Raw genomic sequence first — 114,449 nt, 5'->3', positions numbered from 1 at the left:
AAATGGCCGCTGAAATGCATCATTATTACGATAAACGTCATACACCGAAGGTAAAGACAGGGCCATTTTGCAAAAACTGCTCCTTGCAGCACATCTGTGTGCCTAATTTGATGCATAAACGCTCCGTCCAAAGTTACATAGAGGGGAGGCTGGGCGAATGAGGAAGTTGCTTAATACGTTGTATGTCACTCAGCCTGACACCTACTTGGCACTTGATGGTGACAATGTGTTATTGCTTAAAGGTGATGAGAAGCTTGGCCGGCTGCCTCTTCATAACTTGGAGGCAATCGTCAGCTTTGGATACACAGGGGCTAGTCCTGCGTTAATGGGATATTGCGCTGACCGGAATATCGCGATCACCTTTTTGACACAAAGCGGGCGATTCTTGGCAAGAGTGATCGGTGAAAGCCGTGGAAATGTCGTTCTGAGAAAAACGCAGTACCGGATTTCGGATAATGAAGAGGAAGCAACGAAGATCGCACGAAACTTTATTACAGGCAAAGTCTATAACCACAAATGGGTACTGGAGCGTATGACGCGAGATTATCCGCTGAGAATTGATGTGGAACAATTTAAAATCGTGTCGGGCCAGCTTTCGGATATTTTGCGTGAAGTCCGTAACAGTGTCAGTATGGAAAGTTTGCGAGGCTGGGAAGGTCAAGCGGCGGTATACTACAACCGTGTGTTTGATCAGATGATTTTGCAGCAGAAAGAAGACTTCTTCTTTCATGGAAGATCCAGAAGGCCACCAAAGGATAACGTAAATGCCATGTTGTCTTTCGCTTACACACTTTTAGCTAAAGATACAGCTGCGGCTTTGGAAACAGTAGGGCTCGATGCTTATGTCGGTTTTATGCACCAAGACCGTCCTGGCCGCGCTTCACTGGCTTTGGATCTAATGGAAGAGCTGCGTGGGATTTACGCAGACCGATTTGTGCTCTCGCTGATCAACCGAAAAGAAGTGACAGCCAGTGATTTTGTTACAAAAGAAAACGGGGCTGTGCTGATGACGGATGATGCGCGCAAAACGTTTCTGAAAGCATGGCAAACCAAGAAACAAGAAAGTATTACACATCCCTATCTGGGTGAAAAAATCTCTTGGGGGCTGGTTCCTTACGTTCAATCCTTATTATTGGCCCGTTTCTTGCGCGGTGATTTAGATGAGTATCCGCCATTCTTATGGAAGTAGGTGAGCCCTAATGCTTGTACTCATTACGTATGATGTTCAAACGTCAGGGGCGGGAGGTGCTGCAAGACTGCGTAAAGTCTCCAAGGCGTGTCAGAATTACGGGCAGCGGGTACAGAATTCCGTGTTTGAGTGTATTGTGGATGCAGCCCAGTTCACTGCTCTCAAATTGGAGTTAACCCAGTTAATTGATGAAGAAAAAGATAGCTTGCGCTTCTATCGGTTAGGCAATAACTACAAAACCAAAGTAGAGCATATTGGGGCCAAGCCGTCGATAGATTTAGAGGATCCGCTTATCTTCTAGCGGTGCGAACCCCAAGTGCACATAAAATCCTTGAGAGGTTCGCACCACGCGTCATGAAAGGGTTTGTTAAGATTTTGGTTGAAATAAATCATGAAAATTCGTGCTCCCAAATGGGTTCGCACTTTTGGGTGTGTGAAGCCTTGTGGCTCAAGGCTTCACAAGGCCCGCTGTTGCTCTCCATGTGAGAGCGTGGATTGAAATAGATACGTGGGAAGAGTGGCTTTGGAACGGAATTGGTTGCTCTCCATGTGAGAGCGTGGATTGAAATCACGCATAAAAGCCATTTCCGCTATCCACGACCAGTTGCTCTCCATGTGAGAGCGTGGATTGAAATGTAAAGAGTCTGGATCCACGAAGACCATAATTACTGTTGCTCTCCATGTGAGAGCGTGGATTGAAATTGACATGATAATTCCGGAAAGATACCGAGAAGTCGTTGCTCTCCATGTGAGAGCGTGGATTGAAATTCGGCGATCTCCCGCTTAACCTCTGCATAGGTTTCGTGTTGCTCTCCATGTGAGAGCGTGGATTGAAATACCCAAAACAGTAACAGCAACAACCTTAAATGTATGTTGCTCTCCATGTGAGAGCGTGGATTGAAATAAGCTGACGCCTGAAGGACTCAGCCCTAGACCATTGTTGCTCTCCATGTGAGAGCGTGGATTGAAATCGGCAAGATGCAAGGCTGACCATAGAACTTTTTAAGTTGCTCTCCATGTGAGAGCGTGGATTGAAATTACACGAAAGATTGTCAGTCCGTTAAGGTCAGCGGTTGCTCTCCATGTGAGAGCGTGGATTGAAATCGCTCATTGCCAGCTGTTAAAGACGATTGGGCCAAGGTTGCTCTCCATGTGAGAGCGTGGATTGAAATAAATAGCACAGGCAGTGAAAATGAGGACAGTAATTGTTGCTCTCCATGTGAGAGCGTGGATTGAAATTGCATGTCGCGTACTTGAACATATCCCAGGTTGCCGGTTGCTCTCCATGTGAGAGCGTGGATTGAAATCGTATTGCCAAAGGCGTCATAGGCGAGCGTATCTCGTTGCTCTCCATGTGAGAGCGTGGATTGAAATAATGGGACGGAGCTTGCCCGGTACGTGATAAGCGCGCGTTGCTCTCCATGTGAGAGCGTGGATTGAAATCAGGAATTGGAATTAGCTCAATATCAGGATTGTCGGCCGTTGCTCTCCATGTGAGAGCGTGGATTGAAATATTACGCAATATAACGCAAAGATGGCGCAGCTCGCGGTTGCTCTCCATGTGAGAGCGTGGATTGAAATATGCTTGGAATGAAGGGGCGCTGGATGAATTCAAGTTGCTCTCCATGTGAGAGCGTGGATTGAAATCTGAACAAGCCGCTAAGAAGATTAAGAAAATGAGTTGCTCTCCATGTGAGAGCGTGGATTGAAATGCTTACGAGCTGTTTCTTGATGAGATAGATCCGGGTTGCTCTCCATGTGAGAGCGTGGATTGAAATATCAACTACATCATGCGCGAAATTGGCGACCGTATGGGGTTGCTCTCCATGTGAGAGCGTGGATTGAAATGCCTTGCCATTGAGTGCCGCGGATCAGCACGTACGTCGCTCTCCATGTGAGAGCGTGGATTGAAATTTAGTAATTTATGCCCTTCCACCGCTGCCGCGTTGTCGGTCGCACTCCATGGGAGAGCGTGGATTGAATTTTGGTGTTAGGAAATCAACCGAATCAACTAAAACGTCGCACTCCATGGGAGTGCGTGGATTGAAAGTCTAGCGAGATTACACGAAAATGGATTGATTATTAATCGCGCCCTACACTGGTTCGCAGATTAAAATTCTCATTCAGTCATATTCTGATAAGAAATAAGTTTGGCCCTGCGGTTCATGGATTGAAAATTACGAAAAGGATGTTAGGAATTAAGGGGAAAGTTAGAATCAGAAAACTAAGCAGTTAGTGAAGTTATTCATAGGCTTTTGAAGGAACTTCCTGATTCCCTGTTGAATCCACTCATAAGAGAACTTAGTTTAAAGGTTTGGCCTCTTCGATATTTCCATCCAAGGCATCATTTTTCACATTACTCCTTTCTTTTTATAGAGAGACCAATTTCAAGGCACCGAAGAAATGTTCTACAGTGGAATACATAATGAGCAGTCATAATAGCCTTAATTTTAGAGGGAGGAATGTAAATGAGTACCTTTGAATCAGAGGGGAAGGTAACACCGCAAGCCAAATTGGGACGTTCGGTTCAAGTAAGGCTGGTGTCGGATTTGAAAAAGTCACAGGACTATTATCGAGATGTGCTTGGCTGCGCTGTCGACGCTTGGGGACACGCGGAAAGAGACGAGCTGTTCATTATTTTGCAGCAAGCCGAGTTTGTTAGTGATGTTAATCCCAATAAGGCTTCAAAGAAGCGGCCTGATTACCCGACAGAGTGGGAAGGCCCCGATCATGGCTGGGATTCCTTTATCCGTATTTCTTGGGATGACCTCGATTTATATGTAGAAGAAGTTCGGGGAAAAGGCGGTATTATTTCAGTTGAGCCGTTCACCGGTACACATGGAGATTGGGAATTTAAAAACGCCTATATTCAAGACCCTGATGGATATCATCTTGTATTAGGTGCCATGCGTAAAGTTGATTTTTCCTAGTATTCAAAAAGTTATTTAGTCCGTTAAAGGGCTGCTCCAGGCATAAAAATGACCGGGGCGGCTTTTTTGCGTCAAGCAGGTACTTCCCATAAGTCCAAGCAAGCGGCTGGGCATGGCGGAACGCCAAATGGAGGGTTGCGCCGCGGACTAGGAGGGTTATAGTTGAAAGAAGTAGAGCAGGTTTGGTTAAGCGATTTTCCATAAAAATATACAGGAATACGGAAGATCATAGGTGACATTTGAGAGCGTTTTCTTTTAACATATTACACAAATCGTTAAGGTCCCGGCGTTCGCGGGAATCTTTATAACGGAAGATTGCGAGTGGAGAGCATGCTTTGGAGATTTAAGCAGTGGTATTGGAAAGTCCCGGTCCGCATGAAGTTCCAACTGTGGTTTATGCCTCTGCTGGTACTTACTGCAGCCAGTGTCGGCTACATTACGTACAAAACGGCTTCCAACCAGCTGTTGGATAAAATCATGCAATCCCAAAACAGCATATCTGATCAGACGATTCTGCATCTGGATTATTTGGCGAACGATATCTATGACATCTACAATTATCTGTCCTTGTCTTACGAACTGCATGATCTGCTTTCTTCCCGCGAGCCCAGCTTTTTATCCGGCAGCATCGTGAATTCTACAATCAACAGGCTGTTAAGCACGAGACAATTTTTTCAGTCCCTGCTGATCTTCTCGGATCATCATCCCACGATTAAATTCAACAGCCTTAATAACAATGAGATTATCAGCTATGAGGATTATAAACAAAGCGAGATTTATAAAGCCACTGTTTCCGATCCGGCCAAAGGCGCATGGGGAGTAGAGGATGGAAAGCTGAAGCTGTTTATCGGAGACCAGCAGCGGAAGGTTTTTTACAGCAAGGTATTTATCAACCCGGAGAACATGAACAAAGAAGGCCTGATCGTTACTGGACTAACCGAGCGGGATTTCCGGAATTCTTATAGCGCTGGCAGCCGCAACGAGGAAATTATTGTAGTAAACGAAACCGGGACGATTTTATCGGACAGTGAGGGTAAATGGAGCGGGCGCAGGTTCACAGACCTGCCTTTTTACGACCATGCTTCTATTGGAAAAGTGGATTGGAATAATCATGGGAAGCACTGGCTTATTTCGCACTCATCATCGGCTTTGACGGGCTGGCATGTGCTGGTGATCAAACCCCGTTCGGAGGAACTGCAGCAGCTGAGCAGTATTCGCTGGCTTACGGCAGGGTTTGTGCTGCTTATCTTGCTTGTTAATGTGCCGCTGAGCTGGATGATTTCGAGGCTGTTTTTAAATCCGCTTAAGTCCATCCTAAAATCCATGCGCGAATTCCAGACGGGCCATTTTAACCAAAAGGTTCAGATCAGCCTGCAGGATGAAATCGGACAGTTGGGTAAAGGCTACAACACTATGATTGTCAGAATCAGAGAGCTGATTCAAGATGTTTATGAAGCTGATTTATCGAAAAAGGAATCCGAGTTAAGGCTGCTGCAATCGCAGATCAACCCTCACTTTTTATATAATACGCTCAATTCGATTGCCTGGGTTTCTTATCAGGAAGGCTCCGTGCAGTCCGGAGAAATGATTCAGAGGTTGTCCGAGTTTTTCCGGTTCAGCCTGAGCAAAGGCGCCGATGTTATTACGCTGAAGCAGGAGCTCGACATTGTCGAGAGTTATCTGTATCTGAGCAAAATTCGTTTCGCCGATAAACTTAATTACTTGATCGAGGCAGATGAGCAGCTGCTGATGAGCAGGGTTCCCAAGCTCATTTTGCAACCGCTTGTAGAGAATGCGATCGTCCACGGGATTGAACTTATGGAAGGCAGCGGTTATGTCTATGTAAAAGTCAGACGGGGGGATTCTGTAATTTCCCTGGAGGTCACGGATAATGGAGCGGGGATGGACAAGCAGATCCTGGACAAGCTGAATGAAACACTGGGTTCAAAAAGAAAGCAGCCGATCGAAGCCGCAGAAGGCTTTGCCTTGCTGAACGTCAGGGACAGGTTAGGCAAATACTTTGGCGACACCGCTGTTTCTATGAAAATTAGCAGTAAAAAAGATTTCGGAACAACCATGAGCATTAGCATTCAAATAGATCCAAACGAGGGGCGGGCATAATGATCAAACTGCTGATTGTAGAAGACGAGCAAGTATTTCGCGAGGGTATTCTCACGTTGATCAACTGGAACAAAGAGGGGATCGAGATTATCGGGGCGGTTTCGAATGGCCAAAAGGCGCTGGAGATCATAGCTGACCATCCGCCGGATATTTTATTGACTGATATCAAAATGCCGAAAATGTCCGGTCTGGAGCTGGTCCAAGAAGCGGTGAAACTTCACGCAGACATCGTTCCGGTATTGCTTACGGGCTATGATGAATTCGAGTATGCGCGTCGTGCCGTTTCGCTGGGAACTTTTGAGTATATTCTAAAGCCCTGCAGCCCCGAACAGCTTTGGGATGTCATCCGCCGGGCAAGAGAAGAAAGCTTCCAGAGGAAAAGCAGGGTTTCGAGGTTAAGCCGGTTGGAACAAAAATGGTGGGAAAATGTGAAAACGCTTAAAGAGGATAAAATAAAGAAATGGCTGCTGCTGTCCCCTCCAAACCCGGCCGATCAGCTTGATGAAATTAAGGAATTCGGCATCAAACTTGAAAATCAAGACGTCATGGTGATCGTGTTCAGCTTTGACGCCAAGGAGATGAAGTCGGTCCCTTTTCAGGGGGAGCTGGACCATCTTCTGCTGTTCTATGCCGCTTCCAATATTATCGATGAAAGTATCGGTGATTTATTTGGCGGCTCCCGGGAGCTGCTGACGTTGGAAGAGCAGTTTGTGCTGATCGCCAATGTGCCGGCACAGCAGCCAGAGCACGGAGTTTTGTTGGCTTGCCTGCAGCAGGTGCAGGAGAATTTGTCTTTGTTTCTCAAAGCAAGCGTCAGCATAGGAGTAGGGCCGGCCGTGGAGCTGAATAAGCTGCACGCTTCCTACGAGCAGGCTTTGGAGCTGCTGTCCCAGCGTTTTTTTTACGGAGGAAACGGCCTGTTTGCAGGCCCGGGCGAAACGGCAAAAGAGCCGGAGCCGGTTACCGCGTTTGCTGCCAGATTTCAAGAAAACATGGCCAGCTTTGAGCAGAATATTCGAGCCCATATTGCCAAAAGCAACTACGCGGATTTTGTTGCGGAAGTGGAGGAATGGCTGAACCGTTTTCGCAACCTGCAAATGTCCAGCTCATTTGTGAGGCTCCAAAGCTATTCCTTGATTGATGCGCTGATCAGGGAATCGCAAGGGCTTAATGGCTGCCCGCCTGAAAAATCACAGGAAATCGTTGACCTGCTGGTTTCCTATGCCGATTTGATTCCCCGTCAGGAAACCTTTGAAGAGCTTTCCACGATCATAACGCTGATGATCCAAAAATTTGTGGAGTTCATGAACTCCAGAAAACCTATCCATAAGACCATCCAGCATGTTCTTGTATTCATAGAAGAACGATACGATAAAAACCTTACCTTAAAAGCTATCGCCGAAGAGGTGTTTATTTCGCCCTCGCATTTGTCCGCCCTATTTCGGCAGGAAATGGGCATCAATTTTCTGGATTATCTTCATCAATACCGGATTGAAAAAGCCAAGGAATTGCTCAGGGATGAAGACGAGAAGGTCTACGCCGTCGCCCGTAAAGTCGGGTATTATGACGAGGCGCATTTTGTCCGCTTTTTCAAGAAATGGACCGGCTTGCTGCCTTCCCAGTATAAAAAGCAAAGGCGTTCTAATAAATGTACAGATTAAAAGAAGAATGGGAGGTTAGAGACGTTTTTAGCTGCCTTTATACTAAGAGACGAAACGCCCTAAATAATCTTAGCGGGAGGCAGAACCTATGAAGGACCTGCAAAATGAAATCAAGATAGCCGTAAAGGACATCAGTCAGATGAACTGGGACGAGCTGACCAACGATCGTACCGGCAAGAAAATGATCGAAAAAAAGCTGCTGAATGATCCCGATACCGGGATGCTGGTCAACTATTGTTTTTATCCGGAAGGGTTTATTACACCCTGGCATATCCACGAAGGCATGTCTCATGGCATGTATGTGCTTGAGGGGACTATGTACACCAGCCAGGGATCCTTTGGGCCGGGAAGTTTTGTCTGGTTTCCCAAAGGCATAATCGCCGAGCACGGAGCGGTTGCAGAGGGCGGAGCGACGGTGCTGTTTATCACCAATCAGGCTTTTAATATTACTTATTTGGATGCAGAGTAGAAACTGCGCGCAGTTTGAGTTTAGGAAACGTCCTCCTTCATGGTTCCGAAGGGGGGCGTTTTATTTTTTCGTTTCCGGTGCGTTGCATTTCTAATAAATGTACAGCTTTAGCGAAGAATGACTGGTTTTGCGGAGAGCAGACCGATTTTATACTGGGAATGCAAGAGTGATTGCAACTCATTTATTTGACAGGAGGGTTTCTTTTGAAAAGAGTGTTGGCTTTGGTTTCTGTATTGTTAGTAAGCGCTTTGATAACCACGGCTTGTGGAGGTTCCAATTCCGGGGGCAGCGCGGGCACTGCTTCAAACGGGAAAACGGAAAGCACTTCCAAAAAAGTGGAGTTCAAATTTTTCAGCAATCATCCGGATCGTAATACGGCGCAGGGAATGGCGGAGCAAAGCCTGATTGATGAATATATGAAAGAGAATCCGAACGTGAAAATAACCGTTGAGACGCTTTCGCCGGACCCTCAATATCAGGACAAACTGAAGATTTACAACGCCTCGAACAAGCTGCCGGAGGTGATGGCGACTTGGGCCGGCAAACGTTATCTGCAGCCGATGGTCAAAAATAATGCGCTAGTGGCGTTTACCAAAGATGATTTCAAAGACCAGGGTTTTGTGGATGCGGCGTTTGACGGATTTACGTTGGACGGAAAAATTTACGGTATTCCTAAAAACACGGACTTCCTCGCTTTATATGTGAACAAGAAGCTGCTGGCCGATTATGGGCTGGAGCCGCCTAAAACCGAATCTGATTTGTTCAAAATTGCCGAGAAGCTAAAAGGAACGGGGATCGTGCCTCTTTCCCTGGACGGACGGGATGCTTGGCCGCTTGGACTGCTGTTTGATGCGGTGGTGGGCCGTCAGGCCGGAGGTTTTGATCTTTACCACAAGGCGATCGACCGGACGGGTTCCTTTAATACGCCGGAGGTTGTAGCCGCTTCACAGAAAATTCAGGATATGGTGAAGGCGGGTTTGTTTGGGGACGGATTCCTCAATCTCGATTATGGCGCAGCCCGGAACTTGTTCGGACAAGGGAAAGCGGCCATGTATCTGATGGGAGAATGGGAAATGGGTTTGGCAACGGACGAAAATTTCCCGCAAGAGGTGCGTGACAATCTGATTGCGATTCCTTACCCGGCATCCGACGACGGAAAAAGCCCTACAAGCGATCAGATGGCATGGTTCGGCGGCGGATTCAGCGTTTCGTCCAAGTCGGCCAATTCGGAGGAAGCCAAAAAATTTGCGATCTGGTTGTTCCAAAAGGATCATTGGGCCAAAACGATCTGGCAAAACGGGATTACCTTCCCGGCGCAATCCTATGAGGAATTCAATACGGGCAAGGAAACCACGCTGCAAAAAAATCTGACCGACATTCTGAATAACGCCAAAGTGTACAGCGGAACCAACTCCATGGATTTGCTTTCGGGCTCCGCAGCCAAAGGTTATCTGGATGCCATAACCGAATTGATGGCTCTCAAAATTGCCCCGGCCGATTTTGCCGTAAAAATAGATAAATTTGCCGACGATTCCGCTAAGGAGCTTCAAGAGTAGCCCAAGCCTTAACGAAAGCAAATTGGAAACGGATGTGTGGATATGAACAAACTGTGGATGGGCAGAGGGAACATGGCCGTTCTCATTGCACCCGGGATACTGTTTATTGTTTGCCTGATTCTTCTGCCGATGGCGGTCGCCCTTTATCTCGGTTTTACGAATTACGACGGTGTGGCCTATTCAAGCTTTGACCTGACGAACTTTAAGGACATTTTGTTTGGCGATCCTATTTTCTGGAGATCGCTCACCAACGCGGTATTGCTGGGGTTAGCTTTCGTGCTGCTCCAGCACCCGTTTGCGGTGTTTATGGCGATTATTACTCCGTATACCGGACGATGGGAGCGCCCTCTAAGAGTTTTGATTTTTATTCCCTCCATCATTTCTACCTTTGTAACCTCGCAAATGTGGGTCAGCTTATTGAACGTCCAATTCGGATTAATCAACCGGATTCTGAAGCAGATTGGACTGGGAGGATGGACTCAGGATTGGCTCGGCAATGCGGATATTGCGATTTATTCGATCATTTTTGTGGCTATGTGGCAGGGATTCGGTTACGCTTATCTGCTCTATTATGCCGGAATAAAAGGAATTCCCTCGGAGCTTTATGAGGCGGCGATCATTGACGGGGCCAACAAACGGCAGTTTAATATGCGGGTCGTAATTCCGCTCTTATCTCCGGTCATTCGCATCAATGTTATTCTGGCGGTCGTATCCGGCTTTAAGCAAATGGAAACCGTGTTTCTCATGACCGGCGGCGGGCCTGCGAACAGCACTCAATTTCTGGGGACCTATTTATATTCCAAAGCCTTCCGGGAAGGATTGTTTGGCTACGGAAATGCAATTTCCATCCTGTTTGTGCTGTTTTGTCTGGTTGTCACGCTGATCATGAACCGTTTGCTGAAGAAAGACGTAGGTGAGTTCTAATGGGGAAAAACCAATCCATAGTTTTTAAGGTTGTTTCATCGATCCTCCTGCTTGCGATCGCGCTGGTTCAAATCTTTCCTTTGGTGTGGATGATGGACTTTTCTCTGCTTAAAAGCGGGGATTTTTTCGGAGATACCCTTTTAAAATGGCCTAATCCTTTTCACTGGGAAAATTACGCGAACGCCTTCAAGTACGGCCATGTGCCTGCAAACCTGCTTAACAGCGTGCTGGTGGCTGCCGTGGTTATTGTGGTCACCGTGCTGGTATCCATCATGCTGAGTTATGTGATTGCCCGAATTGACTGGAGATGGAACAAATATTTAGAAGGCCTGGTTATGATCTGCCTCATTGTGCCTATCTATGCTACGCTTTTGCCCAACTTTTTCATATTTAACAAAGTCCATTTCATCGATACTTATTTCTCGCTGATCTTACCCAATATCGCCTTTCTGATTCCGCTTAGCGTATTTATATTTATAGGGTTCCTGCAAACTACGCCGCGGGCGATTGAGGAGGCTGCAGTCCTTGATGGACTAAGCCTGATAGGCATTGTGTTTCGGATGATTTTGCCTTTATCCAAACCGGTAATCGCTTCCGTTTCCGTATTGGCCTTCTTAAATACCTGGAATGAGTTTATTATGGCTATTACCTTTATCAGCACGGACCGTTTAAAGACGCTGCCTTTTTCCCTTATTCAATTTACGGGGCAATATGCGTCGGATTATGCGTCCCAGTTTGCGGTTATGACCTTGATTGCTTTGCCTTCAGTCGTTCTATACATGCTGTTTACCGAGCAAATTACAAGCAGCCTGACGGCAGGGGCGGTGAAAGGGTAAAAGCATGCTGGTTTATATAAAAGATTAAGAAACCGTGAGCCCATGTAGGCGCATCTGATGCGAATATGCGGGCTCAGTTTCCTTTAGTCTCCCCCATCGCAAACTCCCGCGGACTGCACGAATGAACCTCCCGAAATACCTTGCAGAAATAAGACAAGCTTTGATACCCCAGCATTTCCGCAATTTCGGATTCCGAATATTCCCCGTCATGGAGCATGTTTTTGGCTTCGTTCATTTTCATTTCCCTTACAAAATGCGTCAGCGAAACCCCGGTCTCTTTCTTAAAAAGCGAGGAAAGGTAGCTGGGATGAACGCCGATTGCGGCAGCTACGTCCTGCAGCCGGCAGGTCTCGTACAAATGCTGCCGGATATACCGGACCGCTTTCTGGATCGGCAGACTGTATTTTTTTTCGCTGCCCAGACGGACCTGTTCGACGTAATGCCGCGAAATCTCCAGAATCATATCCTTCCAGTTCTGAATATCCGCCCGGTTTTCAATTTCATTGATATAGTAATCGCTCAGCGCATAACAGCGTTCATCGTCGGCGCCCAAGTCCGCCGCATAACGGCAGGTGACGGCGACAAAACAGATCAGGTGGTTTTTGATGGCGCGCAAGGGCTGCTGGGCAAGCGGGAACTCCGACCAGGAATACTCAAACTGCGTATCGATGCCTTTTAGAAAGGCGATAAAGGCTTTATTTTCTTCGGCCCGCGAATAATGCCCGTACCCGGACATCAGCATCTGTTTCATGGCAAGCTCGGCTTGTCGTCTGCTCATCCTTATTTACCTCCTTGAAATCGTGTTATAAACCTTAAAATATTACAACTATTATGCGGCACGATTGCTAATATGGCAATATAACCGCTTACATTTACGGCGGCGGGTCACTTTGACAAGCTGCCCGGAAGTTAAATTTTTCAGGAAAAGGGGATTGGACATGAGCGTATTTAAGGAGAATTTTTTATGGGGCGGTTCCGTCTCGAGCATGCAGATAGAGGGAGGCTGGAACGAAGGCGGGAAAGGGCTGACCACTTATGACGTACAGGAACAAACCAAATCAGGCTCCGACTGGAAGGTCGCGATTGATTTCTACCATCGATATAAAGAAGACATCGCTTTGTTCGCCGGCATGGGTTTCAACTCATACCGCTTCTCGCTGAGCTGGGCCCGCATTTTGCCGGACGGGGAAGGCGAAGTGAATGAAGAAGGGCTTCAATTTTATGAAAACGTGATCGACGAGCTCTTGAAATACAACATCGAGCCGGTCGTTTGTCTGCACCATTTTGATATGCCGCTTGCTTTGATGCAGAAATACGGCGGATGGGCGGGAAGAGAAACGCTGGAAGGCTTCAAAAAATACGCCCAAACCGTCATTCAGCGTTTCGGCAAACGCGTGAAATATTACCTTCCATTTAACGAGCAGAATGCCGCTGCCTTGATGCAAACCTATTATCTGCCGGAATCGATGTCCAAAGAGGAGAAAAACAGACAGCAGGCCATTTGTATGCATCATATCTTCCTTGCTTCCGCGTCCGTCGCGCATCTGGCTCGCGAATATGCGCCTCATGCCCAGGTAGGCGGGATGGTGAACTTTATGCCGGTCTACCCGGCTACCTGCAAGCCGGAGGATGTACTGGCGGCGGAACGCGGCAATCGGAATTATAACTATCAGACGCTGGATATCCTGGCCTACGGCGAATATCCGGCGGATCTTCTGGCCGAATGGGAACGGACGGGAAGCACGCCGCCATTCACGCAGGAGGATCTGGATTACCTCAAACAAGGCAAAATGGATTTTCTCTCCCACAGCTATTATCAGTCCGCCACTATAAAAGCCGGATTGAACACGGACGGCGCTTCCATCCTGATGAGTTTGTTCCAGGCACCGGTCAAAAATGAATATCTCGAGGTCACCGAGTGGGGCTGGGCCATTGATCCGGTCGGTCTCCGGCTGACGGTCAAGGAAATTCATGAACGTTACCGTCTCCCGGTGTTCACGATTGAATGCGGAATAGGCGTAGATGAAGAGCTGAATCAAGACCTGACGGTTGAAGACGATTACCGGATCGATTATTTCCGGGAGCATCTGAATCAGCTTAAGCTGGCCGTGGCCGAAGATGGCGTAGATCTAATGGGCTTCCTGACCTGGGGACCGATCGATATTTTGAGCTCCCAGGGCGAAATGAAGAAACGTTACGGGTTTATTTACGTGAATCGTACGGACACGGATCTGAAGGATCTTAAACGTTATAAGAAAAAAAGCTACGACTGGTTTAAACAAGTGATTTCCACCAACGGGGAAGTTCTCTAAACAGCAAGCTAAAGGCGGTAAACGAGATGAACAAATTGGTTTTTGACATTGGGGCTACAAATACGAAATTTGCTTTGATGACGACGGAAGGAGAGATTCTCGCCAAGGAGAAAGTGCCGACGGTCTACGACTCAGCGGGAGCCTATTTTGCCAATCTGGAAAAAATAGTCGCGAAATACCGCGGCAGCGGCGATGCCATCGCGATCAGCACCAACGGGCGGATGGATGCGGGCGGAGACATCTACCGCGCCTACATCCCGCCAATTTTGCAGGGCGTCAACCTGAAGCAGGAAATGGAAGCTCGCAGCGAGCTTCCTGTTACGGTACTGAACGACGGCTTTTCCGCCGCGCTGGGCGAATGGTGGAAAGGCTCGGGACAAGGAGCCGACAACCTGCTGGTGCTGGTGCTTGGCAGCGGCCTGGGCGGTGGCCTGATTTTGAACGGGAAGCTGTATGAGGGGAACAAACGGAACGCGGCTATGGTATTCGGAATGCTGGGCGCGTACGGAGGCGGCAAGGCCGAGCTGGCGAGTGCCACCACTTCTTTTGCTCTTCTGCTGTATCAGTTATCCGAAATGAAACAAATCCCGATCCGGGAGATGACGGGCCAAAGATTTTTTGAATTCGCCGCGCAGGGAGACCCTGCCGTTCTTGGCATGCTGGATGTTTATTGCGAAGGGATCGCCGGCCTGATCTTCAATTCGGCGCTGCTGCTGGATTTGGAAAAGACGGTGATCACCGGCGGTTTATGCGAGCAGGAGCTGGTGATGGCGACCCTCCGGCGCAAGCTGGATGAAATCACCGGGCAGGTATTGGAGGGAGACCCGGGACGCTTTTTCGAAATGACCGGCGGCGACCGTGACGATTACCGGATTCCGGTGAACAAAGGCGCGCTATCCCTGGATGCCAATGTTTATGGAGCTCTGTATCACCATCTGCACACAACCTGATGATTGAATGCATGTTTAGGGGGAGCATATATGGAAAAAGAAGTTATGCAAAATAACAACGTCTCGTCCGACCAGTTAAAAACCGGAAGATTATTGGGTTACGGCATAGGCGATTTGGGATACAGCTTGGTCTGGATTCTGACCAGCACCTTTTTATCTTATTATTATACGGATTCGGTCGGCATCGCAGCGGGAACAGTTGGAACCCTGCTGCTGCTGACCCGCGTTTTGGACGGCATCAGTGACATCGGCATGGGGATCGTCATTGACCGGACGAAATCCAGACACGGCAAGGCGCGGCCCTGGATTTTCAGAATGGCCGTTCCGCTCGGGATCTCGACCATTCTGCTGTTCTCCGTGCCTTCCGGTTTGGGCGCGGGGGGCAAGGTCGTTTTTGCCGCCGCAACTTATGTATTGATGAACCTGATTTATACCGCAGCGAATATTCCTTATAACACGCTTCTTGCGTTAATCACGCAGAACCAGTATTCCAGGTCGCTGGCGAATATTTTCCGGATGTTTTTTGCGATCGGGGCTTCGATCATTGCTTCATCGGCGACCATCCCGCTAGTCAAAGCCTTCGGCGGCGGACAATCCGCCTGGACGACGGTGGCCGTTCTGTACAGCATCATTATGATTGTCATTTTGTTTCTCCTGTTCCGGCACACGAAAGAAGTGGTAGGCAATGCCGGCGAGGTCAAAGACAATATCCCGTTGAAAGTAGGGATCAAAGCGCTGTTCTCCAATAAATATTGGCTGCTTATGCTGCTGATCGGCGTATTTACCTATATCGGGTCAGGCCTGCAGGGGGCGGGCATCTATTATGCGCAGTATATTTTGGGCAATTCGAGTTATTTAGGGATCATAAGCACGGCGGGCATGCTTCCGATCCTGATCGGCATGCTGTTTATCGCCCCGCTGATTAAGAAATTCGGCAAACGGAATATCGCAATTATGGGGGGATTACTTGGTTTGGTCGGGAATATCATCAAACTCGTCAATCCAAATAGCCTGACCTGCTTTATGATTGGCAGTGTTGTAAGCGGTTTCGGAGGGGTGCCGCTGACCGCGGTGCTTTATGCGATGATTAACGATACCGTTGAATACGGGGAATGGAAATCCGGAGTCCGCACAGAAGGACTGGTGAACAGTGCTGCAAGCTTCGGCATTAAGGTAGGCACCGGTCTTGGCACAGCCATGCTGGGATGGCTGCTTCAGCTGGGGGGGTATGTCGGCGGAGCGGCAACGCAGTCCCATTTGGCAAATTCCATGATATTGGCTTTGAATATCTATATCCCGATGGTGATCGGCATCATCACTCTGATCTTCCTTTGGATGTATAAGCTGGACAAAAAATACCCGGCCATTCTGGAGGATTTGAAGCAGCGGAAATCTTCGATTAGTTAAGCAGAAAGATAGAATGAGGATATGGACCAGCTATCTGATATGGATCGGTAGTTATCTATGAAGAGGTAAAAAGATTAGACGTGACCGGTAAATGGATCGCAGTAAACGATCGGCCGGTCGCGTCTTTATTTTTTCGAAGACGGTCTGTGCCTCGGGCATCCCAGCCTCGCTCGCACCGAATGGTACGCTCAAAAAAATCCGAAATGGAGGGTTACGCCGCCCGGGATTGGCGATATATTCGAAGGGAATAAGCCCCCAGCAATAACTGGATGCACCAGCGAAAATATTTTGCGGCCAGGTATACGGTATGGATTTGCCCGGTCAGGGGAATCCGGAAGGAAGTTCCCTCAGTTTTAGAGAATATTGGAGAGTGACTGCAGCCTTATTTGGAGCAGCAGGACAAATTTAACCGTCTTGTTGAACGTTTTTTGGCAGAAAGCCTTGAAAACTGAAAAATCCGCCGTCCTGCCGATCAATTTGAAATCGATTTCATTTTAGGGGGCTTGTTGCAAAATGAGAGTGCTGATTGTGTATGCTCATCCCGAACCCCGTTCGTTTAACGGGGCTTTGCGCGATACCGCTGTTACCGCGTTGAGGAATCATGGGCATGAAGTACAGGTGTCCGATTTATATGCTATGGATTTTAAGGCCATTGCGGACAGCCGGGATTTTGCGGAATTAAGCAGCAAAACTTATCTGAAATATGGGGCCGAGCAGCGCCATGCTTACGAAAACGGTTTGCTGTCCCCGGACATTCTGGATGAGCAGAACAAAGTGAAATGGGCGGAGGAGATTCTGTTTATTTTTCCGCTGTGGTGGCATTCCGTTCCCGCTATTTTGAAAGGCTGGTTCGACCGGGTGTTTACCCCTGGGTTTGCTTATGGCCGGGGCTCCCGTTTCGAAACCGGGCCTTTAAAGGGCAAAAAGGCGATGCTGGCCCTTACAACCGGGGCGGGTCAGGACGAATATGGCGAGGCGGGCGTACTTGGCAGGCTGGAGCAGCATTTGCAGATGATCCAGCACGGGACGCTGGCTTATGCCGGGATTGAGGTCAGGCCTCCTTTCATTGCCTGGCAGCCGGCCCATGTTTCGCAGGAGCAAAGGGAAATTTATCTGCACGAATTTCTGCAAAGGCTGGCCGAAATCGAATGCGAAAGCTAGCGGAGCGGGCGGGGGTTAATCCCGGAACTTTTTTTAGACTCGAAATTTTGATTTAAACGCGTATTTGCAGACCGCAAAACGACATTCATTTTACCGAGGAGGAACAAGAATTATGGAAAATCTGCACAATGAAATCAAGATCATCGCCAAAGACATTCACAACATGGAGTGGGATGAACTGGTCAAGGAAAATACCGACATAAGAATGTACGAGAAGAAATTGCTCAATGACCCTGACACGGGCATGCTCATTAACTATTGCTATTATCCGGAAGGTTTTATCACCCCATGGCATATCCATGAAAAAATGTCTCACGGCATGTACGTCCTGGAAGGAACGCTTTATACCAGCCAAGGTTCCTTTGGGCCGGGAAGTTTTGTCTGGTTCCCCGAAGGAATCGTGGCCGAACACGGAGCCGCTGCCGAAGGCGGGGCTACGGTATTGTTTATCACCAATGCTCCGTTTAACATTACGTATATGGATCAAGAATAGGAATCAACAGCTGCTGGCCTATTATAAAAAATCGCCCGAAAAGAAGGTTGACAGTCCTTTACTTGCCATGTAATATATGAAAAGTTGTTGCTTGAACTTTATGCTGCGCATAACGCAAGCTATTCTATATTCCATTCGTATAACCTCGCAGGCCGGGTTCGTGTACACAGGGCGAGGGTTTCTACAGGGAGCCTTAACTTCCTAACTACGAAGCTATGAAAAGAGCTTAACGCTCCTTTCAGGCTGCGGGGTTAGGATTTTTTTGCGTTTTGTACTTTAAGCCGGGGGGTTATCGAAACCATGAAATATTATATCGCCGTTCTCGCTGGAGCGATGAGTTACGGCATTTTATCTACGATAGTGGTGCTCGCTTACGGGCAGGGCTATGATTTGGGGGAAGTGGTGGGAAGCCAGCTTTTGACCGGATTTATCCTGTCCTGGCTGCTTGCTTTCTTCACGAAATTCAGACAGGGCCGCAAGGCGTACCAGGCCGCCCCCAAGGCCGCAGCTGCCGCTGGATTCCAGCAGCTGACCTGGAAGCAGCGCCTGCTGCTGATGGCGGCTGGCACGCCGACCGTCATTACCGGACTGGTGTATTACCATTCGCTGCGGTACATTCCGGCCTCGCTGGCGATCCTGCTGCTGTTCCAGTTTACCTGGATCAGCGTATTGATTCAGGCTGTGCTCAGACGCCAGCGGCCCAATAAGGTCACGCTGCTGACGCTGCTGGTGCTGTTCGGCGGCACGCTGCTTGCCGCAGGTTTTCTGGAGCAGGGACTGAGCGAGTTTAACGTTTGGGGCATCGCGTTTGGCCTGATGTCCGCGGTAAGCTACTCGCTGTTCGTGCTGTTCAGCGGCAGGGCCGTGCCGGCCGCGCATCCGGCTTACCGGAGCGCCTGGATGGTGACGGGCGGCTTCATCCTTTTGTGTATCCTGTTCCCGCCAACATTCCTTTTCAACGGATTGATCTGGAGCGAGCTGCTCGTGTTTGGCCTGCTGCTCGGCTTCTTTGGGGCCTTCCTTCCGCCAGTGCTGTTTGCAGTCGGCGTTCCTCATACCGGCGGGGACATGGCCGGCATTCTCGGAGCGGCGGAGCTGCCGGTGGCGGTGCTCATGTCCTCGATTGTGCTGGGCGAGCATGTAAGTGTTCTGCAGTGGGTCGGTGTGGTCATCGTTCTTATCGGCGTGGTTCTGCCGGAGTTGTATAAATACCGGTTGACGCGCTCCAGAGTCAGTTATTCTTAACAAGCTTCTGGTACCATGGATTTTTTAATCATTGATTCAGCAAAGCATTCCTAACCGGAATGCTTTTTTCTTCCCAAAATGCCGCTCGTCTTCTCTTGTTTGATACAAAAAGTTCATTTTATTCCCGATTTATTGATTTTAATAACCGGTTTGAAGTAGTATTATGGTCATAGAAGTATTTTGACCTAGATATGAGAAGCAGCAGACGTCGAGTTCAAGAGGAGTGCAAAGTCGTGTTAGAGCTAAGTTTTGACGATCCCGAACAGCTGGTGACGGTGGCGCATGCTTTATCGACGCGTTCGCGCGTGGATATTCTGCGTTTGCTGGTGTCCCGAAACCTTAATGTCATTGAAATTTCCGAGCTGCTGAAGCTTCCGGTGTCCACGGTGGCCAACAACATCCGGGTGCTGGAGGCCGCCAAATTGATCAATACCGAACTTTTGCCGGCTTCAAGGGGAGCCATGAAGGTGTGCAGCCGGAATTATGACGATATCCATATCGCGTTAAATCAGGAAAAATCGATCCCCAAAGGCGACATCAGGCTCTATGAGGTGGATGTGCCGATCGGCCATTACAGCGACTGCGAGGTGGTGCCGACCTGCGGCATGGCAAATGCCGAAGGGATGATCATCCGCGAGGACGAGCCGGCGAGTTTCTATCATCCGAAACATATCAGCGCCCAGATCATGTGGTTCCGCAAAGGCTATGTAGAATATTTGCTGCCGATGGAGATTCCTGCCGGATCGCGCATTGAGGCGCTGGAGCTGTCGATGGAGATGTGCTCTGAAGCCCCGAATTACGACAATAATTGGCCGTCGGACATCTCCGTCTGGATCAACGGCGTCGAGATCGGCATGTGGACCAGCCCGGGTGACTTCGGCGACCGCAGAGGCAAGCTGAATCCGCCCTGGTGGCTGGATTGGTCTACCCAATACGGCCTGCTCAAGACCTGGAAGGTCGACCGGGAGAAAACGACGCTGGACATGGAGAAGGTTTCTTCCGTTAACCTCAGCCAGCTGAATCTGGATCAGAGCCCGAAGGTCCGTTTAAGAATCGGCATCAAGCCGGATGCGGTCCATCAGGGCGGGATCAATTTGTTCGGCAGGCAGTTCGGCGATTATGAGCAAAATCTGGTCATGAAGGTGCAGTTTGTGCCCGAGGAAGAAGAAGGAGGGCAGGCCTAAGCAGGCGTATTATCATGCCCGTAAGTTGGCGCACAAGCAGGCTAAATCCCTTTATAAAAAGGCTGTTAGTTGCAGGATTACTGTAGCTAATGGCCTTTTTTAACCTTTTTAATTACAAAATAATTGTTTGAAAGCGTTGACATCGAAGGAAACAGGGCCTATAATCGCCTTAAAGATACAAAAATTATGTAATAAAACAGAATTGATGTTTGTATCTTTCACTTTTAAATTAAAGGGGAGACACGAATGAAGAAGAGAAGCATCGGTTTTGCAGTTTTGGCATTGCTCCTGTCTTTTTCCGTTATTTTGAGCGCCTGCGGAAGCAGCGGCGGAGGAAATTCGTCCGGCGGCAGCAATGGCGGCAACGGCAACGCTGCGGCATCCGGCAATGATGGCGGTACGGCCTCCAGCGACTCCGGCTCCGGAGATTCCGGGAATTCGGGCGGCAGCAAGGTCACATTATCCTTCTGGACGCTGTTTGACGGCGGGGACGGGGATAACATGCAGGCGATGGTTGACGAATTCAATAAAACCCACCCCGATATTCAGGTGAAAAACACCAAGCTGGCTTGGGGCGAATACTACACCAAGCTGATTACGGCGGTCGGCAACGGCAACGGGCCGGACGTCGGCATTTCCCACACCTCTCGCCTTCCCGACCTGATCGATCAAGGCGTCGTCACCGACCTGGACGAAACGGCGGCCGACGCAGGCGTGGACTGGAACTCTTTTAACCAGAACCTGCTGAACGCCACCGTCGTGGACGGCAAACATTATGCAGTGCCGATCGACACGCACCCTTTCATCATGTTCTACAACACCAAACTGCTGAAGGAAGCGGGCCTGCTGGGCGAAGACGGCAAACCGGTGTTTGAGCAGTCGGCGGACGGCTTCATGACTTTCCTCAAAACGCTGAAAGATAAACTTCCGGCAAAGATTACTCCATTTGCGCTTTCCAACTCCAACGACGACCCTTACCGCTTCTGGTGGGCTTTGTATTCGCAGCTTGGCGGCAACGACCTGGTGGCGGACGACCTGAAGACAGCGGCGGTCGACAAGGAAAAAGGCATTAAAGCGGCCGAGTTCATCCAGAACCTGTACACGCAGGGCTACATCAAGAAAAACGATCCGGATTTCTATAAAAACTTCCAAAGCGGCACCGCGGCCATCATGATGACCGGCGTTTGGGCGACCGGCACCTGGGAGTCCACGAAAGGCCTGGAATTCGGCGCCATGCCGATTCCGAAGATTTTTGACCAGGAAGCTACTTGGGGCGATTCCCACACGATTATTTTACCGGTAACGAAAAAAGACGATCCTGAAAAACGCAAAGCAGCCATCACGTTCGCCAACTGGATTGCCGACAACGGCCAAATCTGGGCAAAAGCCGGTCATATTCCTTCCAAACCTTCCGTATTGGAGAAAGAGGAATACAAAGCGATGCCTTACCGCAGCGATTACGCGGCCGTAGCCAGCACGGTCAAATTCAACAAGCCGTCCACGAAGAACTGGCAGATTCGCGACAACGTGTCCTTCAAATTCCTGAACGAGGTCTGGGCGGGCAAAATGACCCCGGCGGAAGCGATGGACAAAATGCAGGAAGGCGTGCAGAAAGAGCTGAACGACTAAGGTCAGCTCCAAAACAAAGCGCGAGGCATATGGATTAAGGGACGAACCGGAAGCGAAGGCCTGCTGCAGTTTTTGCCATCTTAAGGGATCTATTTTATTCCACGAAGCAGGCCCCGCGGTCGTTCCGGAAACGGGGTGGACGGAAAATGAGAATGAAGAAAGGGAGGGCGGACCTTCAGGCGCTGCTGTTCCTGCTTCCTTTCCTGGCCGTGTACGGCTTGTTCACGATATGGCCGATGCTCAAAGGCGTTGAGATGACGTTCTACAAATGGACGCTGATCCGCAAAATGAGCTACATCGGCTGGGACAACTACCGCGAGGTGCTGCAGGACCGGGAAGTGTGGGAGGCGTTTTGGCACTCCGCCATCTTTGTGGTTTTTACGACGCCGACGATGATTGTCTTGTCGATTACACTGGCGCTGATTGCCAACCGCAAATCGGTGCTGCAGAAGTTTTACCGGAGCCTCTTTTTTATTCCGAGCGTGCTGTCGGTGGCCGTGGCTTCTTATTTGGGTTTGTTTGTGTTCCAGCCCTACACCGGGCTTGTGAACTCGGTGCTTCATCTGTTCGGGATTCTGCCGGAAGGCTCGGAGCTGTTTTGGCTGACCGAAACGGCGCTGGCCTGGGTAGCCATCTCTGTGCTGACCTTGTGGTGGACCGTCGGTTTTAACTTTATTTTGCATCTGTCGGCCATCCAGGAGATTCCCGAGGAAATTTACGAGGCGGCCCGGCTCGACGGGGCGAATGACCGCCAGATGTTCTGGAAAATCACGCTGCCTTATTTGGCGCCGATCACACGCACCATCACGATGCTGCAGATTATCGCTTCCTTTAAGGTGTTTATGCAGATCTATATCATTACCGGCGGCGGACCGCTCGACAAGACCCGGCCGATCATCCAGCTGATTTACCAGACCGGCTTTAAGAAAAACGACCTCGGCTACGCGGCCACCATGTCGTATCTGCTGTTTGTCATTTTGCTGATCTTGTCCGTGTTGCAGTACTGGTTGAATAACCGGAAAGGAGCGGATGTGCGATGAAGTGGTTTTACCGGATTTTTTCGATCCTCATGGCTATCCTGTTTGCGGCTCCGCTGGTTTGGATGCTGGTCGTTTCGATCAAGGAAGAAGGCATGAAGATTATCACCGTACTGGACTGGTTTAAACCGCCTTATTCCTTTGCCGTTTATGACGAAATCCTGAGCGGGACGAAGTTGACGAACTGGATTGTCAACAGCCTGCTGGTGGCGGTGCTGGTGACGATTTTTACCGTGTTGTTCGCCGCTTTGGCCGGATTTGCGTTATCCAAGCTGCCGTTCCGCTACCGGACGTTGACGTTTTTCCTGGTGCTGGCGGGGCTGCTGATTCCGGGCGAAGCCACGATCATTCCGCTGTACCAGGTGGCCAAGGATATGAGCCTGCTTAATTCCTATCAGGGTTTAATTATCCCGGCATTGGCTTCTCCGGTGGCGGTCATTGTGCTCAAAAGCTTCTTCGACGGCATTCCGAACGACCTGCTCGAAAGCGTGCAGATTGACGGGGGCGGCACGTGGCGGATTTTTACGCAAATGATGCTGCCGCTGACGAAACCGGCGCTGGCTTCCATGGCGATCCTGACGTTTATCGGGTCCTGGAACAACTTCCTATGGCCGTTCCTGTCCATCACGGACGACAACCTGTTTACGCTGCCGATGGGCATCCCGACGCTGATGGGCCAATATTCGGAGGATTACGTGAAGCCGATGGTCATCAACGCGATTTCTTCGATTCCGATCATCATTTTGTTCGTCATCTTTGAACGCCAGATCGTCAAAGGCATCAGCATGTCGGGCATTAAAGGATGAGCATGAGCGGGCCGGAAAAAATCCCCCTCAAACACGAAACCTCCATCGACCTGTTTAAGGGTTTGCTGGTCATTGGCATGGTTTATTGCCACAGCCTGCAGTTCTTCAGCGACCAGCAGGTTTATCCCGCCGGGCAGCGCTGGATCGACCTCATCAATCTGCTGACGTTTTCCGGATTCGTGTTCAGTTTCGGGTACGTGTCGCAGCTCGCTTATTATGGAAAAAGCTTTCGGCAGGCCGCGCCGCGCATGCTGCTCACCGCCATAAAGATGCTGATCGCTTTCTGGCTGTCTGGCGCGGCTTACCGCCTGTTTATCGACGGCCGGCCTTTGGGCTGGGCGGGGATCAAGCCGATTTTGCGGGTGGAGGAAATGCCCGGCTGGTCGGAGTTCCTGATCTCCTTTGCTTATCTGACCTTTGCCGGCCTGGTGCTGTTTGCGCCGCTGAAATGGGCCGTCCGCCGCAAATCGGTCGGGTTCCTGATCGCCTTGCTGCTGCTGGGAACTCCTTTCATCCCGTACGGCGCCATTCACGCCGTCAAGCTGGGGCCGCTGCTCGGGACCCGCGATTTTGCGTCGTTCCCGGTCGTGCAGTATTCCCCCTATTATCTGATCGGCATGCTGTTCGCCAAATACCGGATCGGCTGGGACTGGCGGGTGCTTGCCGGAGCGGCAGCAGCTTCGGGGCTGTTTGCCTGGAGATGGCTGGGTTCGCAGGACGGCCTGCTGCCGGAACGTTTTCCCCCGTCGGTGTGGTGGATCCTCGGCCCTGCCGTCTTGCTGTACGGCTATTATTTGCTGGCGCGGCTGCTGGAGCGTTTCTCGGATGGGCTGCCGGCGCGTTTGGCTTACTCGTTCCGCCTGTTCCGGTCGCTTGAAGCGATGGGCAGCAACGTGCTGTGGTTTCTGCTGATGAGCAACCTGCTGATCTTTGCGATTGCAGCCAGCCAGCGGCCCTACGGGTTTATGATTTCCCCCGGCTCGGCCTTTGGCATGACGCTGATTCTGCTGGCCGTCATCGGCTTCAGCCTGTGGATCATGAGACCGGGGCAGGCGGCGGGGAAGCGGGGGCGTTCAGGCTTGAGCTGACGTAAACTTCATTATTTAAACGACGATTTTTCCTTAAACAACGCCACCATGGAGAGAGAGGAAGCTACTTATGAGCACATCCGTACCTACAAAATCTGTGACCACCAAATCCTACATCAAGAACTACCCGAGACCGCAATTTGTCCGCCAGGCCTGGCAGGATTTGAACGGCGAATGGGATTTCAGCTTTGACGACGAACGGGCCGGGGAGGCGGGCCAGTGGATGAACCGGTTCCCGGAAGGCCGGAAAATCACCGTTCCTTTCACCTATGAGACAAAGGCCAGCGGCATCGGCGAGGAGACGTTCCACCCGCTCGTCTGGTACCGCAAAAAGCTGACGCTTCCGGCTCAAGCGGAGGGCCAACGGACCCTGCTGCATTTCGAAGGGGTGGATTATAAAGCCACCTGCTGGGTGAACGGCGTTTTTGCGGGCGAACATGAAGGAGCTTATGCGGCGTTTTCCTTCGACATTACGGACAGCCTGAAACCCGGCGAGGAGAACGAAATCGTGCTGAAGGTCGAGGACAGCCAAAGCTGCACGCAGCCCCGGGGCAAGCAGCGCTGGGTCAACGACAATTTCGAATGTTTTTACGTGCAGACGACAGGCATCTGGAAAAGCGTATGGCTGGAGCACGCAAGCGAAACCCGGATCGAGAGCGTCAAAATGACGCCGGATATCGACCGGCAGATGATTCGTTTCGACTTTCAAATGCAGGGCCTGGAAGGGAAAAATAACCTGCGCCTCGAAGCGGAGATTACGCTTAAGGACCAGCCGGTCCGCTCGGTCAGCCTTTCGGCGGATAGAGCCTGGCTCACCGTGGAAACGAGCGTGCTGCACGAAGCCGGCGGTCCTTGGAAGCAAAGCTTGTGGTCGCCGCAAAATCCGAATTTGTACGATGTGGAGTTCGTGCTGTATGAAGGGGAACGGGAGATCGACCGCGTCGCTTCCTATTTCGGCATGCGCAAAATTTCGATCGAAAACGGCCAGATCCTGCTCAACAACGGGCCTCTGTACCAGCGGCTGATTCTGGATCAGGGCTACTGGCAGGACAGCCATCTGACCCCGCCTTCCGAAGAAGCGTTAATCGAAGACATCGACGCAATTGCCGCGATGGGTTACAATGGCCTGCGCAAGCATATGAAGATCGAAGACGCCCGTTTCCTGTACTGGTGCGACGTCAAAGGCATGCTGGTCTGGTCCGAAATGGCGGCCACTTACGAGTTCAACGACGAAGCGGTGGAGCGTTTTACAAGAGAATGGCTGGAGATCGTGCCGCAGCAGTATAATCATCCGTGCATCATCACCTGGGTGCCGTTTAACGAATCGTGGGGCGTGCCGCAAATCGGCCATGAAGTGAAGCAGCAGCAATTTACGGAAGCGATCTACCATTTGACCAAAGCGATTGATCCTTATCGTCCGGTTGTGACCAACGACGGCTGGGAGCACACCGTTTCCGACATTTTGACCCTGCATGATTACGTGGAGCGCGGCGAGGATTTTCTGGCCATGTATAAGGAAAAAGACGTGGTGGTGAACAACGGGGTATCCTTCAACCAGTGGAAGCACGCTTTTGCCGAAGGTTACGGCTATAAAGGCCAGCCGATCATCATCAGCGAATTCGGCGGCATCGCGTTCCAGACGGACAGCGGCTGGGGGTACGGCAACCAGGTATCTTCCGAGGAAGCTTTCCTGGAGCGGTTTGGCAGCATCGTCGGCGCGATCAAAGCGACGCCTTACATTTCCGGGTTCTGCTATACGCAGGTTACCGACGTGCAGCAGGAGGTTAACGGCCTCTTGACCGAGGACCGGAAACCGAAGATACCGCTGGAGAAGATCCGGGAGATTAATTTGGGATGATCGCAGATTAGCTGAAAAAAAGAAGCTGGCTCACGGCGTTGCCGGAGGCCAGCTTTTTGTGTATTAGCGGTGCAGGGAGATCACACCAGAATTTTATAGAAATACAGCGTCGTTCCAATGCTCGGGTTAAACGTTTGTTTCATCGTATCCGCTCCGCCAAGCTTCATGCCCTGCTTCAGGTAGAATCGGCAGGCGTTCAGGTTGTCGTCCTGGGCCTCCAGCATAATGCCGCGCAGTCCTTGCTCCAACGCCCACTTTTCTCCCGCTGCAAAAAGTTTTTTCCCAATCCCGCGGGCGCGGTGGCTTTGGCGGATCGCGATATTTTCCACGTAGGCCATGCGGTTCCAGTCTTGCACCAGACGAATTTGTCCGACGCACTCGGACCGGTCATAAGCCAGGAGGATGATTTTACCCGGTTTGCCGATATAATCGCCGCAGTCCAGCTTGTCGTCCGGAAACTTAATTTCATAAGGCGTCTCGAACAGCTCCTCCTGCACGGACCACTCCTTATTTAGAAAAGTAGGCACCAGCCGGCCCGGCGCCGGAAAAGGATCGTTTGCCGCGTTCAAATCCTGGGTTTGACTGTGATCCATCGGCATGATGCGGATGTTTTGGGATTCCATGAAAGTCCTCCTTGTATGGACACCTCTATTTGTAATCCCTATTTATTCGGGGAAAACGTAACGTTTTCCTTTAGATGGCGCGATCCCGACCAAAATTAGCACAGCCGCAGCGGCAAACAGCAGCAGCATCGGCACGTTCCACGAATGTGCCGCGTCATGCAGGGCGCCGAACAGAAACGGTCCGGTTGCAGCCAGCAAGTAGCCGACCGCCTGCGCCATGCCGGAAATTTCGGAGGCTTCCTGTGCCGTGCGCGTCCGCAGGCTGAAAAACATCATCGCCAGGCTGAAGGACGTACCTCCGGCCACGCCAAGCAGAAGGACGGATAACGAAAGGATAGCCAGATGTCCATCAGCCAGGAAAATGCCGGCAAAGCCTAAGAAATAAAAGCAGCCTGTACCGACCATCAGACTCAACTGGCTGTGCAGCCTGGCGGCGACAATCGGAATAACAAACGTAAACGGCAGCAGTCCGATTTGCAGCAGGGAAAGCATAAAGCCCGCTTGTTCGTGGGACAAGCCCTGGTCCAGCAGCATGTCCGGCAGCCAGGCGACAAACACGTAGAAGATAAAAGACTGCAGGCCCATATATAAAGTGATGTTCCAGGCCAGCGGAATCCGCCAGACGCTGCGGGCCGGACGGGAAGCAGGTTTGCCGGCGTTGGCGGCAGCCGGAGACCCGGCATTGCCCGAAACGCCTGAAACGGGCTTGGCGCCGGCCTCAACAGCCGAAACGGATACAGAAGCGGCTGCCGTGTTTTTCCGTGCAGCTCTCCCGTTGATATTATGTCTAAGCTGCGGCAGCCAGAACAGAATGGAGAGCAAAGCGACCATCGTAATGGTCAGCATGGTGCCCCGCCAGGAGAGCCCTGTGCTGCGCGCGATCGGAACGCTCGCGGCGGAAGCCACGGCGGCAAAGACGTTCATCGAAATGGAATAGATCCCGGTCATGATGCCGAGGCGGTGCGGGTATTCCTTTTTGATCAGCGCCGGAAGCATGACGTTCCCGACGGCGATGCCCAGGCCCGTTACGACGGTGCCGAGCAGCAGCCAGGTTTCGTTTCCGCCCTGGCGGATCAGGCTGCCTGCGAGCAGGACAACAAGGGCGGCAAACAAGGAATGCTCGATGCCGAATTTTCGCGAAAGCTTGGGCACAAACGGGGACAAGCCGGCAAAAGCAAGCAGCGGCAGCGTGGTCAGAAAGCCGGCAAGCGTGCCGGAAATCGGGATATCGATCCGAATCAAGTCCAGCAGCGGGCTTATCGAGGTCAATGGCGTGCGCAGGTTAGCCGCGATCAAAATAATGCCGAGCAGCAGCAGGGCGGCGCTTCTTTTGACTCCGTCCCGCTCCGTCTCCAGATCGGATAAGGTGGTTTTAACCGGGCCCGGCGTCGCGTTGTTTTTTTTCGGCTGACCTTTGGATTCAACTGGGTTTGGCTTGGTATGACTTTGCTTTAAAATGTCTGTCTCTTGCATAAGTAGGTTTCTCCGTTTCTCTGTATTTGAAAGCAGCAAATGCGCGTTTAAGAGGACATAACCTTCTGTTTGAAAAAGGCGATATAGCGGTCTACCTCCAGGGCGGCCCGGGCCGCGTCGCGCATCTGAATCGCCTCCGCAAGCTCCGAATGTCCGATCTGGGACGTTTCGCCGAGTTCGGTCATTTTGGCAATGGAGGTTTGGATTTCCGCAAACAGGCTCCGGTAGATATCCGTCATCAGGGTATTGTGCGAAGAGGCCATGATCGCCTGATGCAGCTTCCAGTCGGCCTGGACGAACTGCTCCAGATTTTTATTCCGGTGGGCAGCCAGGCACAGCTCCGAATACGTTCGGATTTCCTCCAGGTCCTCCTCCGTCCGGTTGGCGCAGGCCAGCAGCACCGCCTGGCGGTCCAGGGCATGCCTGACCTCGAGCGTTTCCAGCAGCGTGGACCGCTGAACCCTTTTATGTAAAATAGCGTTCAGCTCGCTGGTCGCCACAACAAAGGTGCCGTCCCCCTGGCGGGTGTCCAGCAGTCCGACATGAACGAGGGCACGTATGGCTTCCCTTAAGGTGTTCCGGCTGACACCGAAGAACTCCATCAGCTCGCTTTCGCTGGGAATGCGCTGGCCGAGCCGCCACTCGCCCGAGGAAATCATCGTTTCCATTTCGGCATAAGCTTGTTCCGATAAGGAGGTGCGGCGCAACTTATTGATCATAAAACAAAACCCCTTGTTTAAACGTAGGATGTTTGAACCAATTCCTCGTTTAGGATAAAACAAAGGGAGCGGAAAGTAAAGAGATTTAAGGCCATAGAGGGGACAAAAATGCAGGAGCATTAACCCGAAAACGACCCCGTCCGGATAAACAGGGCCACGGCCGCAGCCGTTTCCGCTTCATAATGGATCTGCAGATGGTTGTAAGGAAGGATTAAAAAGTCTTTAAGCCCGTCGATCCGCACGGAGCTGAGTTCCACCCTTCCGTCGCTGTCGGCGCTCAGAAGCCGGCCCAGCAGGAGGTCGTTCCGGTTCCCGGCGATCGCTCCGACCTCCACCGAAGGGGCGGCCAGCCTGGTAAAACGTCCGGTATGCAGGGACTGCATCGTTTTAAACAGACGTACGTAGGGTTTGGCGTATTTGGCGGCCAGGTCGGCCAGTGTGGTGCCCATGTTCGGCGTTCCGATCAGCACGGCGCGGTGAATGTGCGAGTTATAAGAGGTCATGGCCAGGAACAGGCGGATCACCAGTCCCCCGCTGCTGTGGCCGACCAGGGAGATTTTTTCGCTAGGCTTAAGGTGTTCCAGGAACGTTTCAAAACGGGAGGCAAAAAGCTCCGCGCACGTTTCAATCGTTTGAAACGTCAAAGGCAGCCGGATCAGGTGGCATTCGAATCCGAGCCGGGACAGGTTTTCGCCCAGCACGCGCATATCTTTGGGGGTTTTGTGATACCCGTGCAGCAGCAGAATTTTATGCATGAAGGATTCCTCTCTCGTAACTAAACGTGTTATCCATTATTATATCCTTATCGAGGTTCTGCTTATAGGGCCGGACAAACGCCAGTCTAGGGAGGGAAACGCATGGTAGAGCTGATTAAGGACGTCCTGGAAGACATGAACAAGCAGTTGGAGCGAATTGAACGGAGTCTAGGCCTGCTGAACGATGAGCTTGTATGGAAGCGATTGAAGGCTTCCATGAACAGCATCGGCAATATTTGTCTGCACCTGGCGGGTAACGAATACCAGAATATTGTGAGCGCCATCGGAAATCGTCCGTTTATTCGTGAGCGTTCCCGCGAGTTTACGACGGATGGAGGGGGATCGAAAGAGGAGCTGATCACTCTTCTTCGGAAAACCCGATCCGAAGCGGAAGAGGTTTTATCGGCTTTATCGGCCGATGATTTGTCCCGCGAGGTGGTCATCCGTTATGATCGCGAGGATTGGAACCGAATGCACAGAGTGGAGGCCGCGGCCGGAGAGACCTATGATACAAGAGTGATCGGCCGGCTTCTGGTTCAGGTTTCCGCCCATTACGGGTACCATGCGGGTCAAATTGTCGTGTTCGCCAAACTGTTAACGGACACGGATGAGCATTTAACGGGACAATACCACTGACTTCAAAGGATTATGGCTAAAAATAACTCAAGCAAAAAGCCGGCTCATAAAAGGGCCGGCTTTTTGCTTTGGGATTTTGTAAACCCGGATTTTATCCTCTTTGACGAGGGCAAGGGGATATGGGGCATGGAGCTTATTTCCCCGGCGGCGGAGCCGTAGATTCCCGCACAAGCAGCTGCGTGGGCAGCAATATTTCCGTATAAGGCTGTTCCGGGTTGTGAAGCCGGCTGAACAGCTGCCTGATCGCATAGGTGGCAAACAGCCGGCGGTTGACGTCCAGCGTGGTCGTTGAGGGGGTGGCGACCTGCGACAGATAACCGTTGTCGAAGCTGACTACCGACACCTCCTGCGGAACCTTGACGCCGAGCTGCTGCAAAGCGGACGTAATCATGAAACCAAAGCCGTCATTGACGCAAAACCAGGCGGTCGGGCGTTCCTGCATATCTGCGATAGCACCGTGCACGTAACCGCTATCTTCGACGGCGTCCTGAATCAGCCAGTCTTCGCGGAGCCGGATGCCCGCCTCGAAGGCGGCAAGACGCATCCCTTCAAGCCGCTCGTAATGGCTGGGCGAATAATCGATATCGCCCATAAACCCGATGTCCTTGTGGCCGAGCTCAATCAGATGACGGACGCCTTCATAAGCGCTGAAACGGTTGTTGGTCAGGATGCTGTCGGCTTCCAGCGACGGATGGTGGTGATCGATCAGGACGGTAGGAACGCCGGTGTCCAGCACGGCTTGTACATAAGGCGTCGTGATGTGGCTCAGAATGAGAACGCCGTCTACCGAACGGTTCTCCAGGAAGGCGGGCAGATGAAGCGCCTCCGCGTCTTCCGGGCTGATGGATTGAATGACGAGCTCATAGCCGTATTTTTTCAATTCTTTGTCTACGCTTAAATAGATGTCTCCAAAAAACGATTTTCTGGAGAAAGCATAATCCGAAGCGATGAGGGCGATGGTCCCGCCGTCCGGAAGGACTGCGGAAGGATCGATGGAAGCAGGGGAAGCGGCAGTTTCGTGCTGCTGCCCGCGCCGGCTTTTTCCATAGACATATCCCATTTGTTCGGCAGTTTCCCTAACTAGGGCGCGCGTCGCTTCGCTGACCCCGTCTTTCCCTGTCAGCGCCTGGGAGACAGAGTTTTTGGATATATGAAGATGGTCTGCGATATCCTGCATCGTGACTTTATTTTTCAAAGTGGATTCAACCTCCGTCCAGCAAGAACCGGAAGGGCATTAAACCGGTCTTGCATTCGTTTTCATTTTTTCAGTTCCGGGGACGGCTGTCAAGCATTCCCCGGCCATGCGCGAGGCATCCTAAAGGAAGTGATTTTCTTATTCATATTGTAACGTTACAAAAATAGTTTGTAAACTCTTTTGTAATTTTGGATGAAGGATGATAATCTTTGAATCCGCTTGACAAAACTTATTTATAGCGTGATAATGAATGACATAAGCGCTTACATTTTATAAAACGAACAATTTGTAATTATATTCACCTGACTTTTTATTGGATTTTAAAATTACAACTTATGGGGGTCATGTTCGAATGATAAAAAAATCACTTGGTGTACTGCTGACTGCCGTCTTGGCTACTACGATGTTGTCCGCCTGCTCCACCGGTCAAAGCTCGACGGGAAACAGCGGGAGCGGAGACACCTCCAGCGGGGAAACGACCATTGAATTCTGGGCCGCGCCTAACCCTACCCAGCAGGCTTATTGGCAGGAAATGGCCAAAGCTTATGAATCCGGACATTCGAATGTAAAAATAAATGTAAGTGCGATTAAGGAGTCGCCGACTTCCGAAGCCAGCATTCAATCGGCGATCGCTGCGAAAAGCGCTCCGACCATGTCCGAAAATATCAATCGCGGTTTCGGCGCTCAGCTGGCGGACAGCAAAGCGCTGGTGCCGCTCGATACGCTGGACGGCTTCCAGGACATCATCAAGGAACGCAATATGACCAGCACGATTGAGCCTTGGAAGTTTGCGGACGGCCATCAATATGTGCTGCCGATTTACTCCAATGCCATGCTGTTCGGCTGGAGACTCGACGTACTGAAGGAGCTCGGCTACAACGAACCGCCGCAAACCTACAGCGAAATCGTGGAGCTGACCAAAAAGCTGAAAGACAAATACGGCGACAAGAAATACCTGTGGGCCAAAGCCGATCTGGCCGATCCTACGGCCTGGAAACGCTGGTTCGACTTCTACATGCTGTATGACGCGGCTTCCGGCGGCAACAAGTTTATTGAAGGCAGCCAGTTTACCGGCGACCAGAAAGCCGGCGAAGAAGTGTTTACTTTCGTAGATAATCTGCGAAAAGCAAACGGACTGCTGGCCCGTCAGGTGACCGATCCGTTTGAAAACGGCGTAGGCGTCTTTACCGACGTAGGTCCTTGGACATTTACAACCTGGAAAGAAAAGTATCCGAACCTGAAATACGGCGACAACTTTACGCTGTCGATGCCTCCGGTTCCGGACGGTATGGACCCTAAAGACAGCAAAACGTTTGCGGATACCAAGGGTTTGGTCGTTTACGCCTCCGCTACGAAAGAACAGCAGGCTGCAGCGATCGACTTCATTAAATGGGTATATGCCGACGCGGCAAACGACGCGAAATGGTTCGAGCAGACCAACCTGCCTCCTGCGCGCGACGATCTGACAACCAACGATTCCTTTAAAGCCATTTTGGATCAACAGCCGGAACTAAAGCCTTATGCGGAAAATGTGCCAAACGCGATCCCGCCGATGGATAACGCGAAATACAACGATTTGCAAACCATCATCGGAACCGAAGCTTTTAACAAAGTCGTCAAAGGGGAAATTTCTCCGGCCGACGGCTGGGCCAACATGAAGAAAGCGATTGAAAGCGCCCTTCAATAAGGGAGGATGACCGATTATGGATCAAAGAAACAATAAAATGGGCTGGTTATTTACCAGCCCCTACCTTATCTATTCGCTGATTTTCTTTTTCGGGCCGCTGATCTGGTCGTTTTTCCTGTCCGTTACGGACTGGAACCTGATCGCCCCGACCTTCAATATTATCGGGTTTGAAAACTTTGTGGACGCCCTGAAATCGCCAAGCGTACATTCCGCGTTCTGGGTGACCTACAAGTTTATGCTCATTTTTGTGCCGATCGTAACGGTGCTGGCGATTGCGGTTGCCGTGCTGGTGCACGGTCTGCCGCGGTTTAAAAGCCTGTTCCTGATCGGTTTTTTCCTGCCTTATCTGTCCTCGGGCGTCGTGTCCTCCCTGATCGTAAAAGGCCTGCTGTCTTATACGAGCCCGCTGAACGTTTTTTTGCGGAAAATCGGTCTCGATATCGACTGGCTGGGCACGCCGTTATCCGCTTTATTTATCGTCGGCCTTATCTTGGCCTGGAAGTTCACCGGCTATTATGCGCTGATCCTGACTTCCGGCCTGGAAAGCATCGATAAGGAAGTATATGAAGCGGCCGCCATCGACGGCGTTACCGACCGCCAGCGCTTCTGGCGCATTACGCTGCCGCTGCTGTATCCGTCGCTGTATACGACGCTGATTTTGGCGTTTGGCGTAACGTTCGGCATTTTCACCGAGGTGTACCAATTGACAGGCGGCGGTCCAAACAATGCGACCAACACCTGGCAGATGGAAATCTTCAAACAGGCGTTTACGAACCTGCAGGCCGGATACGCTTCGGCGGTAGCTTTGCTGGCTTCGGTCGCCACTTTTATTTCCATCTTTATCATTCGCAAACTACTGGAGATTTGGGGGAAGAGAAATGGTTGGGTCTAATCGAAATCGCGGCGTCAGACGTACGGTCCGGTATGCGCTCGCCATTCTCCTGCTCCTCGTAATGGTTTACCCGTACCTTTACATGGTGCTGAATTCGTTTGCCGACTGGGCCCAAATTGATAAACAGCTGTTCCCGACGAAATATAGCCTGAAATCGTATGAGTGGCTATTTACCGGAGGGGAGACGGGGATTACCCGTCCTTGGCTGCATGCTTTTCTGAACAGTGTCATCGTTTCACTGGCCTCGACGGTGCTGATGATGATCTTCGGCGTGATGGTCGCTTACGCGCTGTCCAAGCTGAACTTCTTCGGAAGGAACGCGATCAACAACTTTGTGTTGTTCCATATGTTTTTCCCGGCCATTATTTTGCTGATTCCAACGTTTCTGATTATCCAGAAAGTCGGGCTTTATGACAGTTACCTGGGATTGATTCTGCCGAAAGCGGTCAGCCTGTGGGCGATTTTTATGTACACCAACTTCTTTAAAGCCGTCCCGACGGTCTTTATCGAAGCCGCCCGGCTGGACGGGGCATCGGATCTCAAGATCATGTACAAAATCATGCTGCCGATGTCCAAGTCGATTACGACCGTCATTTTCCTGTTCCTGCTGATGGAACGGTGGACGGAGCTGCTGTGGGACATGATCGCCGTCAAAAGCGACAGCATGCTCACGCTGAACGTGCTCATTTCGCAAATGTTCGGGCCTTACGGCTCGTATCCGGGTCCGCTGTACGCAGCCTCCGCACTGCTGACGCTACCGATCATCATCATGTTTGTCATCTTCGGCAAGAAGTTCCAGGAGGGCATGCAGTTCAGTTTGAAATAAATCAAACGTTAAACAGATAGAAGGCCAATGGGGTAGGAGGAAGAAATCATGACTAGACAAAGAGAAGCTTTGACCTGTGTGACGCTTTTGGACGCTTACAACTGCAAGCAGACCAGGGCGGAACACGCGGAACGCTTACGGTTTGAAGGGGTAGGCGATAAAGACGTCTACAATATTGCGGCTCCTTTTGAAGATGAAAGGGAGTCCGTGATTCCGGGCCGTGTCGAGCCGCGGGACAGCGAGCATTCGCAGGTGATGTTTTTTGTGGAGCGGGACGGCAAATGGCTGCCGCGCGAAGGCGCGCCGGTATTTGATCTTCAGGACCCTTTTCACACCCGGATCGGGGGCGACCTGATCGTGGGGGGCGTGCAGATTTATCCGCATCCCGAGCAAGACAATGCGCTGATGTGGCGGACGGTTTTTTACCGGGGGAAATCCATTAACGAGCTGAAGGAATTTTTTAAAGGACCGGACGGCATGAAGGATTTGCGCCTGGTGGAGCTGGCGGACGGCAGCATTGGTATATTTACGAGACCGCAGGGGGAAAAAGGCGGCCGGGGCAAAATCGGATTTGCCCAGGTTGGTTCGCTGGATGAGCTGACGCTTCAGGTCATTAACGAGGCTCCGCTGCTGGAAGGCCAGTTCACGGAGGAGGAGTGGGGAGGCGCCAACGAAGCTCATCTGCTTAAGGATGGCCGAGTAGGGGTGCTGGGGCATACGGCCTGCTACGACAAAGCCGGTGACCGTCACTATTATCCGATGGCTTTTGTGCTTAATCCAAGTGACGGCTCTTTTACCGATATGGAGCTGATTGCCGTACGCGACCGCTTTCTGCCCGGACCGTCCAAACGGCCGGATCTGCAGGATGTCGTGTTTAGCGGCGGCTTGGTCCGCAACGCAAACGGCACGGCGGTGCTGTATGCGGGCATCAGTGATGCTGATGCGCAGCGCATCGTGATCGACGATCCTTTTGCTAAATTCGAATAACGTCTAACGTCGTACTGGAACCTCGGACTTTATTTCGTTAACTAAAGTGACTACAAGGAGCTAAATGCCATGAATATATACCGTTATGAACAAAATCCGCTGATTACGCCGGCTGATGTCCGGCCCCACCGCGAAGGCTTTGAAGTGATTGGAGCGTTTAACGCCGGGGTGGCCGAATATAAGGGCGAAACGATCCTGCTGCTCCGCGTGGCGGAACGTCCGGTCAGCCCTGACCCGAATATCGTGCTTGCTCCGGTTTACAATACGGACAAACAGGATCTTGATCTGGTGGAAATTCGCCTGGACGATGATCGTTATGATTTTTCCGACCCCCGGGTTATCATAAAGAAAACGGACGCTCCGGCGTTTGAATACCTCACCTCCTTGTCTTATTTGCGGATCGCCCGCAGCAAGGACGGACATCAATTTACGATCGATGACGAACCTTTCATTTACCCGTCCAATTCGCTGGAGATTTTCGGCATCGAGGACCCGCGGATTTCACAGATCGGAGATACCTATTACATTTATTTCTCGGCGGTTTCGCCGGTAGGCATCGGGGAGGCGATGGTGTCGACGAAGGATTTCCGGACCTGGACCCATCATGGCCTGATTTTTGGGCCGGACAACAAGGATGTCATTATTTTTCCCGAAAAAATAAACGGCAAGTATTACGCGCTGCACCGCCCGACAACCAAAAGCGTAGGCCGCCCGGAAATCTGGATCGCCGAATCGGACAATCTGCTGTATTGGGGCAACCACAAGCATTTGATCGGCCTGCGCCAAGGCATGTGGGACAGCGGCCGCATCGGCGGCGGAGCCGTTCCGATCAAAACCGAGCGCGGCTGGCTGGAGCTGTACCACGGGGCGACCAAGGACCACCGTTACTGCATGGGCGCCGTCCTGCTCGATCTGAACGATCCGACCAAAGTGATCGCCCGTTCCGGCAAGCCGGTCATGGAACCAGAAGCGGATTATGAAACCAAAGGGTTCTTTGGCGATGTGGTGTTCTCCTGCGGGGCTACTGTTCACGGGGACGTGATCCGCATGTATTACGGCGTGGCCGATACCTCGATGGCCTGCGCCGAGCTGAGCCTGCGCGAGATTCTCGAGAGTCTGGAGCCGGTAGTGGTTCGGGTCTGATCTTCTTTAAAATAGTAGGGCGGAAATCCTGATCCAATCAGGGTTTCCGCCTTTTTTATATGGAGAGCCTGCCCGGTGTAATTACTAGTTTGGCCGCTTATTTACTCTCATTTATTTCCATTTAATTTTCATGAATTTGCAGTGAAATTTTCTTGTTATTTTTCAATTTGAAAAGGCTTTATTTTTAGTTGACAACATGTATATACAGGATTAAAATGAACTCGTCATCCATACTTGTATATACATGTTTTTGTTTCTACGATCATAATATTAGGATATAAATTGAATGCCAACTTTTTGAAGATTCGATTTATACGACTCGGGGGGAGTTCATCCATGCATCTTGGGCAGACTGCGGAATGGTGGAAGAAATCAACCGTGTACCAGGTTTATCCCAAAAGCTTTAAAGATACCACGGGCAGCGGAACCGGCGATATCCGGGGGCTGACCGAAAAGCTCGATTATCTTCAGGAGCTGGGCGTCGACATGATTTGGCTGCAGCCGGTGTACGTATCGCCGCAAAATGATAACGGTTACGACGTAGCCGATTACTGCAGCATCGATCCGGCCTACGGAACGATGGACGATTTCGACGAGCTGTCGGCAGAGGTCCGGCAACGGAATATGCATCTGATGCTCGACATCGTTGTCAACCATTCGTCGACCGATCACCGGTGGTTTCAGGAAGCGCGCAAGTCCAGAAACAATCCGTACCGGGACTATTATATCTGGAAGGACCCGGCTCTGGACGGCGGTCCGCCGAATAACTGGCAGTCCAAATTCGGCGGACCGGCCTGGCAGTTTGACGAAACGACGCAGCAGTATTTCATGACTTTATATGATAAAACGCAGGCGGATCTGAATTGGGAGAACCCGGCGGTTCGCGAAGAAGTCGTCAAGCTGATGGAATTCTGGGCGCAGAAAGGCGTCAGCGGCTTCCGGCTGGACGTTATCAATCTGATTTCGAAAAATCAGGACTTCCCGGATGACGACGGCAGCGTCCCTCCCGGTGACGGACGGAAATTTTATACCGACGGGCCGCGGATTCATGAGTTCCTGAAAGAGCTGAACCGTCGCGTCTTCAAGCCCTGCAACCTCGTTACCGTAGGCGAAATGTCCTCGACTTCGCTGGAGAACTGCATTTTGTACTCCAACCCGGAGCAAGAGGAGTTGTCCATGACGTTTAATTTTCATCATTTGAAGGTGGATTATCCGAACGGGCAGAAATGGGAGCTGATGCCTTACGATTTCGAGCAGCTTAAATCGCTGCTGTCCGATTGGCAGACCGGCATGCAGGCGGGCGGAGGCTGGAATGCCCTGTTCCTGAACAACCACGACCAGCCAAGAGCGCTTTCCCGCTTCACGGACGACGGCGAATACCGCATCGAAAGCGCCAAACTGCTGGCCACAACGCTTCACGGTCTTCAGGGCACGCCTTATGTGTTCCAAGGGGAAGAGATCGGCCTGCCGAACCCGCAGTGGAAGGACGTAAGCGAAATGCGGGACGTCGAGTCCCACAATATGTACCGCATCCTGCAGGAGCGGGGAAAAAGTCCGGAGGAGGCTTTCGCGATTATCCGCGAGCGCTCCAGGGACAATGCCCGTACGCCGATGCTCTGGAACGGCGGCCCTGGGGCCGGTTTTACGACCGGCACGCCATGGATAAAGCTGGATGAACGTTATCCCTTCATCAATGTGCAGGATCAGCTTGCCGATCCGGACTCGGTATTCCATCATTATAAGAAGCTGATCGCGCTGCGTAAGGAGCTGCCGATTTTTACGGACGGCACTTTTGTCCGGCTGGATGAACGTCATCCGCAGGTGTTTGCTTACGGAAGATTTGGCTCGGGCGAAGCGTTGCTCGTGGTCTCCAATTTCAGCGGGCGTGACGCGGCCTACCGCTTCCCGGAGCAGACCGTTTCGGAATGGCTGAGCCGGGGGGAAGCAGAGCTGCTGGCAGGCAGCACGAAAGAAGCGCCGGCTTTAAAGACAGAACTGATTTTACCGCCTTACGGCTCTTATATGTGGAGGGTTCGCCGAACCTCTTCATGATAAACCGGATCCCAAGCGATCCGAACGGAAGAAGCGGGGCCGCTTGTATTTTTGGGGATGACCCATGCTCTCATGACCGGCGGCCCGGCAGAACCGTGTTATAGCTAAAGTAAAGCAGAACCTCTAAGGAGTGATTCCTATGTCACTGGACAGAACTAGCGTTGAACGAATCGTCAAGGCCGTCGGAGGCCCGGAAAATATCGAAATGGCGACGCATTGCGTCACCCGTCTCCGTTTTGTGCTGCATGATGAAAACGCTGTAAATACAGAAGAGCTGGAGAAAAACGACCTGGTCAAAGGCCATTTTTCCACGCAAGGTCAGTTTCAGGTCATTATCGGACCCGGTCTGGTCGACAAGGTTTACGAGGAAATGATGACGATTACCGGCGGAAGGCGCGCCTCCAAGGATGACGTGAAGAAGGCGGCGGGCAAGAAACAAAACCCGCTGCAGCAGGCGATCAAAACGCTGGCCGACATCTTTATTCCGATCCTGCCGGCGATTGTAACCGCGGGTCTGCTGCTCGGGATCAACAACATCTTGACGGGACCGGACATTTTTTATGCAGGCAAATCACTGGTACAGGTGTATCCGGCATGGAATGATTTCGCTTCGATTATTAATTTGATAGCCAATACGGCCTTTACGTTCCTGCCCGCTTTGATCGGCTGGTCGGCGGTCACCCGGTTCGGCGGAAGCCCGCTGCTCGGGATCGTGCTTGGGCTGATTCTGGTCCATCCGGATCTGCTGAATGCATGGAGTTACGCGCAGGCGAAGGTGGACGGCACCGTGCCGCATTGGAACCTGTTCGGCTGGCACATCCAGAAGATCGGTTATCAGGGGCAAGTGCTGCCGGTGCTCGTGTCCGCTTACCTGCTGGCCAAAATTGAACGTTACCTGAACAAACGCGTCAAGGATTCCATCAAGCTGCTCGTCGTAGCGCCGGTTACTTTGCTGGTTACGGGTTTCCTTGCCTTTACGATCATCGGCCCCGTCACTTTTGCCATTGCAAACGCCATTACCGACGGCGTGGTTTACATCTTTAACTCTTTCCCGGTTGTCGGCGGCCTGATTTACGGCGGTTTTTACGCTCTGCTGGTTGTGACCGGCATGCACCATACGTTCCTGGCGGTCGACGTTCAGCTGATCGGCTCGCAGGGCGGAACGTTCCTGTGGCCGATGCTGGCTTTGTCCAACATTGCCCAAGGCTCTGCCGCGCTGGCAATGCTGTTTGTTTTCCGCGAGCAGAAGAGCAAAGGTTTGGCTGTTACCTCTTCGGTTTCCGCTTTCCTCGGGGTAACGGAACCTGCGCTTTTCGGGGTGAACATCCGTTACAAATATCCGTTTATTTTCGGTATGCTCGGATCGGCTTTGGGCGGTATTCTCCTGTCCGTTAACCACGTGCTGGCTTCCTCGATCGGAGTAGGCGGCATTCCGGGGTTCCTGTCGATCTATGCCCAGCAGTGGGGCGTGTTCTTCGTCGGCATGGCCATTGTGCTGGTGGTTCCGTTCGGACTTACGGTTCTGTTCGGCAAGCTCGCGCAAAGAAAAGCCGGCTCTGCCGCCGGAACGGAAGCGCTTGCCGGTTCCTCTGCGGCGGCTGAAACGACAGCCTCGGCCTCTAGTGCGGCAAAAGCTCCGAGTCCCAGCGCGGTAAAAGGTGCGGCAGCAAGCTCCGCATCCGCGGCCATCAACAGCAGCAGCATAAACGAAGCAGCGGCAGTGCTGAGCATTGCGGCTCCCGTGGAGGGGGCGCTGCTGAAGCTGGAGCAGGTTCCCGATCCGGCTTTTGCCAGCCGGCAGATGGGTCCCGGCATCGCGATCGAGCCGGTAAACGGACGCGTTACGGCTCCCTTTGGCGGAACGGTTGTGCATTTTACCAAAACCAAACATGCCATCATGCTGGAGCATGCCAGCGGCGCACAGATTTTGATTCATGTCGGCATTGACACGGTGAAACTGAAAGGCGAAGGTTTCACTGCCCATGTGCAGACAGGCGATGAAGTGAAAGCCGGCCAGCTTCTGCTGGAGTTTGATCCGGAGGTTATCCGGGCAGCCGGGCTGTCCCTTGTGACCCCGGTCCTGGTGCCTGACGGGCAGCCGCGGATCGAAGGCGTGGAGGAAATGCCCGCGGGATTGCAGGTGGGTGGAACCTCTACTGTTCTGAAGATCCGATTGGCGAACCGGTAACGGTTTGTTCGCTGGGTTTCCAGCCTCTCCATGACATTTGCACGGAAAACGGCAAAGGCGCAGTCCGCAAGCGGGCTGCGCCTTTGTTCTTGCAGCCGGTTGTGATAAGATGGGAACGGTGATGATCGTGGTTAAAAATATCTTTTTGCAAATTTATAAAGAATATGCCGAACGTATTCAGGACGGAGGTCTGGAGCCCGGGGCAAAGCTGCCCTCCGAAAGCGAGCTGGCCGCCCAATACGACACAACCCGGGAAACGGTCCGTAAAGCGCTGAACCTGCTCGTTCAGAACGGCTACATTCATAAAATGAAAGGCAAAGGCTCTTACGTGCTGGATGTCCACCGGATGGATTTTCCGATTACCGGGCTGATCAGCTTCAAAGAGATGGCCGAGAAGCTGGGCAGGACAACCAAAACGGCGGTATACCAAACCCGCAAGGTGGAGGCCACGGCCGAAATTGCTCGCGATTTGCAGATCGAAACGGGCGATCCGGTATGGGAGGTCATCCGTTCCAGGGAATTCGACGGCGAGCGGATCATCCTGGACAAGGACTATTTTCTGCCGGGGATTGTGCCGGAGCTGACAAAAGCCATAGCGGCTCATTCCATTTATGATTATTTGGAGAACGGGCTTGGCCTGGTCATCAGCTACGCGAAGAAAGAAATTTCCGTCGAAGAAACGACGGAGGAGGACCGCAGGCTGCTGGACCATAAAGGCCTGTCCCATGTGGTCGTTGTACGAAATTACGTTTACCTGGAGGATACGACCCTTTTTCAGTACACGGAATCCAGGCACAGGCTGGACAAGTTCCAGTTCGTGGATTTTGCGCGCAGGGTCCGGTAAAAACAAGCAGCGGGTGAAGTGAGCTGTAACGCCGCACGACACGCCTATCAGAACAGGCAGGGTGCCCCGTTCCCGGAAGGGACTTGGCAGCCCTGTCTTCTTTTTTGCCATTTGTCCGCATAACCTTGTATTAGAGCTACAGTGCCGGGGGGTTATCAGCATGCGGATAGGTGGCAAAACAATCAGGTTAAGAAGGCGGCGATGGGGGAGCAGAAGAGGTTTGGTGAACCTGCGGCCGAAACCGAAACCAAGCGGCGGCTGGAAACCTGCGAGCAGATGGAAATCCGGCGGGGGAGGCGGGAAGCTGTCCGGCGGTTCGCCCCGCAGAGAAATGAAAAACCGAAGAAAGTGGGTCTGGATCATCGCTTCGCTGGTCGTCCTGATCCTCGTTGTCCAAATGTTCAGTTATGTCGAGCGAAAAATGGACGGTCCGCTCGTGGAGCTCGCCAAAATCCGGGTCAAGCAAATCGCGACCCAGTCGCTGAATGAAGCAATCACGGAGCAGGTGGCCAGCGACAAGCAGTATGGGGATCTGGTAGATTGGAAAACCGACGCCAACGGAAAAATAACCGGCTTTATGCTTAATTACAAGTCCCATCTGGAAATTACGTCGGAGACGGTGCAGACGGTCAAGCAGACGCTGGACCGCGTTTCCAAGCTGAACGAAAAAATCCCGATCGGCCAGGCGCTGGGCAGCACGATTCTCGCTTCTTTCGGCCCGCGCATCCCGATCCGGATCGAGCCGCAAAGCGACGTTAAAGTCGATTTGAACACCCGGCAGCAGGATGCAGGCATCAATTCGATCCTGGTGGAGGTTTATTTGCATATCCGAACCGAGGTTTCGGTCATCGTTCCGTTCAACATGGGCCCGCAGGTCGTGGAGACGGATATTCCCGTGTCTTATCTGATGGTGGTAGGCGATGTCCCGATGTATTATTACGACAACAAAGGCCAGCCTGTCGGGGAAAATGGAGCCAACGCGCCGAGCATTGCGCTGCCTTCGCAGAATCCGGGAGCCTCCTTGGGTTCGGGTTCTGGGACGAGTGCAGGAACGGGAGGCGGACCTGGCGCCGGGTCCGGTTCAGGGACGCAGCCTGACGTCAGCTCAGGCACTCCCTCCGTGACCTTGCCTTAAAAATAAAAGAGCCGTTCGACCCCATGGGGCTGGACGGCTCTTTTTAAATCCTAATAGACTCCCGGAGTTTGGCAAAAGGAAAAAAGGAACTCCCTTTATTTGCGCCTCCGCTCTTCGTTTTCCCATCTTTTGAGCAGCGGGTAGGGGTCGAAAGCCCATTCGTGATGGCCGGTATCCCGGTAGATGCCGTAATGCAGATGCGGCGGGAATTTGCCGGACGTGCCCGGCCCGCCGTAGCCGCTGCTGCCGACCCAGCCGATCACCTGTCCCGGCACTACGGTGCCGCCGACCTCAATGCTTTTGTCGAAGCCCTGCAGGTGGGCGTAATAATGATAGCGGTTCTGAATGTCGCGGATGCCGATTCTCCAGCCGCCGAAGCGGTTCCAGCCTTTGGTTTCCACAATGCCGTAGCAGGCGCTGCGGACCGGAACTCCGTAGGAAGCGAACAGGTCGGTGCCCTCATGGATGCGAAGCCCGCCAAACCCGCGCCGGTCTCCCCAGGTGTCGCGGTAGCTGTAGCTGCTCGACAAGGGAAGAACAAACGCGGTTTTGTTTAAATCGAGTGTATTAAAGGTCTGGTACAGCTTGGCAAACTGGCGGACCCGGCTGACCGCCCGCTCGTTCTGGTAATAACGCCATAAGGAAATTTGAAAATCCTCTTCCGTAAGGCCGACGCTTTTCATATAAGCCGCAAGGCTGTACAGCGCATCCCGGTCATCCTCCGGATTTGCCACGCCATCCCCGTTAGCATCCCGTCCAATCCCTCCGAATAAAGCGATCGTTGCCGGATGGGTGTCGTCGGGATTGGGGTTCAGGGCTCCGGCCCAGAACTCCGGCCGTGGGTTCAAGCCGATCAGCTTGCCTTTTAAGCGCTCCTGTTTGGACCTTGGCGTAACGGTTCGCTCATATTGCTCCAGGGCGGCCAGATAAGTCCAGGGTACCTGGGTCAGCTCGCTGATCTCCTGAAACATGGCCCGCCGCTCCTGCAGGATTTGCGCCGCTGTCGGCTCGGCCTGCTTGTCCGTTCCGTTTCCCTCGGCCTTCGGGCAGATCAGGGAGAACGGCAGCAGCAGCGCAAGAAAGGCCAACGCCAGCTTGCGGACGGTAACCGAAGCAAAGTTCATCTTTTTCCCTCCTTGTACAAACGGATAGAAACCAAACCCGAAATATGATTCTTAGTTAATTTGGTGCAAGAGGCGGATTTTTATCCATGGCCGGACGGAGTAATTATGCCGCTTTCATGATATAATGTGGGCAGTAGATTCGGCGCGGCATGGACACCCGTTAGGACAGGCAGGAAACAGGCAAGTCGGCAGGGCGCTTAACGAAACAGGGGGGACATCGTTGTTTATTCAAATCGGCAACAGAAGTTATGAATTGATCCAGGACAATCGGAACGGTTGGAACCCTGAGGCTTTCAAGCAGCGCTACAGCGAGGTGCTGGACCGCTATGATTATATCGTGGGGGACTGGGGATACAACCAGCTTAGGCTTAAGGGCTTTTACAGGGACAATCATCCGAAAGCAAACCGGGATACGGCCATTTCGGGTGTAATTGATTATATTAATGAATACTGCAATTTCGGCTGCGCTTATTTCGTTCTTCAAAAGACCAAGGAGCCGGTGAAGGAGGCTTCGGTCCAAGGCAAACCGGAGACGGAGGTAACGGAGGAGGGCCAGCCCGTAGAGCAGCCGCCTATGCGGGAGCATCTTTCCTCGCGGGAGCACCATGCCAAGATGAAGCAGGCCAGGGAGGCCAGCAAGGCGGCGGCGCGGGAAGCCCGGGAGGCGCGGGAGGGCAAGGACTTCAAAGACTCGAAGGACTTTAAAGACTCCAAAGACTCCAAAGACTCCAAAGACTCCAAAGACTCCAAAGACTCCAAAGACTCAAAGGAATCAAAGGACGGGCGGGATTCCAAAGAAGTCAGAGAGGCCAAAGAATCTAAAGGCCACAAAGAGGACTTTAAAGATCATAACAAAGACCCTAACAAAGAACATTCTAAAGACAACGCCAAGGATCATTCCCGGGATCACCGGGAGCAGAGCGGCAACAAAGAAGAGGCCAAGGAAAGCCGGGAGCCGAAGGCCCAGCGGGAACGGACGCCTCAGCCTCGTCAGCCTGAGGGCGAGGAACCGGACAAAGACATTTAGCCGCTGACCGGCTGGACGGTCAAGGCGCAAAAGAAAAACAAGCAGGACCAAAGCGAAAGGCTTCGGTCCTGCTTGTTTTTCTGCTCTTAATCCAGGAAGGCATTGCGTACGCGTTCCCAGAACGGAAACGGACGATAGCGGACAAAACTGATCTTCTGCCGGGCCACCCGGCATTTGACGGACAGCAGATCATTCAAATGGAGGCTGATGTGGTCCAGTGTGATCGTCAGGTTTTGTTCTTTGCGGGAGTAAATGTCGCAATGATGATGTTTGGGAAGCACCAGCGCCGAGCCCATCGTCCGGAACACCCGGTTGTTAATCGAGGCAATTTCCGAAATCTGCAACGCTTCGATGGTAGGGTGAACCATGGCTCCCCCAAGACTTTTGTTGTAAGCCGTGCTTCCGGAAGGAGTTGAAATACAAATCCCGTCACCCCTGAACATTTCAAACAGCTGGTCATTGATGTCGACCTGGGCTACCAGCGTGCCGTCCGTGCCTTTGAGCGTAAATTCGTTCAAGCAAATATAGGATAATGTACCGGATTTTTTGGTGATTTCCACTTCAAGCAGCGGATAGTTGACGATTCGCGGTTTCATCGTGCCAGGAGCTCCCTTGCCGCCCATCAGCGAAACCAGCTCAGGCAGCTCGTCTGCTTTCCAGTCGGCGTAAAAGCCGAGATGACCGGTGTGTACGCCTACAAAAGCTATAGAGGGGATCCGATCTATAAAAGTATGAAAGGCATGCAGCATGGTTCCGTCTCCCCCGATAGAGACGACGATTTCCGGAGATTTCGCATCCAGTTCAAACCCGTGTTCTCCGGCAAGTTTATGGAATTGTTCGGCCAGTTCAACCGAAAGGCTGTCTCCGCGGTCTAGAACGTAATATCTCAAGTGAAAAGCTCCTTTACCCGGGTGTGGTGTGTTCGTTCGTTTTGCCAATCATGATTATTATACCTTAAATAGACATCATTTCGTAACAATTCAGCAAGCGTTTATTTGCCAAATCGATGATAATCAATTCCTTAAACGAAAACAATATCAGGTTTGGATGAATATGATGCCGGGATTTAGCGAAACGCCCCTGCTTAATAAAAAGGTTTAAGCCAAGTATTCGCAAAAACAGCCTTCCTAACCATAGGAAAGCTGTTCGTTCTTTTTATTGACTGGGATCGGATACGGAGGTCTCGTTCTCGTCCCGGTTGTCGTAAGTATTGATCCAGCTGATCGGCCATTCGCCGCTGCTTTGCTTTTCCAGTCCAAACGTTGTTTTGTCCGCGGCCGGTTCTCCGTTGAATTCCAGATTTCTTTCCAGGTACACCACCGCTAAGTTGTTTCCAATCTTTATGGAAATAAAGGATATTATATCATCGGCATTTAAATATTGTCAGGTTCTGCGGGCAAGGCAGATTCTCCCAAGTTTCTGAATGAGAATCGCTAGAAGAGATAAAATAAGCATGACGGCAAGCAGTTTGAATCCATATGCAAAATTGCCGGCGCTGGCCTGCCAGGCATACGGCAAACCGGCGTTCCCCGCAAAGGCGGAGCCGGCTTCTTTGGGGCCGAAGAAAGGCCAGATCAGCAGGAGCAGTACAGCGGAGAGGACGGCATGGATCGAGCGGGCCATCAGAAACGGCAAATACCGCAGATCCGTAGCGTTCAGGATGCTGGCTACCTGGGCATGGACGGATAATCCGCCCCAGGACAAAATGAAAGCCGCCGCCGCCGCTTTAAAAGCTAAAGGGATGCCGTCCCCGGCGGCCGCCGCATTTTTGGCTCCAAGCGTAACCTCGAACAACCCGCTCATAAAAGGTTCCGCAAGCGCCGACGGCAGACCCATCCAAGGCAGCAGGCTGCGCAGGCTTTCGTACAGGAAGGCCATGACGCCCGATGCCGTCAGCACCTCCAGGAACACGGAGAAAAAGACGACCAATCCTCCGACCACGGCCATTAGACGGAGAGAGGTCGTAATCGCCTGGCTGAGCAGCTCGCCAAGCTCGCGTCCGTCCGCCATCCGGGCCTCGTGCATGGCCAGCAAGGCGGCTTTCAGGCGGGAACCGCGGGAGTTGAGTGGTTTGGCCGTGTCAGCAGGTTTGGCCGCATCCGGAGACCCAGCTTCCCGGGATCCCTGCGTCTGGTTGTCCGCCGGCTCGATTGGCTCGCGATCATGACGTCTGTAGAAACGCATGATCAAACCAATGATCACTGATCCGCCGTAGTGGGCAAGCGCCAATGCGCCGGCAAGCTGCGGGCTGTGAAAGAAGCCGACGGATACGGCGCCGATCAGAAAGATCGGATCGGAAGAGGTCGTAAAAGACACGAGCCTTTCGCCTTCCACACGGCTGATCAGCTTCTGCTCCCGGAGTTTGACGGTCAGCCGCGCGCTTACGGGATAACCCGCTGCAAAACCCATGGCGGCAACAAAACCGCCGCTTCCCGGAATCCGGAATACGGGTTTCATCAGGGGGTCCAGCAGTTTGCCGAGGAAATGGACGATTCCGAAGCCGAGCAGCACCTCAGAGATAACAAAAAAAGGGAACAGAGAAGGAAAAAGCACATCCCACCAGATGGACAGCCCTCTTACTGCGGCGTCCCAGGAGGATTGGGGGAAGGTCAGCATAAGCAAACAAATGGCGATGAGCGCCAGCAGGATGAGCGGCAGTCCAAGTCTGGATATCGGCACCTTTAACGCCTCCACAATCACGTTTTTTTATTTCGATCTTCCTTAGTTTTATGAAAGCAATAGGACAAACAGTACAAAAAAAACGAGAAAGCGCTTGCTTAATGGCTGATTTTTGAATAGGAATATGGTAGAATGGACATTGTAAAGCATCGCGGTCTCTTATGATTCCCCAAAATCCTGATGAGCGGAGTGATGTATATGAGTTTTGTAGCAGGTTTGCTCGTATGTGCGTTTGTATATGTCATACGCGCCTCCCTAGTCCGTTCAGGTGAAGAGGATTGGCGCAGTTATTGAGATGAATAGAGTAGAGGGTATTTAGGGCGCTGGTTCAGCGCCCTTTTTTTGTTCGCGTATTTTAGCGGGCTAAACGTATTTCCGCGGATTCTTTGTTATAATATAAAAGATTACGTCAAGGAAGGTGGTGCAGCCGGTATGAACCCTAATCAGGGACAAACCTTGTATGAACAATTAGGCGGCGGGGAGACGATCCGCAGGCTTGTGGAGGCTTTTTATCCGAGGGTCCAAAAAAATCCGCTTCTCGGGCCGCTTTTTCCGGAAAATATCGATCCGGTCCTGGAGAAGCAGTATATGTTTCTAACTCAATTTTTTGGCGGTCCGGCGCTGTATTCGGACGCTCACGGACACCCGATGATGCGTGCCCGCCATCTCCCGTTTCCGGTAACGCCTGAACGTGCGGAAGCATGGCTGTTTTGTATGGGCGAAGCGTTAACGGAGGTTGGGATAGAGGAGCCGCTGCGGAGTTTTGTGCTCCAACGGTTATCTGGTCCTGCCATGCATTTTGTGAACACGCCGTCGTCCCAGGCTTGAATAAGCTGAGCCTAAGCTTAAATATAAAATTATAGATTTAATTAATAAATTAGATTTAGCTTTCATAGATTTCCATAGAAACAAATCAGCATTTGGCTCCCAAGCCGGAAAGAAGGAACAGGCCATGCAACTTGAGCCTCTGTATACAACCAAAGCCACCTGTCTCATGTGCGAACAGGAATTTTCCACGTCCCGGGTACGTCCAAGCTTTAAGCGGGCTCACCGTACCGACACCGATTTTTGCGGTTATTATCAAAACGAAAATCCCGATTTTTACGTGGTGAAGGTTTGCCCGTACTGCGGATTCGCTTTTACCGAAAATTTCAGCAATCGCATTACCGACAAACAAAAAAGCAATTTTGCCCAGTCCCTGGGCGGACGCATGCAGCCGCGCGATTTCAGCGGCCACCGGGATTGGGGATCGGCGCTTGAGAGCTATAAGCTGGCGCTGCTGTGCGCGCAGTCCGTCAATGAAAAGGAGCGCCTGATCGCCGGACTGCTGCAGCATATCGCCTGGTTGTACCGCTATAAAGAGAACACGGAGCAGGAGCAGCGTTTCCTGAAGTTCAGCCTGGATTCCTACATCAAGGTATACGAGCTGGAAGGCGGCGGGGGCAATGATGCCCGGCTGATGTACCTGATCGGCGAGCTCAACCGCAGAACGGGGAATTTCCCGGAAGCCGTTCGCTGGTTCTCTCGCGTCATCAACGACCAGAAGATTATGGATGCGGCCATGATCCGTGCCTCCCGCGAACAGTGGGCCTTGCTGCGCGAGCAAATGCTTGAAGCTAAACAGGAGCTGCCGGAAGAAATGCAGGAATAAAAAAATAAACCGCCGGCAGCTTGGCCAGCGGTTGAGCAAAATAAAATAATAACCGTGTGCGGACACCCAAATTTCTTTTATCGTACAACAGTGTCGGTCAGCAGATAGTCGTCGTCGCTGTCCAGGACCATGACCTTATGGAAGCAGCAGGGGAACACCAGCAGTTTCTTTTTCCCCTCCCGGACGGTCAGCACTTCCTTGGGTTTCATGGGAAGCAGCACATTTTCCTTCCCGCAGAAAGGACATTCGGGTACATAAACATCACCCATTGAAATATCGTAAGGCAGCGCTTTGTTAAAAGGAATCATTGCTATTGTTCTTTATCCTTTGCGGCTTCTTCTTTCGCGATTTCCGCTAGTTTCTGCATCAAAATATGCTGCGGCATATGCATGAGCTGTTCAATCGGGACGTTAAGTTTTTCGGACAGCTTGACGGCTGTATCCGCGGATATTTGTAAAGGTCTCATAATCGTGCCTCCTTCGTGCCCTCTTGCGCGGGATATACCTATAGTTATACACTCAGTTACACGAAAGTATCAACCTATCTGACTGGGAAAGGATGTTTGCGAAGATGAGTAACCTGAAGCAACCTGTTAGTCTGACCTGGGATTTGGAGTCCGTTTTTCCCGGAGGCTCGGGATCGCCTGAGTTGTCGGCCCATTTGGCCAAAGTGGAGAAAGGGATTCAGGAGCTGGACCAATTTGTAAAAAAGGCAGCGCCGCCCGCCTCTGTTGAGGATACCCGAGCTTTTGACGGATTTATCGACGATCTGCAAAACGTTTACGCCGGTGTCGGTCAGGCCGGCAGCTTTGTCGGCTGTCTGACCGCCCAAAATACCGCCGATAAAAAGGCGGTCCAACTGTCGGACAAAGTAACCTCGTACAGAGCGCAGCTGAGCTCGGTTTCCGCTCTCTTCGAAAGTCTGCTTCGCGCTACTTCTGATGAGGTTTTTGCAGGCTGGATCGCCCGCCCGGAAATCGCTCCGATTGCCTTCAGCCTGAATGAAACCCGTGAAAAAGCAAAGGACAAATTATCGCCCGAGCTGGAAAGCCTGGTGCTTGACCTGGCGATTGACGGTTACCACGGATGGGGCGAACATTATGACACGATCGTAAGTAAATTCAGCCTTCCCTTTAAGCATGAAAATGGGGATACCGCTAATTTGTCGGCCGGACAAGCCCATAACAAGCTGCATGATCCGGACCGCAGCGTCCGTGAAGCGGTGTTTGCCAAATGGGAGGAGAAATGGTCCGAGCTTGGCGATTATGGTGCCGATACGCTGAACCGGCTCGCGGGTTTCCGCTTGAAGCTGTATAACAAACGCGGCTGGAACGATGTGTTAAAGGAACCGCTCGCCTATAACCGGATGTCCAGAGAGACGCTGGATGCGATGTGGCAGGCCATTACAGACGCCAAGCCGGTATTTGTTAAATATTTGGAACGCAAAGCCAAACTGATGGGCGTCGAGAAGTTGGGCTGGGCGGATGTGGAGGCCCCTCTGGCGTTGGGAAGCGAAGGCGGAGCCCATATCTCCTATAGCGACGCCGCCGAGCTGATCGTCAAAGAGTTTGGCGGGTTTAGTCCAAAGCTGGCCGAATTTGCGACCCATGCCTTCAACAGCAGCTGGGTGGAAGCGGAAGACCGGCCTGGCAAACGTCCGGGCGGGTTCTGCACGACCTTGTCGGAGAGCAAGGAAACCCGGATCTTTATGACTTTTGGCGGTACGGCTTCCAACGTATCTACGCTTGCACATGAGCTGGGGCATGCTTACCATTCCTTCCTGCTGAAGGACATGCCTTTGTTCAGCCGGAATTATGCAATGAACGTTGCCGAAACGGCTTCGACCTTCGCCGAAAATATTTTGTCCTCCGCTCAGGTCAGCCGGGCTGAAAAACCGGAAGAAAAATTGATGCTGCTTGAAGAAAAGGTTCAGCGCAGCGTAGCCTTTTTCATGAATATTCACGCCCGGTTCCTGTTTGAAACCCGTTTCTACGAGAAACGCAAAGAAGGCCTCTTGAGCACGGAAGAGCTGTCCTCTTTAATGGAAGAAGCCCAGAAGGAAGCGTTTTGCGGGGCGCTTGATTCTTACCATCCGCATTTTTGGCTGTCCAAACTGCATTTTTACATTACGGACGTTCCTTTCTATAACTTCCCGTATACATTTGGATTCCTGTTCAGCAACGGCATCTTTGCCCGCGCGAAAGCGGAAGGAGCTTCCTTTGCGGCAAAATATGATGCGCTGCTTGAAGATACGGGCCGCATGACGGTCGAGGAACTGGCCCAAAAACATCTGGACGTGGATCTGACCCAGCCGGATTTCTGGCGTGAAGCCGTAGCCGTGTCCACTGCGGACGTTGAGCAGTTTCTGGAAATGACGAAATAAAACGAACAGAACGGATAGTAAGCTTGAAGTTGAGAAGCTCGAATTTCAGCAGACGAAAAACGGTCCCGGTTTAGCGGGGCCGTTTTTCTTTTTGGGCCTTAATCAGGTGAGGGCGAATCCTGTCGCTGATTTGTCGATTGGGGGTCCGGCATGACGAATAAAAGCGGCTGAACAGGGCTGAAATCCACTTTCCATAGGAAATAATACCCAAAAACGTACCATATTTCTGTTAAACCTTTGGATAATATAATATAATGTGTCATAATCCCTATTTTTAGGGAAAATCTCAATTTTTAAGGGAGTGGGTAAACTGAAGACAGAGCAGCTATCGTTAGCCAGACAGCTTGATCTGGTATTCAAGGAATTGGAACCGGAGTTGGGCGGATTAACTTCAGGTACAGTATTTATTCAAATTCGCAATAATGTGGTCGGCAAATTCGGCATCAGGCATAACCCCATAGCCGGCAGAAACGGTCAGTTGTCGGGAGAAGGCGAAGGTTTGAATGCGGTGCAGCTCAGTTCTTTCAGAAGCATGGCTATAGAAGCCCTTAAATTTAAAAAGTCGTGGACGCATGGGGAAATCAGCTACGAATTTGCGCTTAGACAAGGTACCGTCGTTGTGGATGCGACGCTCGAATCCAATTACAATATGGCGAATTTGATGATTCGTTACCCGAGAACAAACAGCGGTCATACATACGGAGCTTTCGGAGAAATGAAGGATTTATCCTGAGTTGCATGATTTAAGTCCAGGAAGTTATGGAACAGGCAACAGACGGTATGCCGGATGGCATACCGTCTGTTGTTTCGGTGAAATATAAGAAAAGTATAAGCTTCACAATATTTACAGGGATTTACCCGACAAAGATTGTTCCGCCAATTGTACCAAACGCTTTGTGATGTAGCCCCCGAGGGAACCAGTTTCACGGGAAGTGTAGTTACCGTAGTAACCGTCAGCTGGAATTTGTACGCCCAGTTCTTGTGCAGCTTCCATTTTCAATTGTTGAAGAGCTGCAGTTGCTTGAGGAACAACCAAGTTGTTGCTGCTGCGTCCTTGTGCCATGTTTGTCACCTCCTTCGTTCGTTGTGAGGTTAGTATGAGCCGATCCGCCGAAAATATGCGCACAAATTTTCAAATAATTGATATCCAATTATTCCCTGTTCAAATGATCCGAACAAACGGGAGGTTAGCAGGCCGCGTATACAAAAAAACCCGCGCGCAGCGCGGGTTTTGAATACTTTATCAGCTTTCTTGCTTAAGAGGGATAAATGATTTGCAGCTTCAGATTAAGCTCAACCATTTGCTCCGGTTTAATATCAATCAGGCCGCTTTCCTCATGAGGAATGTTCAGATTAGGCGCATCAGGCAGCCACGTGTAGGGCTCGATGCAGAGAAATTGGTCCGCTTCGCCTTTCGTATAAAGCACCCAATGTTTGAAATAGGCCGGATCGGCCGAATATTTCAAGCCGTAGCCGTCCGTACGCATGAGCAAAGCTTCTACCGGTTTGCCGCCAATTTGCAGCGGCGTATCCATATTGGTGCCTTTAAGGTTCAGCTTGTCGTTCAGAGCCTCGTAGTCTCCCAGAGGAGCGGTTTCTCCGGTCGTGATCGTTTCGTCATCCATGACGTAAAGTTTGCTTACCGGGAGATGCAGATTCCAATTCTCGGGTTCCCCGTCAAGCAGGAACCAGGTGTGCAGGCCAAGCCCAAACGGAGCGGCATGCCCGCCCAAATTGGTGATGCGGAAAGTTTGGCTTAAGGAAGAGCCTTGCAGCCGCAAGGTCATTTCCAGCTTAAGCGGAGTGGGGTACTGGCGCATCCAATTGGGGTCGTCGGCTGTAAGAAATTCGGTCGTTACCGAGCAGCCTTCCTCATCTTCTTCAATATCGCTTACGCACCAGCTTTGCGTCCGGTGCAGACCGTGAATATGGTTGTCGTTGGCGGTATTCTGATCAAATTGATAATCCTGGCCCGCATAGGAAAATCTGCCCTTGCGGATTCTTCCCGGCGGGATGAGCAAAGGGATGCCGAAGTGGTAAGGCTTCTGCAGGTAAAAGTCCAGATCGCTTTCTTCAGGCCGGCGCAATACCTCGCGCTGCTGTACAAGGTCTTTAACCCCGATGATGTTGTTGCCGAGACGAGGCAGCAGCGTGACTTCAAGTTCGTGGCTATGTAAAATGTACGTGTCGTAACCATTCCATTGCCCTTTGGTCACTTTTTTCATGTCTTTGCTCCTTTTCCCAATTAAAGATTCTGATTCTGAAACTGGCTGTACTTATCATAACATTTTTGGCTTTGCCCGTAAAAATCGATTTGACTTAGCCGGGGATGCCCGGCTATGATGAACTATATCAAATTCATTTCTAACACAAAGTGATGACGGGGACAAGTAAACGTGTAAATTTCCTTGCAGAAAGCCGGTGGGTGATGCGAACCGGCGGAAAGATAGGCGGCTGAATGGACCCCTGAGCTTCGGCGGGAACGGAAGACCGTAAGGTCATCCCAGTATAACCGAACGTTTTATCCGCGTTAAGGAAGTAAGGCCGGCATCGGTTCCGCAGCGTACGGGCGGACTTTTTTCGGCGAATTAGGGTGGTACCACGGTCTCACGTCCCTTGCGGATGTGGGGCCTTTTGATTTTATACGGATCTTTAAAAAATGAAGGGGGATTTTCAGATGAAAACCGTATTTTCAGGCATTCAGCCCAGCGGCAAGCTGACGATCGGCAACTATATCGGCGCGATGAAAAATTTCGTCAGCCTGCAGCATGAGCACAATTGTAATTTTGTTATCGTCGACATGCACGCCATTACGGTAGCCCAGGATCCGGCCGCGCTCCGCGAACAGTCCGAATCGGTGGCTACGCTTTATATCGCGGCAGGAATCGATCCGGCCAAAGCCAATGTTTACATGCAGTCGCATGTGCCGCAGCATGCGGAGCTCGGATGGCTGCTGACCACGCTCACCTCGATGGGCGAGCTGGAACGGATGACGCAGTTTAAAGACAAATCCGCAGGCAAAGAAACGGTCGGCGCCGGTTTGTTTGTTTATCCTTCGCTGATGGCGGCCGACATTTTGCTGTTTAACGCCGACCTTGTGCCAGTGGGCGACGACCAGAAGCAGCATCTGGAGCTGACCCGCGACCTTGCCGGACGGTTTAATCACCGTTTCGGGGAGTTTTTCAAGCTGCCTGAGCCTTACATCCCGGAGATCGGCGCACGGATCATGTCGCTGGACGACGCCTCCAAGAAGATGAGCAAAAGCAATCCGAACGAAGGCAGCTACATCGCCCTCCTGGATCCGCCGGATGTCATCCGCAAGAAGATCAGCCGGGCGACAACCGACTCCGGCCGGGAAGTGAAATACGATCCGGCGAACAAACCGGAAGTGAGCAACCTGATCGGGATTTACAGCCAGCTGTCCGGCTTGCCGATTGCCGAGATCGAGCAGCGTTATGAAGGACAAATGTACGGCCCGTTCAAGAAAGACTTGGCGGAGGTCGTAGTGTCCGTGCTGGAGCCTCTGCAGCAGCGGTATCATGAAATCCGCGAATCCGGCGAGATCCGCAATATTTTGCGCGAAGGCGCGGAACGGGCGGAAGCCGTTGCGGCCAAAAACCTTAAAGAAATCCAGCATTTGATGGGTTTCCTGCCAAGAGGCTGATTAAGGCCGGAACAGCATATACCTGAAAAAGCATATATAAGCGGGATAGAAGCCGGTAGGGACAGAAATTTGTTGTCCGATACCGGCTTTTTTCTTTTTTATGGGTATACTAATGAATATTGTCCTTTCTTTCCGGGCCTTTCGTCACGAAATTGTCATATAAAAATCACCATTTTGCCCCGGGATTCAAACATGTTTCCTGATTGATATGATAAAGTTTATAGAAGAGGTTGTTTTAGAACTTTTTTGTCGTTTGAAATGACCATTTGTTGCATTTAATTTTTTAGGGAGGCAAGCAAAATGGGCAAACCATTAAGATATCAGGCTGGGGCGGATGCCGCGGCGTTGTCCGTAAACTCTCCGGCTTCGGAGTCGGCAACCTGGCGCGATTTTGTGGCCCTGACCAAACCGGGCATTATCCGTTCCAACCTGATTGCAACTTTTGCAGGGTATTGGCTCGGCGCGCACTGGCATATCGATATCGTCAAGCTGATTCTTACCATGATCGGTACGGCGCTTGTAATGGCAGGAGCGTGCGTATTCAATAACTATTATGACCGGGAAATGGATACCAAAATGGAGCGTACCCAAAACCGGGCGCTGCCGCTCGGGAAACTTTCCCCAAGAACGGTGCTGATCTACGCCGGCATTCTAAGCGCGGTTGGACTGGCTTTGCTGTTCGTGTTCTCCGGTGCCTTTGCCGGTTTGTTCGGCATCGTCGGCATGCTCGTCTACGGCGTTGTTTATACGATTTGGCTGAAACGCTCCTCCACCTGGAGCACCTCGATCGGCGCGATTTCCGGGGCGATGCCGCCGGTGATCGGTTATGTGGCCGCTTCGGGCCGGGTTGACCTTGGTGCCTGGATGATTTTTGCGATTTTGTTCCTGTGGCAGCCGCCCCATTTCTGGGCTTTGGCGATCCGCCGCGTGGAAGAATACCGCGCAGCCGGTTTCCCGGTGCTTCCGGTCGTCAAAGGCGTAAACCGCACCAAATATCAAATGATTCCGTATATCGCCCTGCTGCTGCCGATTCCGTACATCATGTACGTAAACGACATTACGGGCATTTGGTTTTTGATTATCGGGACCGCGCTTTCCCTCGTTTGGCTGTTAATGGCGCTTGTGGGTTTTATCAAACAGGACGTGGAGAAATGGTCCAAACGGGTGTTTATTTTCTCCATCAATTACCTGACGCTAAGCCTGATCGTGATGTTCCTGGATACGGTTCATAAATAATTGCATCTGAAAAAAATAAAGACGTACTCGCGGCGCTGCCGCCGGGTGCGTCTTGTTTTTTATGCTGGAAAGCAGTTCGGAGCCAAGCCGCTGCCCGAAGACCCGGGCCGGTTTTGCTTTTAATCGATGCCGGGCAAGGGCGGCGGATACACGATGTATTCCTCCAAGCCGGCTTTCTCGAGCTGGGCGATTACGTATTCGTCAGGCGTGCCTTCCACCCCGGCGTAGCCGCGGCGGGTGTAAATCTGCTCAGCGTCGGGAAAGGCGTCCCGCAAAATCGCCCTGATTTTTTTTCCGGAGGAATCATTGTCCATAAACAGGTAAACCTCGTCGTTTTTGGCCTGTTTGCGGAGCTGTTCAAGCTTGAGGGTGCTCATGGAGCCGAACGTGCACAGGATGTTGATTTCTTCGCTGACCAGCCGGCGCAGCTTGCTGCGGTCATTTTTGCCTTCCACGATAATGGTTATCTCCGCCATGTCATCACCTCGCTGCCTATAGTGTAAACGCAATTCCCCTTTTCATGCAAAAGAGGCGCGTCCGGCAGCGGGAAGCCGGCAAAACGGCGGTTCGAGTCAATCCACCGGGATGGGCTGCTTGGGCAGGCGGCGGGTTGGCGGCAGGGAGATCAGCAGCACCATCAAGACGACAAACGCAAGGAAATACGGGGAAAAGCTCAGGTGCAGCTGGCCTGCAACAATCGGGCCTATAAAAGATCCGAGCGACATGGCAATCGACTGGAAGGAGAACACGCTGCCCATCCGCTCGCCGCCGCTGATTTCAATGAACAAAGACGAAATGGCCGGAAAAATAATCCCTTTGGACATTCCCATCACAAACAGCACTACAGGCATCGGGATTTTATCCGGCATCGTCAAGCCGTAGAAACAGAGCGCCAGCAGTAAAATACCGCTTAAAGCCCTCAGGTAAGGGGAGAAGCGATGCAGAAACAGCATGCTCAGCGTAACGAGCGACCCAAGGCTCAGGATAGAGAAATAAATGCCCGTGTGCAAAATCCCTTCCGAGGTTCCGCCGTCATGCAGGGGAAGCTCGAAAAACAAAATGCCCTGCGAACAGGCCACGCCAAGCGGCAGCAGATAATAACTGAGCGGCACTCCGGGCAGCAGGCCGGGGCTCTCCGCGGCTGCGGCGTTAGCCCTGGAAATTTCAAGCTGGAGCTCCACCGCTTTGCCGCGGATCGTAAACAAGGCCAGGAGCCCGGCCGAGATCAGCACCCACCCGAGAGACTGGAAGGTCAGCGAGAAGCCGGCAAACTTGACCAGGAACGCTCCGGCTGCAGGCGATAGCACCGAAGCCAGCGTATGGGTCACGCCGTGACCAGCCATCAGCTTGCCCTGCGTCACCGCGTCTTTGGACAGGGAAGCCAGCAGGGCCAGGCAGGCCGGGGCGAGGAAGGCCAGCACAAAGCCGCTGATCGACCGCAGCACCAGCAGCTGCCAAGGCGAAGTGACCTGGGCCTGCAGCAGCAAAATGATCCCTGCCGCAATCAGGCTGAAAACGACGTATCGTTTGCTGCCGTGTTTATCGACGCCTTGTCCGGCGATCAGGTTGCCCGGCAGATGCGTCAGGGCATAAATGCCCATCATCCAGCCGATAAAAGCGGGAGTCGCTCCCAGGGAAACCGCAAACGGCGTCAGAATCGGATATTGGGCATGCAGGTCAAAAAAGGCGATAAACATAAAAAAATAAAGCCCTACAGCGATTTTCATGGTGTCCCTCCTAAAAGTTTTGTGAAGCTTAAGCAGCTCCTTCTCTTTTTGATTTCCGTATGCAAAGAATGGGCCATGCTCTACTTGTACGCCTTTTTGCGGCGAGTTATGCCAATTTTGAAATAACGGCCAGGGGCGGCTTTGAACCTAATAGGGTTAAGCTGGGCTAGGATTTGGCGATCATGTATAATGGATAAAGGCATTACAGCAGGAGCAAGAGAACTTAAGTCCGCTAATTTGGCTATAGGGGTGTTTAAACGGGATGGATTTTCAAAGTTTGGATTATCAGGTGTGGGTGGATTACTTCAAGCAGAACTGGCTGATTATCGTAGTAGCCCTCGTGGCCTTGTTTCTGGTGGCCAACCTGGTCAAGACCGTTATTAAATGGATTCTGATTATTGCCATCGCGGCCTTCCTGATCGTATACAGCGGCATCACGCTTAACGATATCGGCAAAGCCGTGTCTACCGTCAAGGATGAAACGATGAGCACGATGCAGTCCGAAGCGCTGAATTTGATGAAAAACGAAGCGCAGGAAGCGAAATTCACGCAAAACGCGGATGGCACTTTTACCATCAAGACGCCGAATCTCGAGGTAACCGGGGAAAGCGGCAGTGACAAGGTGAAGGTATCGCTTCACGGGGTTTCGCTTGGGGAATGGAGCCGGGGCGATGCGCTTGAAGCCTTCATTCAGGAGGCGAAACGGAGCGGCGGCCAACCCTGAGGACTGAGCGTGAGCGCTGAAGGCGTTTTTTTGACAAACAGCAGGCTATGACAACATGAATTTTAGACATCGGAAAGGAGGTCCCGCATGACAGGACTTCAGCAGCTGCAGGGATATAACCTCGTTAATTTGTTACTCATCATCGTCATTGCGGGCTCCATCCTGCAGGGCGTGCTGAGGGGAACCTCCAAATCGGCAGGAAGGCTGCTGTCGCTGGTCGGCGGCGGCATCATGACCGCCTTGAGCCTGGCTGCCGCGATTCCGCTGACGGCTTTTCTTTCACCGAAGGTGCAGCAGTGGCTGGCGGAACACGCCCAGACGCCGGACCGTCAGCTCAGCGGAGCGGAGCAGGCGGTTTATACGCTGGCGGCGGCGGTGCGGGAGTTTCAGCTCGTGCGCTACGTCATCCTGTTTTTTATCTGCTATTGGATCATCCGGTTTGTGCTTGGCCTGCTTGGCCTTTTCCTGCCGGGCATGAAATGGATCGGGGGACTCGGGAGAAAAGAGCTCCGCTCCGGCCTGGCCAGCCGTTTGTTCGGCGGCGTTATCGGCGCGGTGATCGGAGCGTTCCGCGGCATCGTGCTGATCGCGCTGCTGTTTGTGCTCGTTTCCCTTTTTCCGGACAGCGGGTTCAGCAAATATGTGGAAGCCTCGCCGGTTTACCGCCAGGGGGCGGAGGTCATTTTGGAGCCTTTGTCCGGCAAGCTGATTAAAGGCAAGCTGCCTGTTTTGACGCAGGACGTGGAGAATGAGCTGAACGGGATTTTTGAACGGAAATACGAGGTTATCGATGCCGGAATTCCGGACGACATTCAGGCGGCCGCCGCTCAAATCGTAGCCGGAGCTGATTCCGACCGCGAGAAGGCAAAGCTTTTATATAACTGGGTCGGAACGAGGATCCAATATGATTACGATAAGGTAGAGGCCTACGAAAAATACAACGATTGGCATGAACAAACGCCGGAGATGACCTTTAAGACCCGCAAGGGCGTCTGTATCGATTATGCCCGGCTGTATGCCGTGATGGCCCGCTCGCAGGGGCTAGACGTCAAGGTCATTACGGGCTTGGGTTACGATGGCCAGGGCGGCTACGGCTCTCACGCCTGGAACGAAGTCTACGTGGACAACGCCTGGATTCCTTTGGATTCCACGTGGGCCCAAAGCGGCAACTGGTTTGACACGCCGGATTTCGCGGAAACGCATATTCAGCAGAAGGTGCTGGGCTGAGCCCGCAGCCTTCAAGTTGGCGGAGCAGCCTGATCGGGCGGCTCTGCTTTTTTCGTACCCGAAGCCTGAAATTGGGAAATAGATTTTAAGGCCAGGAGCCTGACTAACCCGCTGGTATTTGTGTTAAAATGTTACAATAACACTCCTTATCCGGAGGGATAGGGAACATCGGGGGCGACCGGAATGAAACCGAACAGGTACAGTGAGGATATGCAGGCTCAGGAGATCTCGATGCAGCGCCATTTTAATATTCGCCTTAATATTTTTTTCTTCAGCGCTTTTGCGATTTTTACGGTTATTATCGTGAGATTGGCCATCATCCAGTTTGTTGAAGGTCCCACCTTAACCTCGCAGGAGGCCAGTTTGACGGTACGCGATGTGCCGCTGCCTCCCGACCGGGGGACGATTTGGGACGCCACAGGCGTAAAGCTGGCATATTCAACCCCCGTACAGTCCCTTTATATGACGTTATTAAAAGATTACAGCAGCGGAACCGGGGCGAAAAACCGGCCGGAGGCCCTCGCGCTGGCGGCGGATATCGTCGATATTTTTAATAAGTATGGCGACAAGACCAAAAAGCCGATGACCGTCAGCGAGGTCGTGACGGCGATGGACCTGGACTCCAAAATCAGCGGAGGTTATGCGCCCCGGCGGATTAAAGAAGACCTTACCGATAAGGAAGTCGCTTATTTTATGGAGCACAAAGCCGATTTTCCGGGGATTGATGTCGTGGAGGAGAGCGTCCGCCATTATGACTCGGACCGGGTAGCGGTGCAAACGATAGGTTATACGAAAAAGTTTAAGGGCGCGTCTTATAGCCTCCCGCTGTACGAGCAGCTTCGTTCGGTCAAATCCTCCGACCCTTCGATGCAATATATAGATACGGAGGACGTCGGTTATGACGGGTTGGAGTATCAATACCAGGCCGACCTGCGCGGACGGAACGGGTTCAAAAGCGTGCCGATCAACGCCCAGAACATGGTCGACGGCACGGCGGAAGTGACTCCGCCCGAGAAAGGCGCCGACCTTCATCTGACGATCAACAAAAATATCCAGCTGAAGACGCAGCAGGCCATTCTGGATCAGCTGAAGTGGCTACATACGAATCCCGTTAGCGGCAAACTTCACCCTAATGCCCAGACCGGGTATGCAGTGGCGATGGAAGTGGATACGGGAAACATCGTGGCTATGGCCAGCATGCCGGATTACGATCCAAACACCCAGGACGGCTGGAGCATCGAAAATTACCAGAACGGCACGATTACGCCCTACAGCTCCGGCCGTTCCGGCCATAATCTGGAGTCCGTCGTCCTGCTTGGCTCAACGATCAAACCTTTGTCCGTGCTGCTTGGTCTGAATGAGAAGCTGTTTACGACGACTACGCCTTACCAGGACCGCGGCATCGCCGAATTCGGGAAAGACGGCTCAACGGTCCGCAACTCGGAAGGGCACGTTTACGGCTATTTGAAAAGTCCGGCCGATGCCATCCGCCATTCGTCCAACGTTTTTATGGTCGACATGGTTGGGAAAAAGCTTTACAGCAAATACGGCTCGAAAGGCATCGCCAAATGGGATGCTTACATGAAGGAATTCGGGCTGGGCGTATCGACCGGCATCGACCTGCCTAACGAATATTTAGGCACGCTGGAATATAAAAACGAAGCGGAAACCGTGCTGTCGAGACTGGTTTATGCTTCCTGGGGCCAGCAGGGCAAATATACGACCATGCAGCTTGCCCAATACGCGGCCATGCTCGCCAACCGTGGCAAACGACTGGAACCGCATCTGGTCAGCAAAATTACCGACAGCAGCGGGAAGGTGCTGCGGACCTTTCAGCCGAAGGTGCTGAACCAGGTTTATTTCGACTCGAGCTACTGGAACGAAGTCATCAAGGGCATGGCGACAGCCGTGAGCTCCTTTGACGGCTTTCCGTACGATTTTGCCCGCAAGACGGGGACCTCGACGCAGGACGTTTATATCAAAGGGCAGAAAATCCAGACCGACAACGGCGTGTTTATCGCCTTTGCGCCGCGGAAAAATCCGAAGCTGGCCGTAGCGGTCGTTATTCCGGAGGGCGGGTTCGGCGCGCAAAGCGCGGCTCCGGTCGCCCGGAAAATCTTTGACGCCTACGACCAGGAATACGGCCTGGACGGGGTGCCCAAAAAGTCGTTAAATATGGGGACGCCCGCCGGAGAATCCGCGGACGGGAAACAAACTAACGAATAAGTGATCCGTTTGGAGGAACCGGCTGCCCGGAGGCAGCCGGTTTTGCTGTTTTTTAAGAAGAGAATTTTTTGCGGAGAATGTGAAACTGTTCAAGGGAGGTAACCGTTGTTTCAATGAAGAGGGGAACGGCTGCTGCGCAACGGCCGGAGCTGAATGGACGGCTGAAGAAGGGAGGAACGATTTTGCCCAGCCCGGCTCAGGCTCCAAATTCCCCCACGGTTCGCTAAAGTTCGCAGCCGCCGGCATCGGTATGGTAGAATAGAAGTCTGAAAGAGTAGAGGTCTAAGTTAATAGAAAGCAGGGTTGAAGGATTCAAATGAAGAAAGCTTATCAGGATGATCCGCAGAAGCAGGAAGCTGCGCACCAACGCCATTTTAATATTCGTTTGAACGTGTTTTTTTTCAGCGCATTTGTTATTTTCACCGTGATTATCGTGCGTCTCGCGATCCTTCAGTTCGTGGATGGACCAAGCCTGCAGGCGGAGGAAAGCAGCCTGACGGTCAAACAGGTGCCTTTGCCGCCTACCCGGGGGACGATCTATGATGCAACCGGCGTGAAGCTGGCTTATTCCACTCCGCAGCAGTCGCTATATATCACGCTTCTTAAGGACTACAGCTCCACTACCGGGGCCAGCAACCGGCCTGAAGCCTTGGCGATGGCCCAGAAGATCGTAAACGTTTTTAATACGGTCGGTGATCCGAGCACGGAAAAGGTTACGGTGCAGGAGATCGTCGATGCGATGGACCTGGACTCCAAGCTGAGCGGCGGGTATGCCCCAAGACGCCTGAAGAGCGGGCTTACCGATAAGGAAGTCGCTTATTTCCTGGAGCATAAATCCGAATTTCCGGGCGTCGACGTCGTGGAGGAAAGTGTAAGGAAATATGATAAGGACACCGTAGCCGTGCAGGCCATCGGTTATATTAAGAAGTTCAAGGGAGCTTCCACCAGCCTTGATAAATACAAGCAGCTCCGGGACATGAAGCCGGATGATCCGGGCCAGCAGTATACCGACAACGAAGACGTAGGTTTTGACGGCCTGGAGTATCAATACCAGGATGAGCTGCGCGGTAAAAACGGATATAAAAGCATACCGGTCGATCCGCGCAACATGGCCGACGGCATTGCGGAGATTACGCCGCCCGAAAAGGGCGACGATCTGCACCTGAACATCAACAAAAACATTCAGGTCAAAACCGAGCAGGCGATCATGGACCAGCTGGACTGGCTGCATAACCATCCGGTGAGCGGCCAATACCATCCAAACGCGCAGACCGGTTTTGCGGTAGCGATGGAAGTGAATACGGGCAAAGTGGTCGCCATGGCCAGCATGCCGGATTATGATCCGAACGTTTGGGGAACCGGCAGCATTTCGCCGTCCGATTATAAAGCGATTCAAAACGTGTACCTGAACGGTACCATACGTTCCTTCCCGTCCGGCCAGGAGGGCGTGCACCCGGAATCCGTCGTGCTGATGGGTTCAACAATCAAACCGCTGTCGGTTATGATCGGACTGAATGAAGGGTTGTTTACGACCACAACCTCGTATAACGATACCGGTATCGCTTATTTCGGTAAAAATGATTCTTCCTCCGTCCGCAACTCGCAAGGACATGCTTACGGGTTTCTCAGCAGTCCGGCGGATGCGATCCGCCATTCCTCCAACACCTTTATGGTCGATATGGTCGGAGAGAGAATGTGGAAGAAATTCGGCGACGACGGAATTACGCTCTGGGATAAATACATGAAGGAGTTTGGCCTGGGCGTCTTAACCGGCGTAGATTTGCCGAACGAATATAAAGGTTACCGCGAGTATGTGAACGAAAAAGAAACCTCGCTGTCCCGCCTGGCTTACGCTTCTTTCGGCCAGCAGGGGAAATACACGACCATGCAGCTTGCACAGTATGCGGGCATGCTCGCGACACGCGGCAAACGAATGGAGCCGCAGCTGGTGAACAGAATCACCGATTCGGACGGCAAGGTGGTTAAGCAATTTACGCCTAAGGTGCTGAATACGGTTCAATTTAAAGACAGCTACTGGAATGAAATCCTGAAGGGCATGGCGACCGACGTACATGAGGCCTTTGATGGCTTCCCTTACGACTTCGCCCGCAAAACAGGGACCTCGACGCAAACGATTTACGGCAACGGGAAAAAATACGACGTCGATAACGGCGTATTTATCGCCTTTGCGCCGCGCGAGAATCCGAAGCTGGCCGTTGCGGTGGTTATTCCGGAAGGCGGATTCGGCGCCTACAGCGCCGCTCCGGTTGCACGCAAAATTTTTGACGCCTACGATTATGAATACGGTCTGGACGGCGTTCCGAAGAAAACGCTGCAAGCCCAGAACAATAATTCGGCCGATAACGGAGCAAAAACCGGCGCCAATAACTAATCGCGGCATGTTTAGAAGGCCATCCCCAAGGGGATGGCTTTCCGCATATGAAGATCTATTAAAGCCGTAGATGCGGCAACGGGCATCAAGTTATGACCCGATTCATCGCCATGCGGGATTGCCGGATGCTCACAAGCCAAGCTCGGATAAGCCGGGATAATTGTCGGGTCGGCGGCCAAGCGGCCAATGGTATTTCCGGTCGGACTCGCGGATGGGCAAATCGTTGATGGAAGCATAACGGGTCCGCATGAGTCCGTTTGCGTCAAATTCCCAGTTCTCGTTCCCGTAAGACCGGAACCAGAATCCGCCGTCGTCATGCCATTCGTAAGCGAAACGCACGGCGATCCGGTTATCCGTGTAAGCCCACAATTCCTTGATCAGTCGGTAATCCAGCTCCCTGTTCCATTTCCGGCGCAAAAAGGCGATGATCTCTCCTCGGCCCGTAAGGAATTCGGAGCGATTGCGCCATCTGCTGTCCGTGGTGTAGCCCAGCGATACATGCTCCGGATTCCGGGTGTTCCAGTTGTCTTCGGCAACCCTTACCTTGGCGATTGCTGTCTCTCGCGTAAAAGGCGGCAGCAGGATGTTGATCATGTCCGCACATCTCCTTCAATTGTTCATTACAGTTATTTTATGCATAAGGGGGCTTGGGGCATTCGAACCGGGTGAGGGATTGGAGAATCCGACTGAAACCGGCGCCCAAAAAGATTGCCTTGAGGAAACAAATTTACCCTTAAGCAATATTATATACAAAGTGATAATTAAAAAAATTAGGATCCGAATCTTCCGAAGGAGGGAGAACCATGACCCCTTTGCAGGCCAAAAAAAGCCCCGTTCAGCGCGTAAAGATCACCATCGGCGTGATTATCGCCGCCGTTTTTTTATAACGGGTATCGAACCTGTCTAGGCAGGCAAGACGGTTTCGGTTGGTGGCTTCATGCGACCTATGGTAAAATGGCGTTACGTGTGAAGGAAAGAACAGATATAGAATTCACTTAAGGATAGGATAGAGGAGATGACCCCATTGAAATACCGTTTGCTTGCACTGGATATGGATGGAACCTTACTGACGGACAATCACCAAATTTCGCCCGAAACGGAAAAATGGATCCACAAGGCTGCCGAATCCGGCGTCCATATTTGCTTATCGACCGGCCGTGCTTATAACGAAGCTGCTCCGTTTGGCAAGGAGCTGGGTCTGGACACTCCGATGATTACGGTCAACGGGAGCGAAATCTGGAAAAACCCGCAGGAGCTTTATCACCGGGAGCTGCTGGATCCCGCGCTGGTCGATAAAATGCACCGGCTGGCCCAGACCCAAAATATCTGGTTTTGGGCTTATTCCGTAGAAGGTTTATTTAACGAGGAAAATTGGTACGAGGGCGTCATCGGGGAAAAAGAATGGTTAAAATTCGGTTATAACGTTGAGGACGATCAGATTCGCCATGAAGTTTTGATGGAGCTTCAGAACATGGGCGGGCTGGAGCTCACCAATTCCTCGCCATGGAATATCGAAGTGAATCCCCTGGGCATCAGCAAGGCCAGCGGAATCCGCACCGTCTGCGGACTGCTCGGCATCGAGATGTCTGAAACGATTGCCGTGGGAGACAGTTTAAACGACCTGGCGGCTATCCAGGCGGCGGCTGTCGGCGTGGCTATGGGCAACGCGCAGCTCGCCGTTAAAGAAAATGCGGATTACGTGACGTCTTCCAACAATGATGACGGGATTGCGGAGGTCATCCGGAAATTTATTTTTGCCGAAGAGGTGTAATTAAACATGTGGATTGATGTCATCGGGTGGATATTAGTCGTTGCTTTGTTCGTAACAGGACTTGCCGGGGCGATCTTTCCGGTGCTGCCCGGTGTGGTTGCCGTGTATGCGGCCTTTTTTGTTTATGGCTGGTTTTTCGGCTTCCAGCATTTCGGCTGGGTTTTCTGGTCCTTGCAATCGCTGATCGTCGTTGTGCTGCTGGTTGCCGACTATCTGGTCGGGGCTTGGGGCGTCAAGCGGTTTGGCGGAAGCAAAGCGTCCGTATGGCTCAGCACGATCGGCGCGATTGTCGGTCCGTTTGTCATTCCGGCGTTTGGCCTTGTCATCGGCCCGTTTGTAGGCGCCGTGATCGGCGAACTGCTGACGGGAGCGGGCATCAAGCAGTCGCTTAAAGCCGGCGTAGGTTCGGTCGTCGGGCTGTTCAGCAGCATGGCGGTCAAAATCATTTTGCAGATCGTTATGATCGTGGTCTTTTTCATTTGGATTTTCAGCTTCTAATGTCCGAAGAAAAACTCCGCTCCGCGGGGGACCTGGGGAAAGAGGGAATTTCGTTTGTCTAAGAAGGAATCATTTATTAAAGGAACGCTCATTCTGGCCGTAGCCGCGCTGGTGGCCCGCGTGCTGGGCATGGCTCAGCGGGTGCCGCTTGAGCATATTTTCGGCGCGGTGGGCAATGCTTCGTTTACGATTTCGAATAATGTGTACCTGCTGCTGCTGACGGTTGCCACGGCAGGCATTCCGAGCACGCTGAGCAAAATGGTTTCGGAGCGTTACGCGCTGCAGCGTCCGTCCGAGGCCAAACGCATTTACCATGCGGCGTTGATTTTTGCTGCCGTTACCGGCGTGCTGATCACCGTCCTGCTGTATATTCTGGCTCCGCTTTATGCGCGGGCGGTTAACGTTCCGGAATCGGCGCTTGCGATCCGCGCCTTGGCTCCGGCGCTGCTGCTGTTCCCGACGGTGGCGATGATGCGGGGGTATTTCCAGGGCAGAAACATCATGGCTGCCGGAGGCATTTCCCAAATTATCGAGCAGATCCTGCGGGTCATTGCGGCGATCGCCATTGCCGTCGTTATGCTGAATGCGAATTACGACGATAAATGGGTGGCTGCCGGCGCTTCGTTCGGCGGCGTTCTCGGCAGTATAGGCGCTTTTGGGGTGATGCTGTATTTCTTCGCCAAAATGAAGCGGGAAGACAGCCAAACCCGGCTGGAGGACTTGTCAGAGGGAGAACCCCCGATTCCGTTTAAACAAATTTATGCCAGCATTTTTAAATTATCGATTCCGATCGTTTTGTCCTCCTTGGCGATCCCGGCCGTTTATTTCATTGACGGCTCCATCGTAGGGCCGATGCTGAAAGGACAAATCGGAACGGATCAGGCCACTTACCTGCTCGGGATTCTCGGCAGCCGCGCGCAAAGCATCGCCGGGATTCCGCCGATTCTTTCGATTGCGCTGAGTACGTCGCTGATCCCGATTATTTCCGGCGCTTTTGCGCGGAAGGACATGCCTTATCTGGAGAAGCAAATTACGCTGGCGATGCGGATCTCCGTCATTACCGGCATGCCGATCGTGCTGGCCTTATGTACGGCCGCCTATTCGGTGAACGGCCTGCTGTACAGCTCTTTGGACGGCAGCGGGATCATAGCCCTGCTGACGCTGGGCACCATTTTTCAGATTACGATGTCCACCAGCAGCTCCATTCTGCTCAGCATGGGCAAACCCAATTTGTCGATGGTCCACGTGCTGATCGGCATTGCCGTCAAGCTCGCGGTCAGCTTTGCGCTGGCTCCGGTATTCGGCATTTACGGCATCATTGCCGGAACGGGCATCTGTTTCCTGGTGATCACGCTGCTTAACATTCGTTCCCTGAAGCAAATCGTGCCGTTTTCAATCCTGGCCAAACGCTGGACAGGTTTCCTGTTTACGGTTCTTGTGCTGGCAGCCATCGGATACGGCCTGAACCAGGCGGGCATCCAGCTGGTGCATGTCATCCCAAGCCGCATCGCTTTTTTCATCACCTGCTGCATTGTGGGCGGCGCGACCGTTGCGCTGTATCCGGTGATGCTGATTTTGCTCCGGGTTATCCGGCGGGAGGAGCTGGACAGCTATCCGAAAGCGCTGCGCAAGCTGCTGCGTCCGCTGATGCGTTTTGCTCCGGCTGCGCCCAAACGTTCGGAGGGTTAATAGTTAACGGGCACACTTAAAGCTGTAAATGTTCAAAATAAAAGAGCAAATAAGAATGAATAAATAAGAATGGATAAATAAGAATGGACATAAAAGGCGTACATGCCCCTTGGACAAGGGTGCGTGTGCGCCTTTTATGTCCCGGTTAATGCGGCCTAAGTGATCCGGCCTGCTTGCCTGCAGCACCTTCGTCTTTCATCCGGAAGAAGTTTGCCCGGTCAGTGCATTTTCGTGGCGTCCCATCTCCGGGCTCCGGCCGCCGCGTCATGGGCGTAAGCTTTTTTCAGGATCGCCGTTTCATGGCCGGCCGTAATTTCGCAGAGCAGCGGAAAGGTCGGGACACTGAGGTCGGCAAGGGCGGCTTCGTTCTGAAACCAGTCCTCTCTGGTGACAGGCTCATAGGGCGTATCCTCGAAGCATTCCAGCAGCGAGGGCGAATAAATCGGCTGCCGGTTCAGCTTGAAATGGCTGTGAAGCAGCTCCTGGCCCTGCTTTGGCGTGGTCTGCGCCTCCGGGCGTTTCGCGGAAAACAAAGCCGGCCAGTAATCCGCACGGGACCCGGTATGGGGAGTGGCAAACGCAAATTGCTCCGCTCCGCGCCGGACCTGCAGCAGCCCGAACAAGATGGCGTACAGATGTTTTCCCAGAAGAATCCTTGCGTTTAAGCCGGCGAAATGGCTCATGATTCGTCCGGCCAGCCGCGGCAGCTCCTGTTCTTTGTCCCGGTTCTCTGCTGATTCAAACGGAAACACCACCTGATGGATTCCGCTTAAGGCGCTAAGCTGGAAATGGGGTTTATGCATAACCGTCTGCTGGAAAAACGGGTGCTGCACCACTCTTTTCTCGATATAATTTTGCTCGTTGATAATCAAGCCGACAGCGAGCAGGCTGCTGGAACGGCTCAGCCAGAAATACTCCCAGAAGGGCTGCATAAACCGGGAGACATGGAAACGCGGCAGCAGGTGGAAGAGGCTTTTTCCCAGCCGTTTGCTGTGGGTGTAGAGTAGAAGCTGAGGATAGGCATCCTGAAAAATAAGCGCATTGCTCCGCTCCAGAAAGCGGTACGTGCGGTAAGTGTCCGTGTCCTGCATCAGCAGGTCGGCTTGTCCGCCCTTCAGATCGCTCATGTTCCACCCGGCGTTGCGGGAAACCATGTGGGCCAGAAAGGCCCAATGCAGCTCGGGGAAATCACGGTAAAGCTTGAGATAAGCGGCTGTGCGTGTTAAATTGTTGCGGTTGTCCCGTTGGAGAGAAAAGGCGATATCGGCAAGCACCTCCTGGTCGTCGGCGCCTAAATAAGCCGTCGTCTTCTCCTGCTGGCCGAGCCGGGTGGGCGGGAGTTTCCTCCTTAGTTGTTCTTCCAGCGACGAGCGGACGAAACCGGCCGCCGCTTCGTTCCAATCCAGGCTCCGCCTGGACAAATGCAGCCTGCCGGATGCGGCCAGGTCAAACGTTTTGCCGGCTGCCGAACGCCAGGCCGCCGCGGGCAGCGACAGCAGGATGTCCCTCCAGATTTCAGCCGGGTTTTCTTCCCGGCGGCTTTTTGAATGCTCCATAGTTTCACCTCGAAATGCCGATCTGTCTTTGATTTCCATTATTGCCCAAGGATTTGACTTCCACTCCCAGGTTTGTTCTACTTAAAGCAAAACCGTTTATTAAGGAAAGGAAGATACAACATGCTGAAAGTAACTACGGCGGAACAATTCCGCGAATTAACCGGGTCTGAAGGTCTTACGGTGGCCGTGTACAAAGCCGACTGGTGCGGGGACTGCAAATTTATCGACCCGTTTATGCCCGAGGTAGAGCAGGCGTATGCCGACCGCCTGAAGCTGATTCAGGTCGATGTGGACGAGCTGGAGGAGATCAGCCGGGAGCAGAACATTTTGGGAATCCCGAGTTTTATCGCTTATTCGAACGGTAAAGAGCTGATCCGTTATGTGAACAAGCTGCGCAAATCCCGCGCGGAGATCGAGGATTTTCTAAACAAGGCCGTCGCCGTGAACGAAACGCTCAAAACTCAAGCGTAAATATCACAGCAAAGGGTCAAACGGGCCTGGATTTTGATAGTGTTGGACATTTTGTCACATGTCGCTTGTGATACAGGCTTTGCCATCCGGTATAATGAAAATGGAATTGAATCCATTTCCGGTATGAAATGAATTCGGTTGGCAAAGCTTTTACTAAAATCATATTGCAGGTGATAGAATGACAACCAAACAGTTGAAATGGCTGGCTTACGCGGCCACGTTGTTCGTATTCCTGGCTACCTTTGGCGGCGGCGTCGTCACCAAAACAGAATCCGGACTCGGCTGCGGCAGCCAGTTTCCGCTGTGCAACGGCAAATTCGTGCCCGCGCATACGCTTGCGTCGATTATTGAATATTCGCACCGCGGGGTGAGCGGCCTGGCCGGGATTTTGGCGCTTGCCGCTTTTGTGGCTTTTATGATCTGGCGCAGAAACCGCTTGGACCTTCGTATTTATGCTTTCCTGGCTTTATTGTTTGTAGTGATTCAAGCGGCCATGGGCGCTTTGGCCGTTGTTTTTACCCAGTCCGCACCGATTATGGCCCTGCATCTCGGGTTTGCCCTGATCTCTTTTGCAAGCTCCGTTATGCTGTCGCTAGGCATCAGGGAGCAGGATAAACAGGAGGCGATGATTCCCGCCGAACCGCCGCGCAAGGTATCCAAAGGATTGCGCAATTTGAGCATTTTTACGGCTATCTATACTTACATCGTAGTCTACACGGGGGCATACGTGACCCATACGGATTCTGCGGGCGCCTGTTACGGGTTTCCGCTGTGCAACGGAAAATGGATTCCGCCGCTGACGGGCGGAGAAGGCATTCAGTTCATGCACCGTTCGGCTGCGGCCTTGCTGTTCGTGCTTATAGCGATATTGGCTCATTTCGCCTACCGCAACAAGTCGGGCAACCGCGAGGTCCGCGGACTCGGACTGGCTTCGATCATCCTGATCGTGCTGCAGATTTTTGCGGGCATTTCGGTGACTTATACCGTGAACGATTACAACTGGTATTTGTTTACGTCGATTTCCCACATTCTGATCATCGAGGTGTTGTTTGGCCTGCTGTGTTACATGGCTGTCCGGACCTCGCTGCTCAGCCGGAACGGCAGATAACCGCCGCCGGAGCGCCTTGGAAAGCGCGCAATGGTTCTCTTTATACAGGCCCGAAGGCGGTTTGCCGCTTGCGGGCCTGCTTTCTTTTTCCGGCAAGGGGAGGGAGGGGCCGAAGGCCGGGCAGCAGCGGAGAATTTTGCAGAAATCGCGAAAAAATATGATATAGTTGGGAGTAGCATTCAAGAGGACGAATACACCTGGGAGGGAAACCGATTGAGTTACAAAAATTTACGCCAGTGGATCGAAGCGCTGCGCAAGGAAAACGACTTGGCGATCATCGATGCGCCGGTTGATCCGTATTTGGAGCTGGCTGAAATTCACCGCAGAGTGATTGAGGAAGGAGGCCCGGCGCTCCTGTTTACGAACGTGAAAGGCACGCCGTTTCCGGTGGCGACGAATTTGTTCGGAACGGAGAGACGCGTGGACATGGCGTTTGGACCTAAACCGGAGCAGCTTGCTAACCGGCTGGTCGGCGCTTTGGACAAGCTGATGCCGCCTACGCCGAAAGCGGTCTGGAATGAACGGGGATTAATTTGGGACGCTATCAAGATGGGCTGGGGCACGATTCCGAAGACGGTTCCCAAAGGGGAGGCGCCGATTCTTCAGGCTTGCCGGACGGAAAATCCGTTGGCCGTTCTGCCCAAAGTGACCAGTTGGCAGGAAGACGGCGGGCCGTTTATTACGCTGCCGCTTGTCTATACGGAAAATCCGCTCAAAGCCGGCGACCACAACCTCGGGATGTACCGCATCCAGCTCTATGACGACCAGACGACCGGCATTCACTGGCAGATCCATAAGGGCGGGGGTTTCCATTACCATGAAGCGGAGAAGCTGAACCAAGCCCTCCCGGTGACGATTCTGATCGGCGGTCCGCCGGCCCTGATCGCTTCGGCGATCGCGCCGCTGCCGGAGCATCTGCCCGAGCTGCTGATGACTTCGTTTGTGATGGGCGAACGTCTGCCGATGGCGGAAAATCCGCTTGGCGGGCACCGCATCCCGGCCGAAGTCGAATTTGCGATCCATGGCTCGGTGCCGCCGCATGAACGCCGTCCGGAAGGTCCTTTCGGCGACCATTACGGTTATTATTCGCTGCAGCATGATTTCCCCGTGCTGAATGTTAAACATATGTGGCACCGCAAGGATGCCATCTACCCGGCCACGATCGTCGGCAAACCGCGGCAGGAGGATTATTATCTGGGAGACTTCCTCCAGAAGCTGCTGTCGCCGGCTTTTCCGCTTGTCATGCCGTCCGTGCACACCGTATGGACTTATGGCGAGACGGGGCACCATTCGCTCGCTTCCGCGATCGTCAAGGAGCGGTATTCGCGCGAAGCGCTGGTGGCCGGCTTCTCCATTCTGGGTCAGGGCCAGCTGTCTTTGACCAAATTCCTGATGCTGACGGATATCCATCTGGATCTGGCGGATTTCCGCAAGCTGCTGGAAACGGTGCTGGAGCGGTTTAATCCGTCGACCGATCTGTTTATCTTCAACAATACGTCTCATGATACGCTCGACTACACCGGCAAGAGGCTGAATCACGGCAGCAAAGCGATCCTGATCGGCGTCGGCGGCCCGGTGCGTGATCTGCCTGCGGAATACAACGAAGGGGACATTGCGGAAATCGACCATATTGCTCCTTATCATAAGGGTTGTCTTGTCGTTTCCGGGGCATCCTATGAACGGGAGCCGGAGCTGGCGGCCAGAGTGCTCGGAAGGCTGCGGGAGCGCGGAACCTCGTGGCCGCTGGTCGTGCTGGTGGATGACGCAGAGACGGTCGCTTCGAGCACCAACAAGTTTCTGTGGACCGTGTTCACGCGTTTTAACCCGGCTACGGATATTTATTCCCAGGCTGAGGTGCGTCAGCACCATCTGGCTTACAGCCTGCCGCTTGTCATCGATGCCCGCATGAAGCCGGGATATCCGGACGAGCTGAATCCGCGCGAGGATATCGTCAAGCTGGTGGACGAGCGTTGGAAAGCGTATTTTCAGGGGTAATAAGTTAGAGACCCGCTTAACCGGGCTGAATTCCATTCTTTAGCGATACGATCACCAAGAGGAGGGAAGACTATGCTGCGCACTTTACTCGGAGAACCTCCGCGCGAGAATGAAGGTCTGATCGCGGATGCGGTAGACGCCATGGTCAAAACCGTTCAGCTGGCCGAACGGGAAATCGGACGCAGCCAGGATCCTACCCATGATTACCGGAAAATGGAGATTTTGACGCGGGGGCTGATCTCTTCTATCGACGAGCTGGAGCAAAGCGCATTTGCGGCCGGCTTTTTCCGGGAAAAGGTGAAAACGGACTTTATCGAGGATATGGATCCGATGGAGAAAAGCGATTACGCCAGGTACGTTTATTTTTATAAGGACGGGTTTATCCGGCTGTTTTCTCTGCTTGATAAGCTGGGCTGCGTGCTCGACGACTTTTTTGCGCTGCATACGGAGAAGGTGAAGCCGCATTATTCCTATTTCACTGTGCTCCGGCAGTTTCCTTATTTGAAGGTACATACCGATTTGGGGAAAGAGCTGGATGAGCTGAGAGAGGCTTACAAGGAACCGATATCCGTGCTGCGGAAGCGGAGAAATACGGAGATTCACTTCATGAACATGGAAATGCAGGACGATTTGTGGCAGAGGCATCAGACGCTTCACGGCAAAATCGAACTGGAGGACCTCGACCGGTATATGAAGGACCTGTGGCTGGGGTATGAAATGGCGTGTAAATCGCTGATTGCGGTATTTTCGTATATCAACCGGTTATTTCAGCAGCAGGAAGTCCAAACGAAGGCATGAAAGCAACCCTGCAAAGGTTTCCAGAAACAGGCTGAAAATTTTCTTTGACAAATGATGTTAGACTTACTATACTAAATTCTATCATCTATTCGTAACACTTAATCCAAGTTGAATATTTCTTATCAAGAGAGGCGGAGGGAAAGGCCCGATGAAGCCCAGCAACCGATTCAAATGCGTACATTTGGATGTCATGGTGCTAATTCCTCAGAATGCGCGGCATTCTGGCAGATGAGAAGGTCTGATCTTTGAAGATTGTGAGGGCCCTGAGCATCTGCTCGGGGCTCTTTTTGCTGATATAGGAAAATAAGGATCGGGTTCCTGCTTCCTTAAATTAGGGGAAATAGAGCGGAACGGGGGTTTTGTTCGTTTTATATCCCGATAAAAACGATCGGCTTAATGAATTTTGTGAAAGAGAGCTGGACTAATAACATGATTGAACTCAAAAATCTTACAAAGGTCTACGGTTCCAAATCCAAAACCACAACGGCGTTGTCCGGATTGAACCTGACCGTGGATAAAGGCGAAATCTTCGGCGTAATCGGCCATTCCGGCGCGGGGAAAAGCACGCTGATCCGCTGCATTAATCTGCTGGAACGCCCTACCGGCGGCGAGGTGTGGGTCGGAGGCAGAAACCTTACGGCTCTCGGAAAAAGAGAGCTGCAGCTGCAGCGCCGCCGCATCGGCATGATTTTTCAGCACTTCAACCTGCTGTCCTCGGCTACCGTGTATGACAACATCGCTTTCCCGCTCAGGCTTGCCGGGTCGGACAAAGCGAAGGTGAAGAGCAAGGTGGAGGAGCTGCTGAGCCTGGTCGGGCTTGAGGCGCACAGCGGAAAATATCCGGCCCAGCTCTCCGGCGGGCAGAAGCAGCGGGTCGGCATCGCCCGGGCGCTGGCCAGCGATCCGGACGTGCTGCTCTGCGATGAGGCGACTTCGGCGCTGGATCCGCAGACGACCGATTCCATTTTGAAGCTGCTGCTGGACATTAACCGCAAGCTGGGGCTCACCATTCTGCTGATCACGCATGAAATGCAGGTCATTCAAAGCATTTGCGACCGGGTAGCCGTTATCCATGCCGGGGGCATCGTGGAGCAGGGATCGGTTTCAGAGGTGTTTCTGAAGCCGAAACATGCGGTCACGAAAGAATTTATAGGCCGGGATGGGACCGGCAGCGGCGGGGCTTCAGCCGTTCCGGCCGAATCAGCCGAAGAAGGGCTCCCGGAGGTCCGGGTGTCGGGTTTTTCCGGCTCGGGGGTGCAGCAAACGTCCGGAGCGGCCGGTCTTTCGCCAACAAGCGGAACGGTCTACCGGATTACCTGTCTGGGCGAAAATACCTACGGCACGGACTTGTCGGAGGTGGTGCTCAGCACCGGCGTGCATTTTGCGATCCTGCAGGGCACGGTTTCCACGATCAAAGACGTTCCTTACAGCCAGCTGACCGTAAGTTTTTCCGGAACGCCGGAGTCCATTGGGCTGGCGGTTTCCAAGCTGCGGGAACGGCAATTTGATGTGGAGGTGTTGGGCTAGGTATGTGGGGGTTGGATTTTTCGCAAATTGACTGGAATGAAATGAGGCAGGCATCCTACGACACGTTGGCGATGCTGGGGTATTCGCTCCTCTTCACGATCGTGATCGGATTGCCGCTTGGCATCCTTCTTTACATGACGGCCCGTTCGAATAACCGGGTCATCAACTCGGTATACGCTGTAATTTCTTTTATCGTCAACATTTTAAGATCCGTTCCGTTTGTAATCCTGCTGATCTCCTTGCTGCCTTTAACCAAGCTAATTGTAGGCACAACGCTGGGCGTTACCGGGACGATTCCGCCGCTGGTCATCGGCGCTGCGCCTTTCTTCGCCCGACTGGTGGAGACCAGCCTGCGCGAGGTCGACCGCGGCGTCATCGAAGCCGCCTACGCGATGGGCGCCTCGACCGGGCAGGTCGTGCGGCGGGTGCTGCTGCCGGAATCGCTGCCGGGTTTGATTGCCGGCGCGACGATCACGGCGGTTACGCTTGTGTCCTATACGGCGATGTCCGGCATGGTCGGCGGAGGCGGGCTTGGCGATCTGGCCATCCGGTTCGGTTATTACCGGTATGAGAAAGAAGTCATGATCATCGCGGTGCTGTTTATGATCGTGCTGGTGCAAATTCTGCAGATGGCCGGTGACCGGCTGGTGCGTCATTTTACAAGGAAATAAGGAAACCAAACATAGATACAGGCACTTATCCTTATTCAAAATTTATTATTCAAATGGAGGGTATTCAGTATGAGAAAAATTTCGCTTGTTTTGCTTACGCTTATGATGGTGGCCGTCCTCGCCGCCTGCGGCAGCAACAACAAAAACAACGCTTCATCCGCTTCGGATGCGTCGGCTGCACCCCAAACTTCGGCAGCCGCTTCCGCAGAGCCGGTCAAACTGGTAGTAGGCGCAACGGCCGTGCCGCACGCCGAAATTCTGGAGCACATCAAACCGGCGTTGGCTGCGGAAGGCATCGACCTTGAGATCAAAGAATTTACGGATTATGTACTGCCAAACAAAGAGCTGGCCGACAAAACTTTGGACGCCAACTACTTCCAGCACCAGCCTTACCTGGACGATCAGAACAAACAGCTCGGCACCGATTTGGTCGGCGTCGTCGGCGTCCATGTGGAGCCGTTTGGCGCTTATTCCCACAAATATAAAACGGTAGACGAAATTCCTGACGGCGCAACCGTAGCGATTCCGAACGACGCGACCAACGGCGGACGCGCGCTGCTGCTGCTGGCCCAAAACGGCCTGATCACGCTGAAAGACGGCGCAGGCATCGAAGCCACCAAAGCCGACATCGTATCCAACCCGAAAAACCTCAAGTTCAAAGAGCTGGATGCCGCCATGCTGCCGCGTACGCTGGACGAGGTGGACCTGGCGCTGATCAACACGAACTACGCGCTGGAAGCCAATCTGGTTCCGACCAAAGACGCGTTGTTCATTGAAGACAAGGACTCCCCATACACGAACCTGCTGGTAGCCCGTCCGGACAACAAAGACTCCGACGCCATCCAGAAGCTGGCCAAAGCACTGACTTCCGACGACGTGAAAAAGTTTATTGAAGACAAATATCAAGGCGCGGTTGTTCCTGCGTTTTAAGAAAAAATAACGGCTTGCGCAGGACAGACGCCTGCAGCCGGCAAAGCGGCTTTCCCTTTGGTCCCCGGACCGGGGAAAGCCGTTTTTTTATGGGTGTACCGGCAATTTGGAGTCTCTGCACCCAGCGAAGAGGCCTTCGCGGTTGTGGAGAGCAGGGTTATCTTTTATACTATAAGAATTGGGAAGCAAGTAGGTAAACGCCGAGGAGGTTGGAAGTTGGACGCTAAGATTGCTCTTATCACAGGCAGCGCAAAAGGCCTGGGAAAACGCACGGCGCTGGCTTTGGCGGAGCAGGGCTATGACATCGCGCTGAATTATGTCCACAGCGAACGGGAAGCCAGGGAGCTTGAGCAGCAGATCCGTCAGCTTGGCGTGCGGTGCATTTCCGTGAAAGGCGACATTTCCAAACGTCATGATATTATAAATTTGGTTGAGACCGTACAGCGGAAGTTGGGCGGGGTCGATATTCTTGTCAACAATGCCGGGCCGTTCATCCGGGAGCGCAAGCTTTTTTCGGATTACGGGTGGCCTGAAATCCTGTCGCTGATCGAAGGCAATCTGACCGGCACGATGCTGCTGGATCATTTGGTGCTGGAAGGGATGCGCAGAAAAGGATGGGGCCGAATCATTCATTTTGGCTTCGGACATGCCGCCGAATCGAGAGCCTGGCCGCACCGCTCCGTTTATGCGGCAGCCAAGACAGGGCTGGTCTCCTTCACCAAAACGCTGGCCGTTGAAGAAGCGCCTCATGGTATTACGGTGAATATGGTATGTCCGGGAGATATCCGAGGGGATAATAAAGAGAAATCCATCGCCGAGGTCTGCGGGCTTCAAGACGGCGAAACGCCGCGCGGAAGGCCGGGGAGCGGGGAGGACGTGGCCCGGGTCATCGCTTTTCTCTGCCAGAGGGACTCCGATTTCATTACGGGAAACATCATGGATGTTTCGGGGGGACTGGACCCGATCCGGCCTTTAATCAATCATTCGCCTGCAAGCGATGCCTGAACCGAACCGTGGCAAAAAAACAAAAAGTCTTGGCATTCCGCAAGGAACACCAAGACTTTTCTATAAAAATTAGAATACCTGTACGACCTCTTGTACGCCTTCGACTTCTTCGAACAGGGCGCGTTCGATACCGGCTTTAAGCGTGATCGTGGAGCTTGGGCAGCTGCCGCAGGCACCCATCAATTTCAGCTTAACAATGCCGTCCTCAACGTCTACCAGTTCAACGTCGCCGCCATCGCGCTGCAGGAACGGACGCAATTTGTCGAGAACCTCCAGCACTTCATCGTACAATGTATCTTGTGCATTTGTGCTCATTGATATCAACTCCTTTCAGAACATAATGTTATTATAGTACAAATTATACTAAATTAAAATGGTGATAAAGTGAGGGAAATAACAGCATGAGACCCATCATTGAATTTTGCGCCAGCAACATGCATTTCGGAACCGACGAAGTGATGGAGAAGCTGGAGGAAAACCCGGATTATGATGTCATTGAATACGGCTGCCTGAATAACTGCGGGTTATGCGCTTCGGCTCCTTACGCCTTGGTCAATGGCGAAGTTGTGGAGGCGGAAAGCGCAGATCAGCTTTACGTGCTTATTATGGACAAAATCAAAGAGATGGAAGCGTGGAATGCGCTGGATTTTGATCTTGATTAATCGGATATTGAAATAAAAGGAAAAATAAAACCTCCGGCCATAAGCCGGAGGTTTTTTGCTGTTAACCGAGATGACGTTTGGATTTCCAGAGTACCCCGCTTTTCAGGATACGCGGTACCCGTCCGGTCACATAACGTTTGCCCATCAATCCAAAGCCGGCTTTTTTGCCGAGGGACCCGAGCGTCCCTTTCAGCTTGATCGAGGAAAGCTTCGGCGTTTCTCCGCGCCACTGCGCCAACGCCACATGCGCGATCTGTTCGCCTTGGCCTTCAGCGGCCTGTGCGCTTGGAGCAAACGGCAGGCTTGCGCAGTCGCCGCAAACGAACACTTCCGGATACTCCGGGATCTGATGGTATTCATTGAGTAAAACCCGTCCCGAAGGATCTTTGGCCACATCCAGCTTTTGCACCAGCTCCACCGGCTGGATGCCGGCGGTCCAGATGGTGACGTCGGACAAAATCTCCTCGGAGCCGTTGTGGATGATGCCCGGTTCAAGCGAAGTAATGGAGATATGCGAGCGGGTATCCACGCCATGTTCATGGAACCACTTGGCCACATAGCGGGATAAGGTTTCCGGGAAAGCGGACAGCACGCGCGGTCCGCGGTCCAGAATGGTAATGTTGAGGTCCGGCCGGCTTTCGCGGACTTCGGCAGCTACTTCAACGCCGCTGAGGCCCCCGCCCACGATATGAACGTTTCCGTATGGTTTAAGATCGTTGATTCTGCGGTAAGTTTCACGGGTCGCCGAGAACGTTTGAATCGTAGAGGATACCTCCTGAGCGCCCGGAATGCCGTGAAAACGGTCCGTACAGCCCAGTGCGATGACCAGCTGATCGTAAGGAAGCGGATCCGCTGCCGCAAAAATCACCTGCCGGTTCTCCAAATCAACGGAAGACACTTCTCCGTATTTAATTTGGAGTCCTTCATGCTCCGGGAATGGAACACGCAGTTCATAATCAGATGATGTGCCGGCGGCAAGCGCGTAGTATTCGGTTTTCATGCTTTGGAACGGCATGCGGTCCACCAGGGTAACCTGCACGTCGCTTGGAATATTGCCTTTAAAAAGGTGGTTGGCCACAGTAACGCCGCCATACCCGCCCCCAAGAATTACGAAATGTTTCATAGTATAATGAGTCCCCTTCATTTTGCCGGATCTCCTACCCGGCCTGCTAAATTAAACTCTGACTATTGTTTAAAAAGGATTGCTCCTTCATTATTCATAAACTTCGATTTCGTTATAGAAGGTATCTCTTTCCACCGGAATGCGGCCGGCGCCTTTGATCAGCCAGATCAGCTCTTTGCGGGTCATTCCTTCAGGCGTTACGGCACCTGCTGCGTGGCTGATGCGTTCCTTCAGGATCGTTCCGTGAACGTCCGAAGCGCCGAAGCTGAGGGCCACCTGGGTAAGCTGCGTGCCGATATTAATGAAGTAAGCTTTAATATGGTCGATATTATCAAGCATCAGGCGGCTGATGGCGATCGTTTTTAAATCCTCGTAAGCCGAGTTGCGGCGCATGATGCTGGCGTTTTTGTTTTTAGGCTGCATAGAGAGCGGGATAAACACCATAAAACCGTTGGTTTCATCCTGAAGCTCGCGAATCTGGATCATGTGGCGGACCCGGTCTTCATGGGATTCAATCGATCCGTACAGCATGGTCGTATGGGTTTTCATCCCCAGCTTGTGAGCCGTACGATGAACATCCAGGTATTGATCGACGTTGGCTTTGTCGACTTTCATCTTCTGGCGGTATTGATCGGAAAGAATTTCCGCGCCGCCGCCGGTTAACGTCTTTAATCCGGCTTTCTGCAGCTCCTGCAGCACTTCCTTGATGCTGAGCCCGCTGAGCCGGCTGAAAAATTCAATTTCCGCAGCCGTATACGCTTTGAGCGTGACTTCAGGGAAACGTTCGTTTAAAGCTTTTAAAGAATCCACATAATATTGGAAAGGAACATGATTGTTGTGGCCGCCTACGATATGAAATTCGCGCACGCCGGGATGGATGTGCTGCTCCACGTATTCGATCATTTCCTGGCCGGACAACGTATAAGAACCTTCTTCGCCCTGATCCTTGCGGAAGTTGCAGAAGGCGCAGTAGGATTCGCAAACATTGGTGAAGTACAAGCTCATATTCTCAATAAAATAAACCTTTCTTCCGTTCTTTCTAAGATTTACTTCATTGGCGAGCTGGCCGATGGTCAGCAGATCGTCGCTTTCATAAAGATAAACCCCGTCTTCTAAAGATAATCTTACCCCGTTTTTGACTTTTTCAATAATTTCAGCCATCTTTTGATCCTGATGAGGGAGTGCAACAACGGACATACGATTTCCTCCATTCCTAAGTCTCTCTGAACCGTTTATTGTGAAATAATGAACAGATCATTCAAGAAAAATATATTGCCTTAAATTTAGGGCATGACAAAATTCCGACAATTATCACTCGTCCTATTATAAACCTCTGTTCCTACAGGGGCAATAACAGTTAAGGGACGAAATTTCGGGAACAACCGGGAAAAAACGCGTAATATTACATAAAATTAGAGCTATAAGCATGTATATGTGAATTTTTATATAGGTATTCGTTTTGGTTGAGACCCGGCGCAAGAAGGCGTATACTGAGAATAGTAAGGTAAAGGAGGTTCAACTTATGATTAATATTAGCGATAACGCCCTAGATAGAATCAAGAATACTTTGGCTGAACAGGAAAATCCCGATCTGTTTCTGCGCCTGGGCGTCAATCCCGGAGGCTGCAGCGGTTTTTCCTATGCGATGGGGTTTGATGACCAGGAAACCGATCGAGACGTTTTTATGGAAGTATCCGGATTAAAGGTAGTCGTGGAGAAAAGCGATTTGCGGTACCTGAACGGCCTCAAAATCGATTTTGAAGAATCCGGCATGGCTGGCGGGTTCACGATCGAAAATCCGAATGCCATTGCCTCCTGCGGCTGCGGCCAGTCCTTCAAGATGAGAGACGAGGAAGGCCGTCCCGAGGTTTGCGAATAGAAAGCAATATTTATAACGCTAGATGTTAGCTGTACCCAACAGGCTTCTCCCGAAGGAAGTAAGCAATATTCCGGCGGGGGAGGCTTTTTTTATTGGTGAAAAGTTTGCAGGCCGCACTTGATTCCGGATGAATTCCGAACAAAGCCCTGATTCCACAAGGGGAATTTATGCCTTTAAGCCCAATAATCTTTAAATGTTAAGAAAAAAATTTTCAAAACTATTCAATTTTATGCGTAAATCCTTATTTTCAATCATAAAAGGATAGGATATAATGCTTTTTGGAACAAATACTGTAATAGATATGTTTCTTTATCTAATCTAACATCCGTTCCTTCTATGCCGGATTCACTTATAAAAATGTTGCCATACCTGCCACCCTAGTTTACCCTTTGATCGGGCACATTGAAACAAGGCGTTATTGGCGTTATTCAGGCGTATTGATCAAAGGCCTTTTTGTGTACCCCGCTTAATTTTATATTGACCTACTAAACATCTCTCCTAAAAATCAGGCGGAAAGCCGTGGACAATCATCCAAGAGAAATTATGCTGTCTCGAGTATATATAACCATGCCCTGTGTGGATTACAGAAAGGGGAGGTTTTATATGCCAGGAAGACAGCTTGCTGACAAGTGGCTAAAGACTGAAGCTCTGCTGGCGGAACCCGCCATTGCCGGACACATTCCGCAAACCCGATTATATGATTCAGGAAGCTTAAGCGACATGCTGCACCGATACGGCATGGTCGTCATTAAGCCTGTCCGCGGTGGAGGCGGTTACGGGGTTATTAAAGTGGAGTGGAACGGCAGAACCTACAGCTTCACAAAAGGAACCATGAAAAAGGTATATCGCTCATTCGACGCCTTATTTGCCGGTCTTGGCAAGGCGAAAGTGAAACGCAAGTATTTGATTCAGCAGGGAATCCGGTTAGCCCGCATTTCAGGCCGGCCTATTGATTACCGCGTCAAGGTCGTCAAAGTCGGGGATGGCTGGGAATACCGGTCTATGGTAGGCAGGCTGGCACGGCATGGCCTGTTTGTTACGAACCTCTGCAAAGGCGGTTATATGCTGACTGCCAGGGAAGGCCTTAGCCGCTGTTTTTCCAGAAAGAAGGCAGCCCTCAAACGCAAGGAGATGCGGAATATCACCAACACGAGCATCCAGGTGCTCGAGAACGCTTTTCCCGGAATCGGTGAATTGGGTTTTGATTATGGCGTTGACGTGAACGGCAAGATATGGATCTTTGAAGTCAATACACGTCCGCAGTAGGAAAGAATTAAGAAAGAATCCTGTTAATTCCGTTTATTTTTATGTGTTGTGGGTAAATCTTTGACAATTGGAACATCGAACAGACGCTCAAATAGCCGCTCAAAAATAAATTTTTTTGGCGGCAAAAGGGGCGTACAAACCTGTGAATAACTTTTATCCACATAATCCTCAATGTATTTTGAGGAGATTCGAGGTTTACCAACAAATTATTCACAGGATTTCCACAAGGGTTTGTGGATAACGGAACACTTGTTCTGTATATTGATTCTTGCTATGATAGGGAAAAAAAGGAAAGGGAGTGTTAAAAATGGCGCTGTTAACAGATGAGATGCTGCTGGATTCCTATCGGATGGCGACCGAACTCCAATTGGAGAGGGAATTCATTGCACTGCTGTTGGCGGAAATTCACAAGCGCGAGCTGAATGTGGAAACCAACCCACTTATTCATTAAACTATGCCGTTAGTTGCCGCAGTATGCCTGATTTGCTTTTATTATTTTTATTTTTTTAATAATGAAGTCCGGTTTTGCATGCAGCGTCCGTTAATAAGGCGGAGCATAAATAATAGGGTATCCTGAGGAGACGGATCGGCAAGCGGTCCTTCATCGGGATACCCTTTTTGTATAACTTATTATGTTTGAAGCTGATTTACAGTTTCATATTGCTGCTGTGCCCAGGGGATAATTTAGCTTCAGGATCGATATAAACCTTGGCGTTGTTGACGGCTGTCGGCGCTTCGCCGAAACCAACCGCGATTAGCTTCAGCTTGCCCGGGTAGGTGGTGATGTCGCCAGCCGCAAAAATGCCGGGAATCGAGGTTTCCATTCGCGGATCTACCACGATCGAGCTGCTATTGATTTCAATGCCCCATTCGGCAATTGGACCGAGGGAAGAAACAAAACCGAAGTTTACGATCACGTCGTCGACTTCAAGTTCCTGCGTTTCTTTCGTTTTGATATCCGAGAGGGTTACGGATTCAATCCGGTCCGTTCCGTTTAAGGCGGTGATTTCCGTTGGCGTAATGACGTTGACGCCGGATGCGTAGAGGTTCTCGACGCTGTGCTCGTGAGCGCGGAACTTGTCTCTCCGGTGAATGAGCGTAACCTGCTCCGCAATCGGCTCCAGCATCAGCGCCCAGTCTACGGCCGAGTCCCCGCCGCCGCTGACCAGCACTTTACGGCCGCGGAACTGGTTTAAATCGCTGATGAAGTAATGCAGGTTAACGCCTTCGAAACGGGACGCGCCCTCGAGCTCAAGACGGCGTGGTTCAAAAGCGCCTACGCCTGCTGTGATAATGACCGCTTTGGCGTGATGCACGCCTTTGTCCGTAGTTACTACAAAGTGGCGTTCCTCTTTTTTCTCCACATGCAGTACTTTTTCTTCGAGACGTATTTCAGGATTAAACAGCTTCAGCTGCTCGTTCAGGTTATTGACGAGCTCCTGGGCGGTAACCTTAGGGAAACCCGCCACGTCATAAATGTGCTTCTCCGGATATAGGGCGGCCAGCTGGCCTCCAAGCTGAGGCATGCTTTCGATCAGCTTGACGGAGGCTTGGCGCATGCCGCCGTAAAAAGCGGCGAACATGCCGGCAGGTCCTCCGCCTATGATTAACAAATCAGTGAAATCACCGCTATTTTCAGGCATGGACACGAGTATTCACTCCTTCAAAACAAATAATATAATCAGGTCTATTGTATTATAATCCGAGGGGTATAGATTGCAAATTTTCGTCTTTTTCATGAATTTTTCAGTACTTTTCCCGGCAGGGAGCCCCATTAATTACAGGGGAAAATAAGACTTGATCTTTTGTAAGCTTCCCTTTAGAATGCAATGGAACTTACCCGTATATCCGCTATTTTGAAGGAATTTTAACGTGTTTTTGGCTGGATTTTCCGGCTTGGGGACGTGTAAAAAGGGTCGAATCGGCTCGAAGTCTTCGTTTTCGATGAAATAGGCTGGATCCGCAAAGGAACAGGGCAAAATTCAAGTGTGAAGTTTCACAATTTTTTTGTGATGCACTTACAAATTTACCAAAAGACAAATAAAGCAGGAGTTGCCGGAAGGAGTCAAAACCAACATGAGCACCATTCCTAAGATTGTAATCTTGGGTGCAGGTTACGGAGGGATTTTGACCGCACAACGATTACAGAAGGAACTTAACTACAACGAAGCGGACGTAACGCTCGTGAACAGACATGACTATCACTATTTTACGACTCATTTACATATGCCGGCTGCCGGTACCGATTCGATTGAGCACACCCGTGTGCCGATTTCCAAGCTGATTGATGAATTCAAAATCGATCTGGTTAAATCTACCGTGCGTGAAGTAAGGCTGTCCGACCGGAAGGTGATCCTGGAGGACGGGACCTTGTCCTACGATTATCTGGTCATTGCGCTTGGCGGTGAACCGGAGACGTTTGGCATACCGGGTATGGAAGAACACGCTTTCACGATAAGAAGCATTAATTCGGTACGGATGATCCGCCAGCATATCGAATATCAGTTTGCTTTGTACAAAACGGATGAAACCCGCAAGGAACGGCTGAATTTCGTAGTCGGGGGAGCGGGCTTCAGCGGCATTGAATTTGTCGCCGAGCTGGCAGACCGGATTCCGCGGCTCTGCCGCGAAAACGACGTCGAACCGTCGAAGGTTCATATTTATAATATAGAAGCCGCACCAAGCGCGTTGCCCGGCTTTGACCCCGAGTTGGTGGAGCACGCCATCAACGTGCTTGAGAAGAAAGGCGTAAACTTCAAGCTGGGCACGGCGATTCAAGAGTGCCGCTCCGACGGCGTTGTGCTGGACACAGGAGAAACCATCAAAGCGGCGACCGTGGTCTGGACCGGCGGGATCCGCGGCAACCGGATCATAGAAGCATCCGGTTTCGAAACGGTGCGAGGCCGAGTGAAGGTGGATGAAACCCTCCGCGCTCCGGGCATGGAGAATGTTTTTATTATCGGCGACAATTCGCTGATGTTTAATCCGGAAGGCCGGCCTTATCCGCCTACGGCCCAAATCGCGATGCAGCAGGGAATCGTGTGCGCGAAAAATATCGTGGCCGCAATCCGGGGCGGTGAATCCCGGCCGTTCCAGTTCGTCAATAAGGGAACCGTAGCTTCCCTGGGAAAAGGCGAAGCGATCGCCGTTGTTGGAGATAAGAAAATGACCGGCTGGAAAGCCGCTCAGCTCAAGAAGCTCGTCGATTTGCGTTATTTGTTCATCATCGGAGGCATTCCGCTGGTTTTGAGGAAGGGAAGATTTTTATAATGCGTCATTGCAGCGTTCAGGTGCGCGGCCTGTTGACCCGTGAGGAGCTGGACCGCTATAATGCCCTGATGGAAGTTGGCTCTTATTTGGAAGGCAACCAGCGTTACGATCTGGCATATACCGTTCAAAAGGAAGTGGACATTCTGATTTTACCGGCCATTGAACGGCTGAAGGAGAAAAGCCGCGACCGCGACCGCGAAACGGCGGAATTTCTCGAGTCCATCCGGCGGATGCAGGAAGAGGAAGACGAGGACTGAAACCCTCGCAGAGCGAGAGGGAAGAGGGGCTGCAGCTCCATCACCCCGGCAGGTTTTGCGAGTGGGCTCGGGGAAACTTAAACATCGTAAATAAAGGTCGGGCGATGCGAAGGCATCGGCCCGACCTTTTATTTTTCCCAGGCTGACAGCCTGTCCTATAATTTAAGCAGCTGTTCGAAGCCTTCAAGCGCAAGCAGGTTGCCCACGTAAAAAGTTCCGAACTCCCCGTAACGGGCGCTGACCTCGTCGAAACGCATTTCGTAAATCAGCTTCTTGAATTGAAGCGCGTCGTCCGAAAACAGCGTAACGCCCCATTCCCAGTCGTCCAGGCCGGCCGAGCCGGTAATGATCTGCTTTACCTTGCCTGCATAACTGCGGCCGATCAAACCGTGGCTGCGCATCAGGCTCTGGCGCTCTTCCATGGAGAGCATGTACCAGTTGTCGGCGAGCTCCCGCTTTTTGTTCATCGGATAGAAGCAAATGTGTTTTGTTTTAGGCAGAATCGGCTGCAGGCGCGCCATTACTTCCGGTTTCTCGCGAGGATCGGTGCCGTCGCCTTTGCCCAGGTAGTTGCTTAGCTCGACCACGCTGACGTAAGAAAACTTTTTGGTCGTGTAGTCGGCAAAAGTGGATTTATCGAATTCGGTTTCGAGAGCGTTCAGCTCTTCCAGCGTTTCCCGCAGGTGAACGATCACAAAATCAGCTTTTTGCCCAACGATGCTATAGATAGCAGTGCTGCCTGTTTTGGCTTCTTCGGTATCCGCCCAGTTCTGCAGAAACACGCGAAGGTCATCGAGACCTACGGCACGTTCCTCGTCGTCGGCTGCTTTCCAGGCCGCCCAGTCAATGGAACGGAAATCGTGCAGGGCATACCAGCCGTCCAGGGTTTGAGCTGCTTCACTCATGAAATCACTCCTCAAGATAGATATGTAATATTGTAGCTAATGCAGGAGCCGGGAGCAAACGACTTCACCATATTTTCATAAAGTGTTCAGTTCTCCTTCTGGTTCAGCTTCCATTTCTGAAATTCAAGAAACTGCTTAAATTCCTCTTTGCTGATGCCGGAGTTCATCGCTTCGTGAACAAGCGAAGCCCATTCCGGATCCAGTGGTTCTTCCCCCGCTTGTTCGCCGTAAAGCAAATAAGCGACGGAGGTTTCCAGCGCTTCCGCTACTTTTTCGATAAATTGGATGGAAGGGTTTGACTGGATGTTTCTTTCTACATTGCTTAAATAAGATTTGGCGACATCCGCTTTCTCGGCCAGCTCGGACAGGGATAACCCTTTGGCCAGACGAATTTGCTGGATGCGCTGTCCCAATAGTTCAGCCACTTTAAGACGTCCTTCCCGAACATTTTAGTTGTCATTATATCAAAATTCCAACTCGGCATATAGAGCGGGGGAATGAAGAAAAAGCGCCGCCCGTTAAGGGAGGCGCTTGCCTGATGCTCATCGGATTTTTTAAACCCTATTATTTCTCGTCTCCGCTGCCTTGTTTGCCCGTAAAGGTCCATTTGAGCTGCAGCGAGTCGCCCTGGAATTCATTCTGGTCTTTGCCGTTGTCGATAAATTCAAATTTCACGGTGAGGGTATCTTCGGAATTGGCTTTCAAACCCCCGCGTTCCTCAAAAAACGGAATAAAGATTTTGTTCTCTACGGCGTCTGGGGTCAGTTTTTTCAGTTCGGAGAGGGTGGTCGAGTAGATGACCGTATCGCCTTTGTCCTGGTTGATCAAAAATTGGACGCCGATGGAATCGCCAAGGTCAGCGGTGTTGACAGGCGCGCCTTGCTTATTGGTCACGGTGTAATCGGTAGCCAGGGAGACATGGGCAATATCGAGCGTACCTTTGTTGACGAGTTTGAAGTTTCTTTGCACCGTATCGCCGGGCTTCAGGTTGCCTACATTGATGATTGTAGTAGGATTTACGCTAAGATCCAGAGTGCCGGCTGCAAAAGTACCGCTGCTTTCGGCAGTGGAGCTGAAATAAGCGTATGTACCTCCGCCCATCAGGGTCAAGCCGAGAGCTGCTGTTGCCACGCTAAGTGCCAATGTTTTTTTGATACCCATAATTCCCAATTCCTCCTCAAATTTACCCTCTTAAGAGTTTTATATATGATTCCTGAGGTCTGCTGCACAGACTTCGGGAGAATCACCGTATTCGGTTTGCGGCAGGTTCAGGCATCGGTTAAGACAAAGATTTCGGGGCGGGTCCTGAACCGGTACCGGCGTTAGCCCCCTCGTTTTTCTCCAGGCGGGAGATGGCTTTCCAGGAGGAGAGCAGCGAAAAGGCGAACAGCAGCAGGCCGGGAACGACAAGCAGCAGCAGGCTGCCGGCTTTGGAATTGGCGAAGGTCATGGCATACCCCGCATAGGGGAGGGTAAAGCCGGTATATTCGCCGACGACATTCCCGGAAGGGACGGCTTCCAAATCGGGCGCATCATTATGATCGCCTTTGGTTTTGTACATGACCTGATTTAAAGCGTCGTTTTTAGTTACGCCTACAATGCGGTGGGTGATGACTTTATCCCCGGAATGAAAGGAAATAACATCGCCTGGGGAAAAACGGGTCATGTCGCCGCCCGGCTTGACGGCTATAAGGGAACCGGTTTGAATGCCCGGCTCCATGGAGCCGGAGAGGACTGTTTTGATCTGGTAGCCAAAAAAGTTGGGGGTACCGCCGCCGGCCTTGGAAATCACGACGGCTGCGGCCATCAGGATGAAGGCAAGGAACAGCAGCGTTGAAAGCATGCTGCCAAACAGTTTTCGAACCATTTTTCATTCTCCTCTACGGATTCATTTAAAGGGATGGGGACGGCTCCGCCGGAGCGGGCGTCGGTTCAGAACCGCCGGAAGACGGCTCCGCCGGAGCATCTGTCTCCGGGCTGTCGGAAGCTTCCGGGCTGCCGGCGGAGGTTTCGTCCGTTGGAGCCGGAGAAGCTGCCCCTGGCGAAGCGGCTTCAGCCGGTGCCGAGCCGGAGGGTTCAGGCTCGGAAGCAGGGGCAGAAGCTGACGGATCAGAGGCGGGAGGATCAACGGCAGGCGGATTGGAAACCGCCGGATCGGAAACCGGTTCAGGGGCGGGATCCGGAGTGTTATCGGAAGCCGGATCAGAAGCCGGCGGCTCTGACGGATCGGCCCCGGGATTCAGAGCGGGATCGCTTTCCTCTTTGTCCTGTTGAGCAAGCTCCTCAAGACGAGCCTGCTCGGCTTCGATGGCCGCGTGCAGGACAGAGATCGCTGCCCCGATATTGCCTAATTGCCCGTTTAACGCAGCGCTCTCCGACTTGAGTTGACCCGTTATCTGCCGGTTATAAGAAACGAGGGCTTCGTTCAGCGGCTGAACCCCGTCAAGAGCGTCCGGTTCCAGCAGAGAATAGGCTTGGCTAAGAGAACTTCCGCTGTCCTGCAGGAACGCTTCAAGCGCATCAGGATCACCTTCCGCCTGACTGCCGGCCGCTTGAACCTCCCTTAAATAAGTCAAAAGGGATTGCAATGCGGAAGACAAAGGCCCGGATAAGACGGGTTCCCGGTTCAGCTGAACCGAAATGGCGTCGAATGCCGCGGATGGCTTGATTTCCGCGCAATTCGGCTGATTATCGCGAACAGCTTGGATGAGCTCCCGGAGCAATCCGGCTGCCGAACCGGCGAGCTGCTGCAGTTCCGTCCATCCGGCTTCATTAGCCGCCGAGCGGGCGTTCAGCGTGTCCAGTTTATTCAGAAGGCCTTCACGCCGTATTTTAAGTCCGGCTTCGGCCGCTTTCATCTCTTCAAGACTGGAGCCGGAAGACACGGCAGATACAAAGGGAAAGGCAGCGTCAGGCATGCCGGATTCCATGGCAGCCGACAGCTGCAGTTGTTCACGCTGCAGGTCTGCCTGCGTCAGCACGTCGGACAAACGGCTTAAAAGGGCTTCGAGGTCGGAGGGAAAAATACGGCAAATCGCAAACTCCCCATTGGTTTCCTGGGGGCTGTTAAAATTTCCGTAGGTCGTTCCGGTCTGATGCGAAAGACCAACGAACAGGCTTGATAAAACTACCCCGGACTGAAGGGAACGGGTAATCAACGTGTTTCTCCGTTTTTTCCTTCTTTTCCGCAGTGCGGCCATTCTGGTGCGGCGCAGGCTCATCATTCCCTTCTTGCGAACGTGCATTTCAAGTCTCGTTCGTTATTAAGAACGTTTCTAGGAGTAATCATACAGCCTTCAGGCCGATAAAATAAATCTCCAAGAAAGACGGTTTGTTCTTAATAACGTACGAATTTCTCAAAGAATCTTTCGTTTTCTTGCTTTTTCTCTTTAAATTACGCTATTTAAATTCGTTATTAAGAACTGGCGAGAGAAGTCTGGGTCCAAAAAACCGGATTGGGAAGAGCTGCGACAAAAAGTAAGGAGTCTGTGTAAAAATAGCGGGGTTAACGGCAAAAAAGGACAAGGATGGAAGACGAAAAATGACAAACTTTTGCGGGGGGTTCATATTATAATAAAAACGGATCAAAGACTGGATTGCATTTGGGATAGTGAAAATAACCAGTTGAAGGGTAAACTTGCCGAAAGGCAGGGGCACAAAGTCACGGGTCTAAGGTAGCGATACTACGACGGCCGGACTGCCTGGGAACTCTGAGAAGTATAGGAGGAGTTTTTCTGGATAAACCGGCCCAGGTTCTTGAATTCAACCAAAGGAAAGCTGATTTTGACAAGGATTGGTTTTTTCTAATGCTGTCCGCCAAAAAGTCAGGCATACCGATTGAAGAAATCAGAAATTTTTTAGCTGAGAAAAAAGCGAAGCCCTAGATTTTTCATAACTGGATGGCCTCTGTGCAGAAAAAGGTTTCTCGAAGCATGAGAACGTTTTTCCGTCAGGGGTTGTTTTATTTTTAGAAGGATGTGGTCTGGAACGGGGTATTTTTTGGATTCGGTTTTGTTTGGATTTAGCGATTCAAGTCGAAAAGTTTTGTGATAGAATAGAGAAACGACGATTTACCCGGAAAGGAGCGATAACGTTTTGCGCATTCAAAACCTGCATCATTTTACGGAAAACCACCGTTACTGCGTATATCGCGACTTTGATCTCGGTACCGTTGGACAAAAGATGCTCAGCTTGATCTATCAGCCGATGGTGGGCGGCTTTGCGGTTGCGCTCTATCAGTTTCTGTTCGGGCAGGTGCCTCTGGAGCAAGTCGGTTATTCAAAAATGGAACAGCAGCGCCATCTGTTTCTGTCCCTCGGCGTAGAGCCGAGCGAGAAGGGACGCAAGCTGCTGGTCGAACAGGCCTCCAGGCTGGAAGCGGTAGGTCTGCTGCAGTGCAGCCGGGTGTACGTGCCGGAAAGCGAAGATTATTGGTATGAATACGAGCTGCAGCCTCCGCTGTCTCCTTCCGAGTTTTTCAAAACCCAGCACCTGACGCTGCTGCTCCGGGATAAACTGGGGAAATTTGCAGTTTTGTCGCTGCAGGAGCAAATGTTCAGCAGGGAAGCTTCCGAATATAGCCGGGCCGCAAATAAAGAAAATTTGACCGTGCCTTTTTACGATATTTTTCAATTAAATACCCATACGATCGATTACGAGCTGGAGCAGGCGATTTCGGAAATTGCGATTTCGCGGCAGCCGGAAAAAAGGCAGGAGGAACCGCTGTTTAATTACGCGGACATCATTATGCGGTTTCCGCGCGGTTCGGCCAACCGGCCGTATGTCGAGTCGCTCCGCTTTGATCAGGATAAAATGGGAGCCGTCAATTACACGGCCCGCAAATACGATTTGACCGTTCAGGATTTATGCCGGCTGCTTGATGAAGACGGTATTTTTGCGGCCGATGGAAGCCTGCAGCTGGATGAACTCCAGCATAAAGCCAACCTGCACTTCCGCCAGGGCAAAAAGCGGCAGGAGGAACGGAACGCCGCGATGGGCAAAGTGGTGGCGCTCCGGCAGGAGGAGCAGGCTGCCAAGGATCCGGATCAGGACCAGGAGCTGCCGCAGGAGTTTTCCGTGCAGATGGAATTTTACCTGGAGGTTCCGCCGCAGCTGCAGGGGAAATGCGATGTGCATCAATATAACATGCTGCTTCGCAATGAGCCGCATACCCGGCTGCTGCCGAAATTTTTTCCGGGGACGGTGCCGGACAATCTCCTTGATATTTTCGAGAAAATCGATTTGAATTATAAACTTCCCGGCGAAGTCATCAATGTTCTGATTCATTATCTGATGGTTCTGCTTACCTCGGGAGGCGATCAGCGCATTAACCGCAAATTCGTCGAAACGATTGCTTCAAATATGCTGCTCAAGCAGGTCACTACATATGAGAAGGCGGTCAGCTACATCCGTGACCAGGAGAAGCTTAACAAGACGGTTAAGGAAAGCGGCGGTCAGGCTTCGGCTGGCAGAAGCAGCCGTAATTATTCCCGGGGCAATAAAGCGAAACCGGAGATCCCGATTGTGCCAAGCGCGGTGAATACGGACAAAACCTTATCAGAGGAAGAGTTCGCGGAGCTGCTTAAAATGGCGGAGCGCATGCAAAACGGCCAGAAGAAATAAAATCGAAAGATTTAGAATAGGAAACGGAGGAGCGGAAACATGGAATCGTTGGGCGAACTGCTGTCCCAAATGAAAAGCCCGCAGCTGAAAGCCCGTTCCGAGCGAGTCATGAAGGAGCTTTTTGAGGATCCGCTGATTAGCGAGCTGCTGGAGCTTCACCCGGAGCTGGACCGCAGCCAGCTTACGCTTCATTTGGGCAAGCTGTACCAGTACGTTAAAGACAGCCGCAATTGCGCAGCCTGTCCGGGGCTCGATCGGTGCCCGAACGACTTTCAGGGCCACTACACGAAGCTGACGGTCGAGACGGTCACGGCGGGGCCGGAGCTGTACGAGCGCAAGGTTCCCTGCTCCAGGCAGCTGGCTTTCCAGCATGAAACGGAGGTCCGGAAGCGGATCCGCAGCTTTTACATTGACGAGCGGGCACTTAATGAAGGTTATAATGCCGTTGAAATCATGTCTAAAGACATGAACCGTGCTCCGGCCGTAGGCCAGGTGCTGAAGTATATTAATGAGGCCAAGGAGAACGGGCTGCCCAGCAAAGGGCTGTATTTGAAAGGCCATTTCGGTACGGGGAAAACGTTCCTGATGTCTTATATGCTTCACGAGCTGGCGGAGTCCGGTTATACCGGCGTCATCGTGTACATGCCCGAGTTTATAGAGGAAGTCAAGTTTGTGATGCAGGACAATCAGAGACTGAAAGAAATGTTGGATACGATGCGCGAGTCCGATCTGCTGGTCTTTGACGATATCGGAGCGGAAAATCTGAATCCGTGGATCAGGGATCATATTTTGGGTTCCATTTTGAATTACAGGATGAACCGGCGGCCTACTTTTTATACGTCCAATTATGATCTGCCCGACTTGGAAAAACACCTGAGCTTTACGAGCAAGGATGGCGAAGAAGCCTATAAGGGCCAGCGTTTGATGGACCGAATCGCTCCGTTTGTGGACGTGGTGACGGTGAACGGCTCGAATCAGCGGCGGGCAACGTGAAGATCACGTGAAGATATGCTTTTACAAGCCGCTTCCCATTCCCCATTCGCTAAAAAAATGTTATAATGACCCCGTGTCGTATTTGACACAATATAATTTATCAAGTGAAGATTGGGTTTTGCCTGCGTTTTTCAGGGGGTAATGAATGATAGGACCGCCTGTAGGGGCAAACTTTGCAGAGCTCAATACTTTTATAGGAGGAGATACAAATGGCAATCGTTAATGTTTCCGATTCAACGTTTAAAACGGAAGTGGAAGGTCAAGGCACCGTTCTGGTTGACTTCTGGGCTCCGTGGTGCGGACCTTGTAAAATGATCGCTCCAATCCTGGACGAATTGTCCGGTGAAGTGGACGCTACAATCGCAAAAGTGAATGTGGACGAAAATCCTGAATCCGCATCCCGTTTCGGCGTAATGAGCATCCCGACTCTGATCCTTTTCAAAGACGGCCAACCGGTGGATAAAGTGGTAGGCGTAAACTCCAAAGAAGCTTTGAAAAACCTGATCAGCAAACACCAATAATTATCAGCTTTCAAGCTGAACCCTTAAAGAAACGCCTCCGGCTGGCCGGGGGCGTTTTCTTTCATTTTCTACCTTATATATCCCCGCTCCCGATTCTCATGCAAAAATTGGGCAGCGGGATTGCCTGGCTGCTCACTTTCGCGAGAACGCAAGTTCGGCTATAATATAGGGGTTAAGCTTAATTAATCCTGATCGGATTCAGTTATTCCATGCGGAGAGGAGAACGTTGCGTGGATTCATATATAGAAAATATACAAGAGCAGGAGAAAGCGCTGGAGGCGATCCGGCACAAGCTTGCTCTTCTGCCGGACCTTCCTGGCTGCTATCTGATGAAAAACCGGGAAGGCACCATCATTTACGTAGGCAAGGCCAAAGTGCTAAAAAATAGGGTCCGCTCCTATTTTACAGGCAGCCATAACGGCAAAACGCAGCGGCTTGTTTCGGAAATCCGGGACTTTGAGTACATCGTGACCGGCAGCAATATGGAGGCGCTCATTCTGGAGTGCAACCTGATCAAAACCCATATGCCCCGCTATAACGTGCTGCTGAAGGACGACAAAACGTTTCCTTACATCAAGATCACGAACGAGCCGCACCCGAGACTGGAAGTGACCCGGCGGATCCTGAAGGACAAAGCCAAATATTTTGGTCCTTATCCAAACGCTTATGCGGCTCAGCAGACCAAAAAACTGCTCGATCGGATGTACCCGCTGCGCAAGTGTAATGTGATGCCCAAGGAGGTTTGCCTGTATTACCATATGGGACAATGCCTGGCTCCTTGCGTGCAGGAAGTAGGCAAAGAAACGTATGAGGACATTACCCAGGAAATCACCCGGTTCCTCAGCGGCGGCCACGAAGAGATCAAAAAGGAGCTGCAGCGCAAAATGGAGGAAGCCGCAGAGGAGCTGAACTTTGAGCGTGCCAAAGAGCTCCGCGACCAGATTATCAATATCGACGCCCTCATGGAGAAACAGAAGATTACGATGGCGGACGCCAGAGACCGTGACGTGTTTGGGTTCTCGGTGGATAAAGGCTGGATGTGCGTGCAGATTCTTTATATGCGCCAGGGAAAAATGATTGAACGCCATGCGTCGATCTTCCCGTTCTATGGTGACGCCTACGGCGATTTTCTGTCTTACGTCACGCAGTATTACAGCGACAATCCGGCACTGCCGCAGGAAATTTTGCTGCCCGGGCAAAACGGGGAGCTGGAAGCCGTGGCAGCCGGCCTGGATGCGGAGGAGGAACACGCCGAAACGGCGGACCGGACGGCGGTTGCCGGAGCTGACGACGCCGCGGCGGAAGGAGCGGTGGAGGCCGCCGGCGGAGCCGCTTCGCTGCAGGAATGGCTGGGTGTCAAAGTGCTGCTGCCGCAGCGCGGCCTGAAAAAGCAGATGGTGAAAATGGCGGTCGACAACGCCCGTGTGGCGCTGGACGAGAAATTCCGCCTTATAGCCCGCGACGAGGAGCGGACGTCGAGAGCGGCCGACAACCTGGGCCAATATATCGGCCTGGAGGCGGTACGGCGTATCGAAGCGTTTGACAACTCCAACATTCAGGGCTCGAACCCGGTTTCGGCGATGGTTGTCTTTACGGACGGCAAACCGGATAAAAAGGAATACCGCAAATACAAGGTCAAAACGGTTGAAGGCCCGGACGACTACGAAACGATGCGGGAGGTAATCCGCCGGCGATATGAACGTGTGCTGAAGGAAAATCTGCCCCAGCCCGACCTGATTGTCGTCGACGGCGGCAAAGGGCAGATCTCGGCGGCCGTCGACGTCCTTGAGAACGAGCTGGGCTTGTTTATTCCGGTATGCGGCCTGGTCAAGGATGCCAAGCATAAAACGGCGCAGCTGATGGTGGGGGATCCGCCCGAGCCGGTGCGTCTGCCTCGCGACAGCCAGGAATTTTACCTGCTGCAGCGGATTCAGGATGAGGTGCACCGGTTTGCGATTTCGTTCCACCGCGAGCAGCGGGGCAAATCGATGGTCACCTCGAAGCTGGACTCGATTCCGGGGATCGGAGAGAAGCGGCGCAAGCTGCTGCTGAAACATTTCGGCTCAATCAAAAAAATCAAAGAAGCTGCGGTCGAAGATTTCCGGCCGCTGTCGATCGGCGATAAACTCGCCGCCAAAATCATAGAAGCTTTAAATGAAGAAGAGCCGTCCTGAGGACGGCTCTTCTTCTGATGTTCTTCACCTAAAAAAAGAATTCCCGATTCCTTTCGGGGAGGTTTTATATGGATGAAAACATCTTTTCCCCCCGCGGCTGGCTGCCTTTATCGTCAGGCTCCAGCGTAATCCCGATCGTGTCGAAGTTAAGTTTGTCCGAGTTCATCGGCATGGCCAGCACGCCCAGCCCCGGGTTGTCTCCATTCGTCTGCACGCGAAAGGTTCCCGCGCTGGTGCGGACGCCGTTTTTGACCAGCCAAACCTGATAAGCCTGGTTGGCTGACGTCTTTGGAGCGCCGTATACGTAAACCACGAACTGGCGGGTATGGCCGTTATCGATGATGCAGGCAAATCCGTAGGCTTTGGAATATTCCTCCGACTGGGTATGCAGCGGGACAGCCATTTTAACCTGTGACGCCGATACGTCCAGCGCTTGTTCAACGGGCATCGGATCGGCGGCCTGTTCCCGGTACATCCTGTAGTTCAAGCTGGCGCTGGCCAGGAACAGCACGAACACGACCGAAGCGGCGGCCGTCATGAAACGGCTTCTTTTTACGGCGCGTCTTCTTGCCTGTTCGGCGGCATATGCTCCGGCTCCTGTCCCGGCAAAAGCGGTCGGCATCGGTTCCGGCTTAGGCGGAGCAGATGCAAAGGCGGCGTTTAAAACCTGCTCCTTCAAGTCTTCCGGCGGGTCCATCCATTTCATATCCGCGTATAACGCCTCCCATGTTTCCTGCAATTCTTTTATTTCGGCCTGGCAGGCTTCGCATTCCGGAAGGTGGCGTTCAAATGTCAGCCGTTCTTCCTCGGTGCATACATCGGTCACCACGTCCAGGCAAAGGTCGCATATCGCTTTGCGTTCCTCGTTCACGGTTATCCTTCTCCTTCCGCAATCATATGACGGCGCAGTATTTTGAGCGTCTGGTGCAGCCTGTTTTTTACGGTCCCCAGCGGTTCGCTGTAATGCTGCGAGAGTTCCTTCAGCGTATAACCCTGCCAGTAAAAATGCTCCAGCAGCTCGATCTGCTGCTGGGAGAGGAAGCGGTATGCACCGCGGATTTGCCTTTTTAGCGATTCCCGCTCGGCACTGGCCTCCGGAGAAGTCCCGTCATCCGGAATTTGTTCCAGCTGTTCGGAAACATAGGGGGCAACCCCTTCGTTAATTCTCCGTTCTTTGCGCAGCCAGTCCGTTGCGATATTGCGGGTTATGGTGACCAGCCAGCTTGTAAACCGGCCTTTATCCGGATTATAGCCGGACTCCGTGGTCCATAAACGCAGAAAAACCGACTGGACGACTTCTCTTGCAGCCAGCTCATTCCGCAGCGATTTGACGGCGAAGGAATAAACAAGGCCTGCATGGCGGTCGTACAGTATGGATAAAGCTTCCTGCCGCTTTTCTTTGACGAGCAGCATCAGTTCGTAATCAGAAAGGTTATGCATGTCGATGCCTCCAAAATCGGCTTGAAAATAGCTTGCCTTCATCATATCGGAAAGTCGGCCGAGAAAGATGAATAATGAAAATGCACAAAAGCAAGAGAACCTGAAACGGGTTCTCTTGCCCTTTATTATGCTCTATTAAAAAGATGGCGGCAGCCATGCGGCCGCCTGGCTGCTGCGCGAACTAAGCTTTAACCACAATCTTGGCCTGCATGCCGGGATGCGCAGAGCAGTGATAGCTGATTTCGCCTTCCTTATCGAAAGTGATGGTCATGGACTGGTTTTGATCGAGCAGTCCCGTATCAAAAGAATTGTCATCCGCCGTTGCCGAATGGGCGACCGCATCCCGGTTGGTGAAGGTAACGGTATCGCCCGGATGAATCTCCAACGTGGCCATCGAAAAATTAAAGTTGCTGATGTCGATAACATGGTTCGTTTCTGCCGTGCTGCCGGCGGCATCATTGGCGCCAGCCGCAGCGCCGGAGTCCGCTGCATCGGAAGCCGACGGCGCCGGCATATCCATGCCGTAAGTATCGTTCGAGCCGGCTTGGGAGCCGTCCGCCGCTGCCGCCGTTTGGTTGGAGTCCTTTTCTGAAGCCTTTCCCGATTGATTGGTATTGCCGCAGGCCGATAATGCCAGCATGGCGGCTAAAACGGCGAAGGATGCTATTTTCTTCAAGTGCTGATCATTCCTTTCCTTTACAATTACTTCACAATGATTTGGCCGGTCATCATAGGATGGATTTGACAGTGATAAGTGTAGGTTCCCGGCTTATCCAGCGTGATGGTGTAGGAATCCCCTTGGGAAAGCGTCGGGGAGGTGAAATCTCCATTATCCGCCGCAACGATGTGAGGGGAATCATCCAGATTGGTAAACGTGATTTTGGATCCGGCTTCAACCGTCAGCGGAGAGCCGAAGGAAAAATCTTTAATGTTAACGGTATAGGTTTTGGCCGTTTGGGGAGCAGAAGGCTGGCTTGGCTGGGAATCGTTTTTGGATCCTGAAGCCGAATCCATGCCCGTACCTGAACCCATGTTCATTCCCGTTCCCATATCCATGTCCATGCTGCCTGCCGCGCTCCCGGTAAAGTTATCCGGGTTCACGACAAACCAGACGTTCTCCACGTTTTGGCCGGTTGTATCTCCATGCTGCTTATCATTAATAAAGTAATAGAGCGGATATCCCTTGAAAGTAGCCTGCTTGCTGCCGTCGGAACGGGTGATGGAGCCGAAATCTTCCGCTTTCAGCGCCGAAGGCAGGCTTCCGGTAGCGTTGAACGCAGGCCAGGCAACCAGGCATGGGCCGTCGCATACGCTCATTTGCGGCATATCCTGGGTCAGATAATACAAAGTCCGGCCTTTGTCATCGGTCAAATATTTGCCCAACTGGGCGTTTGCTCCAAGCATAAGGCGGTAATCCGGCTTGGCCGCAAACCACACCCCGTTAACGCCCTCGCCGAGCACGTCTCCTGCTTTGCTGTCCTTAGCGAAACGGTAAAGCGGCCAATTTTTGTACATCCACTGCTTGGTGCCGTTCGCGTGGGTGACCAGCGTGAAGTCCGCCGGATTCAGGCCGGCCGGAATCTGCAGCTGATCGGAGTCAAGGAAAGGCCAATTGGCCAGGCATGCTCCCTGACAGGCATCGAGATTTCCAGCATCGTTCGAGAAGGAATACAAGGTTCTTCCTTGAGCATCAGCCAGGTAAGTGCCGAGCTTGGCATTTGTCCGGAGCGTGATCCGGTCGCCGGCCGGCAGAGCGGCCGAGGCTGCAAGAACTCCGCCTTTTTGCAGCGAACCGAACAGCGTTTGGCCCGAAGCGGTTTGCGCGGACAAGGCTTCGACCAGCGCCGTGGCCAACTGGCTGTTGTCCAGGGCAGACGAGCCGGCGATCTGATTCAGGCCTTTGCCGGCGGCAAAAGCTTCGGTATCTTTATAATTGAAGCTGCTGCCGGACTTAAAGCCCAAAACCTCAAGCAGCACTTTGTAAATTTGCTGCGAGCTGACCTTGGCCAGCGGCTCGAAGCGGTTTCCGGTTGTTCCGACCCAGCCGTACTGCGGATTGGCATGCAGAAAAGCGAGGATTTTTTGGTTGCTGGCGTTGACCTGCTTGGCATCCGCAAAACTGGCGCCGCCGCTGAAGGCTTCGGCCTGGTCGAGTTTGCCCTGCAGTCTGAGGGAGATGATTGCTGCTTGGATTCTTGTGGTGCCTTTGGCCAGATAATCCTCATTTACGCCTTGGCCGTCACCGAGGAGCAGCTTTAGGTTAGCCGCCGTTTGTCCATCCGTGATCAGATTTGTTCCTCCCGGCTGAACGCTGGGCTGGGCCATGCCGTCGCCGGCATCGGCTGCTGCAGCCGAAAACGCGGGCAGGAGCAGGGCTGCCCCCAGAGCTGCAGAGGCCAATAAATTTTTAAACTTTATCACTTTTATTCCTCCTTTATGATGACCGTCATGTAATAGATAACGCCCAGGGGAAAAGGGCGGTTTGATCCATGCGGAAATTTTTTTGCGGAGAGAGCCTTTCCGGTCGGTAGTGAAATATGGAGGAACGGGTGCTAAAATATAGCCAACAAGCCCTTTTCTTTATTTTTTGTTAGCGCTTTAATTCAAAAATCAGATTGTTGGTACAGGCAATCGTTTCCGAAAGGATGGTTACAGCATGAATGCGGAACGTGTTCGAGAGCTGGCTGCAAAGCTGAAAGAGAATATCGGGAAAGTGATCGTAGGCAAGGAAAATGAGGTGGAGCTGCTGCTGACGGCCCTTTTGGCGTCCGGGCATGTTCTGCTGGAGGATGTGCCGGGAACCGGAAAAACGCTGCTCGCCAAAAGCCTGGCGGCTTCGCTGTCGCTAAGCTTTCAACGAATTCAGTTTACGCCGGACCTGCTGCCTTCGGATCTGACGGGGATTCATTTTTATAATCAGAAAGACGGGGAGTTCCAGTTCCGTCCGGGCCCGTTGTTCTCCAGAATTGTTTTGGCGGATGAAATCAACCGGGCAACGCCGAGAACCCAGTCGAGCCTCCTGGAATGCATGGAGGAAAGGCAGGTCAGCATCGACGGCCAAACGATGGAGCTGGGGCGGCCTTTTATGGTGCTCGCCACGCAGAACCCGGTGGATAACCAGGGGACGTTTCCTCTGCCGGAGGCCCAGATGGACCGCTTTATGATTCGGATGAAGCTCGGTTACCCTTCTTCCGCGGAAGGAAAGGAAATTTTAAAACGGACCACCGCTCCGTCCGGTTTAACACCGGACCGCGCCAAGCCGATCGCTTCTGCGGAGGAGGTTCTCGAAGCCCAGCAGCTGTGCACCCAGGTCGGCGTCAACGAAGATCTGCTGGGATATATCGTATCCCTGGCCGAAGCAACCCGTGAGCATCCCGACGCGGCTTTAGGGATAAGCCCGCGCGGTACCCAGGCTCTGCTGCGGGCCAGCCAGGCTTATGCCGCGCTCCAGGGCAGGCATTTTGTGCTGCCTGACGATATCAAACACCTGGTGCTTCCGGTTTGCGCGCACCGGCTTGTTCCTAAGAAACGTTATGGCGGGCAGCAGGAAGCCGCCGCGCGGATTTTGCTCGAAGCGATGGAGCGGATTCCGGTTCCGAGCGAGGCGGGACTGGAAAGCGGTGTGAAGTAATGGCGCTGCTATGGCTGCTTATAGCCTGCGGGATTACGCTGGCGCTGCAGGGGCTGATTCTCGGGAAGGGGGCCCTGCGCAAGCTGAATTACGAGAGGCATTTCAGCGCGGACACCTGTTATGCGGGAGACCGGATCGAAATGGTCGAAGTCATCGAGAATGGAAAAAGGCTTCCGGTCCCTTGGCTGCGCCTCGAGGCCATGCTGCCTTCCTCCCTGGCCTTCAAGCGGACCCGGGAGATGAGCGTCAGCGAAGGGGAGATTTATCAAAATCATACCAGTCTGTTTATGCTCCGCCCGCAGACCCGGATCACCCGGACCCATCAGGTTCAGTGCGTGCGGCGCGGCATTTTCCGGATGGATTCGGCCACGATGACCGGAGGGGATCTGTTCGCATTGTATACGCCCGCCCGTCAAATTTCATTGGGCAGACAATTAGTAGTATATCCCTCGCTGCTTGGGGAAGATGAACTGCCCTCCTCCTGGAAAACCTGGCAGGGGGAGCTTGCCGTACGCCGCTGGGTCGTCGAGGATCCTTTCTTGGTTACGGGCATCCGGAATTACGCCCCGGGCGATCCGATGAACCGGATCCACTGGAAAGCAACGGCCCGGACCGGTGAACTTCAAGTGCATAAAAACGGCTATTCCGCCGATCCCCGGGTCATGATTCTTCTGAACGTAGAGGAATCCGAACATATGTGGAATGTCGTGACCCGGCCCGAAATCGTGGAGGAGGCGTTGTCCTATGCGGCGACCTGCGCCGCTTCGCTGATCCGTCAGGGCATGGCGGCGGGTTTTGGCCATAACGCTTTGGTAAAGCAGGAGCATCAAGGCATGCTGCGGCTGGCACCGGATTATGGGACGGCTCATCTGGAAAATATTCTGGAAGCCATGGCGGCGGTGGAAATGAAGATCCGCATGTCGTTTTACGAATATTTGAAGCAGGAGGCCGGGCGCGAGCAGGCGGAGACCCTCGATTACCTGCTGGTTACGGCCCATCTGTCGGAGAACGTCCGCGAGGGCATCCGGCTGCTGGAGCAGCAGGGGCACCGGGTCACGGTTGCCGGCTGGCCTGAAGGCAGGGAGGCGGCGGTATGAGCGGAACCCCAAACCGGAATGCACCGGCGTTGCTGATGAATAGAATCCTTGGAGCGGGAGCGGTGCTGGTCTTCTCTTTACTGGAGACTTCATCGTTATATCCTTTTATCGTGCTGCTTGCCGCCTATGTGCTGCATGGGCCCCCGCTGCTGCTCCTGCTCGCCGCATGGGTTGGCCATGCGGCCGGCGTATGGACCGGCAGCGCCCAGGCCCGAGGTTTGGCGCCAGTTGCCCGCTTGGCGGGCACCGTCCTCCTGCTGGCGGCGGTGCTGTTGCTTCCCGCGGCGATTCTCGGCCTGCAGCTTACGGCCGCTGCCGCAGGCTTGTGCTGGCTCGCGGTGACCGCCAGAGGACTGGTTTCGGGCCGCAAGCAGTGGCCGAAAAATCCGCCGCTGCGCCTGCCGCTGATCGGCCTTGGAGCGGCGCTTGTCCTTTATATGACGGCCGGGCAGGTGGTTGCCCTCACGCCGGATCGGGCTTCGCTGTATGGGATAGCGATGCTTGCGCTGTTTATGCTGCTGCTGCGCTGGAACGGGGAACGGGTGCAGGAGGCCTCGCATGCCGCAGAAGCCGACCGCCAGCTGTTCCGCCGGATTCTTTCGGCGAACCGTTCGCTGACGTGGATCGTCCTTCTCGTCATTGCCGTTCTTAGCGGCTGGAGCGGGCTTGGCAGCCTTTTCCGGCTTTTGCGGGAGGGCTTGCGGTCGCTTTTTGCTTTTCTGTTTGGCGGGGAACCGTCCCAGGAGCCCGATCCGGTCGAAAACGCGCCGCAGCAGATGCCCAATCTGGCCGGCATGGACGAAGGGGCCGGGCATCCGCCGCTGTGGCTTCAGGTCGCCGGGTACGTTTTATTGGCCCTGATTGGGGCGGCTTTGGCCGTCCTGCTCGGATTCGCGTTATATAGGCTGGTCCGCAGATGGCTGCCGGAACGCGTCCGGCGGTTCATGCGCAGCCTTGCGTACCGCCTGGGCCTGCTGAGATCGATCCGGCAGCTTTCGGAAGACAACGCGGATTACGTGGATGAGGTCGAGAAAATCGACCGCATTCCGGCTCGTCCGCGCCGTTTCCGCCGCCAGCGGAAGGAGCAGGCCGGGACGGTCGGCGCAGATCCCCGCCAGGCTTACGAAAACCTGATCCGGCATGCGGTGCGGAGGGGATTTGCGTTCCGATCCAGCCGCACGCCTGCTGAAAACGGACATTTTCTCTCTGCCGGGAAAGCCTGGACGGATCTGACGCCGGAAACCGTGGACCAGGTAATCCAGCGGTACAATACGGTACGTTACGGCGGCGGGAACGGCAACGCGAACTTTAACGGCAATGGCAACGATTATGGAAACCGGGACAGGTCGGAATAACCCCCGAAATCCGGAACCCGAAGTCCGAAACGTAATTGTACTTGAACACCTAATCCCGGACTTTTGTCCCTTCTTCATACTGTAAAAAAGACGCTTCCATTCCCCCGCGGGGGCCGGAAGCGTCTTTTCATCTTTTTGCTGATTCAAGGAGCCGTCAGGACCCCGCCCATTTAATAAACAGGCCGGTTTTCGCCGGAAAAGTCCGGCCCCGTACCGCTCAAATCCGAGGAACCGGGGGTTCCCGGTTTGGATTTGCTGAAGATCGAGATTACATAACCGACGAGAGCCGGCATGGCAAACGTAATGATGCCGATCACGATATTGCCGGCCCCGCCCATCGTCAGCACGCTTAAGCCCATCAGCAGGCTGTCGAATACGACATGCGCAAACATGACGGCGATGTACCCGTACCGCAGGAAAATAAAACTGAACAGCAGCCCGATGATGGTCAGCTCGATTGGCCGGGAAACGACCGGATAAATCGGATACAGCGTGTGCCCGAACGCCCAGATCAGCGTGGTGATCAGGCTGGCCGCAAACGTGCTGCGGAAGATTTTTTTCAGCATCGGAATGCCGAACAGCCGATAAACCGCTTCTTCGCCGATGCCGGCCATCCAGGCCATCAGCGGGAAGAGCCACGGATAAACCATATTGTAAGGGGACTGCGTTTCATCCGTCGTAGACCAGGTATGAATCGTTAAGCCGAGCCCGATGTAGATCAGCGATTGGACACCCAGCAGAATAAGCGCCCAGGCATAACCGTTCAGCGCGCTTTTCAGCACGTGGCTGCCATAGCCGCCTTCTCTGGCGCGCAGCCACAGGTTCCGGCCTTTCTCCCTCCAGAGCCCGTCGCCGCCGACTAAGGAGAAATAAATCGAAGCGGTCATCACCAGCGTAGTGATCAGCTGGAAGGCCAGCGCAAAGGTCAAAGCCGTTCCGGTCAGGCCTTCCGCTTCAAAAGCGGGCATCATGTTCAGCGTGCTGACCACGTTGATAAACAGATAAAATAACGTCAGAAAAATACCGCGTCTAAAAGAGGCATAAGGCCGGGTTCTGGCGCTGTAAACAATGGCGAGGATACCCAGCACAAAGCTGAGGAAGCCGTAGCCGGCGAAGGTCAGCCAGGTGGCCAGCTTGGTTTGGCTTTTTACGTAATCGGTATGGCTGGAGGGAACGCTGAACCGGGATTCCACAGAGGAGACCTTGTTGTATTCGAATTGGAAGACCAGCTGGCCCTCGGCATCGCCGATCTTGTCTCCTTCGACTTTATAAACAAGCCCAACCCCGTTGGTATCGGCGGGTTTAAGCTGCGAGGGCTTGAAACCAAGCGCCTGCACGTAAGGGGCGGCCAGCTGGGCTTTTTCCTCCTGGGACAAATCGCCTTCCATCGTTTTCACTTTGGAGATCCCTTCGGGCGTTTGCAGCAGCTCATTTTTGGTATTCGTATCCCACAGCTCGCCGGCATCGAAGCCGACGACATTGCCGTATTTCATATTGACGTCCACGTACAGGGCCTGCAGATGATTGTCGGGCTGCTTGAAACGGACGCGGAAAAGCTCCGTCGGAAAAGACTTTCCATATTTTTTGTTATAGTCGTTCATCAGGTTTTCTTTGGATAAATAACCGTACAAATCCGACTGGGCCGTATAGGTGGCGTCTGCCTGATCCTGCCGGATGTCCGGAAACTGGAGCGTTCCTTTGGCAAAATCGGCCGCCGTCTGGATCGCCTGGGCTTTGGTAATGGTGCCTCCCCCTTCGGAGGAACCGCTATTTAACGCGGGAACCAATTGAACATATACGAATAAAATCAGTCCGATAATAGCCAGACTCCATAATACCTTCGGTTTCAAAAAGCCAACTCCTTTGCGTATATTCCTTTCAAGTAACATAACACAGAATGACCAAAGCTTGCCAGATTGGCGGCTGACGCGTTAAGGTTGTATTCGGGTTCAAAAAGGGTAAATTTAAATCATCGCTTTTTAAATAAAAAAACGAATTGAGAAGGGGAAACCTGACTTGAAAAAACGCAAATTTTCACCGCCGCAGGTATTGGTGCTCGGTTTTACTTTAATTATAGCTATAGGGACTTTTTTGCTGATGCTTCCTGTTTCCATAAAACCGACCGGAAGATTGTCCTTTATTGACGCCTTGTTTACGGCGACTTCCGCAACCTGCGTGACCGGGCTTGCCGTAAAGGATACGGGAACGTTTTTTACCATCTTCGGACAGGTGGTGATCCTGGCTCTCGTGCAGGTGGGCGGATTGGGGTTCATGACCATGGCCACCCTGTTTTCGCTGGTGCTCAAGCGGCGGATTTCGCTCAAGGACAGGCTGCTGCTTCAGCAGGCGATGAATCAGAATACGATGGAAGGCATCGTGCGGCTGATCCAGAAGGTGCTGCTTTATTCCGTCATTATCGAAGGGGTCTCGGCTTTGATTTTCACCCTGCGCTGGGCCGTGGAGATGCCTCTTGGCAAGGCAGCCTATTATGGCGTGTTCCATGCCATATCGCTTTTTAACAACGCCGGATTTGACCTGCTGGGCAATTTTCAAAGCTTGACGGAGCATGTGTCCGACCCGATCATCAACATCGTCAGCATGCTGCTTATTATTACCGGAGGCATCGGTTTTATCGTGATTTCCGATCTGGTCGATTACAGGAAGAACCGCGGGCTCTCGCTGCACTCCAAAGTAGTATTGTCCATGTCCGGCGCTTTAATTGCGTTCGGGGCGGTCGTAATTTTCATATTTGAGTTTTCGAATCCCAAAACGCTTGAACCTCTGAGCTGGACGGGAAAAATATGGAGCTCGCTGTTCCAGTCGGTCACTCCCCGTTCGGGCGGGGTAGCTACGCTGGATATCGGCTCGATGCGGCACGCCACGCAGTTTTTCATCGTTATTCTGATGTTTATCGGCGCAGCGCCGGGCTCTACGGGGGGCGGCATCAAGGTCACCACCTTTGCCATTCTGATCGGCGCGATGTTCTCCATGATCCGGGGGCGGGATGATATCGTGATGTTCCGGTACCGGATCGTGCAGGAGCGGATCGTAAAGGCTTTGACGATTACGCTGCTGACGTTGTTTTTGCTGATCTTTATTGCCATGGTGCTGTCGACGACGGAATCCGCGGATTTCCTGAGCATCCTGTTTGAGACGACCTCCGCGTTCAGCACGGTGGGGTTGTCTATGGGGCTGACGACGGACCTCACTGTCTTCGGCAAAGTGGTCATTTGTATTACAATGTTTATTGGGCGTTTAGGTCCCCTCACACTAGCCTATGCGCTTGGCCCGAAAAAAGGCCGGGAACTGTACCGGCATCCGGAAGGGCAAATGATTATTGGATAAGGAGCAGGAATATTAACTATGAAAAATCAGCAATTTGTCGTCATCGGCCTCGGCCGCTTCGGTTCAAGCCTGGCGCTCGAGCTTATGGATTTAGGATATGAGGTGCTTGGCGTGGACCGCAACGAGGAGCTGGTCGACGAGATGAGCAATTTTCTGACTTATGCGGTGGTGGCCGATGCTACGGACGAGGATATGCTCCGGTCGCTGGGCATCCGCAACTTCGACTGCGGCATCGTGGCGATCGGCGACGATATCCAGATGAGCATCCTGGCCGCGATCCTGCTGAAGGAAATGGGGATCCGCCAGGTGGTGGCCAAGGCGATTTCCGTCCTGCACGGCAGGGCTTTGGAAAAGCTTGGCGTAGACCGGGTCATTTTTCCGGAACGGGATATGGGCATCCGGGTAGCTCACCAGCTGGTCACGCCGAATTTGCTTGATTATATTGAATTGTCCAAGGATTACAGCATCGTAGAGCTTGCCGTTCCGCCCGTGCTGGACGGAAAAACGATCGGAGAGCTTCATGCCCATTCCCGCTTCGGCTGCAGCATCGTCGCGCTCCAGAAGCCGGTCGGATGCATCATTGCGCCTACTTCGATGGACTTGATGAACACGAATGATATAATGGTGGTAATAGGCAGTAACAACAGCATTCATGAATTCGAAACTTCCATAGACGAATATGAACAGGAGCCTTCATAAAGGTTGGCCAGCAGGCTGACCGTACAAGCTTTTGTCCGGGGAAAGGGATGTTTGACGTGTTGGAAAATCATACGGCTGCGGCAGCGGAACAAGCCGCAGCCTTTATCAGGGCGAGTTACCCAGAGCTTGGAAAAAGCTCGGAGGAAACCGAACGCCGGCTCGATGAAATTACGTCAAGTCTTGTGAAAACAGGCACTTACTGGCATACTGCCGAAGAATTGGCATTTGGCGCCAGAGCCGCCTGGCGGAACAGCAGCCGCTGCATCGGGCGTCTGTTTTGGGATTCGCTGGTTGTCCGGGATGCTCGGACGCTGGAAACCGCGGGAGAAGTGGCAGCGGAACTGTTTGAGCACATCCGGATCGCGACCAACGGAGGCAAAGCCAAACCGGTGATCACGATTTTCCGGCAGGCTCTGGACGATGGACGGGAAATCCGCCTGTGGAACCATCAGCTTGTCCGTTATGCCGGTTATGAAACGGAAAACGGCATCCTTGGGGATCCCGCTTCGCTGGAGCTGACCCGTGAGGCCGTCCGCCTGGGGTGGAAAGGGGAGGAAACGCCGTACGACGTGCTTCCGCTTATTATTCAGATCGACGGACAGGAGCCGGAATGGTACCCGATTCCGGAGGAGCTGGTCCTCGAAGTGCCTTTGAGCCATCCGGAGAATCCGGATTTCGCCAAGCTGGGACTGCGCTGGTACGGCGTGCCTTTTATTGCGGATATGGCGCTTGAGATCGGCGGGCTGCGTTATACCGCGGCTCCATTTAACGGATGGTACATGGAAACGGAAATCGGCGCCCGGAATCTGGCCGATCAGAACCGGTACAATAAACTGCCCGAGGTGGCTGACGTGTTTGGTCTGGACCGGACGAGCCCGACTACGTTGTGGAAGGACAGGGCGCTTGTCGAGCTGAACGTGGCCGTCCTTCATTCGTTTAAGCAAAAAGGGGTCAGCATCGTCGACCACCACACGGCGGCCCAGCAGTTCGTCAAATTCGAGGAACGCGAGGCGGAAGCGGGGCGGGAAGTCAATGGCCGCTGGTCCTGGCTGATTCCGCCGATGTCACCGGCGGCGACGCCGATCTGGGATCGGCCTTACCGGGAACGGGAGGTTTCGCCGAACTACGTTTACCAGACCCGTCCTTATGGAAAGGACAGTGGACAACCGCACAGCCCAAATCGGCATCCAAATGCCGCGGGCCCTCAGCGGAAAGCGGAGCCGCCCAAAGGCTGCCCGTTTCATTCATAAAGAAGGAAAGGATGCTCGTTCCAACGGGCATCCTTTATTTATTGTGTTCGGAAAGAGGCATTGAGGCATTTAAGGTAATGACTTTCTTCTTACACTAAGGATTCTTCAGCCGGGAAGGACAAGCTGCTCCGGAACAAATCCTTGATCTCCGCCGCCCATTCCAGCGCCTGGCTGCCGTTCTCGGGCTGCAGCGGGTAAATCAGACAGGTGGCCCTCCGCGTCTCGCCAAGCTCCTTCATCGGAAGCGAAACGAGCTCGTTGTCGCGCAGCAGCTGCGGCCGCAGATAAGAACGGGGCAGCAGGGCGGCCGCCTTGCAGATCGGCAGCAGCCGGACGATCGCTTCGAAGGAGTCGATTTCCATGCGCGTATCGGGAGCCACGGCGTATTTTCCGAACACCTCGTCCACCAGCCTGCGGTACCAGGTGCCTTTGGAAAACGTGATCATCGGAAGGCCGTTCAAATCTCCCATGACGACCGTTCTGCCGGCCTTCGTCAATTTATGCCGTTTAGGTACGACCAGCATCAGATGATCCTGGAACAGCGGAATGCACTGGAGGCCGGGTTCGGCGATGGAGGAGGCGATGACGCCAAGATCCAGTTTATTTTCCTTGACCTGGGAGACGATTTCATGCGTTTTGCCGGTGACCAGCTTCAGCTCCGTATCGGGGTATTTATCCATCAGTGCCTCGATCAGCGGGGGAAGCGTCGTCTGAATCGTGGTCAAACTCGCGCCGACGGTGGCGATGGTCCGGATCGGCGTTTGGAAACGGGAGATGGACTGCATAAACTCGTTATGGCGCGAACGCTGCTCGACGGCATAAGCATAAGCGGCCTGGCCGGTTTCGGTCAGCTCCAGCCTTTTTCCCCTGCGGTAGAACAGCTCTACGCCAAGTTCCTCCTCCAGTTTGGCAATCTTGCGCGACAGGGCAGGCTGAGACAAATTTAACAGCTTTGACGCCTTGTTTAAACTTGATTGCTCCACCACGGTCGCAAATACCCCTAAGTCCTCGTGCATCATGCCGTTTTCCCCCTGCGTAATCCTTTTATTTTTCGCTGTTATGCACAGAAGTTATAACAATTAATAAATATATTGCAATTCCATTATAAGATAAAAAAGAGTAACATTAAAGCGACACAAGTTGTTCACATGTACGGTCTGAAATTCGGGCTGCCGTTTCAACACGAAATTTGATCGACAGACCGGCGAAAAGAAGCGAACCGTGACGGCTTGAATCGGGTTTAATCGAAAAATGTAACCGCCATCATCGGCAAAGACGGAATCGTGAAAGGGGTAAACGCATTTATGAAAGGGTTTTATTCCAGAAAGCTGCACTCGCTCTTGGGGATCATTCCGTTAGGCTTTTTTCTGCTGGAGCATATGATCACCAACTTTTCGGCCGTTGAAGGCGGACCGCAGGGGTTCAGAGACGCGGTAAAATGGATTAACAGTCTGCCGCTGGTGCTCGTGCTCGAAATTCTTTTTATTTGGCTGCCGCTTTTGTACCACGGGGTTTACGGCACTTATATCGCTTTTCAGGCCAAGCCGAATAACAACCGCTTCAAGCATGAACGCAATCTCCGGTACACGCTGCAGCGGGTGACGGGGATCATCGCCTTGTTTTTTATCGGCTGGCACATCTGGCAGACGCGGATCCAGGTTTCCCTGGGCAACGTGACGCATGAGGGGCTGGGCAAATGGATGCATGACATCGTGACGCAGCCGTTTTATTTCACCATTTATCTGATCAGCGTAATCGCGGTGTCCTTCCATTTTACGAACGGGCTTTGGTCGTTTATGGTCAGCTGGGGGATTACGGTCGGACCGCGCGCGCAGCGGGTTTCTTCTTATATTTGCATGGGATTGTTTGTCATTGTGGCCGTTATGTTTACCTGGTCGCTGTTTGTGTTCCGCGGCATCGAATTCGAAGCGGACGGCACGGCCATGCTTCAGACGCTGAAGACGTTCATAGGATAAGGAGTGGCATAAGACATGGCTAAGAAAAGCATTATCGTCGTCGGAGGCGGCCTGGCCGGCCTGATGGCGACAATCAAAGCGGCCGAGGCAGGCGTTCAGGTAGCCCTGTTCTCGCTGGTTCCGGTAAAACGTTCGCATTCCGTTTGCGCCCAAGGCGGCATTAACGGAGCGGTAAATACAAAAGGCGAAGGCGACTCCCCTTGGGAGCATTTTGACGATACGGTCTACGGCGGCGACTTTCTGGCGAACCAGCCTCCGGTCAAAGCGATGTGCGAGGCGGCGCCGGGCATCATTCACCTGATGGACCGCATGGGCGTCATGTTCAACCGCACGCCGGAAGGTTTGCTCGATTTCCGCCGTTTCGGCGGCACCCAATATCACCGCACGGCCTTTGCCGGCGCAACAACCGGGCAGCAGCTGCTGTACGCCCTGGATGAGCAGGTACGCCGCTTCGAATCCGAAGGACTGGTTACCAAATATGAATCCTGGGAATTTCTGAAGGCTGTCATTGACGATGAAGGCATCTGCCGGGGCATCACCGCCCAGAACCTGAGATCCATGGAAGTGGTGACCTTTGCGGCGGATGCGACCATTTTGGCGACTGGCGGACCGGGCATTATTTTCGGCAAAACGACCAACTCGGTGATCAACACCGGTACCGCAGCAAGCGCCGTGTACCAGCAGGGCGTGGATTACGCGAACGGCGAGTTCATCCAGATTCACCCTACGGCGATTCCCGGCGACGACAAGCTGCGTCTGATGTCCGAATCGGCCCGCGGCGAAGGCGGACGGATCTGGACCTACAAGGACGGCAAACCGTGGTATTTCCTCGAGGAAAAATATCCGGCTTACGGCAACCTGGTGCCGCGTGATATCGCCACTCGCGAAATCTTCC

At 52.4% G+C, this 114,449-nt stretch carries 105 protein-coding genes, 1 CRISPR repeat array and 3 riboswitches (2 of these 109 only partly in view); of the genes, 72 read left to right on the top strand and 33 right to left on the bottom strand.

Annotated features, from left to right (window positions below; translation table 11 throughout):
• From cas4 to AC3ZPD_RS12095, 10 genes are all read left to right on the top strand, one after another.
• A protein-coding gene (gene cas4, locus AC3ZPD_RS12140) for a CRISPR-associated protein Cas4 (protein ID WP_490984554.1) crosses the window boundary here: on the top strand, positions 1-161 show its end. Its footprint begins 499 nt before the window's first position; the window shows 161 of its 660 coding nt (coding positions 500-660); its start codon lies off the left edge, out of view; its stop codon occupies positions 159-161.
• Entirely contained in the window at positions 158-1,189 is a 1,032-nt protein-coding gene (gene cas1c / locus AC3ZPD_RS12135; protein WP_490984553.1) for a type I-C CRISPR-associated endonuclease Cas1c, read from the top strand. The genes cas4 and cas1c overlap by 4 nt, the downstream gene beginning before the upstream one ends.
• Before the next feature lie 10 nt (positions 1,190-1,199).
• Positions 1,200-1,490 carry a CRISPR-associated endonuclease Cas2 gene (gene cas2, locus AC3ZPD_RS12130; protein ID WP_490984552.1) on the top strand — a complete coding sequence of 97 codons (291 nt, stop codon included), beginning with the start codon at positions 1,200-1,202 and terminating at the stop codon, positions 1,488-1,490.
• Between the two features lie 169 nt (positions 1,491-1,659).
• A CRISPR array of direct repeats spans positions 1,660-3,239; the repeat unit is 32 nt; unit sequence GTTGCTCTCCATGTGAGAGCGTGGATTGAAAT.
• 418 nt (positions 3,240-3,657) lie between these two features.
• Entirely contained in the window at positions 3,658-4,119 is a 462-nt protein-coding gene (locus AC3ZPD_RS12125) for a VOC family protein (RefSeq protein WP_490984551.1), read from the top strand.
• A 330-nt stretch (positions 4,120-4,449) separates the two neighbouring features.
• Positions 4,450-6,240, top strand: a complete 1,791-nt coding sequence (locus tag AC3ZPD_RS12120) for a sensor histidine kinase (protein WP_490984616.1) — start codon at positions 4,450-4,452, stop codon at positions 6,238-6,240.
• Positions 6,240-7,901: a response regulator transcription factor gene (locus AC3ZPD_RS12115; protein ID WP_490984550.1), complete on the top strand. Its 1,662-nt coding sequence runs from the start codon at positions 6,240-6,242 to the stop codon at positions 7,899-7,901. Before AC3ZPD_RS12120 ends, AC3ZPD_RS12115 begins: the two co-directional genes overlap by 1 nt.
• An 88-nt stretch (positions 7,902-7,989) precedes the next feature.
• Complete coding sequence (locus tag AC3ZPD_RS12110; RefSeq protein WP_490984549.1) at positions 7,990-8,370, top strand: cupin domain-containing protein; 381 nt, start codon at positions 7,990-7,992, stop codon at positions 8,368-8,370.
• A 212-nt stretch (positions 8,371-8,582) separates the two neighbouring features.
• Positions 8,583-9,926: an ABC transporter substrate-binding protein gene (locus tag AC3ZPD_RS12105; RefSeq protein ID WP_490984615.1), complete on the top strand. Its 1,344-nt coding sequence runs from the start codon at positions 8,583-8,585 to the stop codon at positions 9,924-9,926.
• Between the two features lie 42 nt (positions 9,927-9,968).
• Entirely contained in the window at positions 9,969-10,850 is an 882-nt protein-coding gene (locus tag AC3ZPD_RS12100) for a carbohydrate ABC transporter permease (protein WP_490984548.1), read from the top strand.
• Positions 10,850-11,686 carry a carbohydrate ABC transporter permease gene (locus tag AC3ZPD_RS12095; RefSeq protein WP_490984547.1) on the top strand — a complete coding sequence of 279 codons (837 nt, stop codon included), beginning with the start codon at positions 10,850-10,852 and terminating at the stop codon, positions 11,684-11,686. The genes AC3ZPD_RS12100 and AC3ZPD_RS12095 overlap by 1 nt, the downstream gene beginning before the upstream one ends.
• 73 nt (positions 11,687-11,759) lie before the next feature.
• Here the strand turns inward: AC3ZPD_RS12095 and AC3ZPD_RS12090 are convergent, their stop codons facing one another.
• Entirely contained in the window at positions 11,760-12,464 is a 705-nt protein-coding gene (locus AC3ZPD_RS12090) for a helix-turn-helix domain-containing protein (protein ID WP_490984546.1), read from the bottom strand.
• A gap of 160 nt (positions 12,465-12,624) precedes the next feature.
• Between AC3ZPD_RS12090 and AC3ZPD_RS12085 the strand changes: the two genes are divergently transcribed.
• The 12 genes from AC3ZPD_RS12085 to AC3ZPD_RS12030 all read left to right on the top strand — a co-directional run bounded on the left by AC3ZPD_RS12085 (position 12,625) and on the right by AC3ZPD_RS12030 (position 26,856).
• A complete protein-coding gene (locus tag AC3ZPD_RS12085) occupies positions 12,625-13,998 on the top strand; it encodes a glycoside hydrolase family 1 protein (protein WP_490984545.1) in 1,374 nt (457 codons plus the stop codon).
• Between the two features lie 26 nt (positions 13,999-14,024).
• On the top strand, positions 14,025-14,948 hold the full coding sequence (locus AC3ZPD_RS12080) for an ROK family protein (protein ID WP_490984544.1): 924 nt from the start codon (positions 14,025-14,027) through the stop codon (positions 14,946-14,948).
• A gap of 30 nt (positions 14,949-14,978) precedes the next feature.
• Positions 14,979-16,355: an MFS transporter gene (locus AC3ZPD_RS12075; protein WP_490984543.1), complete on the top strand. Its 1,377-nt coding sequence runs from the start codon at positions 14,979-14,981 to the stop codon at positions 16,353-16,355.
• Between the two features lie 513 nt (positions 16,356-16,868).
• The gene (locus AC3ZPD_RS12070; protein ID WP_490984542.1) at positions 16,869-17,516 is read left to right on the top strand and encodes an NAD(P)H-dependent oxidoreductase; all 648 of its coding nucleotides are present in this window, start codon (positions 16,869-16,871) and stop codon (positions 17,514-17,516) included.
• Between the two features lie 112 nt (positions 17,517-17,628).
• Positions 17,629-18,009 carry a cupin domain-containing protein gene (locus AC3ZPD_RS12065; RefSeq protein WP_490984541.1) on the top strand — a complete coding sequence of 127 codons (381 nt, stop codon included), beginning with the start codon at positions 17,629-17,631 and terminating at the stop codon, positions 18,007-18,009.
• Between the two features lie 115 nt (positions 18,010-18,124).
• Positions 18,125-18,237: riboswitch (purine riboswitch) on the top strand.
• 72 nt (positions 18,238-18,309) lie between these two features.
• Positions 18,310-19,254 carry an EamA family transporter gene (locus AC3ZPD_RS12060; protein WP_490984540.1) on the top strand — a complete coding sequence of 315 codons (945 nt, stop codon included), beginning with the start codon at positions 18,310-18,312 and terminating at the stop codon, positions 19,252-19,254.
• Between the two features lie 233 nt (positions 19,255-19,487).
• Positions 19,488-20,438 (top strand): ArsR/SmtB family transcription factor, encoded by a 951-nt coding sequence (locus AC3ZPD_RS12055; RefSeq protein WP_490984539.1) that lies wholly within the window; start codon positions 19,488-19,490, stop codon positions 20,436-20,438.
• Positions 20,439-20,684: 246 nt separating this feature from the next.
• On the top strand, positions 20,685-22,067 hold the full coding sequence (locus AC3ZPD_RS12050) for an ABC transporter substrate-binding protein (RefSeq protein ID WP_490984538.1): 1,383 nt from the start codon (positions 20,685-20,687) through the stop codon (positions 22,065-22,067).
• A gap of 146 nt (positions 22,068-22,213) precedes the next feature.
• Complete coding sequence (locus AC3ZPD_RS12045) at positions 22,214-23,107, top strand: carbohydrate ABC transporter permease (RefSeq protein ID WP_490984537.1); 894 nt, start codon at positions 22,214-22,216, stop codon at positions 23,105-23,107.
• Entirely contained in the window at positions 23,104-23,910 is an 807-nt protein-coding gene (locus AC3ZPD_RS12040; RefSeq protein WP_490984536.1) for a carbohydrate ABC transporter permease, read from the top strand. Before AC3ZPD_RS12045 ends, AC3ZPD_RS12040 begins: the two co-directional genes overlap by 4 nt.
• Before the next feature lie 2 nt (positions 23,911-23,912).
• Positions 23,913-24,998 carry a hypothetical protein gene (locus AC3ZPD_RS12035; RefSeq protein ID WP_490984535.1) on the top strand — a complete coding sequence of 362 codons (1,086 nt, stop codon included), beginning with the start codon at positions 23,913-23,915 and terminating at the stop codon, positions 24,996-24,998.
• Positions 24,999-25,068: 70 nt separating this feature from the next.
• Positions 25,069-26,856 (top strand): glycoside hydrolase family 2 protein, encoded by a 1,788-nt coding sequence (locus AC3ZPD_RS12030; RefSeq protein WP_490984534.1) that lies wholly within the window; start codon positions 25,069-25,071, stop codon positions 26,854-26,856.
• Positions 26,857-26,936: 80 nt separating this feature from the next.
• Here the strand turns inward: AC3ZPD_RS12030 and AC3ZPD_RS12025 are convergent, their stop codons facing one another.
• From AC3ZPD_RS12025 to AC3ZPD_RS12010, 4 genes are all read right to left on the bottom strand, one after another.
• Complete coding sequence (locus AC3ZPD_RS12025; RefSeq protein ID WP_490984533.1) at positions 26,937-27,479, bottom strand: GNAT family N-acetyltransferase; 543 nt, start codon at positions 27,477-27,479, stop codon at positions 26,937-26,939.
• A gap of 42 nt (positions 27,480-27,521) precedes the next feature.
• Positions 27,522-28,952: a CynX/NimT family MFS transporter gene (locus AC3ZPD_RS12020; protein ID WP_490984532.1), complete on the bottom strand. Its 1,431-nt coding sequence runs from the start codon at positions 28,950-28,952 to the stop codon at positions 27,522-27,524.
• 47 nt (positions 28,953-28,999) lie between these two features.
• Complete coding sequence (locus AC3ZPD_RS12015; protein WP_490984531.1) at positions 29,000-29,671, bottom strand: FadR/GntR family transcriptional regulator; 672 nt, start codon at positions 29,669-29,671, stop codon at positions 29,000-29,002.
• A 119-nt stretch (positions 29,672-29,790) separates the two neighbouring features.
• Positions 29,791-30,426 carry an esterase/lipase family protein gene (locus AC3ZPD_RS12010; protein ID WP_490984530.1) on the bottom strand — a complete coding sequence of 212 codons (636 nt, stop codon included), beginning with the start codon at positions 30,424-30,426 and terminating at the stop codon, positions 29,791-29,793.
• A gap of 102 nt (positions 30,427-30,528) precedes the next feature.
• On the opposite strand from AC3ZPD_RS12010, the gene AC3ZPD_RS12005 reads away from it, so the two are divergent.
• Positions 30,529-31,062 carry a DUF1572 family protein gene (locus AC3ZPD_RS12005; RefSeq protein WP_490984529.1) on the top strand — a complete coding sequence of 178 codons (534 nt, stop codon included), beginning with the start codon at positions 30,529-30,531 and terminating at the stop codon, positions 31,060-31,062.
• 133 nt (positions 31,063-31,195) lie between these two features.
• On the opposite strand, the gene AC3ZPD_RS12000 is transcribed toward AC3ZPD_RS12005, so the two are convergent.
• Entirely contained in the window at positions 31,196-32,257 is a 1,062-nt protein-coding gene (locus AC3ZPD_RS12000; protein WP_490984528.1) for a LacI family DNA-binding transcriptional regulator, read from the bottom strand.
• A gap of 352 nt (positions 32,258-32,609) precedes the next feature.
• Here AC3ZPD_RS12000 and AC3ZPD_RS11995 point away from each other — a divergent pair, with 352 nt between their 5' ends.
• The 9 genes from AC3ZPD_RS11995 to yunB all read left to right on the top strand — a co-directional run bounded on the left by AC3ZPD_RS11995 (position 32,610) and on the right by yunB (position 44,011).
• Entirely contained in the window at positions 32,610-33,944 is a 1,335-nt protein-coding gene (locus AC3ZPD_RS11995; RefSeq protein WP_490984527.1) for an ABC transporter substrate-binding protein, read from the top strand.
• A 16-nt stretch (positions 33,945-33,960) separates the two neighbouring features.
• Complete coding sequence (locus AC3ZPD_RS11990; protein ID WP_490984526.1) at positions 33,961-34,836, top strand: carbohydrate ABC transporter permease; 876 nt, start codon at positions 33,961-33,963, stop codon at positions 34,834-34,836.
• Complete coding sequence (locus AC3ZPD_RS11985) at positions 34,823-35,662, top strand: carbohydrate ABC transporter permease (RefSeq protein WP_490984525.1); 840 nt, start codon at positions 34,823-34,825, stop codon at positions 35,660-35,662. The genes AC3ZPD_RS11990 and AC3ZPD_RS11985 overlap by 14 nt, the downstream gene beginning before the upstream one ends.
• A 48-nt stretch (positions 35,663-35,710) precedes the next feature.
• A complete protein-coding gene (locus AC3ZPD_RS11980) occupies positions 35,711-36,649 on the top strand; it encodes an MTP-1 family protein (protein ID WP_490984524.1) in 939 nt (312 codons plus the stop codon).
• A 69-nt stretch (positions 36,650-36,718) separates the two neighbouring features.
• A complete protein-coding gene (locus AC3ZPD_RS11975) occupies positions 36,719-37,792 on the top strand; it encodes a BtaManbiosPhlase (protein ID WP_490984523.1) in 1,074 nt (357 codons plus the stop codon).
• Between the two features lie 336 nt (positions 37,793-38,128).
• A complete protein-coding gene (treC, locus tag AC3ZPD_RS11970; RefSeq protein ID WP_490984522.1) occupies positions 38,129-39,844 on the top strand; it encodes an alpha,alpha-phosphotrehalase in 1,716 nt (571 codons plus the stop codon).
• Between the two features lie 139 nt (positions 39,845-39,983).
• Entirely contained in the window at positions 39,984-42,032 is a 2,049-nt protein-coding gene (gene treP / locus AC3ZPD_RS11965) for a PTS system trehalose-specific EIIBC component (RefSeq protein ID WP_490984521.1), read from the top strand.
• Between the two features lie 127 nt (positions 42,033-42,159).
• The gene (treR, locus tag AC3ZPD_RS11960) at positions 42,160-42,876 is read left to right on the top strand and encodes a trehalose operon repressor (RefSeq protein WP_490984614.1); all 717 of its coding nucleotides are present in this window, start codon (positions 42,160-42,162) and stop codon (positions 42,874-42,876) included.
• 223 nt (positions 42,877-43,099) lie between these two features.
• Positions 43,100-44,011: a sporulation protein YunB gene (gene yunB / locus AC3ZPD_RS11955; protein ID WP_490984613.1), complete on the top strand. Its 912-nt coding sequence runs from the start codon at positions 43,100-43,102 to the stop codon at positions 44,009-44,011.
• Between the two features lie 95 nt (positions 44,012-44,106).
• Here the strand turns inward: yunB and AC3ZPD_RS11950 are convergent, their stop codons facing one another.
• Entirely contained in the window at positions 44,107-45,135 is a 1,029-nt protein-coding gene (locus tag AC3ZPD_RS11950) for a M23 family metallopeptidase (RefSeq protein WP_490984520.1), read from the bottom strand.
• A 220-nt stretch (positions 45,136-45,355) separates the two neighbouring features.
• Here AC3ZPD_RS11950 and AC3ZPD_RS11945 point away from each other — a divergent pair, with 220 nt between their 5' ends.
• Entirely contained in the window at positions 45,356-46,162 is an 807-nt protein-coding gene (locus tag AC3ZPD_RS11945; protein WP_490984519.1) for a YutD family protein, read from the top strand.
• Between the two features lie 86 nt (positions 46,163-46,248).
• On the opposite strand, the gene AC3ZPD_RS11940 is transcribed toward AC3ZPD_RS11945, so the two are convergent.
• From AC3ZPD_RS11940 to ylbJ, 3 genes are all read right to left on the bottom strand, one after another.
• Entirely contained in the window at positions 46,249-47,052 is an 804-nt protein-coding gene (locus AC3ZPD_RS11940; protein ID WP_490984518.1) for an NAD kinase, read from the bottom strand.
• Between the two features lie 265 nt (positions 47,053-47,317).
• Complete coding sequence (locus AC3ZPD_RS11935; RefSeq protein ID WP_490984517.1) at positions 47,318-47,482, bottom strand: hypothetical protein; 165 nt, start codon at positions 47,480-47,482, stop codon at positions 47,318-47,320.
• A gap of 63 nt (positions 47,483-47,545) precedes the next feature.
• Positions 47,546-48,841, bottom strand: coding sequence for a sporulation integral membrane protein YlbJ (gene ylbJ / locus AC3ZPD_RS11930; RefSeq protein ID WP_490984516.1), 1,296 nt, complete (start codon positions 48,839-48,841; stop codon positions 47,546-47,548).
• 432 nt (positions 48,842-49,273) lie between these two features.
• Here ylbJ and AC3ZPD_RS11925 point away from each other — a divergent pair, with 432 nt between their 5' ends.
• Positions 49,274-49,669, top strand: a complete 396-nt coding sequence (locus AC3ZPD_RS11925) for a globin domain-containing protein (RefSeq protein WP_490984515.1) — start codon at positions 49,274-49,276, stop codon at positions 49,667-49,669.
• Between the two features lie 124 nt (positions 49,670-49,793).
• The gene (locus AC3ZPD_RS11920; protein ID WP_490984514.1) at positions 49,794-50,492 is read left to right on the top strand and encodes a DUF2225 domain-containing protein; all 699 of its coding nucleotides are present in this window, start codon (positions 49,794-49,796) and stop codon (positions 50,490-50,492) included.
• 77 nt (positions 50,493-50,569) lie between these two features.
• On the opposite strand, the gene AC3ZPD_RS11915 is transcribed toward AC3ZPD_RS11920, so the two are convergent.
• Both AC3ZPD_RS11915 and AC3ZPD_RS11910 read right to left on the bottom strand, forming a co-directional pair.
• Positions 50,570-50,800, bottom strand: coding sequence for a hypothetical protein (locus tag AC3ZPD_RS11915; RefSeq protein ID WP_490984513.1), 231 nt, complete (start codon positions 50,798-50,800; stop codon positions 50,570-50,572).
• Between the two features lie 2 nt (positions 50,801-50,802).
• The gene (locus tag AC3ZPD_RS11910) at positions 50,803-50,958 is read right to left on the bottom strand and encodes a YycC family protein (protein ID WP_490984512.1); all 156 of its coding nucleotides are present in this window, start codon (positions 50,956-50,958) and stop codon (positions 50,803-50,805) included.
• Between the two features lie 104 nt (positions 50,959-51,062).
• On the opposite strand from AC3ZPD_RS11910, the gene AC3ZPD_RS11905 reads away from it, so the two are divergent.
• Positions 51,063-52,874, top strand: a complete 1,812-nt coding sequence (locus tag AC3ZPD_RS11905) for a M3 family oligoendopeptidase (RefSeq protein WP_490984511.1) — start codon at positions 51,063-51,065, stop codon at positions 52,872-52,874.
• A 310-nt stretch (positions 52,875-53,184) separates the two neighbouring features.
• Positions 53,185-53,607 (top strand): O-methyltransferase, encoded by a 423-nt coding sequence (locus AC3ZPD_RS11900; protein WP_490984612.1) that lies wholly within the window; start codon positions 53,185-53,187, stop codon positions 53,605-53,607.
• A gap of 111 nt (positions 53,608-53,718) precedes the next feature.
• Here the strand turns inward: AC3ZPD_RS11900 and AC3ZPD_RS11895 are convergent, their stop codons facing one another.
• Both AC3ZPD_RS11895 and AC3ZPD_RS11890 read right to left on the bottom strand, forming a co-directional pair.
• Positions 53,719-53,937: an alpha/beta-type small acid-soluble spore protein gene (locus AC3ZPD_RS11895; protein ID WP_490984510.1), complete on the bottom strand. Its 219-nt coding sequence runs from the start codon at positions 53,935-53,937 to the stop codon at positions 53,719-53,721.
• Positions 53,938-54,130: 193 nt separating this feature from the next.
• Positions 54,131-55,099 (bottom strand): aldose 1-epimerase, encoded by a 969-nt coding sequence (locus tag AC3ZPD_RS11890; protein ID WP_490984509.1) that lies wholly within the window; start codon positions 55,097-55,099, stop codon positions 54,131-54,133.
• 452 nt (positions 55,100-55,551) lie between these two features.
• Here AC3ZPD_RS11890 and trpS point away from each other — a divergent pair, with 452 nt between their 5' ends.
• Both trpS and cyoE read left to right on the top strand, forming a co-directional pair.
• A complete protein-coding gene (gene trpS, locus AC3ZPD_RS11885) occupies positions 55,552-56,538 on the top strand; it encodes a tryptophan--tRNA ligase (RefSeq protein ID WP_490984508.1) in 987 nt (328 codons plus the stop codon).
• Positions 56,539-56,838: 300 nt separating this feature from the next.
• The gene (gene cyoE / locus AC3ZPD_RS11880) at positions 56,839-57,774 is read left to right on the top strand and encodes a heme o synthase (RefSeq protein WP_490984507.1); all 936 of its coding nucleotides are present in this window, start codon (positions 56,839-56,841) and stop codon (positions 57,772-57,774) included.
• 119 nt (positions 57,775-57,893) lie between these two features.
• Here the strand turns inward: cyoE and AC3ZPD_RS11875 are convergent, their stop codons facing one another.
• Together AC3ZPD_RS11875 and AC3ZPD_RS11870 are read right to left on the bottom strand one after the other, a co-directional pair.
• Positions 57,894-58,250 (bottom strand): toprim domain-containing protein, encoded by a 357-nt coding sequence (locus AC3ZPD_RS11875; protein ID WP_490984506.1) that lies wholly within the window; start codon positions 58,248-58,250, stop codon positions 57,894-57,896.
• A 96-nt stretch (positions 58,251-58,346) separates the two neighbouring features.
• Positions 58,347-59,501 carry an MFS transporter gene (locus tag AC3ZPD_RS11870; RefSeq protein WP_490984505.1) on the bottom strand — a complete coding sequence of 385 codons (1,155 nt, stop codon included), beginning with the start codon at positions 59,499-59,501 and terminating at the stop codon, positions 58,347-58,349.
• 262 nt (positions 59,502-59,763) lie between these two features.
• On the opposite strand from AC3ZPD_RS11870, the gene AC3ZPD_RS11865 reads away from it, so the two are divergent.
• The 4 genes from AC3ZPD_RS11865 to AC3ZPD_RS11850 all read left to right on the top strand — a co-directional run bounded on the left by AC3ZPD_RS11865 (position 59,764) and on the right by AC3ZPD_RS11850 (position 66,070).
• Positions 59,764-60,225: a hypothetical protein gene (locus AC3ZPD_RS11865; RefSeq protein ID WP_490984504.1), complete on the top strand. Its 462-nt coding sequence runs from the start codon at positions 59,764-59,766 to the stop codon at positions 60,223-60,225.
• A gap of 87 nt (positions 60,226-60,312) precedes the next feature.
• Positions 60,313-61,452, top strand: a complete 1,140-nt coding sequence (locus AC3ZPD_RS11860) for a transglutaminase domain-containing protein (RefSeq protein ID WP_490984503.1) — start codon at positions 60,313-60,315, stop codon at positions 61,450-61,452.
• Between the two features lie 183 nt (positions 61,453-61,635).
• On the top strand, positions 61,636-63,678 hold the full coding sequence (locus AC3ZPD_RS11855; RefSeq protein ID WP_490984502.1) for a peptidoglycan D,D-transpeptidase FtsI family protein: 2,043 nt from the start codon (positions 61,636-61,638) through the stop codon (positions 63,676-63,678).
• Between the two features lie 316 nt (positions 63,679-63,994).
• Positions 63,995-66,070, top strand: coding sequence for a peptidoglycan D,D-transpeptidase FtsI family protein (locus AC3ZPD_RS11850; protein WP_490984501.1), 2,076 nt, complete (start codon positions 63,995-63,997; stop codon positions 66,068-66,070).
• Positions 66,071-66,199: 129 nt separating this feature from the next.
• Here the strand turns inward: AC3ZPD_RS11850 and AC3ZPD_RS11845 are convergent, their stop codons facing one another.
• Positions 66,200-66,664 (bottom strand): nuclear transport factor 2 family protein, encoded by a 465-nt coding sequence (locus AC3ZPD_RS11845; RefSeq protein WP_490984500.1) that lies wholly within the window; start codon positions 66,662-66,664, stop codon positions 66,200-66,202.
• Between the two features lie 421 nt (positions 66,665-67,085).
• On the opposite strand from AC3ZPD_RS11845, the gene AC3ZPD_RS11840 reads away from it, so the two are divergent.
• Genes AC3ZPD_RS11840 through AC3ZPD_RS11830 form a run of 3 tightly spaced genes read left to right on the top strand, consistent with a single transcriptional unit; the run spans position 67,086 to position 70,028 of the window.
• The gene (locus tag AC3ZPD_RS11840; protein WP_490984499.1) at positions 67,086-67,841 is read left to right on the top strand and encodes an HAD family hydrolase; all 756 of its coding nucleotides are present in this window, start codon (positions 67,086-67,088) and stop codon (positions 67,839-67,841) included.
• Between the two features lie 6 nt (positions 67,842-67,847).
• Positions 67,848-68,339, top strand: a complete 492-nt coding sequence (locus AC3ZPD_RS11835) for a DUF456 domain-containing protein (protein ID WP_490984498.1) — start codon at positions 67,848-67,850, stop codon at positions 68,337-68,339.
• 54 nt (positions 68,340-68,393) lie between these two features.
• Entirely contained in the window at positions 68,394-70,028 is a 1,635-nt protein-coding gene (locus AC3ZPD_RS11830) for a putative polysaccharide biosynthesis protein (protein ID WP_490984497.1), read from the top strand.
• Between the two features lie 218 nt (positions 70,029-70,246).
• On the opposite strand, the gene AC3ZPD_RS11825 is transcribed toward AC3ZPD_RS11830, so the two are convergent.
• Positions 70,247-71,584: a DUF2515 family protein gene (locus tag AC3ZPD_RS11825; RefSeq protein ID WP_490984496.1), complete on the bottom strand. Its 1,338-nt coding sequence runs from the start codon at positions 71,582-71,584 to the stop codon at positions 70,247-70,249.
• A gap of 72 nt (positions 71,585-71,656) precedes the next feature.
• Here AC3ZPD_RS11825 and AC3ZPD_RS11820 point away from each other — a divergent pair, with 72 nt between their 5' ends.
• From AC3ZPD_RS11820 to AC3ZPD_RS11785, 8 genes are all read left to right on the top strand, one after another.
• Complete coding sequence (locus tag AC3ZPD_RS11820) at positions 71,657-72,055, top strand: thioredoxin family protein (protein ID WP_490984495.1); 399 nt, start codon at positions 71,657-71,659, stop codon at positions 72,053-72,055.
• A gap of 178 nt (positions 72,056-72,233) precedes the next feature.
• The gene (locus AC3ZPD_RS11815) at positions 72,234-73,163 is read left to right on the top strand and encodes a COX15/CtaA family protein (RefSeq protein ID WP_490984494.1); all 930 of its coding nucleotides are present in this window, start codon (positions 72,234-72,236) and stop codon (positions 73,161-73,163) included.
• A 213-nt stretch (positions 73,164-73,376) separates the two neighbouring features.
• Positions 73,377-75,158, top strand: a complete 1,782-nt coding sequence (locus AC3ZPD_RS11810; protein ID WP_490984493.1) for a UbiD family decarboxylase — start codon at positions 73,377-73,379, stop codon at positions 75,156-75,158.
• A 72-nt stretch (positions 75,159-75,230) separates the two neighbouring features.
• Positions 75,231-75,956, top strand: coding sequence for a Cthe_2314 family HEPN domain-containing protein (locus tag AC3ZPD_RS11805; protein ID WP_490984492.1), 726 nt, complete (start codon positions 75,231-75,233; stop codon positions 75,954-75,956).
• 116 nt (positions 75,957-76,072) lie between these two features.
• Positions 76,073-76,191: riboswitch (SAM riboswitch) on the top strand.
• A 194-nt stretch (positions 76,192-76,385) separates the two neighbouring features.
• Positions 76,386-77,483: a methionine ABC transporter ATP-binding protein gene (locus AC3ZPD_RS11800; RefSeq protein WP_490984491.1), complete on the top strand. Its 1,098-nt coding sequence runs from the start codon at positions 76,386-76,388 to the stop codon at positions 77,481-77,483.
• Positions 77,484-77,485: 2 nt separating this feature from the next.
• On the top strand, positions 77,486-78,154 hold the full coding sequence (locus tag AC3ZPD_RS11795) for a methionine ABC transporter permease (protein ID WP_490984490.1): 669 nt from the start codon (positions 77,486-77,488) through the stop codon (positions 78,152-78,154).
• Between the two features lie 69 nt (positions 78,155-78,223).
• Positions 78,224-79,084, top strand: coding sequence for a MetQ/NlpA family ABC transporter substrate-binding protein (locus AC3ZPD_RS11790; protein WP_490984489.1), 861 nt, complete (start codon positions 78,224-78,226; stop codon positions 79,082-79,084).
• Positions 79,085-79,300: 216 nt separating this feature from the next.
• On the top strand, positions 79,301-80,089 hold the full coding sequence (locus tag AC3ZPD_RS11785) for an SDR family oxidoreductase (RefSeq protein WP_490984488.1): 789 nt from the start codon (positions 79,301-79,303) through the stop codon (positions 80,087-80,089).
• A 69-nt stretch (positions 80,090-80,158) separates the two neighbouring features.
• Here the strand turns inward: AC3ZPD_RS11785 and AC3ZPD_RS11780 are convergent, their stop codons facing one another.
• Positions 80,159-80,404 (bottom strand): NifU family protein, encoded by a 246-nt coding sequence (locus AC3ZPD_RS11780; protein ID WP_068697485.1) that lies wholly within the window; start codon positions 80,402-80,404, stop codon positions 80,159-80,161.
• 86 nt (positions 80,405-80,490) lie between these two features.
• On the opposite strand from AC3ZPD_RS11780, the gene AC3ZPD_RS11775 reads away from it, so the two are divergent.
• Positions 80,491-80,751, top strand: a complete 261-nt coding sequence (locus AC3ZPD_RS11775; protein WP_490984487.1) for a YuzB family protein — start codon at positions 80,491-80,493, stop codon at positions 80,749-80,751.
• Between the two features lie 61 nt (positions 80,752-80,812).
• Here the strand turns inward: AC3ZPD_RS11775 and AC3ZPD_RS11770 are convergent, their stop codons facing one another.
• A complete protein-coding gene (locus tag AC3ZPD_RS11770) occupies positions 80,813-81,874 on the bottom strand; it encodes an NAD(P)/FAD-dependent oxidoreductase (protein WP_490984486.1) in 1,062 nt (353 codons plus the stop codon).
• A gap of 90 nt (positions 81,875-81,964) precedes the next feature.
• Positions 81,965-83,071, bottom strand: a complete 1,107-nt coding sequence (gene mqnE / locus AC3ZPD_RS11765; protein WP_490984485.1) for an aminofutalosine synthase MqnE — start codon at positions 83,069-83,071, stop codon at positions 81,965-81,967.
• Positions 83,072-83,396: 325 nt separating this feature from the next.
• On the opposite strand from mqnE, the gene AC3ZPD_RS11760 reads away from it, so the two are divergent.
• From AC3ZPD_RS11760 to sda, 3 genes are all read left to right on the top strand, one after another.
• On the top strand, positions 83,397-83,753 hold the full coding sequence (locus AC3ZPD_RS11760) for a HesB/IscA family protein (RefSeq protein WP_490984484.1): 357 nt from the start codon (positions 83,397-83,399) through the stop codon (positions 83,751-83,753).
• A 603-nt stretch (positions 83,754-84,356) separates the two neighbouring features.
• A complete protein-coding gene (locus tag AC3ZPD_RS11755; RefSeq protein WP_490984483.1) occupies positions 84,357-85,019 on the top strand; it encodes a YheC/YheD family protein in 663 nt (220 codons plus the stop codon).
• 307 nt (positions 85,020-85,326) lie between these two features.
• A complete protein-coding gene (gene sda / locus AC3ZPD_RS11750; RefSeq protein ID WP_490984482.1) occupies positions 85,327-85,470 on the top strand; it encodes a sporulation histidine kinase inhibitor Sda in 144 nt (47 codons plus the stop codon).
• Between the two features lie 196 nt (positions 85,471-85,666).
• On the opposite strand, the gene AC3ZPD_RS11745 is transcribed toward sda, so the two are convergent.
• Entirely contained in the window at positions 85,667-86,662 is a 996-nt protein-coding gene (locus tag AC3ZPD_RS11745; RefSeq protein WP_490984611.1) for an NAD(P)/FAD-dependent oxidoreductase, read from the bottom strand.
• 433 nt (positions 86,663-87,095) lie between these two features.
• On the opposite strand from AC3ZPD_RS11745, the gene AC3ZPD_RS11740 reads away from it, so the two are divergent.
• Both AC3ZPD_RS11740 and AC3ZPD_RS11735 read left to right on the top strand, forming a co-directional pair.
• Positions 87,096-88,289 (top strand): NAD(P)/FAD-dependent oxidoreductase, encoded by a 1,194-nt coding sequence (locus AC3ZPD_RS11740; RefSeq protein WP_490984481.1) that lies wholly within the window; start codon positions 87,096-87,098, stop codon positions 88,287-88,289.
• On the top strand, positions 88,289-88,546 hold the full coding sequence (locus tag AC3ZPD_RS11735) for a hypothetical protein (protein ID WP_490984480.1): 258 nt from the start codon (positions 88,289-88,291) through the stop codon (positions 88,544-88,546). Before AC3ZPD_RS11740 ends, AC3ZPD_RS11735 begins: the two co-directional genes overlap by 1 nt.
• Positions 88,547-88,701: 155 nt before the next feature.
• On the opposite strand, the gene hemQ is transcribed toward AC3ZPD_RS11735, so the two are convergent.
• From hemQ to AC3ZPD_RS11710, 5 genes are all read right to left on the bottom strand, one after another.
• Positions 88,702-89,451, bottom strand: coding sequence for a hydrogen peroxide-dependent heme synthase (hemQ, locus tag AC3ZPD_RS11730; protein WP_490984479.1), 750 nt, complete (start codon positions 89,449-89,451; stop codon positions 88,702-88,704).
• Positions 89,452-89,537: 86 nt separating this feature from the next.
• Positions 89,538-89,876 (bottom strand): helix-turn-helix domain-containing protein, encoded by a 339-nt coding sequence (locus AC3ZPD_RS11725; RefSeq protein ID WP_490984478.1) that lies wholly within the window; start codon positions 89,874-89,876, stop codon positions 89,538-89,540.
• 139 nt (positions 89,877-90,015) lie between these two features.
• Positions 90,016-90,612 (bottom strand): TasA family protein, encoded by a 597-nt coding sequence (locus tag AC3ZPD_RS11720; protein ID WP_490984477.1) that lies wholly within the window; start codon positions 90,610-90,612, stop codon positions 90,016-90,018.
• Positions 90,613-90,730: 118 nt separating this feature from the next.
• On the bottom strand, positions 90,731-91,318 hold the full coding sequence (gene sipW / locus AC3ZPD_RS11715; protein WP_490984476.1) for a signal peptidase I SipW: 588 nt from the start codon (positions 91,316-91,318) through the stop codon (positions 90,731-90,733).
• A gap of 25 nt (positions 91,319-91,343) precedes the next feature.
• Positions 91,344-92,696 (bottom strand): hypothetical protein, encoded by a 1,353-nt coding sequence (locus tag AC3ZPD_RS11710; RefSeq protein ID WP_490984475.1) that lies wholly within the window; start codon positions 92,694-92,696, stop codon positions 91,344-91,346.
• Positions 92,697-93,071: 375 nt separating this feature from the next.
• A riboswitch (cyclic di-GMP riboswitch) is annotated at positions 93,072-93,156 on the top strand.
• A 390-nt stretch (positions 93,157-93,546) separates the two neighbouring features.
• Between AC3ZPD_RS11710 and AC3ZPD_RS11705 the strand changes: the two genes are divergently transcribed.
• From AC3ZPD_RS11705 to uvrC, 4 genes are all read left to right on the top strand, one after another.
• Positions 93,547-95,073, top strand: a complete 1,527-nt coding sequence (locus AC3ZPD_RS11705; protein WP_490984474.1) for a replication initiation and membrane attachment family protein — start codon at positions 93,547-93,549, stop codon at positions 95,071-95,073.
• 39 nt (positions 95,074-95,112) lie between these two features.
• On the top strand, positions 95,113-96,066 hold the full coding sequence (gene dnaI, locus AC3ZPD_RS11700) for a primosomal protein DnaI (RefSeq protein ID WP_490984473.1): 954 nt from the start codon (positions 95,113-95,115) through the stop codon (positions 96,064-96,066).
• Between the two features lie 209 nt (positions 96,067-96,275).
• Positions 96,276-96,587 (top strand): thioredoxin, encoded by a 312-nt coding sequence (gene trxA / locus AC3ZPD_RS11695; RefSeq protein ID WP_490984472.1) that lies wholly within the window; start codon positions 96,276-96,278, stop codon positions 96,585-96,587.
• Positions 96,588-96,817: 230 nt separating this feature from the next.
• A complete protein-coding gene (uvrC, locus tag AC3ZPD_RS11690) occupies positions 96,818-98,761 on the top strand; it encodes an excinuclease ABC subunit UvrC (RefSeq protein WP_490984471.1) in 1,944 nt (647 codons plus the stop codon).
• Between the two features lie 64 nt (positions 98,762-98,825).
• On the opposite strand, the gene AC3ZPD_RS11685 is transcribed toward uvrC, so the two are convergent.
• The 4 genes from AC3ZPD_RS11685 to AC3ZPD_RS11670 form a co-directional block, all read right to left on the bottom strand.
• Positions 98,826-99,632 carry an anti-sigma factor gene (locus AC3ZPD_RS11685; RefSeq protein WP_490984470.1) on the bottom strand — a complete coding sequence of 269 codons (807 nt, stop codon included), beginning with the start codon at positions 99,630-99,632 and terminating at the stop codon, positions 98,826-98,828.
• A gap of 2 nt (positions 99,633-99,634) precedes the next feature.
• The gene (locus tag AC3ZPD_RS11680; RefSeq protein WP_490984469.1) at positions 99,635-100,201 is read right to left on the bottom strand and encodes an RNA polymerase sigma factor; all 567 of its coding nucleotides are present in this window, start codon (positions 100,199-100,201) and stop codon (positions 99,635-99,637) included.
• A 181-nt stretch (positions 100,202-100,382) separates the two neighbouring features.
• Positions 100,383-100,877 (bottom strand): cupredoxin domain-containing protein, encoded by a 495-nt coding sequence (locus AC3ZPD_RS11675; protein ID WP_490984468.1) that lies wholly within the window; start codon positions 100,875-100,877, stop codon positions 100,383-100,385.
• A 26-nt stretch (positions 100,878-100,903) separates the two neighbouring features.
• Entirely contained in the window at positions 100,904-102,622 is a 1,719-nt protein-coding gene (locus AC3ZPD_RS11670) for a cupredoxin domain-containing protein (RefSeq protein ID WP_490984467.1), read from the bottom strand.
• Positions 102,623-102,857: 235 nt separating this feature from the next.
• Here AC3ZPD_RS11670 and AC3ZPD_RS11665 point away from each other — a divergent pair, with 235 nt between their 5' ends.
• The 3 genes from AC3ZPD_RS11665 to AC3ZPD_RS11655 are packed head-to-tail and all read left to right on the top strand — an operon-like array spanning position 102,858 to position 106,284.
• A complete protein-coding gene (locus AC3ZPD_RS11665) occupies positions 102,858-103,832 on the top strand; it encodes an AAA family ATPase (protein WP_490984466.1) in 975 nt (324 codons plus the stop codon).
• On the top strand, positions 103,832-104,929 hold the full coding sequence (locus AC3ZPD_RS11660) for a DUF58 domain-containing protein (protein ID WP_490984465.1): 1,098 nt from the start codon (positions 103,832-103,834) through the stop codon (positions 104,927-104,929). Before AC3ZPD_RS11665 ends, AC3ZPD_RS11660 begins: the two co-directional genes overlap by 1 nt.
• Positions 104,926-106,284 carry a hypothetical protein gene (locus AC3ZPD_RS11655; RefSeq protein WP_490984464.1) on the top strand — a complete coding sequence of 453 codons (1,359 nt, stop codon included), beginning with the start codon at positions 104,926-104,928 and terminating at the stop codon, positions 106,282-106,284. The genes AC3ZPD_RS11660 and AC3ZPD_RS11655 overlap by 4 nt, the downstream gene beginning before the upstream one ends.
• Before the next feature lie 170 nt (positions 106,285-106,454).
• Here AC3ZPD_RS11655 and AC3ZPD_RS11650 read toward each other — a convergent pair whose 3' ends face one another.
• On the bottom strand, positions 106,455-108,134 hold the full coding sequence (locus tag AC3ZPD_RS11650) for a CPBP family intramembrane glutamic endopeptidase (protein WP_490984463.1): 1,680 nt from the start codon (positions 108,132-108,134) through the stop codon (positions 106,455-106,457).
• Positions 108,135-108,300: 166 nt separating this feature from the next.
• Here AC3ZPD_RS11650 and AC3ZPD_RS11645 point away from each other — a divergent pair, with 166 nt between their 5' ends.
• Genes AC3ZPD_RS11645 through AC3ZPD_RS11635 form a run of 3 tightly spaced genes read left to right on the top strand, consistent with a single transcriptional unit; the run spans position 108,301 to position 111,578 of the window.
• A complete protein-coding gene (locus AC3ZPD_RS11645) occupies positions 108,301-109,629 on the top strand; it encodes a TrkH family potassium uptake protein (protein WP_490984462.1) in 1,329 nt (442 codons plus the stop codon).
• A gap of 18 nt (positions 109,630-109,647) precedes the next feature.
• Positions 109,648-110,328, top strand: a complete 681-nt coding sequence (locus AC3ZPD_RS11640) for a potassium channel family protein (protein ID WP_490984461.1) — start codon at positions 109,648-109,650, stop codon at positions 110,326-110,328.
• 47 nt (positions 110,329-110,375) lie between these two features.
• On the top strand, positions 110,376-111,578 hold the full coding sequence (locus AC3ZPD_RS11635; RefSeq protein ID WP_490984460.1) for a nitric oxide synthase oxygenase: 1,203 nt from the start codon (positions 110,376-110,378) through the stop codon (positions 111,576-111,578).
• 89 nt (positions 111,579-111,667) lie between these two features.
• Here the strand turns inward: AC3ZPD_RS11635 and AC3ZPD_RS11630 are convergent, their stop codons facing one another.
• A complete protein-coding gene (locus tag AC3ZPD_RS11630; RefSeq protein WP_490984610.1) occupies positions 111,668-112,594 on the bottom strand; it encodes a LysR family transcriptional regulator in 927 nt (308 codons plus the stop codon).
• Positions 112,595-112,882: 288 nt separating this feature from the next.
• Here AC3ZPD_RS11630 and AC3ZPD_RS11625 point away from each other — a divergent pair, with 288 nt between their 5' ends.
• On the top strand, positions 112,883-113,554 hold the full coding sequence (locus tag AC3ZPD_RS11625) for a succinate dehydrogenase cytochrome b558 subunit (RefSeq protein WP_490984459.1): 672 nt from the start codon (positions 112,883-112,885) through the stop codon (positions 113,552-113,554).
• 15 nt (positions 113,555-113,569) lie between these two features.
• On the top strand, positions 113,570-114,449 hold the 5' portion of the coding sequence (sdhA, locus tag AC3ZPD_RS11620; RefSeq protein WP_490984458.1) for a succinate dehydrogenase flavoprotein subunit. 869 nt of this gene lie beyond the right edge of the window; the window shows 880 of its 1,749 coding nt (coding positions 1-880); it begins with the start codon at positions 113,570-113,572; its stop codon lies beyond the right edge, outside the window.

This window comes from Paenibacillus mobilis (assembly GCF_058267595.1).
Note: the sequence above shows the minus strand (reverse complement) of the source record. Positions and strands in the feature narration are given on the sequence as shown.

Excerpts from the sequence above, each read along its gene's own strand:
- sipW (WP_490984476.1), bottom strand. The coding sequence starts at position 91,318 with ATGGTTCGAAAACTGTTTGGCAGCATGCTTTCAACGCTGCTGTTCCTT.
- AC3ZPD_RS11780 (WP_068697485.1), bottom strand. The coding sequence starts at position 80,404 with ATGAGCACAAATGCACAAGATACATTGTACGATGAAGTGCTGGAGGTT.
- AC3ZPD_RS11840 (WP_490984499.1), top strand. The coding sequence starts at position 67,086 with ATGACCCCATTGAAATACCGTTTGCTTGCACTGGATATGGATGGAACC.
- AC3ZPD_RS12080 (WP_490984544.1), top strand. The coding sequence starts at position 14,025 with ATGAACAAATTGGTTTTTGACATTGGGGCTACAAATACGAAATTTGCT.
- AC3ZPD_RS11995 (WP_490984527.1), top strand. The coding sequence starts at position 32,610 with ATGATAAAAAAATCACTTGGTGTACTGCTGACTGCCGTCTTGGCTACT.
- AC3ZPD_RS11800 (WP_490984491.1), top strand. The coding sequence starts at position 76,386 with ATGATTGAACTCAAAAATCTTACAAAGGTCTACGGTTCCAAATCCAAA.
- dnaI (WP_490984473.1), top strand. The coding sequence starts at position 95,113 with ATGGAATCGTTGGGCGAACTGCTGTCCCAAATGAAAAGCCCGCAGCTG.
- AC3ZPD_RS12005 (WP_490984529.1), top strand. The coding sequence starts at position 30,529 with ATGGTAGAGCTGATTAAGGACGTCCTGGAAGACATGAACAAGCAGTTG.
- AC3ZPD_RS11890 (WP_490984509.1), bottom strand. The coding sequence starts at position 55,099 with ATGAAAAAAGTGACCAAAGGGCAATGGAATGGTTACGACACGTACATT.
- AC3ZPD_RS11925 (WP_490984515.1), top strand. The coding sequence starts at position 49,274 with ATGAACCCTAATCAGGGACAAACCTTGTATGAACAATTAGGCGGCGGG.
- AC3ZPD_RS11740 (WP_490984481.1), top strand. The coding sequence starts at position 87,096 with ATGAGCACCATTCCTAAGATTGTAATCTTGGGTGCAGGTTACGGAGGG.
- AC3ZPD_RS12035 (WP_490984535.1), top strand. The coding sequence starts at position 23,913 with ATGAGCGGGCCGGAAAAAATCCCCCTCAAACACGAAACCTCCATCGAC.
- AC3ZPD_RS11625 (WP_490984459.1), top strand. The coding sequence starts at position 112,883 with ATGAAAGGGTTTTATTCCAGAAAGCTGCACTCGCTCTTGGGGATCATT.
- cyoE (WP_490984507.1), top strand. The coding sequence starts at position 56,839 with ATGGGCAAACCATTAAGATATCAGGCTGGGGCGGATGCCGCGGCGTTG.
- AC3ZPD_RS11775 (WP_490984487.1), top strand. The coding sequence starts at position 80,491 with ATGAGACCCATCATTGAATTTTGCGCCAGCAACATGCATTTCGGAACC.
- AC3ZPD_RS12060 (WP_490984540.1), top strand. The coding sequence starts at position 18,310 with ATGAAATATTATATCGCCGTTCTCGCTGGAGCGATGAGTTACGGCATT.
- AC3ZPD_RS11640 (WP_490984461.1), top strand. The coding sequence starts at position 109,648 with ATGAAAAATCAGCAATTTGTCGTCATCGGCCTCGGCCGCTTCGGTTCA.
- AC3ZPD_RS12125 (WP_490984551.1), top strand. The coding sequence starts at position 3,658 with ATGAGTACCTTTGAATCAGAGGGGAAGGTAACACCGCAAGCCAAATTG.
- trxA (WP_490984472.1), top strand. The coding sequence starts at position 96,276 with ATGGCAATCGTTAATGTTTCCGATTCAACGTTTAAAACGGAAGTGGAA.
- AC3ZPD_RS11910 (WP_490984512.1), bottom strand. The coding sequence starts at position 50,958 with ATGAGACCTTTACAAATATCCGCGGATACAGCCGTCAAGCTGTCCGAA.
- AC3ZPD_RS11895 (WP_490984510.1), bottom strand. The coding sequence starts at position 53,937 with ATGGCACAAGGACGCAGCAGCAACAACTTGGTTGTTCCTCAAGCAACT.
- AC3ZPD_RS11755 (WP_490984483.1), top strand. The coding sequence starts at position 84,357 with ATGCCAGGAAGACAGCTTGCTGACAAGTGGCTAAAGACTGAAGCTCTG.
- AC3ZPD_RS11660 (WP_490984465.1), top strand. The coding sequence starts at position 103,832 with ATGGCGCTGCTATGGCTGCTTATAGCCTGCGGGATTACGCTGGCGCTG.
- AC3ZPD_RS12110 (WP_490984549.1), top strand. The coding sequence starts at position 7,990 with ATGAAGGACCTGCAAAATGAAATCAAGATAGCCGTAAAGGACATCAGT.
- AC3ZPD_RS12070 (WP_490984542.1), top strand. The coding sequence starts at position 16,869 with ATGAGAGTGCTGATTGTGTATGCTCATCCCGAACCCCGTTCGTTTAAC.
- AC3ZPD_RS11990 (WP_490984526.1), top strand. The coding sequence starts at position 33,961 with ATGGATCAAAGAAACAATAAAATGGGCTGGTTATTTACCAGCCCCTAC.
- AC3ZPD_RS11860 (WP_490984503.1), top strand. The coding sequence starts at position 60,313 with ATGACAGGACTTCAGCAGCTGCAGGGATATAACCTCGTTAATTTGTTA.
- AC3ZPD_RS11855 (WP_490984502.1), top strand. The coding sequence starts at position 61,636 with ATGAAACCGAACAGGTACAGTGAGGATATGCAGGCTCAGGAGATCTCG.
- AC3ZPD_RS12020 (WP_490984532.1), bottom strand. The coding sequence starts at position 28,952 with ATGCAAGAGACAGACATTTTAAAGCAAAGTCATACCAAGCCAAACCCA.
- cas1c (WP_490984553.1), top strand. The coding sequence starts at position 158 with ATGAGGAAGTTGCTTAATACGTTGTATGTCACTCAGCCTGACACCTAC.
- AC3ZPD_RS12120 (WP_490984616.1), top strand. The coding sequence starts at position 4,450 with ATGCTTTGGAGATTTAAGCAGTGGTATTGGAAAGTCCCGGTCCGCATG.
- AC3ZPD_RS11915 (WP_490984513.1), bottom strand. The coding sequence starts at position 50,800 with ATGATTCCTTTTAACAAAGCGCTGCCTTACGATATTTCAATGGGTGAT.
- AC3ZPD_RS11795 (WP_490984490.1), top strand. The coding sequence starts at position 77,486 with ATGTGGGGGTTGGATTTTTCGCAAATTGACTGGAATGAAATGAGGCAG.
- mqnE (WP_490984485.1), bottom strand. The coding sequence starts at position 83,071 with ATGTCCGTTGTTGCACTCCCTCATCAGGATCAAAAGATGGCTGAAATT.
- AC3ZPD_RS11745 (WP_490984611.1), bottom strand. The coding sequence starts at position 86,662 with ATGCCTGAAAATAGCGGTGATTTCACTGATTTGTTAATCATAGGCGGA.
- AC3ZPD_RS12090 (WP_490984546.1), bottom strand. The coding sequence starts at position 12,464 with ATGAGCAGACGACAAGCCGAGCTTGCCATGAAACAGATGCTGATGTCC.
- AC3ZPD_RS11850 (WP_490984501.1), top strand. The coding sequence starts at position 63,995 with ATGAAGAAAGCTTATCAGGATGATCCGCAGAAGCAGGAAGCTGCGCAC.
- AC3ZPD_RS11825 (WP_490984496.1), bottom strand. The coding sequence starts at position 71,584 with ATGGAGCATTCAAAAAGCCGCCGGGAAGAAAACCCGGCTGAAATCTGG.
- AC3ZPD_RS12025 (WP_490984533.1), bottom strand. The coding sequence starts at position 27,479 with ATGGAATCCCAAAACATCCGCATCATGCCGATGGATCACAGTCAAACC.
- AC3ZPD_RS11950 (WP_490984520.1), bottom strand. The coding sequence starts at position 45,135 with ATGAACTTTGCTTCGGTTACCGTCCGCAAGCTGGCGTTGGCCTTTCTT.
- AC3ZPD_RS11835 (WP_490984498.1), top strand. The coding sequence starts at position 67,848 with ATGTGGATTGATGTCATCGGGTGGATATTAGTCGTTGCTTTGTTCGTA.
- AC3ZPD_RS11865 (WP_490984504.1), top strand. The coding sequence starts at position 59,764 with ATGGATTTTCAAAGTTTGGATTATCAGGTGTGGGTGGATTACTTCAAG.
- AC3ZPD_RS11975 (WP_490984523.1), top strand. The coding sequence starts at position 36,719 with ATGAATATATACCGTTATGAACAAAATCCGCTGATTACGCCGGCTGAT.
- AC3ZPD_RS11920 (WP_490984514.1), top strand. The coding sequence starts at position 49,794 with ATGCAACTTGAGCCTCTGTATACAACCAAAGCCACCTGTCTCATGTGC.
- AC3ZPD_RS11875 (WP_490984506.1), bottom strand. The coding sequence starts at position 58,250 with ATGGCGGAGATAACCATTATCGTGGAAGGCAAAAATGACCGCAGCAAG.
- AC3ZPD_RS12040 (WP_490984536.1), top strand. The coding sequence starts at position 23,104 with ATGAAGTGGTTTTACCGGATTTTTTCGATCCTCATGGCTATCCTGTTT.
- AC3ZPD_RS11790 (WP_490984489.1), top strand. The coding sequence starts at position 78,224 with ATGAGAAAAATTTCGCTTGTTTTGCTTACGCTTATGATGGTGGCCGTC.
- AC3ZPD_RS12045 (WP_490984537.1), top strand. The coding sequence starts at position 22,214 with ATGAGAATGAAGAAAGGGAGGGCGGACCTTCAGGCGCTGCTGTTCCTG.
- AC3ZPD_RS12085 (WP_490984545.1), top strand. The coding sequence starts at position 12,625 with ATGAGCGTATTTAAGGAGAATTTTTTATGGGGCGGTTCCGTCTCGAGC.
- AC3ZPD_RS11680 (WP_490984469.1), bottom strand. The coding sequence starts at position 100,201 with ATGCATAACCTTTCTGATTACGAACTGATGCTGCTCGTCAAAGAAAAG.
- hemQ (WP_490984479.1), bottom strand. The coding sequence starts at position 89,451 with ATGAGTGAAGCAGCTCAAACCCTGGACGGCTGGTATGCCCTGCACGAT.
- AC3ZPD_RS12115 (WP_490984550.1), top strand. The coding sequence starts at position 6,240 with ATGATCAAACTGCTGATTGTAGAAGACGAGCAAGTATTTCGCGAGGGT.
- AC3ZPD_RS12095 (WP_490984547.1), top strand. The coding sequence starts at position 10,850 with ATGGGGAAAAACCAATCCATAGTTTTTAAGGTTGTTTCATCGATCCTC.
- AC3ZPD_RS12030 (WP_490984534.1), top strand. The coding sequence starts at position 25,069 with ATGAGCACATCCGTACCTACAAAATCTGTGACCACCAAATCCTACATC.
- AC3ZPD_RS11980 (WP_490984524.1), top strand. The coding sequence starts at position 35,711 with ATGACTAGACAAAGAGAAGCTTTGACCTGTGTGACGCTTTTGGACGCT.
- AC3ZPD_RS11635 (WP_490984460.1), top strand. The coding sequence starts at position 110,376 with ATGTTTGACGTGTTGGAAAATCATACGGCTGCGGCAGCGGAACAAGCC.
- treC (WP_490984522.1), top strand. The coding sequence starts at position 38,129 with ATGCATCTTGGGCAGACTGCGGAATGGTGGAAGAAATCAACCGTGTAC.
- cas2 (WP_490984552.1), top strand. The coding sequence starts at position 1,200 with ATGCTTGTACTCATTACGTATGATGTTCAAACGTCAGGGGCGGGAGGT.
- treP (WP_490984521.1), top strand. The coding sequence starts at position 39,984 with ATGTCACTGGACAGAACTAGCGTTGAACGAATCGTCAAGGCCGTCGGA.
- AC3ZPD_RS11710 (WP_490984475.1), bottom strand. The coding sequence starts at position 92,696 with ATGCACGTTCGCAAGAAGGGAATGATGAGCCTGCGCCGCACCAGAATG.
- sda (WP_490984482.1), top strand. The coding sequence starts at position 85,327 with ATGGCGCTGTTAACAGATGAGATGCTGCTGGATTCCTATCGGATGGCG.
- AC3ZPD_RS11770 (WP_490984486.1), bottom strand. The coding sequence starts at position 81,874 with ATGAAACATTTCGTAATTCTTGGGGGCGGGTATGGCGGCGTTACTGTG.
- AC3ZPD_RS11720 (WP_490984477.1), bottom strand. The coding sequence starts at position 90,612 with ATGGGTATCAAAAAAACATTGGCACTTAGCGTGGCAACAGCAGCTCTC.
- AC3ZPD_RS11760 (WP_490984484.1), top strand. The coding sequence starts at position 83,397 with ATGATTAATATTAGCGATAACGCCCTAGATAGAATCAAGAATACTTTG.
- AC3ZPD_RS11665 (WP_490984466.1), top strand. The coding sequence starts at position 102,858 with ATGAATGCGGAACGTGTTCGAGAGCTGGCTGCAAAGCTGAAAGAGAAT.
- AC3ZPD_RS11655 (WP_490984464.1), top strand. The coding sequence starts at position 104,926 with ATGAGCGGAACCCCAAACCGGAATGCACCGGCGTTGCTGATGAATAGA.
- AC3ZPD_RS11630 (WP_490984610.1), bottom strand. The coding sequence starts at position 112,594 with ATGCACGAGGACTTAGGGGTATTTGCGACCGTGGTGGAGCAATCAAGT.
- AC3ZPD_RS12050 (WP_490984538.1), top strand. The coding sequence starts at position 20,685 with ATGAAGAAGAGAAGCATCGGTTTTGCAGTTTTGGCATTGCTCCTGTCT.
- AC3ZPD_RS11735 (WP_490984480.1), top strand. The coding sequence starts at position 88,289 with ATGCGTCATTGCAGCGTTCAGGTGCGCGGCCTGTTGACCCGTGAGGAG.
- AC3ZPD_RS11845 (WP_490984500.1), bottom strand. The coding sequence starts at position 66,664 with ATGATCAACATCCTGCTGCCGCCTTTTACGCGAGAGACAGCAATCGCC.
- trpS (WP_490984508.1), top strand. The coding sequence starts at position 55,552 with ATGAAAACCGTATTTTCAGGCATTCAGCCCAGCGGCAAGCTGACGATC.
- AC3ZPD_RS12010 (WP_490984530.1), bottom strand. The coding sequence starts at position 30,426 with ATGCATAAAATTCTGCTGCTGCACGGGTATCACAAAACCCCCAAAGAT.
- AC3ZPD_RS11985 (WP_490984525.1), top strand. The coding sequence starts at position 34,823 with ATGGTTGGGTCTAATCGAAATCGCGGCGTCAGACGTACGGTCCGGTAT.
- AC3ZPD_RS11870 (WP_490984505.1), bottom strand. The coding sequence starts at position 59,501 with ATGAAAATCGCTGTAGGGCTTTATTTTTTTATGTTTATCGCCTTTTTT.
- AC3ZPD_RS11815 (WP_490984494.1), top strand. The coding sequence starts at position 72,234 with ATGACAACCAAACAGTTGAAATGGCTGGCTTACGCGGCCACGTTGTTC.
- AC3ZPD_RS12100 (WP_490984548.1), top strand. The coding sequence starts at position 9,969 with ATGAACAAACTGTGGATGGGCAGAGGGAACATGGCCGTTCTCATTGCA.
- AC3ZPD_RS11905 (WP_490984511.1), top strand. The coding sequence starts at position 51,063 with ATGAGTAACCTGAAGCAACCTGTTAGTCTGACCTGGGATTTGGAGTCC.
- AC3ZPD_RS12065 (WP_490984541.1), top strand. The coding sequence starts at position 17,629 with ATGGAAAATCTGCACAATGAAATCAAGATCATCGCCAAAGACATTCAC.
- AC3ZPD_RS12015 (WP_490984531.1), bottom strand. The coding sequence starts at position 29,671 with ATGATCAATAAGTTGCGCCGCACCTCCTTATCGGAACAAGCTTATGCC.
- AC3ZPD_RS11805 (WP_490984492.1), top strand. The coding sequence starts at position 75,231 with ATGCTGCGCACTTTACTCGGAGAACCTCCGCGCGAGAATGAAGGTCTG.
- AC3ZPD_RS12075 (WP_490984543.1), top strand. The coding sequence starts at position 14,979 with ATGGAAAAAGAAGTTATGCAAAATAACAACGTCTCGTCCGACCAGTTA.